At 59.3% G+C, this 115343-nt stretch carries 101 protein-coding genes and 1 pseudogene (2 of these 102 only partly in view); 53 read left to right on the forward strand and 49 right to left on the reverse strand.

What is annotated here, in order from left to right; translation table 11 throughout:
* From KZJ38_RS25070 to KZJ38_RS25085, 4 genes are all read right to left on the reverse strand, one after another.
* On the reverse strand, positions 1-275 hold the 5' portion of the coding sequence (locus KZJ38_RS25070; RefSeq protein WP_219802445.1) for a hypothetical protein. Its footprint begins 139 nt before the window's first position; 275 of the gene's 414 nt are visible here — the first part of the coding sequence; its start codon is at positions 273-275; its stop codon lies off the left edge, out of view.
* 173 nt (positions 276-448) lie between these two features.
* Complete coding sequence (locus tag KZJ38_RS25075) at positions 449-1009, reverse strand: NMCC_0638 family (lipo)protein (protein WP_219802447.1); 561 nt, start codon at positions 1007-1009, stop codon at positions 449-451.
* Between the two features lie 196 nt (positions 1010-1205).
* Positions 1206-1724: an NUDIX hydrolase gene (locus tag KZJ38_RS25080; RefSeq protein WP_219802449.1), complete on the reverse strand. Its 519-nt coding sequence runs from the start codon at positions 1722-1724 to the stop codon at positions 1206-1208.
* A gap of 296 nt (positions 1725-2020) precedes the next feature.
* Complete coding sequence (locus KZJ38_RS25085; protein ID WP_219802451.1) at positions 2021-2452, reverse strand: hypothetical protein; 432 nt, start codon at positions 2450-2452, stop codon at positions 2021-2023.
* Between the two features lie 397 nt (positions 2453-2849).
* On the opposite strand from KZJ38_RS25085, the gene KZJ38_RS25090 reads away from it, so the two are divergent.
* Positions 2850-3482, forward strand: a complete 633-nt coding sequence (locus tag KZJ38_RS25090; protein WP_219802453.1) for a LysE family translocator — start codon at positions 2850-2852, stop codon at positions 3480-3482.
* A gap of 37 nt (positions 3483-3519) precedes the next feature.
* Here the strand turns inward: KZJ38_RS25090 and KZJ38_RS25095 are convergent, their stop codons facing one another.
* A complete protein-coding gene (locus KZJ38_RS25095; protein WP_219802454.1) occupies positions 3520-4491 on the reverse strand; it encodes a LysR family transcriptional regulator in 972 nt (323 codons plus the stop codon).
* Positions 4492-4603: 112 nt separating this feature from the next.
* Between KZJ38_RS25095 and KZJ38_RS25100 the strand changes: the two genes are divergently transcribed.
* The 3 genes from KZJ38_RS25100 to KZJ38_RS25110 all read left to right on the forward strand — a co-directional run bounded on the left by KZJ38_RS25100 (position 4604) and on the right by KZJ38_RS25110 (position 9028).
* Entirely contained in the window at positions 4604-5779 is a 1176-nt protein-coding gene (locus tag KZJ38_RS25100) for an alkene reductase (RefSeq protein ID WP_219802456.1), read from the forward strand.
* Positions 5780-5896: 117 nt separating this feature from the next.
* Positions 5897-7279 carry an FAD-binding oxidoreductase gene (locus tag KZJ38_RS25105; protein WP_219803611.1) on the forward strand — a complete coding sequence of 461 codons (1383 nt, stop codon included), beginning with the start codon at positions 5897-5899 and terminating at the stop codon, positions 7277-7279.
* A 528-nt stretch (positions 7280-7807) separates the two neighbouring features.
* Positions 7808-9028, forward strand: a complete 1221-nt coding sequence (locus KZJ38_RS25110; protein WP_246642151.1) for a TIGR03118 family protein — start codon at positions 7808-7810, stop codon at positions 9026-9028.
* A 165-nt stretch (positions 9029-9193) separates the two neighbouring features.
* Here KZJ38_RS25110 and KZJ38_RS25115 read toward each other — a convergent pair whose 3' ends face one another.
* On the reverse strand, positions 9194-10177 hold the full coding sequence (locus KZJ38_RS25115) for a MerR family transcriptional regulator (RefSeq protein ID WP_219802459.1): 984 nt from the start codon (positions 10175-10177) through the stop codon (positions 9194-9196).
* Positions 10178-10524: 347 nt separating this feature from the next.
* On the opposite strand from KZJ38_RS25115, the gene KZJ38_RS25120 reads away from it, so the two are divergent.
* Both KZJ38_RS25120 and KZJ38_RS25125 read left to right on the forward strand, forming a co-directional pair.
* On the forward strand, positions 10525-11184 hold the full coding sequence (locus tag KZJ38_RS25120) for a DUF4397 domain-containing protein (protein ID WP_219802460.1): 660 nt from the start codon (positions 10525-10527) through the stop codon (positions 11182-11184).
* A gap of 344 nt (positions 11185-11528) precedes the next feature.
* Positions 11529-11936 carry a helix-turn-helix domain-containing protein gene (locus tag KZJ38_RS25125; RefSeq protein WP_343223877.1) on the forward strand — a complete coding sequence of 136 codons (408 nt, stop codon included), beginning with the start codon at positions 11529-11531 and terminating at the stop codon, positions 11934-11936.
* Positions 11937-11961: 25 nt separating this feature from the next.
* Here KZJ38_RS25125 and KZJ38_RS25130 read toward each other — a convergent pair whose 3' ends face one another.
* The 3 genes from KZJ38_RS25130 to KZJ38_RS25140 all read right to left on the reverse strand — a co-directional run bounded on the left by KZJ38_RS25130 (position 11962) and on the right by KZJ38_RS25140 (position 15203).
* A complete protein-coding gene (locus tag KZJ38_RS25130) occupies positions 11962-13935 on the reverse strand; it encodes a PhoX family protein (RefSeq protein ID WP_219802463.1) in 1974 nt (657 codons plus the stop codon).
* 254 nt (positions 13936-14189) lie between these two features.
* Positions 14190-14648: a helix-turn-helix transcriptional regulator gene (locus KZJ38_RS25135; protein WP_219802464.1), complete on the reverse strand. Its 459-nt coding sequence runs from the start codon at positions 14646-14648 to the stop codon at positions 14190-14192.
* A gap of 201 nt (positions 14649-14849) precedes the next feature.
* Complete coding sequence (locus tag KZJ38_RS25140; protein ID WP_219802466.1) at positions 14850-15203, reverse strand: hypothetical protein; 354 nt, start codon at positions 15201-15203, stop codon at positions 14850-14852.
* A gap of 323 nt (positions 15204-15526) precedes the next feature.
* Here KZJ38_RS25140 and KZJ38_RS25145 point away from each other — a divergent pair, with 323 nt between their 5' ends.
* Positions 15527-16471 carry a helix-turn-helix domain-containing protein gene (locus KZJ38_RS25145; protein WP_219802467.1) on the forward strand — a complete coding sequence of 315 codons (945 nt, stop codon included), beginning with the start codon at positions 15527-15529 and terminating at the stop codon, positions 16469-16471.
* 237 nt (positions 16472-16708) lie between these two features.
* On the forward strand, positions 16709-17257 hold the full coding sequence (locus KZJ38_RS25150; RefSeq protein ID WP_219802469.1) for a VOC family protein: 549 nt from the start codon (positions 16709-16711) through the stop codon (positions 17255-17257).
* Between the two features lie 78 nt (positions 17258-17335).
* Here KZJ38_RS25150 and KZJ38_RS25155 read toward each other — a convergent pair whose 3' ends face one another.
* The 3 genes from KZJ38_RS25155 to KZJ38_RS25165 all read right to left on the reverse strand — a co-directional run bounded on the left by KZJ38_RS25155 (position 17336) and on the right by KZJ38_RS25165 (position 19200).
* Complete coding sequence (locus KZJ38_RS25155; protein ID WP_219802471.1) at positions 17336-17977, reverse strand: TetR/AcrR family transcriptional regulator; 642 nt, start codon at positions 17975-17977, stop codon at positions 17336-17338.
* A 34-nt stretch (positions 17978-18011) separates the two neighbouring features.
* Positions 18012-18419: a VOC family protein gene (locus tag KZJ38_RS25160; protein WP_219802472.1), complete on the reverse strand. Its 408-nt coding sequence runs from the start codon at positions 18417-18419 to the stop codon at positions 18012-18014.
* A 322-nt stretch (positions 18420-18741) separates the two neighbouring features.
* Positions 18742-19200, reverse strand: coding sequence for an Lrp/AsnC family transcriptional regulator (locus KZJ38_RS25165; protein ID WP_219803612.1), 459 nt, complete (start codon positions 19198-19200; stop codon positions 18742-18744).
* A gap of 139 nt (positions 19201-19339) precedes the next feature.
* Here KZJ38_RS25165 and KZJ38_RS25170 point away from each other — a divergent pair, with 139 nt between their 5' ends.
* Positions 19340-21037 carry a thiamine pyrophosphate-binding protein gene (locus KZJ38_RS25170; RefSeq protein WP_219802474.1) on the forward strand — a complete coding sequence of 566 codons (1698 nt, stop codon included), beginning with the start codon at positions 19340-19342 and terminating at the stop codon, positions 21035-21037.
* A 476-nt stretch (positions 21038-21513) separates the two neighbouring features.
* Entirely contained in the window at positions 21514-22704 is a 1191-nt protein-coding gene (locus KZJ38_RS25175) for an acyl-CoA dehydrogenase family protein (protein WP_219802475.1), read from the forward strand.
* A gap of 158 nt (positions 22705-22862) precedes the next feature.
* Here the strand turns inward: KZJ38_RS25175 and KZJ38_RS25180 are convergent, their stop codons facing one another.
* Positions 22863-23723, reverse strand: coding sequence for a hypothetical protein (locus tag KZJ38_RS25180; protein WP_219802477.1), 861 nt, complete (start codon positions 23721-23723; stop codon positions 22863-22865).
* Between the two features lie 1160 nt (positions 23724-24883).
* On the opposite strand from KZJ38_RS25180, the gene KZJ38_RS25185 reads away from it, so the two are divergent.
* A complete protein-coding gene (locus KZJ38_RS25185) occupies positions 24884-25867 on the forward strand; it encodes a LirA/MavJ family T4SS effector (protein ID WP_219802478.1) in 984 nt (327 codons plus the stop codon).
* A gap of 84 nt (positions 25868-25951) precedes the next feature.
* Here KZJ38_RS25185 and KZJ38_RS25190 read toward each other — a convergent pair whose 3' ends face one another.
* Positions 25952-27043 carry a hypothetical protein gene (locus KZJ38_RS25190; RefSeq protein ID WP_219802479.1) on the reverse strand — a complete coding sequence of 364 codons (1092 nt, stop codon included), beginning with the start codon at positions 27041-27043 and terminating at the stop codon, positions 25952-25954.
* Positions 27044-27358: 315 nt separating this feature from the next.
* On the opposite strand from KZJ38_RS25190, the gene KZJ38_RS25195 reads away from it, so the two are divergent.
* Positions 27359-27700, forward strand: coding sequence for a BON domain-containing protein (locus tag KZJ38_RS25195; RefSeq protein ID WP_219802481.1), 342 nt, complete (start codon positions 27359-27361; stop codon positions 27698-27700).
* A 55-nt stretch (positions 27701-27755) separates the two neighbouring features.
* Positions 27756-28325: a YdeI/OmpD-associated family protein gene (locus KZJ38_RS25200; RefSeq protein ID WP_219802483.1), complete on the forward strand. Its 570-nt coding sequence runs from the start codon at positions 27756-27758 to the stop codon at positions 28323-28325.
* A 27-nt stretch (positions 28326-28352) separates the two neighbouring features.
* On the opposite strand, the gene KZJ38_RS25205 is transcribed toward KZJ38_RS25200, so the two are convergent.
* A complete protein-coding gene (locus KZJ38_RS25205) occupies positions 28353-29891 on the reverse strand; it encodes a class I tRNA ligase family protein (protein WP_219802484.1) in 1539 nt (512 codons plus the stop codon).
* Between the two features lie 268 nt (positions 29892-30159).
* On the opposite strand from KZJ38_RS25205, the gene KZJ38_RS25210 reads away from it, so the two are divergent.
* Complete coding sequence (locus KZJ38_RS25210) at positions 30160-31116, forward strand: LysR family transcriptional regulator (protein ID WP_219802485.1); 957 nt, start codon at positions 30160-30162, stop codon at positions 31114-31116.
* 102 nt (positions 31117-31218) lie between these two features.
* Entirely contained in the window at positions 31219-31974 is a 756-nt protein-coding gene (locus KZJ38_RS25215) for an SDR family oxidoreductase (RefSeq protein ID WP_219802486.1), read from the forward strand.
* A 129-nt stretch (positions 31975-32103) separates the two neighbouring features.
* On the opposite strand, the gene KZJ38_RS25220 is transcribed toward KZJ38_RS25215, so the two are convergent.
* A complete protein-coding gene (locus KZJ38_RS25220; protein ID WP_219802487.1) occupies positions 32104-33300 on the reverse strand; it encodes a linear amide C-N hydrolase in 1197 nt (398 codons plus the stop codon).
* Positions 33301-33580: 280 nt separating this feature from the next.
* Between KZJ38_RS25220 and KZJ38_RS25225 the strand changes: the two genes are divergently transcribed.
* Entirely contained in the window at positions 33581-33955 is a 375-nt protein-coding gene (locus tag KZJ38_RS25225) for a hypothetical protein (protein WP_246641993.1), read from the forward strand.
* Positions 33956-34003: 48 nt separating this feature from the next.
* On the opposite strand, the gene KZJ38_RS25230 is transcribed toward KZJ38_RS25225, so the two are convergent.
* From KZJ38_RS25230 to KZJ38_RS25245, 4 genes are all read right to left on the reverse strand, one after another.
* Positions 34004-34807, reverse strand: a complete 804-nt coding sequence (locus tag KZJ38_RS25230; protein ID WP_219802488.1) for a lipid II flippase Amj family protein — start codon at positions 34805-34807, stop codon at positions 34004-34006.
* 20 nt (positions 34808-34827) lie between these two features.
* Positions 34828-35835: a hypothetical protein gene (locus tag KZJ38_RS25235; RefSeq protein WP_219802489.1), complete on the reverse strand. Its 1008-nt coding sequence runs from the start codon at positions 35833-35835 to the stop codon at positions 34828-34830.
* A 72-nt stretch (positions 35836-35907) separates the two neighbouring features.
* Positions 35908-36540, reverse strand: a complete 633-nt coding sequence (locus KZJ38_RS25240; RefSeq protein WP_219802490.1) for a hypothetical protein — start codon at positions 36538-36540, stop codon at positions 35908-35910.
* Positions 36541-37182: 642 nt separating this feature from the next.
* Positions 37183-37884 carry an alpha/beta fold hydrolase gene (locus tag KZJ38_RS25245; RefSeq protein WP_219802491.1) on the reverse strand — a complete coding sequence of 234 codons (702 nt, stop codon included), beginning with the start codon at positions 37882-37884 and terminating at the stop codon, positions 37183-37185.
* A gap of 148 nt (positions 37885-38032) precedes the next feature.
* Here KZJ38_RS25245 and KZJ38_RS25250 point away from each other — a divergent pair, with 148 nt between their 5' ends.
* Positions 38033-38950, forward strand: a complete 918-nt coding sequence (locus KZJ38_RS25250; protein WP_219802493.1) for a LysR family transcriptional regulator — start codon at positions 38033-38035, stop codon at positions 38948-38950.
* An 80-nt stretch (positions 38951-39030) separates the two neighbouring features.
* Here the strand turns inward: KZJ38_RS25250 and KZJ38_RS25255 are convergent, their stop codons facing one another.
* Positions 39031-39315 (reverse strand): hypothetical protein, encoded by a 285-nt coding sequence (locus KZJ38_RS25255; RefSeq protein WP_219802495.1) that lies wholly within the window; start codon positions 39313-39315, stop codon positions 39031-39033.
* 183 nt (positions 39316-39498) lie between these two features.
* The gene (locus KZJ38_RS25260; RefSeq protein WP_219802496.1) at positions 39499-40200 is read right to left on the reverse strand and encodes a FadR/GntR family transcriptional regulator; all 702 of its coding nucleotides are present in this window, start codon (positions 40198-40200) and stop codon (positions 39499-39501) included.
* Between the two features lie 238 nt (positions 40201-40438).
* On the opposite strand from KZJ38_RS25260, the gene KZJ38_RS25265 reads away from it, so the two are divergent.
* The 9 genes from KZJ38_RS25265 to KZJ38_RS25305 all read left to right on the forward strand — a co-directional run bounded on the left by KZJ38_RS25265 (position 40439) and on the right by KZJ38_RS25305 (position 51217).
* Complete coding sequence (locus KZJ38_RS25265; protein ID WP_219802498.1) at positions 40439-41992, forward strand: sugar ABC transporter ATP-binding protein; 1554 nt, start codon at positions 40439-40441, stop codon at positions 41990-41992.
* On the forward strand, positions 41985-43016 hold the full coding sequence (locus tag KZJ38_RS25270; RefSeq protein ID WP_219802499.1) for an ABC transporter permease: 1032 nt from the start codon (positions 41985-41987) through the stop codon (positions 43014-43016). Before KZJ38_RS25265 ends, KZJ38_RS25270 begins: the two co-directional genes overlap by 8 nt.
* Before the next feature lie 57 nt (positions 43017-43073).
* A complete protein-coding gene (locus KZJ38_RS25275) occupies positions 43074-44021 on the forward strand; it encodes an ABC transporter substrate-binding protein (protein WP_219802501.1) in 948 nt (315 codons plus the stop codon).
* Between the two features lie 118 nt (positions 44022-44139).
* Positions 44140-45156, forward strand: coding sequence for an aldo/keto reductase (locus KZJ38_RS25280; protein ID WP_219802502.1), 1017 nt, complete (start codon positions 44140-44142; stop codon positions 45154-45156).
* A 69-nt stretch (positions 45157-45225) separates the two neighbouring features.
* Complete coding sequence (locus KZJ38_RS25285; RefSeq protein WP_219802504.1) at positions 45226-46236, forward strand: zinc-binding alcohol dehydrogenase family protein; 1011 nt, start codon at positions 45226-45228, stop codon at positions 46234-46236.
* 31 nt (positions 46237-46267) lie between these two features.
* Positions 46268-47428, forward strand: coding sequence for a mannitol dehydrogenase family protein (locus KZJ38_RS25290; protein ID WP_219802505.1), 1161 nt, complete (start codon positions 46268-46270; stop codon positions 47426-47428).
* Positions 47425-48963, forward strand: a complete 1539-nt coding sequence (locus tag KZJ38_RS25295) for a UxaA family hydrolase (RefSeq protein ID WP_219802507.1) — start codon at positions 47425-47427, stop codon at positions 48961-48963. Before KZJ38_RS25290 ends, KZJ38_RS25295 begins: the two co-directional genes overlap by 4 nt.
* A gap of 28 nt (positions 48964-48991) precedes the next feature.
* A complete protein-coding gene (locus KZJ38_RS25300; RefSeq protein WP_219802508.1) occupies positions 48992-49945 on the forward strand; it encodes a sugar kinase in 954 nt (317 codons plus the stop codon).
* Between the two features lie 90 nt (positions 49946-50035).
* On the forward strand, positions 50036-51217 hold the full coding sequence (locus KZJ38_RS25305) for an SGNH/GDSL hydrolase family protein (protein WP_219802510.1): 1182 nt from the start codon (positions 50036-50038) through the stop codon (positions 51215-51217).
* Between the two features lie 151 nt (positions 51218-51368).
* On the opposite strand, the gene KZJ38_RS25310 is transcribed toward KZJ38_RS25305, so the two are convergent.
* Positions 51369-53672 (reverse strand): NADP-dependent malic enzyme, encoded by a 2304-nt coding sequence (locus KZJ38_RS25310; protein ID WP_219802511.1) that lies wholly within the window; start codon positions 53670-53672, stop codon positions 51369-51371.
* A 134-nt stretch (positions 53673-53806) separates the two neighbouring features.
* On the opposite strand from KZJ38_RS25310, the gene KZJ38_RS25315 reads away from it, so the two are divergent.
* The 4 genes from KZJ38_RS25315 (at position 53807) to KZJ38_RS25330 (ending at position 58377) form a co-directional block, all read left to right on the forward strand.
* A complete protein-coding gene (locus tag KZJ38_RS25315) occupies positions 53807-54778 on the forward strand; it encodes a LysR family transcriptional regulator (RefSeq protein ID WP_219802513.1) in 972 nt (323 codons plus the stop codon).
* Between the two features lie 320 nt (positions 54779-55098).
* Complete coding sequence (locus KZJ38_RS25320; RefSeq protein ID WP_219802515.1) at positions 55099-56754, forward strand: patatin-like phospholipase family protein; 1656 nt, start codon at positions 55099-55101, stop codon at positions 56752-56754.
* A 203-nt stretch (positions 56755-56957) separates the two neighbouring features.
* On the forward strand, positions 56958-57398 hold the full coding sequence (locus KZJ38_RS25325; RefSeq protein ID WP_219802516.1) for a hypothetical protein: 441 nt from the start codon (positions 56958-56960) through the stop codon (positions 57396-57398).
* A 142-nt stretch (positions 57399-57540) separates the two neighbouring features.
* Complete coding sequence (locus tag KZJ38_RS25330; protein WP_219802518.1) at positions 57541-58377, forward strand: ferritin-like domain-containing protein; 837 nt, start codon at positions 57541-57543, stop codon at positions 58375-58377.
* Between the two features lie 262 nt (positions 58378-58639).
* Here KZJ38_RS25330 and KZJ38_RS25335 read toward each other — a convergent pair whose 3' ends face one another.
* Together KZJ38_RS25335 and KZJ38_RS25340 are read right to left on the reverse strand one after the other, a co-directional pair.
* Positions 58640-59032 (reverse strand): TlpA family protein disulfide reductase, encoded by a 393-nt coding sequence (locus KZJ38_RS25335; protein WP_219802519.1) that lies wholly within the window; start codon positions 59030-59032, stop codon positions 58640-58642.
* Positions 59033-59169: 137 nt separating this feature from the next.
* Positions 59170-60384: an SAM-dependent methyltransferase gene (locus KZJ38_RS25340; protein WP_219802521.1), complete on the reverse strand. Its 1215-nt coding sequence runs from the start codon at positions 60382-60384 to the stop codon at positions 59170-59172.
* 329 nt (positions 60385-60713) lie between these two features.
* On the opposite strand from KZJ38_RS25340, the gene KZJ38_RS25345 reads away from it, so the two are divergent.
* The gene (locus KZJ38_RS25345; RefSeq protein ID WP_246641994.1) at positions 60714-61268 is read left to right on the forward strand and encodes a cupin domain-containing protein; all 555 of its coding nucleotides are present in this window, start codon (positions 60714-60716) and stop codon (positions 61266-61268) included.
* Positions 61269-61320: 52 nt separating this feature from the next.
* On the opposite strand, the gene KZJ38_RS25350 is transcribed toward KZJ38_RS25345, so the two are convergent.
* From KZJ38_RS25350 to KZJ38_RS25370, 6 genes and pseudogenes are all read right to left on the reverse strand, one after another.
* Positions 61321-62736 (reverse strand): GDSL-type esterase/lipase family protein, encoded by a 1416-nt coding sequence (locus KZJ38_RS25350; protein ID WP_219802523.1) that lies wholly within the window; start codon positions 62734-62736, stop codon positions 61321-61323.
* A gap of 177 nt (positions 62737-62913) precedes the next feature.
* Positions 62914-63888: a helix-turn-helix domain-containing protein gene (locus KZJ38_RS25355; RefSeq protein WP_281425864.1), complete on the reverse strand. Its 975-nt coding sequence runs from the start codon at positions 63886-63888 to the stop codon at positions 62914-62916.
* 110 nt (positions 63889-63998) lie between these two features.
* The gene (locus KZJ38_RS25360) at positions 63999-65402 is read right to left on the reverse strand and encodes an FAD-binding oxidoreductase (protein ID WP_219802526.1); all 1404 of its coding nucleotides are present in this window, start codon (positions 65400-65402) and stop codon (positions 63999-64001) included.
* Positions 65403-65776: 374 nt separating this feature from the next.
* Complete coding sequence (locus KZJ38_RS25365; RefSeq protein ID WP_246641995.1) at positions 65777-66634, reverse strand: lactonase family protein; 858 nt, start codon at positions 66632-66634, stop codon at positions 65777-65779.
* Positions 66635-66718: 84 nt separating this feature from the next.
* Positions 66719-67021, reverse strand: a pseudogene (locus KZJ38_RS37215) (hypothetical protein); the annotation flags it as partial.
* 181 nt (positions 67022-67202) lie between these two features.
* A complete protein-coding gene (locus KZJ38_RS25370; RefSeq protein ID WP_219802529.1) occupies positions 67203-67958 on the reverse strand; it encodes a hypothetical protein in 756 nt (251 codons plus the stop codon).
* A gap of 332 nt (positions 67959-68290) precedes the next feature.
* On the opposite strand from KZJ38_RS25370, the gene asnB reads away from it, so the two are divergent.
* Positions 68291-70141 carry an asparagine synthase (glutamine-hydrolyzing) gene (gene asnB, locus KZJ38_RS25375; protein ID WP_219802530.1) on the forward strand — a complete coding sequence of 617 codons (1851 nt, stop codon included), beginning with the start codon at positions 68291-68293 and terminating at the stop codon, positions 70139-70141.
* A gap of 17 nt (positions 70142-70158) precedes the next feature.
* Here asnB and KZJ38_RS36945 read toward each other — a convergent pair whose 3' ends face one another.
* On the reverse strand, positions 70159-71715 hold the full coding sequence (locus tag KZJ38_RS36945; protein WP_219802532.1) for a methyl-accepting chemotaxis protein: 1557 nt from the start codon (positions 71713-71715) through the stop codon (positions 70159-70161).
* 311 nt (positions 71716-72026) lie between these two features.
* Here KZJ38_RS36945 and KZJ38_RS25385 point away from each other — a divergent pair, with 311 nt between their 5' ends.
* The gene (locus KZJ38_RS25385) at positions 72027-72608 is read left to right on the forward strand and encodes a hypothetical protein (protein WP_246641997.1); all 582 of its coding nucleotides are present in this window, start codon (positions 72027-72029) and stop codon (positions 72606-72608) included.
* A gap of 115 nt (positions 72609-72723) precedes the next feature.
* Here KZJ38_RS25385 and KZJ38_RS25390 read toward each other — a convergent pair whose 3' ends face one another.
* Both KZJ38_RS25390 and KZJ38_RS25395 read right to left on the reverse strand, forming a co-directional pair.
* On the reverse strand, positions 72724-73620 hold the full coding sequence (locus KZJ38_RS25390; RefSeq protein WP_246641998.1) for a PhzF family phenazine biosynthesis protein: 897 nt from the start codon (positions 73618-73620) through the stop codon (positions 72724-72726).
* Positions 73589-76591 carry an autotransporter family protein gene (locus tag KZJ38_RS25395; RefSeq protein ID WP_219802533.1) on the reverse strand — a complete coding sequence of 1001 codons (3003 nt, stop codon included), beginning with the start codon at positions 76589-76591 and terminating at the stop codon, positions 73589-73591. The genes KZJ38_RS25390 and KZJ38_RS25395 overlap by 32 nt, the downstream gene beginning before the upstream one ends.
* A 464-nt stretch (positions 76592-77055) precedes the next feature.
* On the opposite strand from KZJ38_RS25395, the gene KZJ38_RS25400 reads away from it, so the two are divergent.
* A complete protein-coding gene (locus tag KZJ38_RS25400) occupies positions 77056-77238 on the forward strand; it encodes a hypothetical protein (protein WP_219802535.1) in 183 nt (60 codons plus the stop codon).
* Between the two features lie 59 nt (positions 77239-77297).
* On the opposite strand, the gene KZJ38_RS25405 is transcribed toward KZJ38_RS25400, so the two are convergent.
* Positions 77298-78227, reverse strand: a complete 930-nt coding sequence (locus KZJ38_RS25405) for an AraC family transcriptional regulator (RefSeq protein ID WP_219802536.1) — start codon at positions 78225-78227, stop codon at positions 77298-77300.
* A 100-nt stretch (positions 78228-78327) separates the two neighbouring features.
* Between KZJ38_RS25405 and KZJ38_RS25410 the strand changes: the two genes are divergently transcribed.
* Complete coding sequence (locus tag KZJ38_RS25410) at positions 78328-79071, forward strand: SDR family oxidoreductase (RefSeq protein ID WP_219802538.1); 744 nt, start codon at positions 78328-78330, stop codon at positions 79069-79071.
* A gap of 33 nt (positions 79072-79104) precedes the next feature.
* Here KZJ38_RS25410 and KZJ38_RS25415 read toward each other — a convergent pair whose 3' ends face one another.
* Positions 79105-79494 carry a MerR family transcriptional regulator gene (locus KZJ38_RS25415; protein ID WP_219802539.1) on the reverse strand — a complete coding sequence of 130 codons (390 nt, stop codon included), beginning with the start codon at positions 79492-79494 and terminating at the stop codon, positions 79105-79107.
* 88 nt (positions 79495-79582) lie between these two features.
* Here KZJ38_RS25415 and KZJ38_RS25420 point away from each other — a divergent pair, with 88 nt between their 5' ends.
* Positions 79583-80491, forward strand: coding sequence for an alpha/beta fold hydrolase (locus KZJ38_RS25420; RefSeq protein ID WP_219802541.1), 909 nt, complete (start codon positions 79583-79585; stop codon positions 80489-80491).
* A 521-nt stretch (positions 80492-81012) separates the two neighbouring features.
* A complete protein-coding gene (locus tag KZJ38_RS25425; protein ID WP_219802543.1) occupies positions 81013-84057 on the forward strand; it encodes an amino acid adenylation domain-containing protein in 3045 nt (1014 codons plus the stop codon).
* Between the two features lie 203 nt (positions 84058-84260).
* Here KZJ38_RS25425 and KZJ38_RS25430 read toward each other — a convergent pair whose 3' ends face one another.
* A complete protein-coding gene (locus tag KZJ38_RS25430; protein ID WP_219802544.1) occupies positions 84261-84920 on the reverse strand; it encodes a pyridoxamine 5'-phosphate oxidase family protein in 660 nt (219 codons plus the stop codon).
* A 95-nt stretch (positions 84921-85015) separates the two neighbouring features.
* Here KZJ38_RS25430 and pdxR point away from each other — a divergent pair, with 95 nt between their 5' ends.
* The 3 genes from pdxR (at position 85016) to KZJ38_RS25445 (ending at position 90698) form a co-directional block, all read left to right on the forward strand.
* A complete protein-coding gene (gene pdxR / locus KZJ38_RS25435) occupies positions 85016-86500 on the forward strand; it encodes a MocR-like pyridoxine biosynthesis transcription factor PdxR (RefSeq protein ID WP_219802546.1) in 1485 nt (494 codons plus the stop codon).
* 174 nt (positions 86501-86674) lie between these two features.
* Positions 86675-88345 (forward strand): thiamine pyrophosphate-binding protein, encoded by a 1671-nt coding sequence (locus KZJ38_RS25440; protein ID WP_219802548.1) that lies wholly within the window; start codon positions 86675-86677, stop codon positions 88343-88345.
* 460 nt (positions 88346-88805) lie between these two features.
* Positions 88806-90698 carry a right-handed parallel beta-helix repeat-containing protein gene (locus KZJ38_RS25445; RefSeq protein WP_219802549.1) on the forward strand — a complete coding sequence of 631 codons (1893 nt, stop codon included), beginning with the start codon at positions 88806-88808 and terminating at the stop codon, positions 90696-90698.
* A 108-nt stretch (positions 90699-90806) separates the two neighbouring features.
* Here KZJ38_RS25445 and KZJ38_RS25450 read toward each other — a convergent pair whose 3' ends face one another.
* The 4 genes from KZJ38_RS25450 to KZJ38_RS25465 all read right to left on the reverse strand — a co-directional run bounded on the left by KZJ38_RS25450 (position 90807) and on the right by KZJ38_RS25465 (position 94876).
* A complete protein-coding gene (locus tag KZJ38_RS25450; protein WP_219802551.1) occupies positions 90807-91016 on the reverse strand; it encodes a hypothetical protein in 210 nt (69 codons plus the stop codon).
* A 54-nt stretch (positions 91017-91070) separates the two neighbouring features.
* Entirely contained in the window at positions 91071-91583 is a 513-nt protein-coding gene (locus KZJ38_RS25455; RefSeq protein ID WP_246641999.1) for a MarR family winged helix-turn-helix transcriptional regulator, read from the reverse strand.
* 156 nt (positions 91584-91739) lie between these two features.
* Complete coding sequence (locus tag KZJ38_RS25460) at positions 91740-93272, reverse strand: hybrid sensor histidine kinase/response regulator (protein WP_246642000.1); 1533 nt, start codon at positions 93270-93272, stop codon at positions 91740-91742.
* A gap of 89 nt (positions 93273-93361) precedes the next feature.
* Entirely contained in the window at positions 93362-94876 is a 1515-nt protein-coding gene (locus KZJ38_RS25465; RefSeq protein ID WP_219802554.1) for an ATPase domain-containing protein, read from the reverse strand.
* A 332-nt stretch (positions 94877-95208) separates the two neighbouring features.
* On the opposite strand from KZJ38_RS25465, the gene KZJ38_RS25470 reads away from it, so the two are divergent.
* From KZJ38_RS25470 to KZJ38_RS25500, 7 genes are all read left to right on the forward strand, one after another.
* The gene (locus KZJ38_RS25470; protein WP_219802556.1) at positions 95209-96231 is read left to right on the forward strand and encodes a CobW family GTP-binding protein; all 1023 of its coding nucleotides are present in this window, start codon (positions 95209-95211) and stop codon (positions 96229-96231) included.
* Positions 96228-96971, forward strand: a complete 744-nt coding sequence (gene nthB / locus KZJ38_RS25475) for a nitrile hydratase subunit beta (protein WP_219802558.1) — start codon at positions 96228-96230, stop codon at positions 96969-96971. The genes KZJ38_RS25470 and nthB overlap by 4 nt, the downstream gene beginning before the upstream one ends.
* Before the next feature lie 15 nt (positions 96972-96986).
* On the forward strand, positions 96987-97610 hold the full coding sequence (gene nthA / locus KZJ38_RS25480; protein WP_219802559.1) for a nitrile hydratase subunit alpha: 624 nt from the start codon (positions 96987-96989) through the stop codon (positions 97608-97610).
* 9 nt (positions 97611-97619) lie between these two features.
* On the forward strand, positions 97620-97973 hold the full coding sequence (locus KZJ38_RS25485) for a nitrile hydratase accessory protein (RefSeq protein WP_219802561.1): 354 nt from the start codon (positions 97620-97622) through the stop codon (positions 97971-97973).
* Positions 97974-98020: 47 nt separating this feature from the next.
* Positions 98021-99070: a HoxN/HupN/NixA family nickel/cobalt transporter gene (locus KZJ38_RS25490; RefSeq protein WP_219802563.1), complete on the forward strand. Its 1050-nt coding sequence runs from the start codon at positions 98021-98023 to the stop codon at positions 99068-99070.
* Between the two features lie 109 nt (positions 99071-99179).
* Positions 99180-100238 (forward strand): GlxA family transcriptional regulator, encoded by a 1059-nt coding sequence (locus KZJ38_RS25495; protein ID WP_219802564.1) that lies wholly within the window; start codon positions 99180-99182, stop codon positions 100236-100238.
* A gap of 134 nt (positions 100239-100372) precedes the next feature.
* Positions 100373-100840: an allene oxide cyclase barrel-like domain-containing protein gene (locus KZJ38_RS25500; RefSeq protein WP_219802566.1), complete on the forward strand. Its 468-nt coding sequence runs from the start codon at positions 100373-100375 to the stop codon at positions 100838-100840.
* 66 nt (positions 100841-100906) lie between these two features.
* On the opposite strand, the gene KZJ38_RS25505 is transcribed toward KZJ38_RS25500, so the two are convergent.
* A complete protein-coding gene (locus KZJ38_RS25505; RefSeq protein ID WP_219802568.1) occupies positions 100907-101167 on the reverse strand; it encodes a hypothetical protein in 261 nt (86 codons plus the stop codon).
* Positions 101168-101702: 535 nt separating this feature from the next.
* On the opposite strand from KZJ38_RS25505, the gene KZJ38_RS25510 reads away from it, so the two are divergent.
* The 4 genes from KZJ38_RS25510 to KZJ38_RS25525 all read left to right on the forward strand — a co-directional run bounded on the left by KZJ38_RS25510 (position 101703) and on the right by KZJ38_RS25525 (position 107973).
* Complete coding sequence (locus tag KZJ38_RS25510) at positions 101703-103841, forward strand: type I secretion system permease/ATPase (protein WP_219802570.1); 2139 nt, start codon at positions 101703-101705, stop codon at positions 103839-103841.
* Between the two features lie 16 nt (positions 103842-103857).
* A complete protein-coding gene (locus KZJ38_RS25515) occupies positions 103858-105279 on the forward strand; it encodes an HlyD family type I secretion periplasmic adaptor subunit (protein WP_219802571.1) in 1422 nt (473 codons plus the stop codon).
* On the forward strand, positions 105269-106732 hold the full coding sequence (locus KZJ38_RS25520; protein WP_246642001.1) for a TolC family protein: 1464 nt from the start codon (positions 105269-105271) through the stop codon (positions 106730-106732). The genes KZJ38_RS25515 and KZJ38_RS25520 overlap by 11 nt, the downstream gene beginning before the upstream one ends.
* Positions 106733-107031: 299 nt before the next feature.
* Complete coding sequence (locus KZJ38_RS25525; RefSeq protein WP_219802573.1) at positions 107032-107973, forward strand: hypothetical protein; 942 nt, start codon at positions 107032-107034, stop codon at positions 107971-107973.
* Positions 107974-108177: 204 nt separating this feature from the next.
* Here the strand turns inward: KZJ38_RS25525 and KZJ38_RS25530 are convergent, their stop codons facing one another.
* The 6 genes from KZJ38_RS25530 to KZJ38_RS25555 all read right to left on the reverse strand — a co-directional run bounded on the left by KZJ38_RS25530 (position 108178) and on the right by KZJ38_RS25555 (position 112774).
* Complete coding sequence (locus tag KZJ38_RS25530; protein WP_219802575.1) at positions 108178-109260, reverse strand: alkene reductase; 1083 nt, start codon at positions 109258-109260, stop codon at positions 108178-108180.
* 478 nt (positions 109261-109738) lie between these two features.
* The gene (locus tag KZJ38_RS25535; RefSeq protein ID WP_246642002.1) at positions 109739-110023 is read right to left on the reverse strand and encodes a helix-turn-helix domain-containing protein; all 285 of its coding nucleotides are present in this window, start codon (positions 110021-110023) and stop codon (positions 109739-109741) included.
* Positions 110024-110189: 166 nt separating this feature from the next.
* The gene (locus tag KZJ38_RS25540; protein ID WP_219802579.1) at positions 110190-110600 is read right to left on the reverse strand and encodes a cupin domain-containing protein; all 411 of its coding nucleotides are present in this window, start codon (positions 110598-110600) and stop codon (positions 110190-110192) included.
* A 462-nt stretch (positions 110601-111062) separates the two neighbouring features.
* Positions 111063-111650: a flavoprotein gene (locus tag KZJ38_RS25545; RefSeq protein ID WP_219802580.1), complete on the reverse strand. Its 588-nt coding sequence runs from the start codon at positions 111648-111650 to the stop codon at positions 111063-111065.
* A gap of 408 nt (positions 111651-112058) precedes the next feature.
* On the reverse strand, positions 112059-112343 hold the full coding sequence (locus tag KZJ38_RS25550) for a hypothetical protein (protein WP_246642003.1): 285 nt from the start codon (positions 112341-112343) through the stop codon (positions 112059-112061).
* A 47-nt stretch (positions 112344-112390) separates the two neighbouring features.
* Entirely contained in the window at positions 112391-112774 is a 384-nt protein-coding gene (locus KZJ38_RS25555) for a VOC family protein (RefSeq protein ID WP_219802582.1), read from the reverse strand.
* Positions 112775-113040: 266 nt separating this feature from the next.
* Between KZJ38_RS25555 and KZJ38_RS25560 the strand changes: the two genes are divergently transcribed.
* Entirely contained in the window at positions 113041-113997 is a 957-nt protein-coding gene (locus KZJ38_RS25560) for a putative 2-dehydropantoate 2-reductase (RefSeq protein WP_219802584.1), read from the forward strand.
* A gap of 103 nt (positions 113998-114100) precedes the next feature.
* Here KZJ38_RS25560 and KZJ38_RS25565 read toward each other — a convergent pair whose 3' ends face one another.
* Positions 114101-114931 (reverse strand): oxidoreductase, encoded by an 831-nt coding sequence (locus KZJ38_RS25565; protein WP_219802585.1) that lies wholly within the window; start codon positions 114929-114931, stop codon positions 114101-114103.
* Positions 114932-115024: 93 nt separating this feature from the next.
* Between KZJ38_RS25565 and KZJ38_RS25570 the strand changes: the two genes are divergently transcribed.
* Positions 115025-115343, forward strand: partial view of an AraC family transcriptional regulator gene (locus KZJ38_RS25570; protein WP_246642004.1) — the 5' portion only. Its footprint extends 653 nt past the window's final position; 319 of the gene's 972 nt are visible here — the first part of the coding sequence; its start codon is at positions 115025-115027; its stop codon lies off the right edge, out of view.

Raw genomic sequence — 115343 nt, forward strand, 5'->3', positions numbered from 1 at the left:
GAGAGCGCCACCATGTATCTAACCCAATTGTTCGAGCAAGTGCCGGGTTTCGCTCGCGGATTTATCCCAGCGCACGCTCCTTCAATCGTGTAGATCACCACTACGATGCCATTTTGAGCTATCACCGTCCGTGCGTCACGGTATTCGGTGGCTTGCAGCTTGATGACGTGTTGGCGAATAGCTTTCTCGATTTCCGCAGGCGCGGCGGTCCGAGTTCCAGCAATCGCATCAAGCGGAATCATAAGCAGCACAACAATAGCGACAAGAAGTCTCATTGCCAGACCTGAACAGCTATTAGGTGAATTCTGACTCCGCACGTTGCGGCGGCAGGGATTATACGGTTGCACAGTGCGACCAGATGCAGTCGCTCTCGACTGCCGGAAGCGGTCATCCCCATTCGCCGCTAACCATGCTTGATGGAATGGTTGAAAACAGCCGCGCGGCGAATTTACGGCGCAACAACCGACACACTCGTCATTGCCTGCAACATAGCGGTCGGCGAAGACGCAGTGGTTTGCATAAGCAAAATCTTCTCTCCGCCGCCCTTGGGCGTCCAGATGAACGAAACGGTATGCGTTTTGCCATTCGGTCCAGTTTCTTGATCCACATCCGGCTGCCTTTCAGCCACCGTCCCAACAGGTGGGTTGCCGGCCATTTGGGCGAACAACGTTTGGGTCGTTTGGACATCTAGGCGCCTTGCGAAAACAAGGCAGATATTCTTTCCGGTGGGCAACGATAAAACAAAGTTTCCCATCTGTCCGTTGTGCGGGATCGGATAAGCGTGTCCTTCGAATCCATCTAGAAAGAGAGCAGCCTGGCTCGTGGGAAACTCTGGGAGCTTTTTCTCGATAAGCTTGCTGTGGAGTGCTTCGGTGTTGTGGACGCTTTTTTCACATAACGATGTGTAAAGGCTCGTGAAAAATTCTGCGTCGTCCGCCTGCGCAAAGGCAAGCGAAGCTCGCACGAAAACGACGCAGCAGATGGCAACTTTCAACGCGATTCGATTCACGAAGAACCTCAATAGTTAGTCGCAGTCACATAGCTTCTGCTCATATAGACGAAACGAAACGCCCGATGCCGCACACTTCGACAGTCGGGCAACATGGGGCCGCAGTCCACAGCTCCGCTAGTCGCCAAATCTCGTTGCTAACGATACCCGTACACGTCACAAACCAACCTTGTGCACACAGCACAAATACGTCGCCTCAATAGTTATCATCAGGGGCCTCATAAGGCTCATTGAACCATAAATGTAAAGGATCAAAAAACCAGTCGGTATTCTGCGCTGCAGTCATCTGGGTACTGTGGTTCGCATTAAAATTGGCGGCGCTTATCCAGATTACGTCGTTGAACGGCTCATCGAGCGGGTTGGCAGGGCGCTTGATGGACCTCATAAGGCGTGCTCGCTGACCGTAATTTGCGTCGATCGCCGTATGATGCTGAGCGAGGGTCAATACTAAAAAAGACCGGTTGTGGTTGGCGTTATGCTGATCATAGTAAGACGCATGCTCCACAGGCCCATTGCCGAAGGCTTTGGGGAGGATTTTGATTGGATATCCGGTTTCTTCCGCACATTCGCGTAAGGCTGCTTCAGTCTTACTCTCGCCTATGTTGATTGTCCCCCCCGGGAGATGCCAACCTTGACGCTGTAACCCAGCGCACGCGCCTCCCCGTCCGATCATTACGTTTTGGCTGCTGTCCAGAACAATCAGATAAGCTTTCATGCGAGGTCCATTTTTAGAATATTTCCAGGCTAACCCTACCTCTTCAAATTCGAAGCTAGCGAATGAACACGATAGGGAACAGAAATTTAAGAACTGAATCGGCCTCCAGTTTAGTAGATGATTTGAGCGTCTGCTTTTGGGCCGGTGACTGCCTCATGCGAAATCCATGCTCTGCCCGGAAGCGCGCAATGTGGAGATCGGCAGCGGCACGACCCAAAGCGGACTTTGGGCAATACCCGAAATCAGATGGCTAGAGGCCGGTCTCACATGCGGCATACGAACGTCTCGTCGATGTCTTAGGCCGGCAACTTCATGCTTGCCTCAATGAGCGCGAGCGTGACGGCTCGCAAATCAGGCACAAGGAATCTGCCTGGTGGAGTCCTATCTACTGTTCCGATGGCCTGTTTGCCATCGGGGGCGGTAAAAGTCACGGCGTGGATCACCGCGTTCCGAAGACGGCTGGCAGGCCGTCCAAAGTCGCGAACCCAATCTGCTTGGTCTGCACGATCATTATTTTTCGCGAGTTTTTCGAGGTCAGCAATGGCTTGCCCGAGAGTCAGTTCAAAGGGAGCCATTGAGGTTGAGCCATTGTGCTTGTTGATGGAGTCGCGAACGCCTGCATGCAGACGTGCTGCGGCCCACGCTACTCGTCCAAGGTCCACGAGTAGATCAGGATCAGAGGGCATCGAGTCGGCATAGCTGTCAGGTATTGAGGTCATATAGCGCATGGAACAGGATTCGCCGTCAGCCGTCGCCGACAGCGTTCATCTCAAGTCTTTCTTACATCCACGCCTTCTCTGTTGGCCGGCTAGTGGGATTTCGTGTGGGTACCAAAAAAGTTCGCAGCCACGCATCTATGAATGTCCGCTTCTTGCCGATTTCAGCGCTACTCGCGCGAGCCGCGGTCATATAGCCTCTGCGTATACAGACGGACCGAAGCATCCAATGCCGCAAGGTTTCGTAAATCCAGCCAACCTAGACGATCCGCGGGTACGTATGCTGACTGGATGCGACTCGCTGTTTGATGACGTCCGGCTTCACCGGAATCACTCGTTCAAAATTGACCAGATAAAGCGCACTCATTAAACTGAGATCCCTTTTGTGCCACACAAAAGGGGACCTCACATGGTTAGCCTTGCCACCCTCGGACTCTTCTCCGCAGCTTGTCTTGCGCTAACGATGACGCCCGGTCCGGACATGCTGCTCATAGCGTCACGGAGCATGACTCAGGGACGCTCTGCCGGCTTTGCATCGCTAGCCGGAATACTAGTGGGAACCTACTGTCATGCAATCGCGGCGGCATTTGGCCTGTCCCGATTGTTTCTCGCTGTTCCCATCGCCTACGATGTAGTGCGGTTTGCTGGCGCTACCTATCTGCTTTACCTGGCGTGGAAGACCTTTCGTACGGCCTCGCCTCCAACGACAACAGCGCCGGGCGAAACTCGTCTTGCTACTCAAAAGATCTTCAGACAGGGCCTGCTAACCAATCTGCTCAATCCAAAAATGGCGCTATTCGTCCTTGCGCTTTTTCCGCAGTTTGTACGCCCTCAAGATGGCGCCGTTGCCCTTCAGATCCTGACCCTCGCGACCGTGCTCAACTTTATCGGCTTGATTGTGAATGGGATCGTCATTCTTCTGGCCGGCCGACTTGGCGCGCGGTGGTCGAGTCAGCGCCGCCGGTCGCGAATTCCTCGATATCTGCTTGGATCGGTGTTCGCGGGATTGGCATGTCGGCTTGCCGTCGAGAGCCGAAAATGAAGTTGTTGAGGAGCGCAGATGGCTCGGCAAGCATCAACTAGTCGTAGCAGCAGGCATCGGTTGAAACCTCCACGCGCGAGCCGCTCGCTGACAACGCATCCCTCACCACCTCCACGGTAAGGCGGCGCAGCCATACCGCGCGGCTATCGGCCTGGTCAACACGCCGATAAAGCATGGTCACCGCGTCGGCCGGCAGCTCGAACGGCGGTTCCGAGATCGTCAGATCGTGCTGCTGCGCCATGCAGCGGGCCATGTATTCCGGGATGGTCGCGATCGCCGGGATCGCCTGCAACGTCATCGGCAGAGCGGAGAAATGCGGCACCGTCGCTACCACCTCGCGACGATGGCCGAGGCGCGCAAGCGCTGCGTCGACATGGGTTGCACTGGTACCCGCAATCGAGACGTTCACGTGCGGCGCGCCGATGAAATTCTTAAGGCTAAGCCGCGCGGGGCACTTCAGATGACGCCCATCATAAATGCAGAGCGATGTCTGTTCGAACAGCGGTGCACGCACATGCCACGATGACGGCTCGTCATGCACAGAGATGCTGAAATCGTAAGCACCTTCGTCAAGCAAGCGAGCGACATTCCGCCCGTCGAAGGCCACGCTGATCAGCTTTGCTTGCGGCGCCTCCTGACGCAGCCGCGCCAGCAACGGCCCGAAAAATGACGATTCAAGATTGTCGCATGTGGCGATGCGCAACTCGCCCTGCCAGCGCGCCGGATCGAAGGCGTCCGCCGGCCGAAGGGCACGCTCGATGCCGGCAAGAGCGTCCTCGATCGCAGGCGCGATAGACAGCGCCCGGGGCGTGGGTTGCAAAGTGCGACCGACGCGCACGAACAATTCGTCGCCCAGCGTCTCGCGGAGCCGCCGAAGTGCAGCGGAAAGACCCGGCTGCCCCAGAAACAGCCGCTCCGCCGCTCGGGTCACGTTGCGCTCCTGCATCAGCACGGAGAAAGCCAGCAGCAGATTGAGATCGACCTTTCGCAGTACCGCATCATTCATCATCAGCAGTAATACCTCATATGGTTACGATCGATTTGAAATATGGTTTGAGCATACCTAGCATCTCGTCCTGTAGCAACCAACCTCCCTAGAGACGGCAAAAAGGACGATCCCGATGACTTCTTTATTCGACCCCTACTATTTGGGTGGCCTTCACCTCAAGAACCGTGTCGTCATGCCACCGATGACCCGCACGCGCACAACCGAGGGGGAACTGCCGACTGATGGCGACCTCCCCAATGCGTTGATGGCCAAGTATTACGGCCAGCGGGCAAGCGCCGGTCTTATCATCACCGAGCCTGGCGACATCGACCAGTCCAGCCACGGCTACGCGCGCACACCGGGCCATCACTCGAAAGCCCAAATGCAGGGCTGGCGCCTCGTGACCGATGAGGTTCACCGTCATGGCGGCACGATTTTCATGCAACTCTGGCATGTTGGGAGGCTCGCCCATTCCTCGATCCTGCCAAATGGCCAGACCCCGGTCGGGGCGACCACGGAACGGGCAGAGACTTCGCAGGTGTTCGCCCACGGTCCGGACGGAAAGCTGCAGTTCATGACCCCCGACACGCCGAGGGCGCTCAGCACGGACGAGGTGGCGGCCATGGCCGGCACTTTCGCCAAAGCTGCTGCCAACGCACGAGCTGCTGGTGCAGACGGTGTCGAAATCCATGGAGCCAACGGCTATATTTTCGAGCAGTTCATGAACTCCGCGCTTAACACACGCACCGACCGCTACGGCGGCGACGTGGAAGGCCGTACGCGTTTCCTGATGGAAGTCGTCGATGCGGTCGTGGCGGAGCTCGGGCCGGGTCGCGTGGGTGTTCGCCTGTCTCCGTTCGGCAGTTACGGCGACATCCCGAAGGATCCACTTGTTGAAGAGACGTTCCTCTATGTCGTCGAGCAACTGGGGCGCCGCGGCGTGGCCTATGTCCATCTGGTCTACGAACTGCTGCCCACAGGAAACATGGAGACCGGGGAGTTCAACCCGCCGGAATATCTCGACCACGCTCTGCTAGCCAAGGCCCGGGCGGTATTCCCTGGCGCCTTCATCTGGTGCGGCGGCTTTACGAACCTGGCGCGCGCTCAAGCCGCGCTCGACTCTGGGCTCGTGGACCTGATCGCGTTCGGCAGGACATATATCGCCAACCCAGACCTCGTTGAGCGCCTCCGTCATGGCTGGCCATTGGCGGAACCGGATCGGTCAGGCTTCTATACGCGCAATGGCGAGGTTGGATACACCGACTACCCCTCCTATTCGGACGAGACTTCCGCAAACAGCGCGGCCTGACCGAATAATGGGTTGACGCACGTCCCTACCTGGTCAGCCCTTTAAACAAATTTAAGGCATGCGAATTGATATGAAATCTTCGATTGCGTTTAATTGTGATGGGCGGAAAGGGATTGCATGACAACTATCAAGAAGCGCGATGGCTCGAGTGTCTCCACGGACAATCTAAACCGATTTATTCAGAGCTTCTATGGACGAATTCTTTTTCCTCACACCTCTGCGTATCGCGCAGCACGGGTTGTCTGGAATAAAAGAGTTTCAAAGTCACCTGGCCTGATTGTGCAATGCCTTTCGACTCACGACATCGCCCAGGCAGTGGTGTTTGCACGTGAGAACGACGTTGTCCTGGCCGTGAAGGGCGGCGGACACAATGTGGCCGGACATGCGTTGTGCGACGGCGGACTCGTAATCGACCTGTCGTTGATGAAGCAAGTCGCGGCCCACGACAATACCCCCACAGTGACTGTTCAGGGCGGCGCGTTGCTTGAAGATCTTGATCGCGTAACACATCGCCTTAGACTTGCCGTGCCGACGGGCGTGGTGCCGAAGATTGGCGTTGCGGGTCTTACGCTGGGTGGCGGATACGGTTGGCTCTCGCGCAAGTATGGTCTTACGTGCGACAACCTTCTGTCGTGCGAGGTTGTGACGGCCGAAGGAACAACGTTGACTGTGCATCAGACCGAGCACGCGGATCTGTTTTGGGCATTGCGAGGCGGCGCGGGAAACTTCGGGATCGTGTCGTCGCTGACGTTCCGCGCTCATCCCGTTTCGAAAGTGTACGGCGGCATTATCGCGTATCCGCGCAGCGAGAGCAGGAAGGTGCTGCGCGCGTACCGCGACTTCATGTTTCTCGCGCCCGACGAACTGACCGTTTACGCTGCCCTCATGACGACGCGAGACGGCAAGCCCGCGGTCGCCCTGATGATGTGCTACTGCGGCCCAGAGTGCGACGCCGAGCGCGTGATAAAGCCTATGCGCGAATTCGGTACGCCTCTCTTTTCAGACGTGCGGTCGTTGCCGTTTCCAGACATGCAGAGGCTTACCAATACAACCAGTCCTGACGGGGCTAGCAATTACTTGAATTCGACGTTCGTCAGCGATTTGAGTGACGAAGTGATCGACCTCGTCATCGAACAAAGCAATGCAGTTGCGTCGCCGCTAAGCATGGTGCAGCTGCAGATAGTCGATGGCGCGGTGCGCAATATTGCTGTTGCAGATACGGCATATTCGCAGCGCGATGCGGGCTTCAACATCGCGGTCGAAGCCAAATGGATCGAGCAAGAAGATAGTGAGCGCCATATCGGTTGGGTCCGCAACTTCGCCGCCGCATTGCAGCCGTATTCCGCGCGCACCTCACTTGTGAACTTCCTCGGGGACGCTAGCCCCGCCGAGGTTCGCGCGGCGTTCGGCAACAACTACGAACGTCTCGCGCAGATAAAAGCCAAATACGATCCGACAAATTTATTCAGGCTCAATCCGAACATTGAACCGCGGCCATGAGGTGACAGCTCGACAAGATCACGCAGACGAGTTTGTAGCGCGGGTATCAGCGGACACCCAGAATGATGGTCTCGCGATCGTAACGATCTCGACGCGCGCCATCGGTCTCTTGAAATCGTCAGCAAGGTTCGCGACAGCATCAATGCACACAGCAAACTCCTGACGCTATTCACAAGACGGCCGGGTTTGCCTTTCAAAAAAGCGCTAAGCGCCCCTGCGATTTCTGAACGTAAGCGGTGCGGTGTCCGGCGACTATCGTGCTTTGCGAAGGGATCTTCGTAAACCGCGATTGGCTCTTCGGATGTGCCCGTTTTTTTTCGTTTTTTTCTTGCTCCAATAGTCGCATGGGTCTTCGCTCTCTCGTGCATGCGTTGTACGAGTGCGCCTTCGAGAAGGCTATCGGTTACTCAATTATAAATATTCTTTCGCCATCCTTACTTGTCATTTTGCATACGGGAGCTTGCAAACGCCGCCTGTCTGCAGAATGGACTGATGTCCCCTCGGTGTTCCAATCGTATCGGAGTGAAAATGAAAACGAAGTTAAAGCTCGTGAGTGCAGCGTCACTATTTGTGTCGTTGGGTTTGAGTATCGGAACCGCTTCGGCCCAAAGCTATACCGTAACCAGCCTGGTTTCGAATCCGGCAGGCGCCGCTCACTTCGCCGATGCACAACTGAGCGGGCCTATCGGTCTCGCACGTGCATCCGGTGACGAATGGTGGGTGTCGGATTCAATGTCGGGCGTCAGTACGCTCTACATCGGCGACGGCACGAAGCAGTCGCTGGTCGTCACCGTTCCGCCGGCCAATGCGGCACCGGGGAGTACGGCAATGGGAACCCCATCGGGGGTGATTTCGAACGAAAGCCCGGCCGACTTCCAGGTCGGCGGCACGCAGTCCCATTTCGTGTTCAGCACACTCGATGGTGCAATTGCCGCCTGGAGCCCCACCGTTGGTGTTGCATCCGGTGCGACACCGCCATCGACGCACGCTGAAATCGTCGCAACCGGTGCACCCGGATCGGTCTATACCGCGATCGCCACTGCGTTTGTCCAGGGAAAGCACTACCTATATGCAGCGAATTTTGGTCTTCAGCGTATCGACGTCTACGACTCCGCATTTCGGCCGGTCAGGTTTCCGCGCGCCGATGCGGGACCGTATCGTTTCAACAGCGACCGCGTATTCACAGACAATGAACCGTTCGTCGATGACCGTTTGCCCGCAGGCTTTTCGCCCTACAGCGTCCAGGCCATAGGCAACGACATCGTCGTCGCCTATGCCTTTCATCCCGACCGCAGAAGCACGACTCCGGTATCGGGACAGGGCCTTGGCTTTGTCGATGTATTTTCTGCGGAAGGTGTACTGATCGAGCGGCTCGAGCATGGCGATTTCATGAATGCGCCATACGGCATCGCGTTGGCGCCGCTCGACTTCGGGGGAGCCAGTCACGAGCTGCTCGTCGCGCAGACCGGTAACGATAACAGCGGATCCAGTGGAATGATCGCGGCGTTCGATATTGCGAGCGGGAAATTCCACGGCTTTCTGAAAGATACGACGGGCAAGCCGCTCGTGATCCCTGGTCTGCACGGCATCGCTCCAGGCAATTCGTCGCCTGAAAACTATGACGCGGCAGGCGCCCCGGCTGCGGAACTCTACTTCACGTCGTTTACCGGACAAGGAGCACAGTCCAGTTCGCTGTTCGGTTTCCTGACACCCGTCGCGGCCGACCTGACCAAGGGGAATGACCAGTAACCGGTGTAACGCCGCTATTGCGATATGCCTTCTTTGCGATAGCGGCGTTTTGGGTCGCAATCTGCTTTAATTGTCGGTCGCCTTATTGCATCACAGCAGCAATCTGCGGTGCGTTTTTTCTATTGCAGTCAGTCCTTCGCTTAGACAAACGTACCTTGGACGCGATTATTCCCTGTCCGCAATCCATCGCTCTTCCCGCTCGAGGCGACCCAGCGCAACTTCGAACATCTCTCGGGCCCGACCAGACACGTTGGCGAGATAGCTATGCAAGTAGGCGTCGGCGGGTGTGCGCGCCATGCATTCATTGCTATAGCGCTCGAATGCAGAGAGCTGCATGATGATGTCGGCCAGATGCCGGGGACATTCGCAGGCAATCGTCGTCGATGCGTTCGCCATGCCTGTCAGGACGTCGTCCCCATAACGTCGCGGCGCCGGTGGACTGTAATTCAGTGCATCGACCGACGGATCATCAATTCGCTTGCCTAATAGCTCCAGAATTGTGCGCGACGTGTCGGACCCACTAAGCGGTTCTCGCAGCGTGTGCACCCCAACCTGTTTGAGATGTTCGACAGTGTGCTCGGCGGCAAATGCGTAAATGACCGCGACCCTCGCGGCATGACAGGAAGCGCTCAAAGTCAGCACACGGCCAATGTCGTCAGGATGAAGCGACGGCAGATGCAACAGGAGCAGATCGGCGCGGCGCACAGGAGGATTGGCGAACGCCTGTGTCATGTTGTCGAACACCGTTGGGACGATCAGGGGAGCGTGCGGTGACGTTGAAAGACTCTTCTGAATCCTTTTTGCCATTGTCGTGCCGACGAACACAATCTGGACGTCGGCGCACGCTTCCGGTGTAGGCAAGGCAGCGACCCGGTCAATGTGCATGAACGCAAGTCGCTCGAGTTGCTGCGCATCGAGCTTCGCGATCGATCCGATTGCATGACCTCGATCGACGAGGTTTTTCAGAAGTGCGACACGATGAATATCCGCTTCGCTGTAAAACCGATGCCCCGATGCGGACCTTGCTGGCGACACCACCCCATAGCGGCGTTCCCACACGCGCAATGTGCCGACGGGCAAATTGGCTAGTTGCGCAACCGCCCCGATGCGGTAGCGCGGCACAGGCTCGGATACGCGAGACGTTTCCATTTGCGTTGCTGACAAGATGGGATTCCCGAATCCGAAGTGTAGGCAATGCTGTATCAGAAACGAAGCATCTGTTTGCGTCAGCTGATTCAGATTGAGCGCACGTCACATTTTTCTGAGGAATCCACCCGGGTCGAGTGGCCGCGCCCGCTGTCGGCGGCGCGGACCAACGTAGATTTTCACCGTTGCAGGTCCCTACGGTTGTCTCGCTTTTGACGCAGATTCGCTCTTTCCGTTCGGCCCTGTGAACTCTAGGCTAATCAAAAAAGTTGCCATGCCGAATCATTGTCGTTGAAGCCCTGCCGTGCCCGGCGGGACTAAGACCGTTTGCGACACACAGGGAGGCTGCGATGCGACGCGTTCTGAGTTTGCTTGGTATGGTTCTACTGAGTGTCCTTATCACCGCATGTGGCGGCGGCGACGATTCTCCACCGGCGCGCCTGCGCGTCCTGCACGCCTCTCCCGATGCGCCCAACGTGGACGTGTATGTCGATGGCACCAAGGTTCTGAACGACGTTCCCTACCCGACCGTCTCTTCATACCTGAACGTCGCTGCCGGCGCGCGCGAGATCAAGGTGAACGCTGCGGGTACTTCGACAACGGTTATCGACGTGAAGCCCAATCTGTCCAGTGGAGCGGCATACACCGCGATCGCGGCGAACTTCGTCGCCAATATTCAGGCGTTGCTAGCCACGGACGAAACGTCCGCCGCGCCCGCGGGACAGGCCAGGGTTCGCGTGATCCACGCAGCGCCTGACGCTGGACCTGTCGATATAGTGGTGAATGGCCAGGTCGTGCTGTCCAATGTGCCCTTCGGAACAATCAGCAGTTATCTGACGCTACCAGCCGGCACCTACAATGTTCAAGTGAATGCCGCGGGCACATCGACCACGGCGATCCAGGCAAGCCTCACAGTATCGAGCGGCACGAATTACTCTGCCGTTGCGATCGGGTCCGTGAAGACTTCGCCGACTAATCCTTTGACTATAAAAGTACTGACGGATGGTTAAATTCGATTTGGCGTCGGGTCTGTAAAAGTATTTACGCGATGTCTCGGGGAATATTCCGGAGAGTAGTGCCATGAAACCTCGAATGCTGAAGACCTTATTGCCGTGCATTGCTTCACTCTCGCTTTGCGCGCCGTGCGCGACGTTTGCGCAGGGCGGAAATGGAAACGGCGGAAGCGGTGGTGGCGGCGCTCATGGCGCCGCAACGTCAGGGATGACTTATCACAGTGAGCCCGTGTCTAGCCCGTGGGGCGCCGCGAGGTGGAGCGGACAAATGGAAGGGTACAGGGATGCATCCAAAGGCAGCGCATACAGTTCGTCCCCTGATGACAGTACGAAGCCGCCGGATGCGAAGTAATAACCTGGTCGACCGCGCATTCAAATGTGAATGCCACCCGCCAGACGGTCCGTCCCATCGTGTGTTGCAAGCCATCCAGTCCCTGCGGCAACGCTATGCCGACCCGGTTCACATCGACGAGCTTGCGTCGGTCGCGCAGCTTAGCCGTTCCGCGTTTCACCGCCAGTTCAAGGCATTGACTTCGCTGACGCCGGTTCAGTATCAGAAGCAGCTTCGTCTTCTTGAAGCCCGGCGGTTGATGTTGTCTCAGTCGCTAGGGGCCGAAGCGGCCGCATTTGCGGTCGGCTATGAGAGCGCGTCGCAATTCAGCCGCGAATATGCGCGCATGTTTGGTGCTCCGCCCAAGCGTGATACAAGCATCGCCAACAAAAAAAGGCCACGCGCAAGCGTGGCCTAAGACTTCCTGCTACACCACCACCCTATTAAAGCTTCACCGCGGTCGCCTCCGCCGTCAAATAACCGACCGACGCGGCATACCCATCCTTAAAGTTCGCGCGCACAAGCGGATCGAGCGTCGCCTGCACTTTGCTGTGAATCCCACCCCAGTCGCCGGCGTGCTGAAAATTGCTCATGATGTAGGTCCAGCCGTTGATCTCGTCGACGGCATGCAGTCCCGTCGATTCTGCACCGGCGGGTGTCGACAGCACACGTGACAGCACTTTTGTGTCGACGTTGTACGCCCACAGGAAGTTGTTCACGTGCTGACTGCTGTCCTCGCCGATGAACAGCGTGCGCAACTTTTCCGAGAACTTCAGATTGTCCGGGCTCGCAATCTTGTCGGCGTTCGCCGTGTTGCCAAGCGCATCTGCCGTCGCGAGGTCCTCGCCGACCAGTGCCGCCGGTGCGCTCATGTCGACCGGCACCCATTCGCTATCGATCGCCGAGCCGTCGGTTGCCTGCTGGCCGCCGCGCAAGTTCAGCGCATAGACGGCGCCCGCGCTGATCGCTTTGTCGAGCGCAATGTCGGTGGAATGGACATTGCCGCGTACCATCGACGTCACGATTTGCGACATCGCCGAATACAGCACCTTGTCCTGTGCATTGACGGTCGTTCCTTCGAGCTTCGTGAAGCACATGCTGGCGCCGGCGAGGGCGGCGTAGCGGTGTGTCTCGAGGAAGGTCGCGGCCTTCTCCATACCCGGCTTGATTTGCACCCAGTTGAACGAGTTGTTGAAGTGGATTTTCTGGTAGTTCGGGTACTGCGTCGTATCCGTATTGCTGACCGGAATCACGTCCATGATGTCGGCCGCCTTCAGCTGGTCTGCGAGCGCTTCAATCTCGGCGCTCGTCGCATGGCCGAGTTTGATCCACGACAGTGTCGCCGAGCCCGCGCCCGCCGATGACGTCTGATTCCACTTCGCAACGTACAGCGTACCGGCCGACAGATCCTTCGCGGTGTCCGCGATGAACATGAACAGGCCGCCGTTGGTTGCATCGTCACCCATCAGCACGGTGCGCTGGTCCGGCATCACCTGGATCAACTCGTGCGAGATGCGGCCGAGGCAGTAGTGCTTTTTGACGCTGCCCGTGCCGTCCGGATGCACGGTGATCTCCGGCAAATGCCCGTAGTGATACGGGTTTGCCTTCGATGGGTCGCCGTACAGATTCTGGCTGTATGCACGCAACTGCGCATCGGTGGCCGCTTTGGTCGCGTCCGGCTCGTATTCCTCGCTCGACAGATGCGTGTTCCACGGTGACAGGCTCGCGCCGCAGGTGATCCAGAGGCCGTGCGCCGGCGAGGTGTCGACGTTGGCATAGCTAACGAGCGACAGCTTGCCGGTGGCCGGATCCTGATCGAGTGTGAGCACCGCGATCGGCGACGGCAGCTGGCCGTACATATCCGCACCGCTCAGATCCATATCCGCGTATTCGAACTGCACGACCGCGAACACCGCTTTGCCCTTGACGCCGCGCACGGTCGGATTGTCGAGCTTGAGCAGCGATGTGCCATCGGGACAATTCGAGAAGAACTGACGTTCGCTGCCGGGCTTCGAGCCATCGATGATCGGCTGGTTGTTGATGTCGTAGTAGCCGCCCGCGACGATCGTGCCGCCGAGCGTATTCGCGACCGCGTCGCCGGTCGTGAAAAACGATTGATAGGCGAGCTTGTAGTTGATGCTGCTGCCGTCGGCATAACGCGCCGTCAGCGTCGAGCCGACGGTCGTCTGCGCCATCGCGGCGGGATTGTCCAGCGTCGGCGCCGGCATGCCGTTAAACGAGGCCGATGTGAAAGCGGCCTGCGTGACCGGTGCGGCCGCGGTTGCTGCCGGCGTATCGTCGCCTCCGCACGCGGCCAGCATTGACGAGGCGGCGAGCGCGCCGCCGAGCGGCAACATGGGCGCGCCGGCGATCAGTTTGAGTGCCTTTCGGCGCGACGAGTCGAAGTGCTGGTCCATATTCTGTTGGGGTCCCGGTTGAAGTAGTAGCGAGTACGCCGAAAGGACCGCACCAGTCCATAGCCGCGCTCGGGTAGGAAACGCGAGCAATGCTATGAAATGAATATGAAACTATCTTGACAGCTGTAAGTAATGTTTTGCCGGGTAGGGAGGAATCGTGCTCCTGTACGTCCCAAGAGCCCGGAGACGCGCACGCGTTCGTGTCGTGGCTCCGCGCGGACGTCGTTGTGCGTTGATGCGGCCGGCATATTACGTCATACGCTAGCCGCATCCCGAGGGGAGACGCCAAAGTGCTGCTTGAACGTACGGCTAAAATGCGAGGGCGATTCAAAACCGCATAGGTATGCCACTTCCTGTATTTGCAGCCGGTACCGACCGGATTGCTTCAGGAAGCCATGTGCCTTGGCAAGGCGTTTCTGGAGAACGTAACGCGTAACGGTCGTTCCTTCCATTCGAAACAGTTTGGCCAGGTAATTTGCCGAAATGTGAAGCTCAGTCGCAATCTGGTCGGTGCTCAAACCGGAATCGCCCAGACGTCTCGCAATCGTGGTTTTCGCGCGAAGAAGAATCAGGTCGGAGCGCCTGGACGCGGCAGAACCGGTCGTGTTTTGTAGCAACACTTCCATCATGTCCAGCATCTGCTCACCGAGCTTCTCCCGAAATTGCGGGCTCGGCGGCTCTCTGTTCAAATCAGCACGCGCAAGAGCGACCACTACAGATCACGCTCGCAGAGCTAGCATGCTTGTGAGAATGTAAGCGTTTGCGAAGGCTACTTACGTGAGGGAGGACCTGCATGGCTGTGGAAAGGCTGGTCCTGGCCATGCTTGAGGACATTCGGACGATTCGTCATGAAGTTCGGTAGGAAGGGTATGGTTGTAGAGTCACTCACCGGCCTAAGCTACCGCCACAAGTCCTTATTTCAGTCCCGACTTGCGATCAGGATGACATCGGCAAGGGGCGTCTCGACGCGACAGCATGCTCTCGTGAGTGCCGTCCAGTTCGACAAGCCTGTAAGGTCTGAGTCTTTCTGAAAGCTGCGGATGCGATGGCAGGCTCTGCGGCATCGCAGTGTCCTGGCGGTTGTTGATGTAGGACTTTCCGGCGGCAAGCGTTGCGATTGGCGCCGACAACACAATCGGTTGAGAAAGTGTTCCAGGCGATTGCGGATTGACCGTGGCATGGAGTCTTTCGGCTTCGGCGAAATGGACGTTGCCAACACGTCGGGCAATGAACCGTGTGCCCTTGCGAACACAATCGATCAGCCACATCTTTGAAGTGCGTTTCGTCTTGCCACGCGCCGTGAACGAGTACGAATGTTTTAGCCATTTTTACCTCGAATATCGTTACTTCGCTTATTCGGAGCGACGTAACGGTGTTGATAAGGAATCCAAGACGTTCTTGCTGACTATCCTGGTCGCGGCGGACGCATGAATCTATCGCGCTATGCGGCGCTGCAGATTGAACGCAAGCGTCTTGGTTCTTGCATAAATTCCGCAGCCACGGTCATGCGAATGGCGGTGCTGCGTAGCCGGCACGAACGTAGAACCTAACGTTAGAATGCGGCACGGCGGTCACGAAGAGTAGAGAAGGAATGAGCGAGCCCAGCAGCGTTGTCATCGCACAGCCGTCCTCTTATAGCGAGGAAGAAATCCGTGAGGCAGTACGTGCGGATGTCGTAAGCATGAATTTGCACTCACGTACGGATGCACCGCTTTCTCTGGCCATGAAGCACCGATTTGCCGCAGGCGTAAGGGCGCTGTCGGTGCGTGGCGCACAGCCGCTCGTTGGAGTCCGGGATCGTCAGCGGCTGGCTGGCGATGCGGATGAATTTGTCGGTGTGCTTTTTCAGCGCGAAGGCCGGACCGTGTACGAACGTGAAGGAAAGCTCACCGTCATGTGTGCCGGCGACATTGCCTTGTGGCACAGCCAGCGTAAGGCAAAGTTCACGATGCCGGAGCCTTATCGAAAACTCTGTGTGATGGTGCCGATCGACAAGTTTCAAGAGTTCTTGCCGAATGCGGCTGCATACGATGGCTTGCGCATTGCGGCGAACTCGGTCGCCGGTGCGATGCTTGGAAACTGGCTCTCGGCCTTCGCAGATCGGGTCGTCGACGAAGAATGCGAATCGCTTGCGAGCAGCATCGACTCGACGCTGGCAGTTCTTGCCGCAACGGTAACGTCGCATGCAAGAGAGCTTGATATCCCCACAGAAGATCGCCAGTTGCTTGGCATCATGCGATATATGGAAAGCCGGCTTGCCGATTCCACCGTGACTGGGGCTACGGTCGCGCAGCATTTTGGAATTTCACTGCGTCATCTGGAGAGGATTTTTGCAAGACAGCACGCCACTGTCGCCGGATGGCGTAGGCGACGCCGCCTGGAGCAGTGTCGGGCCGAACTTTCCAATCCTTCGTGTCGAAAAACGATTACCGAAATCGCGATGGATTGGGGGTTCAGTGATGCGGCTCACTTTAGCCGTTTGTTCAAAGCGACATACGGCATGTCGCCTCGCGATTTTTGTCGGTCCATTCGCTAGCGACGCGGCGCGGAATACGGGAGTCCTGGCACTTGGCGCGATGAAGTGAATCAGGTAAGCATGTGTGCCGCAATAATATTTTTATCGGAATAGAGCCCTCCCGTTGGCCGTTCTGAAGACTGTGCGAAGCATGCGGTTCGAAGGTGCTTGCCGCTTAAAGCGGGGATGGCTTTAGCTCGTGTCTCCAAAGTCAAGGCTACCTCAACTTGAATGTGATTCTAAAGAGAGTCGGAGCTCATGAACTCAGTGTTGTCCAAGTTACCGATGCGCCTGCACCACAATGCCTTCACGACAGCAGATCATGAAAAGAATCGGCAATTCTATGAAGACATACTAGGTTTTCCGCTTATTGCAATGTATATCGAGCAAACCACGTTTGACGGAGAAGCCGTTGAAGTGGGACATGCGCTATACGGACTCGGGGACGGCAGCGCGCTTGCTTTTTTTCAAATCCATGGCGCTGTCCCTGACGAAAGTTGGATGGCGACGCCGCAGCCGATCTACGTGCACATCGCATTACTAGTCGATGAGGCCACCCAGGCGGAGCTTGCGGATAGACTGAAGCTTGCCGGTAAGGACTGTGTCGTCCGTGATCACGGATACTGTCACTCCCTTTATGTACGCGATCCGAACGGTCTATTGCTGGAGTTTACGGTTGATCACCCGGACGCCGCTACGATGACTGAAGAAATGACCCAATCTGCACATGCGGATATGCAACGCTGGGTTCAGGGAAATCGCGCGCCGAATAATCGTTGGCGCCCACAACCAACAGCCGCGCGATGACCATAGCTGAAGTCCGGAAACTCTCAGTTGACGGTGCATATGGGAAGCTGGACATCTCAACGTCCCGTCGGATGGGGGTTACGTCCTGGCGAGATAACCGAAGACCGCCGCGCGCAGGCGTTCTTCGAGACTTTGCAAGTCGGTTTCACCGCGCTCGCCTGCGGAATCGACCATCCCGCGAATAATGGCGATGACGTCTGCCGCGGCGACATCGAGACGTTCATGTTTCGGTGCAGCCCGTCGCAGCACTTCGTGAAACAAGCCCTCAAGCTCGTCTTTCTCTACTTCGCCGCGTAACGTCGGCCGCGCTTCCTCAAGATCGAGCAGACGCGCAAGCATCGGACGCTGCAATTGCCGACGCACCGCGGCGGCAAGCAAATATTCCAGCGCTGCCCTGCCACTGCGCCTCGTCAGCGCGATAGCTGCGTCGTCATAGAACCGCTTGTTCTCGCGATTGATGAGCGCGACTGTTAGCGCGTCCTTGCCCGGAAAATACTGATACAGCGATCCGATGCTCACGCCCGCACGACGTGCGACGGCGTTCGTGTTGAAGCCCGCAAAACCTTCCTTTTCGAGAATTTGCGCCGCTGCTTCGATGATCGATGCAACGGTTTCCTCGGCGCGCCCCTGAAGCGGCACTCTGCGCGGGCGAGTGGGCTTGTGCTTCGGATGGCCTCTCAAGCTTGCCTCGCCGAGGATTCGCTGGTCATCGGCGCCCATCCACGATCCAGCCAGTTGAACGGACGAATGGCACTTAGTCCTCGAACGTCGTGCGATATTCGGGCGCTGCATCGGCGCGCGTGTTCAGCTCGAACATCACGCCACCGGGTGCGCGGCAGAAGAAGCGTGAGCCGCGTCCGTTGTTGAAAATGCCTGTTTCCATGTCGACACCTTCCGCGACGAATTGCTCATAAAGGGCGTTGAGGTCTTCCGGCGTCGGCAATTCGAAGCCTGCGTGAAACGCGCGCGGATAGGCGGGCACATGATCGGTCACGCAGTCGATCACCACATCGAAGCCGGGTCGCTTCAGAATGGCCGAGCCTTCCCATGTGCTGGACACCGTGAACCCGAGATGGCGTTCAAAGAATTCGACGGTCGCTGGAACGTCGGCGGAAGGAAAGCTCAGGTGGTTGAGCCTCATACTTTTGATTGCTTCAGTCATCGACAATATCTCCGTCATGTCGGCCGAAGAGGGATGCACGGCCGGATGACGGAAATATATAAGCAAAAGCTCACATCCCAAACTCGCATTAGCGAAGTGCGAGACCAGCCGCGCAGCGTGGGCCTTAGCGCCTTGCCAGGTTGTGCTCCAAACCATACCTGCTCACATTCACGTCCTCCTGCGATTGCCGAAAAGTATAGGCGGCCTACTGATCACAGGATTGCCGGCGATTCCCACTGAGATGCCGAATGACGCTTCATGGCCGAAGCCCACCGACAAACGCAGCTAAACGACCCACCCCAGTCGTTTATCTTCCCACGTCTTAGATCGGCAATTCCGTCGATTGCTTGACCTTCTGCAACGGTATATCGGTTTTCACCGTCTGCACACCAATAGCACGGACGAGATGTGTGCTCTGGAATTTCCGGTAGGCGTCGATGTCTTCGGCAACGACACGGAGCAACGCGTCGCATTCGCCGGCCATGATGTAACACTCAAGGACCTGCGGCAGTTGTCGCACCGCCTCTGCAAAACGCTCCACCGTTTCCGCATCTTGCGATACCAGCGATATGCGCGCGAACACCGTCAGCCCCAGACCAATTGCGCCGGCGTTGACCAATGCCACGTAGCCTTCAATAACCCGCGATTCCTCCATGCGCCGTACCCGTCTCAGACAGGGCGAGGGCGATAGGCCGACTGTCTCGGCGAGTTGAAGGTTCTGTAGCTTGCCATCGCGCTGGAGCGCGCGAAGGATACGAATATCAAGCGTGTCGAGTTTGATAGGCATGGGATTGCGCGAAAAAGGCTAAATGAGATATCCAGCGCTCAATGTAATAGGAGCTGAAGCAATTACGCAATCGCGTGCGCACCGGGTGGGGCTAGACTTTTTCTTCATCTGAACCCCTCCAACGGCTGCCCACATGACGTCGATTTCGACCCTTAACCCACTGAGCGCAATTGAACGGCGCGGCGCGGATCTTTTTGTGGAGGTCCTGCAGAACGAAGGCGTGCGGCATATCTTCGGCAATCCGGGGACAACCGAGCTGCCGTTGCTTGACGCACTGGCCGACAGCGCCGGCATCGACTATGTTCTCGGCCTGCACGAGGCCTCCGTCGTTGCGATGGCGGACGGTTATGCGCAGGCCTCCGGCCGGCCGGGATTTGTCAATCTCCACACGGCTGGCGGCCTCGGCAACGCGATGGGCGCGATCCTCAACGCGAAGATGGCGAACACGCCACTCGTCGTCACCGCCGGACAGCAGGACACACGACACGGTGTGACCGATCCGCTGCTCCACGGCGATCTCGTCGGCATCGCGCGCCCGAACGTGAAGTGGGCGGAGGAGATTCACCATCCCGAGCATATCCCGATGCTGTTGCGCCGCGCCCTGCAGGACTGCCGCACGGGTCCGGCCGGCCCGGTGTTCCTGTCGTTACCGATCGACACGATGGAGCGTCGCACGACCATGGATGTCGGCGAGGCGTCCCGAATCGAACGCGCCTCGGTGGCTAGCGCGCTTGACCAACTGGCTGCCGAGCTTGCGCAGGTGACGCCCGGCCGCCTTGCGCTCGTGGTTGGTGAAGAGGTCTTCTCGGCGGATGCCAGCGGCGAGGCCGTGACACTCGCCGAGGTGCTCGGCGCGCCGGTCTTCGGCGCATCCTGGCCAGGCCGCATTCCCTTCCCGACCGCCCATCCGCAGTGGCGAGGAAGCTTGCCGCCGAAGGCCTCCGACATGCGAGAGAGGCTCGCTCCTTTCGATGCGGTTCTGCTGCTCGGTGGCCATTCGCTGATCAGCTACCCCTATTCCGAAGGACCCGCCGTCCCGGCGCATTGCCGGCTTTTCCAACTCACGGGCGACGGCCATCAGCTTGGCCGGGTCCATGGAACGGCGCTAGGTCTCGTCGGCGATCTACGACTGTCGCTCAGCGCGCTACTGCCGATGTTCGAGCGGAAACTTCTGCCGCAGACAACAGAGGCGATCGCGAGGCTGCGCGAGGCAGCGGCCCGCGAGCGCGATGCACGCCGGGCTGAGGTAGTAGATCGCTCGGCCCGCGAGTTCGACGCGCAGACAACGACCCCCTTCGTCGCGGCATTCGAGGCGATCCGGGCAATCGGACCGGACCTTCCAATCGTCGACGAAGCTCCTGTGTCGATCGCGCATGTCCGTGCCTGTCTCGATTCGGCCTCGGCCCGACAATACGTTTTCACCCGCAGCGCGATTCTCGGCTGGGGCATGCCGGCGGCAGTGGGCACGTCGCTGGGGCTGGATCGCAGCCCCGTGGTCTGCCTGGTTGGCGACGGCTCATCGATGTACTCGCCGCAGGCACTCTGGACGGCGGCGCACGAACGCGTGCCCGTTACTTTCATCGTTTTCAACAATCGCGAATACAACATCCTGAAGAACAACGTCCGCGCTCGGACGCAGTACCGCGGCACCGGAACGAACAGGTTTATCGGCATGGACCTTACCGACCCCGCGATCGATTTTGTGAGACTCGCTGCGTCGCTCGGTGTGCGGGCGCGGCGTATCGAGCGGGCCGGCGACATCGCCGCCGCGGTGGAGGATGGCATCCGTTCGGGGCTGCCAAACCTCATTGAAGTGCCGATATCGCGTTGATCCCGGCGTGCGCCAAGCGCTGTCCTTAAAGAGACAGACGCATCACCGAAACCGTGTATTGCCTTGATCGTGCATGGAATGGCTCTTCGTGCACGACCTCGAAGCCAAAGCTCGAATAGAAACCCTGCGCGCGTTCATTGAGATCCTGCACCTGCTGAATCCCTCTCGACGATGTTAATCAATCGGCTTTCACGGATCGGTGTGAAGGCGCCACGTGGACGCGGGGCAACCGCAGATTCGAACGGCGTATCTCGAGTTGTAGAAGTCCGCGCAACGCTTCAGATTGGTTCCGCTGAGGACCAGCTTCGCAGGTGATCAGCATTCACGGTATCGGTCGATTGACCGATACCGTGACGCGCTATTCCGGCATGAAATGCAGAAGCCTTAAGGAAGGCATCCTCATTCGAAGTCGGCACTAGCTCGTTGCCGGCCGACCCCCGTTAGAAAAGTCCTTTACTCGATGAAGAGAGGATAACGTGCCCTCAACTGATACCCCTGCTGCCATTTCCGCCCGGACCTCCGGGCCGGTCGCTGCTGCCCAGGATCTCGCACAGCTAATCAAAGACCAGCGGGAAGCCCTTGGCAAGGGACCCGATCTCCCCGCCGCGCTCGCCGACGCCTTGGTGCAAGCAGGCCTCACCCAGCTCTGGCTGCCGCGCGCCCTTGGAGGTGCGGAGACCGATCCCCTCGAATTTGTTCGCGTAATCGAAACTCTGGCCAAACTGGATGGATCAGTAGCCTGGTCGGCCCTGATCTCGTCGGCCGCTTCCAGATTCGCCGGGCTAACAGCAGTTGAGCCAATGCGCCGCCTGTTGCCGTCCGGCAAGATGCACGCCTTTAGCGGCAGCGGAAATCCCACCGGTACTATCACTCGCGATGAAGAGGGTTGGCGCATCGACGGTCGTTGGACTTGGGCCAGCTTTAGCCGGCATAGCACCGTCACCGCGTTAGTATGTGTCGAACAGGAGAACGGTTCCCCGCGCCTCGCTGCCAACGGCGGACCCGTGATGCGCGCCGCGTTGCTTCCATCGGCCATGGTGCAGGTCATGGGTAACTGGAATAGCGGCGGGCTACGGTCGAGCGGCAGCCATGACATCACCTGTACCGGGGTACGAGTACCCGACGATTACACCACTACAATGGACATGCCTTCCCGGCAGCAGGGACCGCTGTATAGCCTGCCGATGTCCTCTGCGTTCGCCATTGCGATTATCGGTCTTCCGCTTGGCATTGCAGCCGCCGCTATCGACGCGCTGATTGCTTTGGCTCGAACAAAGACCGCGTTCTTCAGCACTGCACCGCTTTATGAGCAGGAGCATGTGCAGCTCGAAGTTGCCTGGGCGAAAACGCGTCTCCTCGCGGCACGCGCCTTCGCCTTCGAAGCCGTCGGCGCACTTTGGGCTTCGGCCTCCTCAGGACAGACTCCGTCGGTGGAACAGCAGGCGCTGCTGCGCATGGCATGCTGCAACGCTGGCGATGTCGGTAAGCAGGTTGTGAGCAGAATGTACGCGGCGGCAGGCAGCAGCGCTGTACTCGAAGAAGCGCCCTTCGCCGCGCAGCTTCGCGATATTCACGCAGCGTGTCAGCACATCAACTTCGCCGAGCGCATGATGGTGCCGCCAGGGCGCATCCTGCTAGGCCTTGCGCCCGGGACAGCTGTGCTTTGATGTCATCGCGCTTGAGGAAGGGGCGCCAGGACGGTACTCGAGAAGAGCCAGGTGCAGAAGGCGCCGACGTGGCGACATGCCCGACGGCGCGTTGCAACATGGCGAAATCCTTCACGTAAATCGCCCCGAACATTTCGACGGTTCGCGGAGTTAGATGGCTACTTCGGCTCCACTCGCTCCCAAGTAGTGGATTCGCGAATCTCGTTTGCATATCGGCGGTAAAGCCACGCGGAAGACGATACATTGACCAGAATCAATACTGTCATACCGACCGCGGGGACGATTCCGAAGAACCAGGTGGTCGAATTTCCGCCGATTTCCCGAAGCACAGGAGGCGCGAGTCTGTAACAGACAATCAGCACCACTGAGAGCGGTAGCGCCACAACGAAGTGAGTGCCCCAGATACTCCAGAAGTGACCACGGGTATCGCGCCACGCTGCCCTCCAGCGCGCACTGCCACCGATCGCTACGTGACAAAGCAGCAGGCACAGCCGTGCACTAATGTAGATAAGAACGGCTGCTGCGAACAAGGCGGTGACGACAATGAGGAGCAACGAGGAAGCGTGATCGAGTCGGTGACCCAGGCCACGAGCGACCATATACAGGCTAACTGCAGCGGCCAGCGCAACTGCACCAACCGACAGACCAATCACAAGGCATACTCGCCAATAGCGCCAGAATCCGCGATCGAAAAATCGACTCGCCTTTGCTTGGGAAGGACCGAGAAGTACATATCGTGAAGCCTGCACGGGCAGCCCGACCCATGTCGCACCCTGAACCAGCGAGCACATTAATCGTATTGTGACGTGCCCCATGGTTGACGCGCCTGCAGCCTCATCAAGCTGCATCTGAATTCGAATGCAGCATGACAGACCGTATACGATCAGGAGAACGAGTAGGTCAGGTCTGTTGAGAATAGAATGCCACGCATCTCTCCAGGCACCCTTGAAGCATTCTTTCAGCGTGAAATGTTGCATAAGCTCGGCGAAAAACCTTCCCTCTGAAATCCTGATCGGCACGTCAGCGCTACTGACCCGTGGTTGGTCGGCTGGGAGATATGCACTGTTATTCGTTATCTTGGCAATGGAACAATCAAAACCACCGCTTTATCGCTGACGACCCCGCACTCGCTGACATATGTCATAAACAGGTCGCATCACAATGCTATTCGTCGTCGCAGACTGTCCGCGGAAATCCGAACTCCTCCAGTTTCTGTTGGACGTAGCCATCGGCATAGTCTTCGATAATTTCAAGAGTGACCAATCCATGAGTGTTAGATATCCCCATCATGATGTGGCTATCATCGACGTCATAGTAGACAGGCGGGGAGCCCTTGACGGAATGAACCTGGCGAGGTGAAGAGAAATGCGGCTGTACGCATCCAGCCGAGCCGCAATTGCACCGCCCAACGATCGACAGTGCATCAAGTTGCGTCAATAACTCGGGTTCGTGCTTGACAAGATGTGCTGCCACTTCGTCGTATACCCGCGGGAGTGCCTTTTTCAGGAGCGGCGCCATGTTCGTTGACCCGGTTGCTAAATGTTCTTCGTCACTTGCGCCGATGGTACCAATTCGCTTGCTGATCCGCTCGGATATGCTTGCTGGATGTGGTTCGCTCGCTAATGACGGCTTGTCTTGCGCTAATGATGACGCCCGGTCCGGACATGCTGCTCATAGCGTCAAGGACGCGTGACTATGCCTCGCCCACAAAGTGACGGATAGTCCCGGCTTCGATGACTAACTGATGACAAAGTATCTTTGCCTTGCTGCCTGACGTGCTTCGATGACGATTTCGCCGGCGTGCGGCACGCAACGGGGTATCGTCCTGCCATCGAAATCGCATTCCCGCCTTCTATTCACGTCAACAGGCTCGTCGATGGCGTACACTCGACCTTGTTATCTTCGGCGTCTCCCGTGCGTGCGGCGCAGCCCACGATGCCGCATAGGGAACTCCGCCGCGCTCTGGACGCGGGTGCCGTCGACGATTCTACGAAGCAAAAGTATCCGAAGAATTCAATAGAGCGCAATTCGGCTGACATGGCGGGTAAGCGAAGCTGTGTCCAGAACCGACCATATGCATGCATGAATCGGCCACGAAGGGATGAAGCATCTGTTCAGGAGCGATGGATCCCGAAGGGCATGTTCCTAACCGAGTTGATCACGAAAAAGGATATCGGGGATGACAACGCTCGAAAAACTGATGACTGAAATGCGGTTTGTCTTGACCGAAAAGAAGCCAAATGAAGATCGAAAGCGCGCCCCGCAAACGGAGATTGATCGGGAAAGCGAAATGAAGGATTACGCTTGCATTTACGATTTCCTCGAAAACAAACAGAAATTTGAGCCCGCCTTATCCCGGCTTTCCGCATTGATGTGGAGTCACTACCGGATGATGACTTTGCAAGACAGCCAGGCCCCCCTCGGAAAGTCAATCCCTACGGGAAATCTGTTCACGCGAGCGCTAGGCCTCGTGGCTCATCAACATGGTTTCACTTTCCAGCAAGGCCTCGCGGCGGAAACCGACTTCAACACCGTGCCCATCAGCGTTAAGCTGACCAAATCGGATCCCTACATTGGCTACTTGATCAGGCACAAGCTTTTCTGGAAGGACGTGATTGCGACTGATCACGGAGAGCATAGCCATAGCCTGCAATGGCTCGTGCTCGCCAGAGAACTGAGTGGCAGGACAACCTCTGTCATCTCGGATCTCTATGCACGTACCGTTGACTACTATGCCTTCAAGGATGAAGTGCTGGGCGTCAATCTATGGCAGTTTCTAGTCGATTGCTTCCCGCTCGATGGCGGCGGTACGCGCGACGCTGCCGGCTCACTGCTGACTGACAGCTACCGGGCGCCGAACAACGTCACCCGCCATCTGATCGGGTATGCCAATAATTTGAAGCCCTTGAAAGGCCATTTTATATCGGATTATTTTTGCCGCCGATACAAAAAGCGGGGATGGGTAGAGCTCAAAGGGTCGTCCGTCAACTTCAAGGCTTTCGAACAAAGCGAAGGAAACGCGGACTGGGTGCGAGGCACGACGAAGTTCAACGAGGCGCGCCTGAAGAGAACGGGACTGGCGCATGACAACGCGTTTTCAAGCCGCGTCGGCCACGAGGTTGTCTATCACCAGGCTCCGGGAAAGCTGTACATGAGCGACTAGTAGAAGATTCCGTAAGCAAGAGGTGCCGACACGGCCACATGCCCTCGTCTCTCGGCCGCTTCCAGATCTGGCAGAAGGACCGGCTCATGCGGTCCTTGGCGTAACAACTTGAGAGCTAGGCGAGAACAAACCTTTGTCCATATATACAATGCCATTCCACGAATGGTGGACTTCGGTAGGAACGCCAGTCCTGATGATGGCAATAGAGGCGTTGGACACCTGGACCTTCAGATGCCCGTTTTTGCCGCCCAAATGGATGTCGAGAAATGAGCCCGCGCGAATCAGGATCCGATCATGTATTGAGCCGATCGCGCTCTCAAAGAATGCCCCCACGTCTTCCTTTGCGACGAAACTGTTCGACCTCATTACTCCGTAGTCGTAGCTCTCGTACTCGATACCCAAACGGCTCGACAAGAGGTCCTGTATCTCCCGTGCGCTGCTGATTGTAGCGACGGCTTGGCATAACTTTTCGAACGTTGCGGATTGAGTAAGTTCGCGATCGACGGGAGCAAAGACGTAGCCCAACGCCTCCTTCAGCTTGTTCACAGCGCCGGGAGGGTCCTTCACAATCATTCGCCGATATCCAAAAGCCGCCAGCGCGATCAACTCGCGTCCTAGAACCCGCGCCCGGTTCGCCTCGCTGTCCCAGAGCACGTCGTCGCGTAATCGCAAATTCGTGCCGGGAATATGAAGGTAGAAAGTCGCAAGGTTATGTACGCCACCTAGTACCCAAGCGTCGTTGAGAAACGGCCACCAGTTGGCTTCGGCGAGAACCGCCCCTTCAGTCGTACTGGCATGGGTTGGGTTTGCTACCTTCACGCTATTGACGCTGAACTCTTTGGTCTGCGCTTGGACCGCGTTCTCGTATGGAACCTCTGCCGATATGCCGAAATTGGAGAGGATTGGTGTTCTCTGCCTAATCGTTTCGGGGCCGAGCACGAGCGAATTGAGGGCGCTTCTATTTGCCTTTAAGTAAAATTGATAGCCGTATTCGCAATTCAGTTCAAACTCCTTGTTGCGCAGGTCTTGCTCGTATCTGGAGTTCCATCGATCAAGCTTGTAATGCCACTTATAGATTTCCTTGAGTTTGCTCTCGTAGTTGCCGGGTTTGGTTTTAACAAGCTCGCTCCACGCCAACGTAACTGCTTTACCGAATTGGACCTGATCCCACAGCATGCTACCTCCCGACGCAAATTGAAGATGAGATTCGCCATAGCTTAATTCAGTCAACAGCTGTTTAGAAATCCGCGCTCTGTTTGGTTCAGCCCACATGTGCGCGGCTGAGCCGGTTGCCTGCGCGCAAGGCCGGACAAAATTTGCTCGATGCATAACCAGGGGCCCCGCGTCGATCAAACCCCAACTGGTCGCGTTGTCCCGGTCGCAAGTCCACCCACCCTGGCCTATCATGGTGGACTCAAGGAGAGCACACATGTCTACCTGCGAAGCCAACCCAAATGAAGGCCGTTCACGAATCAGGATGTCATAGTCTATATGCGCGCGCTACAAATCAAAACCCGATTGGTGATCGTTGTGGCATTCGCGCTCCCTGCGTTCGTGTTCATCAACGGCTGCAATTCGACAGCGACGCAGGCCGTGACCGCCCCGGGGAAGACGTCTACGGACGATGCTGCACTCGCCGCCAGGGTGAAGCAGGCGCTCGTCGCCGACCCGGAGCTGAGATCGTTGCCGATGAGCGTTGCAACGTATCGAGGCGTCGTGCAGTTGTCGGGATACGTGGATTCAGAGGCACAGATTCAGAAAGCACTTGCCGTGACGCGCGGCGTGGCGGGGGTGCAATCCGTGAGCAACGATCTGCAACTCGGGCCGCACTAATGCGCGTGCGCCGGAAAAAAGCCTCGCTGCCCGAATACAACCCTTCGGATCCTCCATGACCGAGCCTCGTCTGACATTCCTCGACCAGAACGAATGGGAAAACTGGCTAACGCAAAACGCTGATACCTCGACCGGAATATGGCTGCGCCTTGCCAAAAAACGCGCCGGGCTGCCAACCTTGACCTACGAACAGGCGTTGGAAAGCGCCCTCTGTCATGGCTGGATCGATGGTCAAAAACAGACTGAAAGTGAAGAATACTGGTTGCAACGCTTCACTCGACGCTCCGCAAAAAGTATCTGGTCCCGGCTCAACAAAGACCGGGCCGAAGCGCTAATCGCTGCAGGCAGAATGCTTCCTTCGGGCATGCGAGAGATCGAGAAAGCCAAAGAGGATGGCCGCTGGGAGGCTGCCTATACGTCGGCCAGCAATTCGGTCGTGCCGGACGACCTGCAGGCCGCACTGGACGCCAATCCCAAGGCGAGCGCGTTCTTCGCGACGCTGAACGGCCGAAACCGCTACGCCATCCTGTTTCGGCTACAGAATGCCAAAAAGCCCGCAACACGGATGCGCAAGATCGAGGAGTTCATCGGCATGCTGAATCGCGGTGAAACCATTCATCCCTAAACCTGGAAGTTCGCGTCATACGGTGATTCACGTTTCCGCGGCATCTATGCCCATCCGCTTAGGAAACAGAATTCCCTCCTTGATTCTGCTCCCCGGTTTCACGCCATCGCCCCAAGCCAAGTTCCAACACGGTTCAGCAGAAGCACCGAGTAAAGACCGCAGCTCAAACATCTTGCCGGGCATCACCGGAGCAAGCAGGTTAGAAACACTGTATATCGCTTCCAACAGCGTATAGAGCACCGTATCCAGCCGGTCGGACGCACCGCTGTCTTTCGCCAGCACCCATGGCGCACTGCTCGCAATATAGCCGTTCAGCTCTGTCGCGAACTCCATCACCCGCTCTGCAGCACGGCCCAATTTCATCTCTTCGACCAGCGCGAGAACGGTACTTGGCAACTCGCTTGCCCGCGCAATAAGCGCATCTTCCGAAGCCTCGGTGGCCTTCGGCGCAGGCACAGATCCACCGCGATATCTCATCACCATGGCAAGCGTACGGGCCACGAGGTTCCCCAGGTTATCGGCGAGGTCGCGGTTTAGCCGCTGTTCAATCACAGCATTACTGATTATTCCGTCAAAGCCGAAGCTGACCTCGCGGATCAGCGTGTAGCGCAGTGTATCGACGCCGTACGTGTCCGCCGCCTCAAGCGGATCGACACCGTTGCCAAGCGACTTGCTCATCTTGCGACCATCGGAACCGAGCAGATGCCCGGAAACGTGCAGGCGTCGATACGGCGCGATTCCCAGCGCATGCGTCATGCTTAGCCAGAACAGCGTATGGGTGCGCAGGATATCTTTGCCGATCACGTGTCGCACTGATGGCCAGTAATCAGCGAAGGCGGGTTGTTCGGGATAGCCGAGAGGCGAAACGTAGCTAAGCAGCGCATCGAACCAGACGTAGGTCACATGTCCGGCATCCCATGGAATCGGGATGCCCCAGTCGAGCCGATCCACGGGACGCGAGATACTCAGATCGCCTATTGGCTCTTCCAGAAGCTTCAAAATCTCGTTGCGGTATTGCGTCGGCTGGATCAGATCCGGGGTGTCCAGCAACAGTTGGCGCATCCACTCGCGGTGCGCTTCCATGCGGAAGAAATAGTTGGGTTCGCGTCGCAATACAGGCGGTTCCTTGTCCTCAGGAAGCTTGCCGTCCACCAGTTCCTTGTCCGTGACAAAGCGCTCCTGACCAACCGAGTAAAGGCCTTCATAGTCGGCCAGATAGATCTCGCCTGCTTTGAACAGTCGCGTCAGACAATCGGAGACCACGTTGGCGTGTGCAGGAGCAGTGGTACGAATGAACAGGTCCGGTTCTACCGCCAGGCGCCGCCACGCCTCTTCAAACGTCCGTGCGTGGCGCTCTGCGAACCCGTGAGGCGCTTCGTTGGCTTGCATCGCAGCCTTGGCTATTTTCTCGCCATGCTCGTCCGCACCGGTGAGCAGCAACACCTTATGTCCGGCCGCGCGCAGGTAGCGGGCCATGATGTCGGCGTGGACACTCGCGTAGGCGTGGCCTAGATGGGGCCGGTCGTTCACGTAGTAAATCGGCGTGGTGATGTAACGGTGAGACATGTGCCGCTCCAAAAAAGAAAAGGGACGCCCGCGGCGTCCCTTTTTTAGAAGCAAAAAGCCCTCAGCGCCCGGGGGAATATCCTTCCTGGGGCATACGCATCGAATGCACGAGAGCTTGACGAGCTTGGATTTTCATTGCGTTGAACTTCACGATGATTCAGAGCGGATTTGTCCGCGACGGCTTTATCCTGCCAGCTAACTTTGCGCCTGTCCAGCGTCAAAGCGATACGCTTGTTAAGCTGAGGGCTCAGACCATCCGAGAGCTGCCGTGGACGAACTTCGAGCGATTTCCACCTTTATCCGCGCTGCCGAACTGGGCAGCTTCAACCGGGCCGCGCAAGCGCAGGGCAGCACACCGCAGGCAGTCAGCAAGGCAATTCGTCAGCTTGAAGAGCATCTCGGCGTGCGGCTCTTTCACCGCACGACGCGCAAGAGCGCATTGACCGAGGACGGAGCGCGGCTGCTGGAATCTGTGCGCGACAGCATGGAGGGCGTGCGCGCCGCGATGAACCGCGTGCGCAGTGCGGCTTACGAGGACGAAGGGCCTATTCGCATCAGTGCAGCCGGTGCGGTGGGCCGCAAAGTATTGATGCCGGTCATCGCCGAATTCAGCGCGCTCTATCCGGCGGTCAGCTTCGACCTGCTGCTTGAAGAGCGCCTGACCGACGCTGTCTCCGAGCGCATCGATGTCGGATTCAAGGCAGGCAACGCCCCCGTCTCGCAGGTCGTGTCACGCCGGTTGTTTCCCATTCAGCTCGTCGTGTGCGCGTCTCCCGACTATCTCTCGAGATGCGATGCGCCTGTGCGCATCGACGATCTCGCGAAGCATCGTTGCGTGGGCTATCGCCAACCCGGCACTGGGCAACCCATGCCATGGGAGTTCCAGGTGGGCGGCGAGACCGTGTTCAAAACGATGTCGCCAGTCGTTTGCTGCAGCGACCCGGAGGCGGAGATGCATGCAGTGCTGACGGGCATGGGTATCGGGCAAATCGATAGCGTCAACGCGTCGGCGCCGTTACGTGCTGGACGACTGGTACCGCTGCTCGTCGGCTCGACGAGCGAACGCATGGGCCTCTACATGTTCTACGCGCAACGAACCAACATGCCGCGCCGCGTGCGCCGTTTCATCGACTTCGCGATGGATCGGTTAGGTGTCACGGGCGAGTTCAACGTGCCGGTGGCCGCGTTAAGAAAAATGGCGAAGCGAAATGGCAGTCGACGCTGATTGGTAACCGACGGTTGTCAATCAAACATCCGGCAACGCTCTACTCGACGACGCTAGCCGTCGACAGAATGGCTTCACTTTCACCACAACTGGGGCCTGAAAATGAACACCATTTCTGTCGTGACCGGCGCGAGCCGCGGCCTTGGCCGAAACACCGCGCTGAACATTGCGCGCAAAGGCGGCGACGTCGTGCTGACTTACCTCGGCAACCAGAACGCCGCTAGCGAAGTCGTTGCCGAGATCGAGGCGCTCGGCCGCAAGGCGATTGCGTTGCAACTCGACACCGGCCGTGTATCCACCTTCCCGGATTTCGCTGACCGTTTGCGGGAGGCATTGCGTGCGAACTGGCGGCGATCCGCATTTGATCACCTCGTGAACAACGCGGGACACGGCGATTTCGCGGCGATCGCGGAGACGACGGAAGTCCAGTTCGACAAGCTCGTCGATGTCCATTTCAAGGGCGTCTTCTTTTTGACGCAGGCGTTGCTGCCGCTTATCGAAGATGGTGGACGGATCGTGAATCTGTCTTCCGGACTCACTCGCATGTCTACACCGGGGTGGTCGGCCTATGCCGCGGCCAAGGGGGCAGTCGAAGTTCTGACGGTGTATATGGCAAAGGAACTGGGGAGCCGCAAGATTGCCGTCAACGTCGTTGCACCGGGCGCCATCGAAACCGACTTCTTCGGCGGGGCCGTGCGCGATACGCCCGAGTTCAATCAGTTCTTCGCGGAAATGACGGCGATGGGGCGCGTTGGCGTGGCGGACGACATCGGCCCAATGATCGCCACTCTGCTCGGTGCGGACAATCGTTGGATCACGGCGCAGAGAATCGAAGTTTCGGGCGGGCAAGGTATCTGACCGTTTGCGTCTTTGGTAGCTTGTCCTTGCATTACTTGCGTGTGGCCGGCTCGGTCACCGGCGGCCAGCAACGCGCTGGCCGCTGCAACCTGACTTCGCACCTAAAGCGCGACGAACCATCAAGCTAACCTAAGCGTTCTTAAAGGACTCGCTTGCATCCTGAAACCAGTCGTTCCTCGCTGGCGGAATGACGGATATCGACCGGAAGTGCGGCATTTGCACGTCATCATCGAACGACAGTGCTCGCAATTCGATTCGTTGCAAAAGATTATTAAAGGCACTCGTGTAGTAATAGGTGTTGTTCGTGTGGTCCCGCACGACGGTCCAATAGCTCCAGTCACCAACCTGTGGCGTCTGACCAGACGATCCCTCATTCTTTGCATCCTGCTTCGATTCGCTAAGCAAGGAACCGTACGGCGTAGCCATCACGAGTTGCGCTGTCTGCAACGCGACGTTCACGACAGTCTGCACCGGTGACGAATACGGCTTGTCGCCGAACACAGGTGAGCCCGATCGCTGCGGCGCCGGCAGCCATCCATCGCCATTCCTCGCGAGCTGACTGAAGGTGTGCTGCATGAACGCGGCGCGCACGAACCGCGAGGGTGACGAAGGATCACCAGGCAGACCAACGAGACCCATGCATGTCGGTGGGTAGGTCTGGGTCCGGCTCGTTTCCGCGCCGATAGCCGTGAAGTTCCCGTAATAGGTGATATTGGTGCGCTGCCAGTCGTAGCTGGGTGCATTCGTCAACACGCCAGCCGCGGTTGTACCTAACCCGCCTCGATGCTGCAGCTCGTACTCTTCACCGTACACGTTCATCACGCCGTTCATGCATTCGACGACCACGGCCGCTCCCGTGCTGTCGGCCGCGATGAAATGCAGCGGTATGTACAGCTTTTCGCCAGACGCGGGACCGTACACGCCGACTTCGCCCGAACGGAGCGTCCTTTCCAGATCCTTAACCCGTTTGAAGTTGCCGAGCACCCACGCGACAAACTCGCCGAAAAAGACGTTCTCACCGTTGCCCGGCGCCGGATATCCGGCACCCGGCATCCATAGCGCTGCGCATGACAGGCCTTCTTCATTGAGACCGTCGCAGAAGATCGGAAACAGATCGAACTCCGGGCGCGGTGGCGCGATGCCGACAAAGCCATAGGCATTCACCCACTTGGCGGCATTTTTCACGGCGTGCGGGACCAACGGAAATGCTCGTCCCTTCGGGACTTTATAAAGCGTGAATCCTGAAAAGCCGGGCAGTTCCATCACACGGGCGCTGACATGAAACTGCGTGTCCTGGCCGGGGTTGATGGGAGCGTGGAAAAGCATATGTGTGCACACTGGGGTTTCTCCTTTCGAGTACGACGGCTTGGGAAAGACGTAACCGCATGAGAAAGCATCCATCGTGAATAAAACGTATGCCGTTTGTCGTCGCGTTTGGCGCGCGACTCGGCTTTGCCGCTATCGTTTTTACCGAATTTGGGTAGAATTTCTTTCGAGATTAATTGATATTACAATTAATACTTTATATCGATATATTTCAAGCTATTTTTATAGACACATGTGACGCGTCGTCGGCTCGGCGTGCGGCGCCGCCGCCGCAGCGAAGGTGGCTTACACAGGGGAAACAAATATCCGTGGTAACCCGCTTTTTTCTTGTCAGCACGTGTCCGCAAGCAATAATGACCATCACGAGCACGCTCAACCGGGGAATTCAATGCGTCGCGAGTACGATTACCGAGGGTTTTTGGTTGAAGTTATGCTGGAAACGGAATACCGGTTACCAACAGCACAGCGAAGTGCGTCGACATCAGGCTTCCTGGCAGTGGTGCGGGTATTGACTAAAGCGGCGGTGCCGCTGCTCACGCCGCTTAGACTCGGCGATACCGACGGAGCGGCCTTTGCAACGGAAGGCGACGCTTTGATGGGGGGATATGCCGCGGGGCAGCGGCTGGTCGATGATCTGCTTAGCAAACCGGTATGAATGACGGCGAGCAACGGCACAAACTGGCCGACCTTTGCGGATGCGTGTTCAGATAAGCTCAGCGACGCGAACAATAATCAAAGCCGCCGGAACAAGCATCGCTTGCGCGCACAGTGTGCCGAACACACGTGCACCAGCAAGCGTCGTAATAGCGCGCCGGAAATTATTCTCCGAAAGCCGGCCATCGACTACGTCGTCCGTCATCATTGAAACTTGTGGATCGATGACAACGGCCAGCACCACTGTCGCAAAGCCATTGATAACCGATGACAGATTCGCGCACGTCACACGCAAATCCGGCTTCAGGTATCCGGCATAAAGCGACGCGAACACACCGACCGTCCAGATTGCCATTGCGACGACGTTCAGTCCTATGACTTGCCACGAAACGCCTGCGCCAGTTGCCAGCTGAGTGACGTTATGCCGGGACGGGAGCCGCGCTCCGAGCCGGATGTAGCTGATACCCCCGCGACTGAAGACATGAAGCAGCAGACGGGAGACTGATCGATTTGCCTGGAAGTGGTCGACTGCGCGGCTGAAGTAACGTTGGAACGTAGGAATGAGAAACGCGCCGGCAATGCTCGCCACGGTGGCAGATAGCAGGAAAAGCCGAAAGTCGCCGAGCAAACCATGCGCCGTGTGATGGGCGATATCCAGCTCAACCCGCTTCGCGATGAATGGTCCCTGGAAGGAATTGGCTGTGCGGGAAACCAGCGCAACAATACCGAACAGGGAGAACGAAACGGCGATACGCCTCGTGCGAACACCCGCGATTCGTACGGCATACGCAAGCGTTGCGATCAAATGGATCACGAAGGTCAGCCCGCATATGATCAAAAGCTGAAGGTCCATGTTTCGACGCTAGCCTCGTACTAGATTCTGTCCGTCCAGCCCGACAACTCGATTCGCGCGACGAGGCCGTTTTTCCCATTGGCCGCAACAAAACAGAACTTGTGCTTAGGATTGTCCGACATGAACGCGCCGCTGTCCGTTATCCGTCGCCCTATGTAGGAGTTGAGGAACGGCTTCGCAGTTGGCATTCTCTCCTTCTTGTCAGGATGCGCCGCCGTGAGGCCTTCGTCGTAGCCAGCGACCAGCACCTTTTGAGGGGTATTCTTTTGGCGCACGTATTTATGAAGAAAGCGGACGATCGTGTTGAAATTCCGCCCATCATATATGTCATTAATTTGCGTTAAATCCTTTGGCCTGAACTCGATCCTCGTTTTAAGTGCATCAATTGTGTCCCAATACTGCTTCGGGACTTGAAGGATCTTTGGTCCTTGCGGCCGAGCATCATTTAATGCCTTGAGGACGCTTACCGTATTATCTTTTTTATATTTTGCTATTTCTTGCTTCGATGGATTGATCACATGACGGCTCCAATCCCCGAGTTCTTCGTCTTTTGTACTGGACGCTCCTGCCGCCTTGCAGACATTAAACGAGATCTTTGAGAAGATCGGCTCCAGGTTATCGGCCATCAAAATCGCCAATCTTTCTGGCGTGAAGCTGCCAAATTTGTCCGCCGGGTGTTTGTGCGCGACGACGATGGCGCCGAAACGAAGCGTAGCCTCAGTTTCGTCGATGGAACTCGACTCGGCCGCGTTCGCCTCGCCTGAGGACGACGAGGCGGTAGATGCAGGCTTCTTTTTAAGGTCTTTCTCGACCCTGGATTTCCAGTTCAGGGGCTCGCCTTGGGGAACCTCAAAACCTCCTGCGGGGGTGTACCCAAGGCGAAGGCGAAATGTTTCGTCATTGCGCAGGTCATACCACCACACGCGAGTGTTATCTCGCATCACATACTTGTAGAAGAACGCCTGCGCGCTCTGCTCGACCATGGTGTCTTCTACGATCGAAATAATATAAATCTCATCAACTCGCACGTGACCCCTCCGTGTGAATAAAGGCACTGCCCGGGAATTTACACTGTACGTCGAACACGACGTCTGGTCGGTTCAAAGGTCTTGTTCGTCCCTATTCAAGTGCTCGGTGAAGCTCTGCAGCATTTTTATCATCTCGCCCTGTCCGATATCTTCGCAGCTTTTGACGAACGACTTCACGATGCTCTGCTCGCGGATCAGGTTGAAATGATTCGCCATGTGGACGAGGCCTCCCAATGTATTCGCGTAATTGGTGTAGGCGAGCGCCTTCACGATCGAGACACATGGCCCAGGAAAACGCGACTGCAGTGCAGTGCGCACGAGTGTCCCCAAACTCTGCATTGCCACGTATTTCAACAGCACGGCCGATGCCATGCCGCCCATCTGCACGGCCACTCCTGACTTGATCTCGGAATCCATGCGGGTGATCGCGACCGGGCCCACCAGTGGAATGCGGGACAGGTAATAGCCGACACCAGAATGCGTGAGCGCAGACTTACCGCCCACCGCATAGCCCACGCCGGCATTGAACATGTTCATAAAGCCCGGAAACGTCTTTTTGTTCAATTCCAGTAAATACTGGATTGTCACGATATTTGGGGAAACAAAGCCCTGTTTAAATGAAGCCCAGTAATCTGGAGTGAACCAGAAATACCGTTTCGCGTTCGAGTGAATCTGGGGAATCGACCAGCCTTTCTTTTCGCACACGACGCTCTCTCCTTTAGCGGTAAGTCGAGTGATGCTGAACCGTGCGGGCCCCGGGCATCTCTTTTACGACAAAGCCTGTCACGACAACACAAATTTTCCGCGAGTCCAATAGATATTCACGACGGCGGTCGCCGATGGCAATGCGCCATGAATAAGCATGGCGGTCCGAGCGCGCATTTATTCGGCGGCCGCGACGGTGCTCTGTCACAACCAATTGAGCCGCATCTCACCATTCCTATATGGCCGGAGCGTGTCGATCTCGGCGTCCAGGCGGTGGGGGAGATGACGCTTACCTCGAGAGCCGACGCTTGTGCTTGAGTCCCATGCGCCTGTTTGCATGGGACTCGCGGCTACTCAATTGGCAAGTCGCTTCTTTGAGGCTGATGCCTGACGCCTCTGGGACATGGGAAGCCTTGTCAAGCTACCCGAAAGAATGCTCAGAAACTCTGAGCTGACGCCCGAACGTCCAGATGCGAGTTCGGCGATCGACAACTCATGGCCGAGGACCGGCTCACGCGATTGGCAGTCGCCGAAAGCGATCCACCCGAAAGCCCTCACACAGCTTGCCCTCCAGCGGACGCAGGTCCATCGACATGGAAGATCCCGGCGACCTCCATTGCACTCAGTTCAGCCCGGCCACCATCACCTGTTCTGAACAGCGGCCACCGCCTTGCGAATCACATCGATAACAACATTCGGCTGAGACAGCATCGGCACATGGCTGCTTACCACCTCGGTGACCGTCGCGCCCATGCGCTTCGAGACCCACCGTTGCAGGTCGGGATGCACAGTGTGGTCTTGCGTCGCCAGAACATACCAACTCGGTTTCGACCGCCACGCGATGTCATTCGCGCCGAGTTTCTGTTGGTGGAACAGATCAAAGACAGGAGCGTAATGCGTAGCCCAGACGAGCTTCTGTTCTGCCGGAGGGAGGTCTCCTGCAAAGAACTCCGTGCCGTTCGGAAGCATCCAGGCTCGCCCGTCTGCCACTTCAACGCGCGAGAAGATATCGGATGGATACTTGTCGAGCTGGTTCTGCACGGTTTCGCCGGCATCCGGGGCGACTGCTGCGATATAGACCAGCCCCCGCACGCGGTCATCGACCCCCGCGGCCGTAATGGTGGCGCCGCCGTACGAATGACCGACGAGAATAACCGGGCTACCGACGCGGTTCAGCGTACGCTTCACCGTCGCGACATCTTCTTCGAATGAGTCAAGGCCGTATTGAACCGCGATGACCTCATGCCCTTCCGCCTGCATGGCAGGAATGACTTTGCTGAAGCATGAGCCATCGGCCCAAATGCCATGGCAGAACACGATGGCAGGCTTGGAAGCTATCGACATTTGTCTTCTCCTTCTTCGAATTGTCCGGTTTGTGGGGGACTTCCGCCCGTGCATCGACGGTAGCCTCTGCGAAGATAGGTGTCCTTTTCGTCGATGACAAATACTTTGTATGATCCGACCTATACCTTGAAGGCATACCGGAGATCGGATGGAACTTCGACATTTGCGCTATTTCATTGCCGTCGCGGAGGAGGGCAGCCTGTTAACAGCCGCTCAGCGGCGACTGAGCACATCGCAGCCGTCGTTAAGCCGGCAGATTCGCGATCTGGAATCGGAAGTCGGTGTGAAGTTGCTGGAGCGCCAGGCGCGCGGCGTGGAGCTCACCGCGGCTGGAAAGATTTTCCTTGATCACGCACGCCTCGCGCTCTCGCAAGTTGAAGCGGCGATTGACGGCGCGCGGCGGGCGGAACAGCCGGAGAGACCCGTCCTGGCCATGGGTTTCCTCGCCGGGCAGGAAGTCGTGTGGTTACCCCATGCGCTACACATCCTTCGGGAGGAGGCGCCGGAGGCGGAGATCACGCTGTTCAGCCAGTCCTCGCCGGACCTTGCTCTCGGGCTGATGCGAGGGAAGCTGGACGTTGCGTTTCTTCGTCCGGAGAGACAGACCGTTGGCCTGTCCTTCAAATTCCTGGCGAAGGAGCCTCTGATCGCCGTGCTGCCGGCTGACCATCGACTGACGTCGCGCAAAAAGATTCGGCCGCAAGATCTTGCCCGCGAAACTTACGTCAGTTCGTCGAGGACGTCGCCGGTATTGGAATCCGTGATTCAGGATTACGCAGCGAAGGTAGGGATCACGCTCAAGACGGAGTACGAAGGCGAGAACCTGCCGTCGGCGATGTCGCTCGTCACGTCCACGGGTGGCATTACGCTAATCCCGCTATATGCGCAAAATATGCTGACACCGAATGTTGTTGCCCGTGCGCTCGACGGTGTGCCGCCGACAATTGATCTCGCCTTGGGATACAACAACGAGAACACCAATCCATTGCTCATTCGGCTTCTATCTCGCGCCGACGAGCTGGTCGCAAATGTTCAGGACCAGAGCATCATCCGATATGCCATCTAGCAATTGAACGTGCGCTTAAAGCAAAAGCGCGCAGAGTGATCTGCGCGCTTCGATGTTATTGCGACTACAACGGCGGTGATTTACGAACCGAAGTAAATCGGCTTCATGCCGTCATTGGCATCGGGACGAATTGAACCCTGGATTTTGTGGTCGATGCGCGAGACAGCGTTGCGGAACGCATGCAGGTGAGGATGGCTTCCCGACGCCGACGTACCATCTGCCACGCCGCCGACATCGCTGCCAGCACTGTTCTGTTGCACGACCGTAGCGTTGATCGGTGCTGCAGCGTCGTTCGATTGAGCAAAAGACGACACAGCAGGAATAGCGAGAGCGGCAGCAACAACGAGCGATTGAACGAGTTTCATGATCCGTACCTCCTTGGCTTGATTGTCCGCAAACACCCGTTTGCGTTTCAGTGCTTGTAGTCTAGGCGGGAGGCGGCCTTTGATTAAGCCTCTGCAGAACAATTGAAAGTTGTCGGAATAGGTACAAACCCTAGTCCATCCCAGGCGGCAACGCAGGCAGGCGGATCAACGGCGAGCGCCGTCTCAGTCGGTATCCCGCTTGAGCGCGCCGCTGATCCAGCGTTCTTCCGAAGCCATGAGATGAGCGCGCATCGCGGTCTGCGCAGCGATCGGGTCGCCCGCCTGCAGGGCCCGCAAGATGTCCTGATGTTCCCGGACCGCGTCTGTCCATGTCTCCGCGCTCTCCGTGTGACCACGCATCGCTGCCGCAATCGGATCGTGGCGGCTGTCGAACAGTTCGCCCACAAAGCGCGCAAGCACCGAATTGCCGGCCGCTTCCGCGATCAGCATATGGAACTGCCGGTCGGCATCCACCGGCGTCTTGCCGGCCGCGGCGAGCCTATGCATCCGATCCACGGTCCGCCTCAACCGGTCGATCATGGCGGCCGTCATATGCGCAGCAGCCAGCGCCGCGACGCTGCCCTCAATGGCGGCGCGTGCCTGCATCAGTTCCGATGGACTGTCGCCCAGCGCGGCAACTGAGTTTTCATCGTCCGCGCCGGTGTCGCGCACATAGACACCCGAACCCATCCGGATTTCGACGCGCCCGCCAATCTCGAGCGCAATCAGCGCTTCGCGCAATGAAGGACGCGAGACGCCGAGTCTTAGCGCGAGTTCGCGCTCGGGGGGCAAACGATCGCCAACGGGAAACTCACCCCCGCGAATCAGCGTAAGAATCTCCGCAGCCACGGATTGGTAAAGCCGCTTGGGCTCTTGTGATTTCATAAACGGCCAGCATCCGAATACACAGAAGACGCTCGAACAGCGTCGTGGCGAAGTCTAGCAGCGGCCTATGCGGGCCCGCAAATGACCCCCTTTGCGCCAGTTTGCGCCAGACTGTCAGCACTGGTAAGGTCAATTCGTAAATTTCCAATTGGATTGACCAAACGAGGATATTGCGGTTTAATGCGTCACAACTGGACTGACCAGCGCCACGCCAGGTCGGCCGTCCATAGGAGACACGATGAGCACGCCTCGCAGCCTGCGGGACTTCGCCGGCAAGTCGAACAGCCAATCTTGGGATGGAGAGATCCTGCGGCTGGAGGGCATTCGCAAGCAGTTTCCCGGCGTCATCGCGCTTGACGGCATCAACCTCGATCTGCATTGCGGTGAAGTGCATGCCATCTGCGGCGAAAACGGAGCGGGCAAATCGACGCTGATGAAAATCATCAGCGGCCAGTATCGTCCCGACGAAGGCACCATCCATTACCGGGGCGAACCGGTCAATTTCCGGTCGACCTCCGAGGCGCAGGCAGCGGGCATTGCGATCATTCACCAGGAACTGAACCTCGTTCCCGATCTTTCCATCGCAGAGAACCTTTACCTCGCGCGTGAACCCAAGCGCGGCCCCTTCGTCGACAGGCGCAAGCTCAACGCAGACGCCAAGGCATGTCTTGCCCGCATCGGGCTCACCATCACGCCGACGACAAAAGTGGGCGCGCTGTCCATCGCGCAGCAGCAGATGGTGGAAATCGCAAAGGCACTGTCGCTTGACGCGCAAGTGCTGATCATGGACGAGCCGACCTCGTCGCTGACGGAATCGGAAACCGTCCACCTCTTTCGCATCATCAAGGAACTGCGCGCCGAGGGCGTAGCGATCCTCTATATCTCGCATCGCCTCGACGAGATGGCGGAGATCGTCGACCGCGTGACGGTGTTGCGCGATGGCCGCTATATCTCGACGGACAAGTTCGCCGCGCTGACCGTGAACGACGTCGTCGCGCGCATGGTTGGCCGCTCGCTCGACGATGCCTATCCGCAGCGGCAGTCGGTACCGACCGACGAAGTGCTGCTGAGCGTCAACGACCTGCAGCGCGAAGCCGTGTTCGGACCGCTTTCGTTCGAGCTGCGCAAAGGCGAGATTCTCGGCTTCGCCGGCCTGATGGGTGCCGGCCGCACCGAGGTCGCACGCGCGATTTTCGGCGCCGATCCGCTCGACGGCGGAACGGTTTCGCTGCGCGGCAAGCCGGTCACGATACGTTCGCCGCGCGAGGCGATTCGCCACGGCATTGCTTATCTATCGGAAGACCGCAAGAAAGAAGGCCTCGCCCTCAGCATGCCGGTTGCCGCGAATGTGACGCTCGCCAATGTTCGCGGCATCTCGTCGCGAGCGGGCTTCCTGCGGTTCAACGAGGAAGCGCGCGTGGCGGGCCGCTATGTGCAGGAACTCGCGATTCGCACGCCCTCGGTCAATCAGATCGCACGCAACCTGTCCGGCGGTAACCAGCAAAAGGTCGTCATCGGCAAATGGCTGTATCGCGGATCGAAAATTCTGTTCTTCGACGAGCCCACACGCGGTATCGACGTCGGCGCGAAGTTCGCCATTTATGGCCTGATGGACCGGCTCGCCGCCGATGGCGTCGGGGTCGTGCTGATCAGTTCGGAACTGCCCGAGTTGCTCGGCATGACAGATCGGATTGCCGTGTTTCACGAAGGCCGCATCGCGGCGGTTCTTGAAACCAAACACACCAGTCAGGAGGAGATCATGCACTACGCTTCGGGGCGCACCCATGCTTGAAATGACATCGGATCGCACGCAGGCCGCCAATCGGTCTGCACAACAGCGGCGACGCGAACTCATTCAGAAATTCGCGGCATTGGGCAGCCTTGTCCTGCTCGTGATCGCGTTTTCGATTACGAGCACCGCGTTTTTCTCGGTCGATAATCTGATGACGGTAGGCCTGCAGGTGACGTCGATCGCCTATCTGGGCGTGGCCGCCACCTGCGTCATCATCACCGGCGGCATCGATCTATCGGTCGGCTCGGTACTGGCGCTTGCCGGTGTTTGTGCGGCGCTGCTCGCCAAAACCGGCGTGCCCGTCCCGGTCGCCATGCTGGGCGGCATTCTGGTCGGTGCGTTGTGTGGCTTGATCAACGGCATCTGCGTCACGCGGATGGGCTTGCCGCCGTTTATCGCGACGCTCGGCATGATGCTCGTCGCTCGCGGTATGGCGCTGCAGATCACTGGCGCGCGGCCTGTGTCCGACCTCGGCGAGGCATTCGGTGAGCTCGGCAATGGCGCGTTGTTCCGCATCTCGCACATCGGCGCGGACGGTTTTCCAGAGACGACCTTCCCGGGCATTCCCTATCCGGTCGTCATCATGGTCTTGCTGTTCGTCGTCGTCTCCGTTCTGCTTTCGCGGACCTCACTGGGCCGTCACATCTACGCGGTCGGTTCGAACGCGGAAGCGGCGCGGCTTTCCGGCGTCAACGTACAGGGCGTCAAGCTCTTTACGTATGTGCTTTCCGGCGCGCTCGCCGGCGTAACCGGATGCGTGCTGATGTCCCGGCTCGTCACCGGGCAGCCGAACGAAGGCGTGATGTACGAGCTCGACGCGATCGCGAGTTCGGTGATCGGCGGAACATCGTTGATGGGCGGCGTCGGCACGATTTCGGGCACCGCCATCGGCGCATTCGTGATCGGCGTGCTGCGCAACGGGCTGAACATGAATGGCGTGTCGAGCTTTATCCAGCAGATCATCATCGGTGTGGTCATTCTCGGCACCGTCTGGATCGATCAGCTGCGCAACCGCAAGCGGTAAGCACAAGCGTTCAAACGCAGTCACAAGAAGTCCAACCACCAAAGACAGGAGCGAGACATGAAGAAATTCCCGATGCTGGCACTTTCCGCACTGCTATGCGCAGCGTTCAGTACAGGCGCCTACGCGGCAGGCGGTGAGATCGCCGTGATCGTCAAGACGGTCAATTCGAACTATTGGCAGAACGTGCAGAAAGGCGCAAACGCGGCGCTCGCCGACGAGAAGGGCTACACGATGACGTTCCAGGGGCCGGCTGCCGAATCGGATATTACCGACGAGGTGAATATGGTCGTGAACGCGGTCAACCGGCATGTCGCGGGCATCGTCCTCGCGCCGTCCGATCCGGACGCACTGGTTCCCGCGATCAAGCAGGCGTGGAATGCGCATATTCCGGTCGTGCTGATCGATTCGGCCATTTCGCCTGCGGGCAAACAGTACTACCAGTCGTTCCTGTCGACCGATAACGAGAAGGCGGGCGAGTTGTGCGCGCAGGCCCTGATCGATCGCGTCGGACAGACCGGCAAGATCGCGATCATGTCGTACGTGCCCGGCGCCGGCTCCGAAGTGAGCCGCGTCGGCGGCTTCCGCAAGTACATCGCCAGCCACTCGAAACTGCAGATCGTCGGACCGTACTACTCGCAGTCGCAAATGGCGATGGCTTTGAACCAGACGACCGACGTGCTGTCGGCCAATCCCGACCTCAAGGGCATCTTCGGCGCAAACGAGCCGACGGCGGTCGGCGTGGGCCGTGCGCTCAAGCAGACGGGCAAGGCCGGTAAGCTCGTCGCGATCGGTTTTGACGGCAACGAGGATTTGCAAGGGTTCGTGCGGGACGGCACGGTGCAGTCGATCGCTGTCCAGGGTTCGTGGCAGATGGGACACAAGGGCATCGAGACGGTCATCGGCGTGATCGAGCACAAGCAGGTGCCGAAGCAGATCGATACCGGCGTCGTGATGGTCGACAAGCAGAACCTCGATTCGCAGCAGGCAAAGAACGTCCTCTACTGACAGAACCGCAACGAATCGTGACAGAGTCCCGCCGCCGCGTCGCAGGCGCGCCGCGCGGGACTCATAGACGGTTCAGTCGACGGCTCGATACAACTCACTTAGGGTTCCATACTCTTTCATGAAGGCAAGCGCAAAACGCAACCTGCCGCGCAGCGGCCTGTCGATGACCGCGCTCGGCCTCGGCTGTTCTCAATTCGGCGGCCTCTACCGGCCGATGGCGGCCGCCGAAGCCGCCGCGCTTGCCGATGCCGCGTGGTCTGAAGGACTGCGTTACTTCGACACGGCGCCATACTATGGCTACACGCTTTCCGAGCGGCGCGTCGGTCAAGCGCTCGGCGCTCGCGAGCGCAGCGCCTACACGCTAAGCACAAAGGTGGGCCGGCTGATGCGTCCCGACGCGAGCGTCAAACCCGGCGACGACAACTGGGCCGAACCGCTGCCGTTTCGCCCGGTGTACAACTACAGCTACGACGGCATCATGCGCTCGTACGAGGACAGCCGGCAGCGTCTCGGGCTCGCACAAATCGACGTGCTTTACGTACACGACATCGGTCGTATGACGCACGGTGCGCAGCATGAGCACTACTGGACCCAACTGACCGACGGCGGCGGTTTTCGTGCGCTGCTTTCGCTGCGCTCGAGTGGCGAGATCGGCGGAATTGGCCTTGGGGTCAACGAGTGGGAAGTCGCCGCCGATGCGTTGAATGAAGTCGAGCTCGATGCGATCATGCTTGCGGGCCGTTACACCTTGCTGGAACAGACCTCGCTGGAGCCGTTGCTCGATGTCTGCTCGCGCGTGAAGACCGCGATCGTCGTCGCCGGCGTATTCAACTCGGGCGTGCTGGCCGGCAACGGCAAGTTCAACTACGCGGATGCCCCTGCCGAGGTCGTCGAAAAGGTGAGGCAGCTGTCGGCCTTGTGTGAGCGCTTCGAAGTGCCATTGCCCGCGGCCGCGCTGCAGTTCCCCTTTGCGCATCCCGCGGTCGTGTCGTGTGTCGTCGGTGCACGCAATGCATCGCAGCTTGAGCAAAACATCGCGTGGCTCGAGCAGACGATACCGGCGGATTTCTGGGCCGCTTTGCGTGCCGCACACCTGGTTGACGCACAGGTGCCGCTACCGGAAGGGCGGGCATGACCCGTCTGTCTGTCTTTTGCGTTGGCGCCGCGAACGCCACGGCTGTTTCCCGCTCATGAGGATACCAATATGCTTAGCGTAATTTGCGAATCTCCCGGCGTGCTTCGCGCGCACCAATCCGACGTGCCCGAGCGCAAGACTGGGGAAGTCTTGTTGCGCGTGAGCCGGGTCGGCATCTGCGGCACCGATCTGCACATTTTTACCGGCAATCAGCCGTACCTCCAGTATCCGCGCGTGATGGGCCATGAGCTCTCCGGGGTCGTCGTCGAGGCAGACAGCGATGCGGGGCTGGCCGCCGGCGACGGTGTGTACGTCATGCCGTATCTTTCGTGCGGAACCTGCGTCGCATGCCGCCAGGGCAAGACCAACTGCTGCGTGAACATCAAGGTGCTCGGCGTTCACCGCGACGGCGCGATGACGGAGTATCTGAGCGTGCCTGTGCAGTTCGTCCACAAGGCGGAAGGTGTCTCCCTCGACCAGGCGGCAATGCTCGAATTCCTTGCCATCGGCGCGCACGCGGTACGCCGCGCGAACGTGCAGGCTGGACAACGGGTGCTCGTCGTGGGCGCCGGTCCGATTGGCATGGCGGCCATGATCTTTGCGAAGCTGCGTGGCGGTGACGTCGTGTGTCTCGATACGCGCGCCGACCGGCTCGAATTCTGCAGTTCGCAACTCAACGTGAGCGCAGCGGTACCGGTCGGGCCCGATGACACAGCGCAACTCTCGTCGCTGACGAACGGAGAATTCTTCGACGTCGTTTTCGACGCAACCGGCAATATCGACGCGATGAATCGCGGCTTCGGTTTTGTCGCCCATGGCGGCACCTACACGCTTATTTCGATCGTGCCCGGCCAGGTCACCTTTTCGGATCCGGAGTTCCACAAGCGGGAGACGACCCTGCTTGCGAGCCGCAACGCAACGGCTGCCGATTTCGAAACGGTACTCGAAGCGATGCGCGCAGGCCGGATTCGGGACCAGGCGCTCAACACGCACCGCATGCGCCTTGCCGACGTGCCGGACGCTTTTCCGCGCCTGCTGGAGCCGGGTCAGACGGTCGTGAAAGCACTGATCGAATGCTGAGGAAAGCCGCCGGGCAATCAGGATTGCACTTATGAGTACACCGATACTTCAGTTCGGCACCAGCCGCTTTCTGCTTGCGCATGTCGCACTCTTTGTTTCCGAGGCGCTCGAACGCGGCGAAGCGATTGGCGGCATCAGCGTCGTGCAGACGACGGCGAACGAGTCGAGCCGCGCGCGGATTGCGGCGCTTCGCCACGCCGATCACTACCCCGTGCACATACGGGGTCGCGAAAACGGCGGGGTGGTCGACCAGGTGGTGGAATGCCGCGTGGTACGCAATGCGTGGGCAACCGATACCGATTGGGCCGCGATCCGTCGCGCAGTGATCGAGGAGGTGCGTGTCATCGTATCGAACACCGGCGATGCCGGTTATCAACTCGATGAACATGACTCGGCCGACCTGCTTGCGAACGACGCGCTCGTGCCGCGCAGTTATCCCGCGAAACTGCTGGTGTTGCTGCATGCCCGCTGGCGTGAGCGCCCGCAGCATGGCGTATCGGTCTTTCCATGCGAACTCATCGAGAGAAACGGCGATACCTTGCGCGATATCGTGCTCGGTATGGCGCGGCAATGGTCGCTGCCGGAGCCTTTTATCGGCTATTTGCAGGCGCAATGCGTCTGGGTGAACTCGCTCGTCGACCGCATTGTCTCCGCCCCGATTCATCCGGTCGGCGCGGTCGCGGAGCCGTATGCGCTGTGGGCGATCGAGCGGCGTGAAGGCATGGAGCTTCCGTGTACGCACGAGCAGATCGTCCTCACCGATGAGTTGCGCCGTTATGCGCAGCTCAAGCTGTTTTTCCTGAATCTCGGTCATACGTGGCTGGCCGATCAGTGGCTCAGCGAGCGCCGCTCGCCGGAAGAAACAGTGCTGCAGGCGATGAGCGACGCGCGCGTGCGCGGAGAACTCGAGTCCGTGTGGCACGACGAAGTGCTGCCTGTGTTCGGCGCGATGGGTCTGCAAAGCGAGGCCGAGGCTTATATCGACAGCGTTCGCGAGCGATTCCTGAACCCGTTTCTTGCTCATCGCATTTTCGACATTGCCGCCAATCATCGCGAGAAGATCAGGCGCCGGATACAACCGCTCGTTGAATTGGCTGATTCGCTGTCGTTGCCGGCAGCGCAACCGAAGTTGCGCCAATTGCTGGCGGCGAACGATTTGCCTTTGGCCGGCAAAGGAATAGCCAAGTCATGAACGATCAAGACCTTATCGTTCTTCACGACGACGACAACGTTGCTGTCGCATTGCGGGCGCTCGAAGCCGACGCGCTCGTGGAGGTGAACGGACAGCGCCTAAAGCTTTTGTCGCCGATACCCGCCGGACACAAGCTGGCCGTACGCCATATCGCGCACGGGGCTCCGGTCACGAAGTACCGGCAGACCATCGGCATTGCGTTGAGCGACATTCTCGCGGGCGCGCATGTTCATGTGGAAAACGTCGGCATGCCGTCGCAACACGACGGCGAAGCGCAGGCGTATGCGACCGGTGTCCGTGCTGCGCCGGCCGATCGCGCGGATACGTTTCTCGGCTACATGCGGGAGGACGGCCAGGCGGGAACGCGCAACTATATCGGCGTGATCGCCAGTGTGAACTGTTCGGCCACCGTATGCCACGCGATCGCCGATACATTCCGCGGCGATGCGCTCGCGTCATTCGAAAATGTCGACGGCGTGGTCGCGATCACGCATCAGAGCGGATGCGGAATGTCTTCGTCCGGCGACGGGATGGCTTTATTGCGCCGTACGCTCACCGGTTATGCGCGCAATCCGAACTTCTCGAGCGTGCTGTTCGTTGGACTCGGCTGTGAAGTGAACCAGATCGAAGGGCTGGTAGATCTGCTCGAACCGTCGTCGTCGATGTCGTCATCGCGGCCGGTCCGCACGCTCGTCATCCAGGATGAGGGCGGGGTGCGCGAAGCGGTTGCTCGCGGGGTCGCCATCGTTCGCGAGGAACTGCACGCGGCGAATCGCGCCACGCGCACGGCCGTGCCGGCATCGCATCTGAAGCTTGGGCTTCAGTGTGGCGGCTCCGATGGATATTCCGGCATCACGGCGAATCCGGCGCTTGGCGTGGCCGTCGATCTGCTCGTGCGCAGCGGCGGCACCGCAATCCTGTCCGAAACACCCGAGGTTTACGGCGCGGAACATCTGTTGACCGCGCGGGCTGTGTCGGGAGAGGTCGCGCAGCGCCTGATGGACAGACTGCAGTGGTGGGAAGGCTATACGGAGCAGAACGGCGGCGAGATGAATAACAATCCGTCTCCGGGAAACAAGGCCGGCGGCATCACGACCATTCTCGAGAAGTCGCTCGGCGCCGTCTCGAAAGCAGGAAGTTCGGCGCTCAAGGCAGTCTACGATTACGCGGAGCCGGTTCGTGAAGACGGTCTCGTGTTTATGGACACGCCCGGATACGACCCGGTCTCGGCGACCGGTCAGATCGCGGGCGGGGCCAACCTCGTCTGTTTCACGACCGGACGCGGTTCGGTCTTCGGTTCGAAGCCGGTTCCCACGATCAAGATCGCGACGACGACCGCGCTTTTCGAGCGGATGCGGTCCGATATGGATTTCAACACGGGGGCGATTGTCGAGGGCTCGCTGACGGTCGAGGAAGCCGGCGCGCGTCTATACGATCTGATACTCGAAGTCGCGTCGGGACGCACTACCTGCAGCGAAGAGAACGGCGTCGGAGATCGCGAGTTCGTGCCGTGGTTACGCGGCGCGGTCATGTGACGGAAACGTTCGCGTACGGGGTCGACAGATGGTGAAGGCAAGCGATAGACAACAGCCAGAGATCGTTGCGTTTGGCGAAGCAATGGTCGAATTCAGTCAGTGTTCGGCGGGCAGTCAGGACTATCTTCAAGGGTTCGGCGGCGACACATCGAATTTCTGTATCGCGGCGGCGCGCCAGGGCGCGAAGACCGGCTTTATCTCAGCGGTAGGCGGTGACCGGTTCGGGCGCCTTCTTCTCGAGCTCTGGCAGCAGGAAAATGTCGATACGTCTGCTGTGCGTATCGATGAATCGGCGCACACCGGCGTGTATTTCGTGTCACACGGACCGGGCGGACATCAGTTCGAGTATCTGCGGGCACGATCCGCCGCGAGCCGCTATGCCGCACACGATCTTCCGCTCGATACGCTTGCCGGGGCTTCGGTGTTGCATCTGTCCGGCGTGAGTCTCGCAATCGGAACGACGGCCTGCGATGCGGCATTCGCCGCGATCGCGCATGCGCGCGAGCACGGCGTGCAGCTGTCGTTCGATACGAACCTCCGGCTCAAGCTCTGGCCGCTTGCGCGCGCACGCGCGACGATGCTCGAGGTCATCCGCCAGACCGACATCTGTCTGCCGAGCTGGGACGATGTCACCGCGCTGACGGGGCTCGACACGCGCGATGCAATCGTCGATTTCCTGCTTGAGCGTGGGCCGCGCATCGTCGCGCTGAAGCTCGGAAGCGAAGGGGCTTATGTCGCAACGCCAGACCATCGGCAACTGGTGCCCGCCTATCCGGTGAGCGCAATCGACGCAACCGGCGCGGGCGACTGCTTTGGCGGAACGTTTGTCGCGCGGCTTTGCGCTGGGGACGACCCGTTTTCCGCCGCCCGTTATGCAAATGTTGCGGCTGCCCTGTCCACGCTCGGCTTTGGGGCGGTCGCGCCGATTCCCACACGGTCAGTCGTTGAGCGGGTCCTTGGCGGAACGCAAGTGGTTGCGTAAGCTCAGCGCGCGAAAACGCGGCCATTGGCTACGTCCTGCTAGCCACGCACGGTTTGCTAAGATCGCGGCTCTCTACTTGCGATCGATCCTATGACGAACGGCCAGCATGCATGGCTCACCACGCCGATTTCGCTCGAACTGTTGCGTGGCGCCCTCGAATTGGAACAAACCGGCCGTGGTCTCATGCCGCACCGCTTGCCGGCTCGGGCGCGCGCTCAATGCACGGATCCTCAGTTGGCCATGGCTGAGTCGCAGCCGTCGGGCGTGCGACTGGTGTTCCGCACCGAGGCCACAGCCATTGAAATCGATGTGCTTCCGACCCGGTACGTCTATGTCGGTGTTCCGCCCCGGCCGGCCGGCGTGTATGACCTGCTTATCGATGGCCAACTGGTCCGCCAGGGCAGCGCGGCCGGCGGCGACATCACCACGATCGACATGGCCGCCGGTACGGTTTCGAAAGAGTCGGGTCCAGTCGGCACCATCCATTTCAGCGATCTGCCGGGCTACGACAAGAAAGTCGAGATATGGCTGCCGCACAACGAAATCACTGAGCTCGTCGCGTTGCGTAGCAACGCCCGCATCAATCCTGATGCCGGTGACGGTCGAAAGGTGTGGCTGCACCACGGCAGCTCGATCAGCCAAGGGTCCAATGGCGACAGCCCCACAGCGATCTGGCCAGCGCTCGCTGCTTCGCACGGCAACGTGGAACTCATCAATCTCGGCTTTGGCGGTAGCGCTTTGCTGGATCCGTTCACTGCTCGCGCGATGCGAGACACGCCGGTCCACCTGATCAGTCTGAAAATCGGCATCAACCTGGTCAACACGGATCTGATGCGTCTGCGTGCCTTTACGCCAGCGGTTCATGGCTTTCTCGACACCATCCGCGACGGCCACCCGACCACACCGCTGCTCGTCGTTTCGCCGCTCTATTGCCCGATTCACGAAGACACGCCAGGCCCCGGCGCATTCGATCAAAGTGCGCTCGCGGCAGGAAAGGTGTCGTTTCGTGCGACAGGCGACCCTGCCGGGCGCGCGGCTGGGAAACTGACGCTGACCGTCATCCGGGAGGAATTGCGGCGTATCGTCGAACAGCGTGCGGCGAATGATCCGCACCTGCACTATCTCGACGGACTTGCACTGTACGGCCAACAGGATTTTGCCGATTTGCCGCTTCCCGACCAGCTCCACCCGGATGGCCGCGCTCATCGCCGCATCGGCGAACGGTTCGCCGGGCTCGTGTTCGGCCGCGGCGGCCCCTTCTTCGTCGAGTGACTGGAGCGGTGGAACTCGGGAGGGTTTTCACGAGCGGACACTCGAGCGGAACGCGTGAATGTCATTGGAAGGCCGGCAAGCGATTGCTTGCCGGCCGGCGCCATCAGACTTCAGTTTGCTCTGCAACGTCCAGGTCAAGCCTTACCAGGCCTTAGCCCAGCGATGAATTGCGATTGGCTTCGATCACCGTCAACGCTGCCATATTGATGATGCGTCGCACCGTCGAGCTTGACGTCAGGATGTTCACCGGTGCGTTGACCCCCAGCAGGAACGGTCCCACTGCGACGTTACTGCCCGCTCCGGTCTTGAGCAGGTTGTAGGCAATGTTGCCCGAGTCCACGTTCGGGCAGACCAGCAGGTTGGCGTCGCCTTTGAGCGGCGAAGTCGGCAGCACGCGAGCACGGAGCGATTCATCGAGCGCGCAGTCGCCATGCATTTCACCGTCGACTTCGAGCTCCGGCGCCTGCTCCCTGACGAGCTTCAGTGCCTGGCGCATCTTCGCTCCCGAAGCCGCGCTACCTGAGCCGAAGTTCGAGCGCGAAAGCAGGGCGGCCTTAGGCGTCAGGTTCAGCCATTTCATCTGTTTAGCCGCGCTAACCGTGAATTCGGCGATTTGCTCGGCGCTCGGATCATCGTTGATGTGCGTATCGACCAGCGCCACGGTGCGCTCGTCGAGCAGCAGAATATTCATGGCCGCGTAGGTGTTCGCTCCACGCTTCTTGCCGATAACCTGATCGACGAATCGCAGGTGATCGTGATACGCGCCCACTGTGCCGCAAATCATGCCGTCGGCGTCGCCAAGCCGCACCATCATCGCGCCGATCAATGTCAGGCGGCGGCGCATCTCGACACGCGCCATCTCTTTCGAAATGCCGTCGCGGCACATCAATTCCCAATACGTCGTCCAGTACTGCGGGAAGCGTTCGTCATATTCCGGGTTGGTCACTTCCACGTCCTGCCCGAGCTTGAGCCGCAAACCGAATCGCTCGATGCGTGCCAGCAGCACTTCCGGGCGTCCGACCAGAATCGGTCGCGCCAGCTTTTCGTCGACGAGCACTTGCACAGCGCGCAGCACGCGCTCTTCCTCGCCTTCGGTGAAGACGATGCGTGCCTTGCCGCCGTCGCGCACCAGTTGCTTCGCGGTCGAAAACAGCGGCTTCATAAAGGCGCCGGAGTGATACACGAACTGTTGCAACTGCTCGACATAAGCGGCCAGGTCCGGCAGCGGACGCGTCGCTACGCCGCCTTCCATGGCTGCTTTCGCCACCGCCGGCGCAATCCGGGTGATCAGGCGCGGGTCGAACGGCTTGGGTATCAGGTATTGCGCGCCGAATTTCACGTCATAGACGCCATACGCGGCCGCGACGACTTCGTTTTGTTCCTCTTCCGCGAGACCGGCGATCGCGTGCACCGCGGCAATTTCCATTTCACGCGTGATCGTCGTCGCGCCGACATCCAATGCGCCGCGGAAGATGTACGGGAAGCACAGCACGTTGTTGACCTGATTCGGATAGTCCGAGCGACCTGTGGCGATGACGACATCGTCGCGCGTGGCATGCGCGAGTTCCGGAAAGATCTCCGGTGTCGGATTGGCCAGCGCGAGAATCAGCGGACGCGGGCCCATCGTCTTCAGCATGTCGGCGCTGAGAATGCCGCCGACCGACAGCCCAAGGAACACATCCGCGCCTTCAATCACTTCGGCCAGCGTGCGTGCATCGGTTTCCTGCGCAAAGCGCGCCTTGTCCGGGTCCATCAGCGTGGTTCGGCCGCGGTAAACCACGCCTTCGATATCGGTGGCCCAGATGTTCTGCACCGGCAGGCCCAGATCGACCAGCAAGTCGAGACAGGCCAATGCCGCCGCGCCCGCGCCCGAGGTCACCACCTTGACCTCGGTGATGGCTTTGCCCACCACTTTCAGGCCATTGATAAAGGCCGCCGATACGGTGATCGCCGTGCCATGCTGATCGTCATGGAAGACAGGAATCTTCATTCGCTCGCGTAGCTTACGCTCGACGATAAAGCATTCCGGCGCTTTGATATCTTCGAGATTGATGCCGCCGAACGTCGGTTCGAGACCGGCGATGATTTCAACGAGCTTGTCCGGGTCGGTTTCGTTGATCTCGATGTCGAATACGTCGATGCCGGCGAACTTCTTGAACAGCACGGCTTTGCCTTCCATCACCGGCTTCGAGGCCAGCGGGCCAATATTCCCGAGGCCAAGCACGGAGGTGCCGTTGGTGATGACGCCGACGAGGTTGCCGCGCCCGGTGAACCGATGCGCCTTGATCGGGTCCGCAGCGATCGCTTCGCAGACGCTGGCCACGCCCGGTGTGTAAGCGAGCGACAGATCGCGCTGGGTGACGAGGGGCTTGCTGGCGACCACGGAGAGCTTCCCTGGCGTGGGAAACTCGTGATAGTCGAATGCGGCTTGCTGGTCGGTATCTGTCTGCCTCATGTTCTCTGCCTCGTGTGAAACGCGCTGGGCCGTCCCGGCGCGATTTGTTGAGACGATTCTAGAGAACCGCCATAAGCGGACTATTTTGTTTTAGTATCACCCCATCACTTTTTGGTAATGGTCGCTGAACGTCAATGACGCTCGAGTCGAACGACATGGTCAGGCGGCTGAGCGCGCGTCTGAAAATGCGGCACCTGGTGCTGTTGCTGCAGATCGAGCAGCACGGCTCGCTTACGCGCGTCGCGCAACATATGGCTAGCAGTCAACCGGCCGTAACGAATGCGTTGGCGGAACTGGAGAGCATGTTCGGCATGCCGCTCTTCGAACGCTCGTCGCGTGGCATGTTGCCCACTGCGCTCGGTTCGGTTGTGCTCGAGCGAGCGCGGGCGATGATCCACGATCTCGACCATCTTGCTCGGGACATGACGGCGGTTGCCGTCGGGCACGCGGCGCACCTGCACATCGGCGTGATTCCGTTTATCTCCGGTCAACTGCTGGCGGCTGCGTTGAATCGGGTGCATGCCAGCATGGAGCGGCGGGTGACGGTGACCATCCACGAAGGCACCAGCGATCAACTGTTGCCGCAATTGCGCGACCATGTCGTCGATGTTGTGATCGCACGGGCGTCGTCGTCGGTAGACCTGAGCAGGACCCGCTTCGAAGTGCTATTCCGGCAGCGTCCGCGGCTGATCGCAAACCGGCGCCTCGCGGCAAAACTGGCGCGCACGAAGCTGGACTGGCGCAAACTGCTGACGCTGGACTGGATTCTCGGCGCACCTCACACGCCGATGAGAGAACAAGTGGCCGATCTGTTTCTGGCGGCGGGAACAGCACCGCCGGTGCCGGTGGTGGAGAGTTATTCGTCCAAGCTCATTGGCGAAATGATTGCCTCTAGCGAAGAGGCCGTATCGATCGTTCCATCGGATATCGCTGAAGAACTGGTTCGAATCGCGGGCGTCGCAATCGTGCCTTACTCGTTTGAATGGACGCTTCCGCCCATTGCGCTATTCACTCGCTCGGAAGGTTCGCACTCCGCGGCACAGAAGCTGTTTGTCGAATCGTTACGCCAGATTTGCGCGGACACGTACGCTAAAACACGGGATTAAGGGCCGACCTTAATTCCGCCGTTTCTCCCTCTATGCATTGAATCGATTCCATTCCAGGAAAGTCCGTCGCATCCGATTTCTCCGATTCCGGCCAAGGAAGACTCACATCGCAAGCGTTCAAGCTGCGCCGCGCGATGAAGCCGGACGGGCAGTCAATTCGTTATCCACACTGTTCTGACCAAATATCCAGCATTCGCCGGGAATCATATTCCGGAGGAATAAGCACGGCTTACGCGTGTTCTCGACAAGTGACCGGAGCCCGTTGGCAAGCTATCTGAGCTTTGCGTGGCGTCCGATTGGTTGAAAAAAGAACTCGCGCTATGTCAGAACAGGGATCAGATTGCACACCACTTTCGAACGCACTTCTCACACTTGCACAGCGCTTGCGTCGCGGCGCGCTTCGGCATGCAAGCCACTGCGCGTCGACGCTGTCAGGCATCGCTGCGGCCACGCTGCTTGCCGCTTGCAGCAGTTACACATTTCCGTCGGGAACGCCCAGCACGTATAGCAGTAATGCGGTCCAGGCGAGCCAGTCCGCGTCGCGGCCGCTCGTCGGCATGGCGATTTCAGGCGGCGGCAACCGTTCAGCTTTGTTTGCGGCCTATGTACTCGAGCTGTTCGGCAGTCTGCCTGTGGTCGCACCGCTTGGCACTGCTACACCGGGTCGGCCCATCAGTTTCCTCGATTCGGTCGGCTATCTGTCGAGCGTATCGAGCGGCAGCTTTGCCGCGTCTTACTTCAGCATGCACGGCATCGGCGACTATAGCGAGATGCTAACCGGTAAAACTGTCCCTGTACGGTATGAGCAGTTTTTCACGGAATTCAAGCAGCGGATGAACTTCAACTGGAAGCTCGCGCTATTTGAGAACAAGCTCTTTACATTCAGCTCAAACGCGCATGGCTGGACAGAAGCGATCGACAAGCAGTTGGTGCAGGGCGCCACCTTTGCCGACCTCGACAAACGGGAGGCTTCCGGTGCAAGCCCGTATCTGATTCTGAACGCCACGCACTACGATACCGGCCGCCGCTTTGTGATGACGACGATTCCGAATCGTGCGTTCTGCCTGAATACGGAGCAACTGGCGCTCAATGTGATCTATACGCCCGCAGAACAGGAGCAACGTATCGACAACACCCAGACAGCGAAGCTGGACCAGTGCGACCATCACGATGCGCTGACGCCGGAAGGTTTCGACAACTTCTGGAACCCCGAAGAGCAGTCCATACAGAGCGCCCAGGTGCCGCTTTCGCACGCGGTCGCGGCGTCGGGGGCATTTCCGTTGATCATTGGTCCGATCGCCTACAGGCTGACCGGTAACCATGAACTGTTGCATCTGGTCGATGGCGGCGTGACCGACAACAGCGGTGTCGAATCGATCCAGCAACTGTTCCTGCGCGATTTGCTGAAGAACCATGCGCATCGCGACCTGATTGTCTCGCTTGACGCCTCGTTGCCGTTCAACGCATACGGCACCACGATCGCTGACGACAGGTGGCCGCTTTCCATGTTTGCCGATGACCCGACGCGCCTGTCCGATATTCAGGAGGAGCGTGCCTCGACGTACCGCCGCGACTTGTGGAATGTCACCACGTACGCGGCGCGGACGTTAAAGCGTGCAGACGGTGCGGTTACGCGGCTTAACGTCGTCAATCTGAAGCCGGATGATCTGAACGTGAGCTCGCTGCAAATCGATACGCCCGATTGCCATATCCATTACGACAGCGCGCAAGCCGTCTATACCGCGGCGCGCGATATCCCGACCGCCTATCACCTCGCGGGTTGCGATCTGCAACTCGTGCGGATTGCCGCCTGCTGGAGCGTGCATCAACACGCGCGGCAAATTCAGCAATTCTTCGATCCGGCGCTTGCGGATCGCCGCCGCGGAGGTGACAGCGCAGTCGCCGATGCAAGCGGTGTGCTTGCTTCGCGCATCCAGGATATGTGCCCGGAACTCGTCGCCGCTCACGCGTTCTGAAGACGTGCGAGCGAGTGTTTTTATCGCTTCGTGAAACGGGGGAGAAAGCCCGCGCAAATTTCAGCTGAAATTATTGGGAATGTTTTTTCGGTTGAAAGGGCATTTCAACGGTTACAGTGGGTCGCGCAAATTCAATATGGAATAGATCCACGGGTTCCGCTGTTGTACCCCTTGGACCTGGCTCATTCTTCGGCGGCATACTTGTGACCCAATGGCATAGCATTCTTTTCCCCGCCCTGGTGCTGGCAACGTGGACCTGTATCTGGCTATGGGGCATTGGCCTTGCTGAGTTCCTGTTTGCGCTCGTTATCGGCATTCCGATGAAGAGAACCGCTTGCTGGACGCGAACCCGGGTGATGGTGTACGGCGCGCACAAGGATGGGACATGGATGAATTCCGACCGTTCGGGGTTGCTGCACGCGCCGATCATTTTCTATGTTTTTTCATTGGCGCTCACCATCACGCACTACGGAAATGGATTCGATTACGCGATATCCTGGTGCTACACGTTGTTACGTATCGCGTGCAGCTTGAGCGAGGTCCTTTCGAACGGGCTTACGAAAAAGCAGGTTTTATTCTTTTCATCGAATGCGGCCTTAATCATTCTGTCAGCGCATGTTATTTTCGAAATGTCGATTGACTAGACCGTAATGGTCATTTGAGACGATCGATGATAACTTTTGCAATGATCCTGTTTTGAGCGAGCCGGACGCAGTACGACGCGACGGCGTTGCTCACGCCTTGGGCTTGCATGGGCGAGCCGATATTTCTCAGGTAGCTTCGCACATGCAAAGAAAGACCGGCCATGCTTTACCGTGGCGTATCGAAGATATCGACCTTACCCGTATCGACCGCGAACGCACCGCCGCCAACGAAGATCTGTTGCTGCTGCTATGCGGGTCTTCGTTTATGGAGAGCGGCACGCATCTGTATGCAAGCGACCTGAGCGCCTACTTCGATGGCGATCCGGAAGTGGTCGCGTGGCTCACCGACGAATGGAAGGCTGAGGAATTGCAGCATGGCCGGGCGCTGAAAATGTATATCGCGCACGTTTGGCCCGATTTCGACTGGGACACGGCATTCAAAAATTTCTTCGACGAGTATTCGACCTTATGCAACACAGAAGCGTTTGAGAAAACGCGTGCGCTCGAGATGGTCGCGCGTTGTGTGATCGAGACGGGCACGGCGTCGCTGTATCGTGCGATCGGTAGATACTCGAACGAACCCGTGTTAAAGCAGATCACCGACAACATCAGTGCGGACGAAGTGCGGCATTACAAGCACTTTCTGGCGTATTTCAAGAAGTACAACACGATCGAACGCAACGGACGGTTTGCCGTGCTTATCGCGCTGGTGCGCCGCCTCATCGAGATGAAGAGCGAAGACTCGGATGTCGCGTTGCGCCATGCGTTTGCGATGCGGTATCCGGAGCGGGACAGCGACTCGGCACAGAACAGGAAGATTGCTGGGCGCATTAACGGGCACGTGCGCCGGAACCTGTCAGCCGAGATGTGCGCGAAGATGCTGCTGAAGCCGCTGGACCTGCCGGCCAAGGTCCAGCCGGGCGTGCAGTATCCCGTCGAGAAGCTCTTGAAGCATGTCATTTTCCGGGAGTATGGCTGAACCGGGTTCCGCTTTTCCGCGGCGGTACGTCGAGGCGCCGTTTATTGCAGCGCCGCCCGATCATCTCGCTTTGGACGTTTTTCTATGACCGGGTCGTGGACCCGTTCATCGCGCCCGAGCCGCCGCGACAAGCGTTGCCGTCGACAGGATTTGCGGTAGCAACGTTCCGTCCTGATGAGGGCGATACCACAGATAAAACGGCACGCCGGACCGTCCTTGCGAGGCCAGAAACCGCGTAATCGCAGGATCGCCATTCGTCCCGTCAAGCAAAGATCTTCCTCAGTCCCGGCATTTGAACCCGGCAAGGGATGCAGTAGGTCGCCCAAAGCTTCAGGTAGACCGGTCGCTTGCCATAGAGGTCGGCAAGGTTGATCGAGCTGCCGTCGATGGATTTCAGTGTAAGCACCGGAGCGGGCCGGCCGACGAGCTTCGCTAACGCCGGATCTTCCTCGATGTAACCCGGGTCATCGGGTGGCAGCGTCTCGCTCGTCTGTTTCGCGTCGGTGGCAGATGCAGCCTGCGATTGCACACTGCACACCGTGCAGAACATCGCCAGCATTAAAACTAAAAATCGACCTGTACGCATGAAGCTGCATTCTCCTGAGATACCGTTTGACGGCTGAGCGTCCCAGCTTGTCATGCGCGAGGTGACCATTCATCACAGCCGGTCCACGAGCGCGGATCTCCGGAAGCAGATCAATGTGCTGCGTGCCTTATTGATTTTAAGATACCGTGGACAGTTATCCACGGCGTCGGAAGTACACATTTTCTATACGTCGGTATCGGCGAACGCTACTCCGCATACATATGTTTGCGCGACATCCAGGGAATAGTCTTGGCGTTCTTGCCGGCCTTATGCGCAACGATCTGATAGATCGACACCTCATCGATATCGAACGCATGCGCAAAGCCTGCAAGGTAAAGTCGCCAAACGCGAAACCGTTCCCCGTCGATATATTTGCGGACTTCCTCGGTTTTCTCCTCGAAATTCTGCGACCACAAGTTCAAGGTGCGCACATAGTGACGCCGCAAACTCTCGATATCGAGCGCCTCAAGTCCTCCTTCACGCATTGCCTTTAACGCAAGGCTCAAGTGCGGAAGCTCGCCGCCTGGAAATACATAGCGATCGATAAAGTTTCGTCCGCCGACAGCACTCGGCGCGTTATCCGGATCGGTGGTCGTGATACCGTGATTCATCACAATGCCATCATCGGCAAGCAGTTGATGGATCTTCTGGAAATACTTCGGCAAATTTTCACGGCCGACGTGCTCGAACATCCCGACGCTCGTCACGCGGTCGAACTGTCCCTGGACGTCCCGATAGTCCTGCAGGCGAATCTCAATCTTGCCTTCGAGTCCGGCCGCTTTGACACGCTCTGTAGCAAGATCGAACTGATTTTGTGAAAGCGTCACCCCGACGCAATGCGCCCCGTACATTTGCGCGGCTCGAATGACGAGTGCTCCCCAGCCACAACCGATATCAAGCAGGCGCATGCCCGGTGAGAGCCGGATTTTCCTTAAGATGTGGTCAATCTTTTTTAACTGCGCGGTGCCGAGATCTTCGTCACCGTTCTCGAAGTATCCGCACGAATAAACCATGTTCTCATCGAGCCACAGCTTGTAAAAGTCATTCGACACGTCGTAATGAAACTGAATCGCTGCTTGATCCGCATCCCTTGTATGCGTGAAGTAGCGGCGTAGACGTGTAAAGGCGGCCGATACGCCCGACGTTTGCTGCGCGCCGTCAGAGAGCCGATAACCGACGTCGATAATGTCCGACAGCTTGCCTTCAACGTCCAGGCCTCCCTTCACGTAACCTTCCCCGAGGCTATCGAGACTTGGCTCCAGCAAGTATTGCAGTGCGGACACACTATTAACCCGAACGGTAACAAGCGGGTTTTGCGTGCCCAGCTCCAACTGCGTGCCATTCCATAACACCAACCGGACAGGAACGTCGGATCCGGTTCGAACGTCTTCCGCCCACTTTGCAATCTTCCTTTCAATCATTCTTGTCTACCAGTCACCAAAGAGAAGGGGTATGCACATAGCCAACATCACATCCGAAAGAGAACAACCGGATGCGAATGTAAATTCCATATAGATGGTTAATGTGAATAGACCTGTAAGGCGATGGCAAGCTGACTTTGTCGGTCAACGCACGGGCGCGCGCCGATGAAGGGTGTCAATCGAATCGTCCGCTGTCCGCTGCCCTTTGCTTTGCGCATCGCAGAGCGGATACCTCTTCGCGAATCCCAGGCATGGTTCGATATACGAATGGAACGTTGACCGTCGTTCCAAGGTTGAATTTAATTGGGAGTCAGACAGAGGGGCGTGAGATGAAATCTGGAGACAACTTTGGCTTCAACGTGCGAGGGCCGGCTTTCAGGCATCCTCGCAGGAACGCAGTGTTCGTCGGTGCAGGCTTGGCGGGCGCGCTGGCTCTCCTGTCGATCTATGCCGTTGACGTTCCGACAAGCGTGGGAGTACAGAACGATAAGCCTGTACAACCGATGCACATGCACATGAACATGGCCGGAGAGGGCGCGGATCAGGGGGCGAGGCCACGCACCACTGTGACGACGCTGACTTGTCAGAAGCTTCCGAATGTACCGGGCAAATCTATTACGGTGGCGCGTGTCGATTTTCCGCCGAACGGGTACACGCCGGCTCATACCCATCCGGGTTCTGTGACGGCGTTTGTGCTGAAGGGGACGGTCCGCTCGCAACTCGAAGGGTCACCCACCGAGTCCTTCGTGGTGGGGCAGACCTGGTTCGAGCCGCCCGGGACCGTTCACCTGTTTGCTGAGAACGCGAGTGCGACGGAGCCGGCTTCGATTCTCGCGACGTTCGTCGCCGATGATGACTGCGGTCCTCTGACCGTACTGAAATGACTTGATCGACCGGGTGATCCGCGTCTATCAGAGGACCTCGGCGAGCCCGATTTTACGATGCCGTTGCCGGCGGAAACGGCAGCGAATTGCAGGGCGCTACCGGCTTCGCGGTCTTGGCGAACAGAACATCGTAGGCGAGCGTTCCCATTGCCGTGTACCCCTGGCTATTCATATGGATCGGGCTTTCGGGATCGTAACAGGCGGTCGCGATACCTAATGGCGTGACAGACGGATTGCCGACTACCGTCGAGAAGTCGATCACGCCATCGTAGTGACCGGGCGCCTGAATCCATGCGTTCAGCTGCTGTCGCTCGGTTTCGTTGGCCGGCGTATAAAAGCCCGTGGCAACCGGCTGGCCGTTAAGGCCGACGATATCGCCGATCGGCGTGTTGGTTCCGCCATACACCTTGATGTGCTGCGCGTGCGCTGCTTCGATCAGGATCTGATAACGCGCAATGATGTCTTCTGCCGAGTGACCGCCGAGGTCATTGTCGCCGGCGAGAATCACGATGTCGGTGGGGTTACGTGACAGGACGTCCCGCTGAAACCGGTCGAGCAGATCCACCCCGCAGCACCCCGGGCCACCGATCGTCGTATTGAACAGCGAATTGCCGCCGATACCGGCATTGCCGACCGCGACCGTGTTGTTGCCCGCATTCGCGAGACCCGCCATCGCCGCCGGCCACGTGTGCTCGATATCACCGGCGCCGCGGCCGTCCGTAATCGACTCGCTCATCGCAATGACGACGCGTGTTTGCGCAGGCACCTGCACTTCGACTTCGCTCAGACTGAAAACGCCGTTGAACGTCTCGAACGAAAGATTCGAAAACGATGGGTTCGTCGCGACATTCTGGCCTCTGACGACATACAGCCCGGGCAGCGGCGTCACGCTATCGGAATGGCCGTCGGCATACTGCGTCAATCCGTTGAAGTGCATCGTCACCGTCAGGTCGGAAAGCTTCGGCACATTCATCGCGACCGGGTCGCTGAGCAATTCTTCCCCTGGCGGAACTTCAGCAAAGGTCTCTCCGTTATTGAACGTCACCTGATGAAGGGTTGCGGTGTTGATCGCCGTGGGATCGCTCGCGTTGCTCGTATCGGGCAGCGCGACGTTCGCCGAATCGACGATCATCGTTTGTGTACCGAACACATTCGAGAGCCGGATGCGCACGCCGGAGCCGCCCGCGCTGGTGTGGATGCGCGTTCGCGTCGTGTCGGAATCGAAATTCTGCAGGCCGTTCTGCAGCATGGCGGCTTCCCATGTGGTTGCCCAGCGGGTGGTGGCGGCTGCCGAGTTGGCCTGAGGTGACGGTCCGGCCAGCACACTGGTCGCACCCGACTGCGGATCGGAGTCTCCCCCGCATGCACTGAGCAAGCCGCTGATCAACAGGGCCGATATCAACCAGCTTTTACCTTGAAGCAGTGAAGATTTGCGTCCATGTCCATACGTCGCGATCGGTTGTCGCATGATGCCTCCGGGGATGAGTGTTGCCGTGGTGTTTTCGTTTCCCTCGTTGCGTGCGCTTTATCGTTTTATGTTCCGTTTTGCGAAGCGAAGGTCGCAAAACGGCAACGATTGTAGTGAGCAACGCCCGGCATTTCGGAGCGCAATGCGAACAGATGTACAGGATTTCGGTGGCGCGGCCTATGACCCTTCGTGCGCGTCGCCGCGCGCGGCCTTGTGGTTTGCCGCATACTCCCGCGGCGTCATCGCGTAGCGTTCCTTGAACGCGCGGCTGAAGTGCGCCGCGTTCGCAAAGCCGCACTGAAACGCGACTTCGCCAATCGGGCTGCGCGGCGCGTCGGCAAGCAGCCGTGCCGCATGCTCGAGGCGTAGGGACCACACATAGCGCATCGGCGATACCCCTTGGGCGCGCAGCATGCGCGTCAGGCTGCTGGCCGACATGTTCAGCTGTGCGGCGATGCGAGCGACGCTCAGGCTCGGGTCGCCGATGTGGCGTGCGATCAGCTGTTTTGCGCGCAGCGCCGTAACCGCACTCGCGCTGTCCGAGGCAGGATCATGGTGTCCGTTGATCAACACGTCCATCAGATCGAGGCATTGATCGCCTAGCCGCGCAAGCAGCGCGTCGCTGGCCTTGCCAGCGTGAGAGGCGACGTGGAGCACGAACTCGCGCATCACACCGACGTCCGGCGACGCCGGGCCCCGTATGCAGGCGCTCGGAACGTGCATGCGCAGTCCACGCTCGCGCAGTGCGGACTTCGGCATATTGAGTACCACCACGCGAGTCGATTCGCGAAACGACTCCTTGAATCCCGCCCGCGGGTCGATCACCAGCATGTCGCCGGGCCGGACCGTCATCGTCTCGCCGTTCTGTTCCATCGACATCATGCCGCTGGTCACGATCTGCACGTACAGACGTTCGTCGATGCAGACGCTCGCATGCCTGGGCGTGGAAATCGACTGCCACGCGGCATTGATGTCCACTACGGTGGTTTGGCCCGCGGATACTTTGTTTAGCGAGGACACGCCGAATCGGGACGATTCGAAGCGGCATTCCAGACCACAATTCGTCTTCACCGCTTCGATCCAGGCGTCACGGCTTACCGGCACGCCGTTCCAGGTGTTTTCATCAAACCGGGCATTCACGTTTCGATACATAGTTCCTGCTAAGGAAGACAATCCTATTCTTTAGTTCGTGCCCGGCATATGTCATTTAAACCGTGAAATCGGGACGAAATCACGCTTGCGCCGTCGTGCGCACCGCGCACTCAGGCGGCCGGAATCACGTTGTGGTTGAGCCGGAACATATTGGTCGGGTCGTAGCGCTTCTTGATGGACGCAAGGCGCGCGTAGCGCTCCGCGCCGTAAATCGACGCGGCGTCGGCAGCCTCATCCGGCGCGAGATTGTTCACGTAGCGCCGGTCGGCTTGCCAGGGCTTCATGCCGTCGAGCATGGCGGCGACCGAACTCTTGAGTTGCTGCTCCATCGGCAGCGGGCCGGCCGCGACGCCCAGCAGGCTGTACGGCAAGCCTCTGGTCGCGACTGCGTTGGGCACGGCTGGTTCGCGGTCCCAAGCTCCACCCAAGGCACGCAGCTCGGCGATCACCAGCGCGGTGTCGACGTTCGGACCGACGAGTTCGATCAGCTTGTCCTGCGCCTCGGCGGGGAATTCCCGCAGCATGATGCCGCGCTCGTAGTAGGGCACCGGGTCGGTCGGCTCGTTGTGGATCGACGCGACCTCGGTGTACGGCATGTCCCGCACGGTATCGAGGACGGCCGGCGCGATCGCACGCAGCGGCGCGACCATCCGCTCGCCATCCGCGGTCGTGCCGTTGTAGGCGATCCGCACCGCCACCAGAAATTTTCCGCGTAGAGCCTCGTCGACTTCGGGTATCGGCGGCATCCGCATCACGGCGATCGACGTGGCCATGGTCTCCGGGGTGCCCGGGTGCCAGTCGGCCCACGCTCGCAGCACGTCGGCCGTTCGTTCACCGGCGAAATAGATGGCACCGCCGTAGAGCCGCGGCACCGGAAACAGGTCGAACTCCAACGCGGTGACCACGCCGAAGTTGCCCTTGCCGCCGCGCATCGCCCAGAACAGATCGGGTTCCGATTCCGCGTCGACATGCCGCCGTTCGCCGTCCGCGGTCACGACATCGAGCGAGCGCACATGGTCGGCGGCATAGCCGTGGGCACGGCCGAGCGTCGGGCTGAGCCCCCCGCCCAGGGTGTAACCGGACACTCCCACGGTCAGATTCGACCCGTTCAGCGGAGCGAGCCCTGCCTTGGCGGCTTTCTCGACGACCTCGGACAAGATCGCGCCAGCGCCGACGCGGGCCGTGCGGCGGGCCGCATCGATCGCGACATCATTCATGCGTCGGGTCGCGATCACGACGGCGCCGTGCGCGTGGCCAACTATCTGGTGGCCGGTGGTCTTCACCATCACCGGCCGCTGCTGCCTCGCCGCGAAAACAATCGCGGCCTGGATATCGGCCACGCTCTGCGGCACTACGATCATGGCGGGCACCAGTTCGTGATTCAGGTTCCAGACCGCGCGCTCTTCATCGTATCCGGCGGCGCCCGGCAGTAGAACCGAACCTGCGACCGCGGTGGCGAGGGAAGCGGCATCCTCCGGCGATACCGGCGGCAGTGACGAATCGTTAAAGGCCATACATACACATCCTGTAGTGAGTGGACGGCGAATCCATGAGATGGATTGCGCTTGAAGCGAATCAGGTTCGCTGGGCGAGTCCGCAACAGGTGTGGACGTTGACGCAGCGGTGTTCAAATCGCTTGATCGCAGACATCGAACGTTCTGCGAATCAGTTCGACAAGTCCTAGAACACCGGCATAGCGGGGATATTCCGCGTTTCAACGCGAATAGAAAGGGGCGTCGCCCGATGAAGCAACGCAGATGGCATTCCTAATTCATGTGGGCGTTTCGTGACGATATGGCGTGATTTGAAACTCTTTACGCAAACAGTCGTCGTTAGCGATAGCTGGAAACCGGTGCTGGGCGACCCTCGACACTCAACGCCCATCCGGCTAGAAGCCTGCGAGTCCCTGCGGGCTGTTGTACGGAATCGTCATTTTCGTATGCTCCGTTAGCGAGCCGTCGTCATGCACGGCATAACCGACGAGCACGGAGGCGTTCCCGTATATCTGATAGAGATGCTTACCATCGGGGGATAGCCAGTTATCGCTCGGGCCGCTGCTCACCAGGCCGTTGACCGCCCGGAAAGTGCCGTCGCCGGGCACGGACTCACATGCCGGATCCTGTGCGATGGCCAGCTTGCCGTCGTCGATCCGATAGCTGCTGATATTGCCGTAGCCGAAATTCGTTGCGAACACGAACCGGTTATCGGGTGAGATCGCGAGCCAGCAAAGCTCGGACGGCTTGCCGGCGCCGGTGGCGATCGGCACGAGTTCGTCGACGCTAACCTGGCCTGCGCTGTCGATGCGGCTCATGACGAGCCCGTCGCCGACCGCTGTGCCATTCAGAAACGTTTCGCTGCTTCCGTTAAGGAATGCAATGTAAAACGGGCCTGCTCCGCCGGCGTCCTGAAATAGCGGTTTGCCAAGCCCGCCGGATGCCTCGACCGGGAAGACCACGAGTCCGTCGGGGTCGGGCGCGTTTGAAACCACGAGTGTCGTCACCCCGTCCGGAGAGGTTGCCGGCCGCGCATCGAACAGAATGTCGATCAGCAGGAATTTGCCGTCCGGCGACAGTACGGCTTGAGTCGGAATTCTGTCGGTTCTGGTTCCTACGTTGACCGAATATCGCTCGGCTCGCAGAGACAGCGCGCCGTCTTCGCTGACCGAAAACACGCGTACGTGATCGGGACCGAATGCGTGCAACGCATAGAGTGTCTGATGCGATCGCGAGTAGGCCAGTGATTTCACCGTGCCGCTTTGTCCGGTTACTTCGTTTCCGGTGTGTTCAACGCCGATCAGTCGAAGATTGCCGTCGGCCTCTATCGCGAAGCTGGAAACGCTATTGTCGCCGCCATTGGTGGTGAAGAGGTGTCGGCCGTCGGACGACAGAATGACGCTGCCGGCGCCTTCGAACGCGTTGGGCGCACTCGACTGACCGCTGACTGGCTTGAAGACGCCGGATCCTTTACCACCCGTCGCTATGCGCCCGGCTTCTTCCAGACTGCCGTCATGCATCCGTCTGTAATGAACGATCGCGTTCGCTTGTTCATTGGTTTGCATATAGAGGTGCCCGACGCATGTGCGGGCATTCTGATGCGGGGACGGATGCGTATTTAACTTCTCTTTGTCGGACATGGCGGGTTTCCCGAGAGCGAATCAGAGTTCGATGAGCAATCGATGATAGAAACCGCAGTACGGCAAAACAAGCGTGCATTGATATCGGCTTTGATACTGAGGGATGCAAATATACGCGGGTATGTCATGAGGCAACTTTGTAACTAGCGGGCTCGAGTCCGCGACCCGGCCCGCGCCGTCTTTATTGCCATACCTGGTAAATCATCGGCCCCGCGCGGTACGGCCGGGGATATGACCCGGCCCAGTACCCGGCCTGGTAAACCGGGTAAGGACTCGTGACGGCGACAACCGGCTGCACCACCGTCGGCACCGGATACGGCTGATACTCCTCCTGCGCATACACGGGAACGTACGGCACCGTACGCACTGGCGGCGCATAGGGGTGTTGCACATAAACCGGCTGTGGCCGATACGGCGAAGGCGCCTCTTCATAAGCTGGCGCTTGCGCATAAACAGGCTGCGGCGCGTAACGCGGCGGGGGTGGCGGCGCGTACCTCGGTTGCTGCTGCGCCGCGTTCTGGTAGCGCGGCTGAGCCGCCATTGCGCGCTGGGCCGTCTGCGGCGGCTGCGGAACCGGAGTCACCGTGGCCTCGTCGTCGTCATCGTCGCCGGGCAAGCCAGGCGGAAGCGGCGGCACATCTTTAGCCTTAACGGGCTTCGCCGTTTGCTTCAACTGATCCCGCAACGAAGCATACGTCTCGGCGTCCTCCTTCGCCCGAGCGGCGTAGCCATTGTGATAGGCATCGCTCAGGTCTTTCTGACGCGCCTTGTTTTCCTCGTCGGCTGTTATACGTTCTTCGCCGGGATCGAGTGATACATCGCTCCCGCCGTTGTCGTATGCCGATTTCGGGCCGTCGGCAAATGCTGGAATGGATTGAAGCGATGGCGCTAACACCACCGAAGCAACCGCAATCCCTAACAACGATTTAGTTCTCATCGTTTCACCTCGCAGCTAGAGAGACAAATGGAAATGCGTAAGTGACCTCCCTGGTGGTCCCCGTGCCGATATGCAGCCTCGAGCGCACGCCGCTCAAGCCCGGTCGGCAATCGGATGGTGTTCGATCAGAAATGGAAACTCCGTGCGGGAATACTCACATCCCGTCAGCACGGATGCGCGGGGAAACCCCTACCGGCAATCGTTGAGGAATTTTCTTTTTGTTGATGTGTTGTCCGAGCAGGGCACTTAGGGTTTTTGCCTCGGATTTTTTTATGCAATTTCGATGACGACCTATGCATTGCGCGTGATGTAACTTGCCGTGGAGATACCAAGTGTGCGGAATTATTGGCTGGGTGAATTACGAACGTAATCTGGACGAGCAACAGCCGATCGTCGAGGCGATGACACGGACAATGGCGCTGCGCGGACCTGATGCGCAGGGTATCTGGATTGACCGGCATGCCGCGCTGGGGCACCGCAGGCTTTCCATCATCGACCTCGAAGGCGGAGCGCAACCCATGCAGGTCGCGGAAGAGGGGAAAACGCTTGCATGCCTGACCTACAGCGGTGAGGTCTATAACTTTGTCGAGTTGCGCGACGAGTTGATCAAGCGTGGCCACCGCTTTGCCACGCGCAGCGATACCGAAGTCGTGCTGCGCAGTTACCTCGAGTGGGGCGAGTCGTTTGTTGATCGCCTGGTGGGGATGTATGCGTTCGCGATCTGGGATACGCGCAAGGAGGAATTGCTGCTGGTGCGCGACCGCGCGGGTGTGAAGCCGCTGTATTACCAACCCTTCGGCCGCGGTGTGCTGTTCGGCTCCGAGCCGAAAGCCATTCTTGCGCATCCGGAAGTGCGCCCACGCGTGGGGCTCGACGGACTGCGGCACGTCATGTGCTCGTTTCGCATGCCCGGCGGTGCCGCCTACGAAGGCATGCATCAGGTTAAACCCGGACACGTGCTGCGCGTGTCGCGCAGCGGCATTACGGACCGATGCTACTGGAAGATCGAGGGGCAGGAGCACACCGATTCGCTGGATGTCACGATCGAAACGATTCGTGGACACTTCGACCGGATCATGCGTGAGCAGACTGTCGCCGACGTGCCGCTTTGCAGCCTGCTTTCGGGCGGCCTCGATTCATCGTTCGTCACTGCGATGGCGGACCGGATCGTGCGGGAACGAAGCGGCAGCGCAGTGCATTCCTATTCGGTCGATTTCGCGGACCATGGTCATGCTTTCACCAAGGATCCTTACCGCGATACCGCGGATGCACCGTTTGTGCGCGAGTTCGTCGCGCAGGTGAAGACGCAGCACACCGAGATCGTATTGAACGATCGCGATCTCGCGAATATGCAGGTGCGGCGTGCGGTCGTCGATGCGCTCGACACCGCATGGTTTTCCGGAAGCGACAATTTCCCTTCGCTCTATCTGCTCTTCAAGGCAGTGCGCGAGAATTCGACGGTGGCGTTATCCGGCGAAGCAGCCGACGAAGTGTTTGGCGGCTATCGATGGTTCCACACTCCCGAAACGGTCGGCGCCGATACGTTCCCGTGGATGCAGTTTTCGCCGTTGACGTTCGATGCATTGTTGTCGCCGGACCTGTCAAAGGAACTCCGTCTTAAGGAGTACGAGGCCGACTGTTACAGCGAGGCACTCCGTGGGGTACCGCATATAGGGCAGACCGGTGTCGAGAAGCGCATGCGCGAAATCTGCCACCTTCATCTCGTTTACTGGTTACCGAGGTTGCTAGACCGGAAGGACAGGATGAGCATGGCGGCAGGCCTCGAAGTTCGCGTGCCTTTCTGCGACCACGAACTGATGCAATACGTTTTCAACACGCCATGGAGCATGAAGTCGTTCGATGGACGCGAGAAGAGTCTGCTGCGTGCGGTAGCCGGCGACCTGGTACCCGAAACTATCCTTAAACGCGTGAAGAGTCCCTATCCGGCCACGCAAGACGCCGCGTATGAAAAGGCGTTGCGGGACCGCATGGACAAACTGATCTCGAAGCCGTCACCGCGTACGACACAGACGCTCAACGTCACGGCATTGCGAGAGCAGATCGATAAACCGTTGAACGAAGTCAGCAATGCCTGGCAGCGAGCGAGCATCGATCACTTGCTGGCGATGTCCGACTGGCTGGAAAGGTACGACGTCGAGCTGGTGCGAGGCGTCGCCAACTGAACGAACGCTCAGGTGCCCTAAGCCGACTCCAGCTTGAACACCGCCACCGCCTTGCGCAGTACGACAGCCTGTTCCTCGAGCGAACGCGCCGCGGCGGTTGCCTGTTCGACGAGCGCCGCGTTCTGCTGCGTCGTCGAGTCCATCTGTATCACGGCACGGTTGATGTCCTCGATGCCGGCGCTTTGCTCTTGCGCGGCGGCGAAGATCTCGGTCATGTAGTCGCTGACCATCTTCACGGACGACACGATCTCGGTCATCGTGTGGCCCGCCTGGTCGGCCAGCGACGAACCTTCCGCAATCTTGTCAACCGTGTCGACGATCAGCTGTTTGATTTCCTTTGCCGCGCTGGCGCTGCGCTGAGCGAGACTGCGGACTTCGCTTGCCACGACGGCAAAGCCGCGCCCCAGTTCGCCCGCTCGCGCGGCTTCGACCGCGGCGTTCAAGGCGAGGATATTGGTCTGGAATGCGATGCTGTCGATCAGGCCGACGATTTCCGCGATCTTCGACGAATGCGCCGAAATGCCCTGCATGGTCCTCACGACGTCGCTCACAACTTGCCCGCCGAGGGCGGCTGTCTCGGATGCGTGCGACGCCTGCCGGTTCGCCTGATCGGCATTGTCCGCATTGCGTTTTACGGTCGACGTCAACTGCTCCATGCTCGCGGCGGTACGCTCGAGCGAAGCTGCCTGCTGTTCGGTGCGGCTCGATAGATCGGCGCTGCCTGTTGCGATTTCCTGTGCGCCGCCGTTGATCGATTCGGTGCTGGCGCGCACGCTTCGCACGGTGTCGGCGAGCGCATCCTGCATCTTCTTCAGATCGGCAAGCAGCGCGCCCATCTCGTTGCGGCGCTCGATCACAACGTCGGCGCGAAGATCGCCCGAAGCGATGCGCTGCAGATGCGTCATCAATTGCGCGACGGGGCGGGCGACGACGCCGACGAGCATCGCACGCGCGAGCAAACCAATGACAAGCGCGAGCGCGGACACGCCAGCGAGCGCTGCCACCATGAACCGGAAGCGCGCCTGCGCGTCGTCATAACGCGATTTCTGCCTGTCGATGACGGCGTTTGCGCGCGCGGTCATTGCAGCCTGATAGGCGTTGGCCAGGGCCTGTGTCTTTTTCCCCTGCAGATCCTTGAAGCCGCTGAAATTCATGTCGTTTAACGCATCGAGCGACGGGAGCACCGCGTCTTTAATGAAACTCATGCGTTTCTGCTTCAGCTCCGTCGCCGCCGTCAGAGACTCGGAATTCTGCGATTGCAGCGCGAGATAGTTGCCGAAAGTGCGGTCGGACTCCGCGAGGTCGCTACGTGCCGCGGCGAGCAGTTCCGGCTCAGGATCGCCGACGCCGTATAAGGCCATGTAACTGTCGAGAGATACGCGTGCATGCTGGAGCAACTCGTCGCTCGACTTCAAGCTGATCAGGGCGCTTGTGTCGTTCTCGTACATCTCGCGCAGTGCATCGTTGCTTTGCTTCAGTGCGCCGACGCCGGCCGCGCTCGCCACTGCCAGCATCGCGAAGAACACGGCGATCACGAGCGTAATGCTCGTTCGAATGCTGATATTCCGTAACATGCAGATCTCCCCGTTCGATTTATTGTTCGACGATGCGGCGTCGCGAGTCGCTTGACTCGTCGCGCTTTCCTGGTCGTTTGTGCCATCGATGGACGGAAGGGCGCTGCGGCGGGCGTGGTTTGCACTGCCTCGGTGCGGCGGGCTGGCGCAACTGGCTTGACAGCTGGCCGTGCGTACTTCTCCATCGTGGACGCGCGATCATAGCCCGAGGTTTTGGCGAACTCCAGATTCGCGCGCATTGCCCAATATTCGGAAAACCGGAAGCGAGCCGCTAAAGATTCTTGGCTTGCGGTCGATAAATCGAATTCACCGTGAACATTCGCGTCTCGCGGCGAACCTCGAACACTCCGATCGCAATGAAACTTTCCGCTTTCCCACGCCTCGTTTTCCTTGCAAGCATAGGTATCCTCTCCGGTTGCGCGGCTTCAGGCAGCCGGACCGCGGCATCCTATCATCCTGAAACTGAGGCCCGGGTGCGTGTCTACTGGGGATCGACTGCCGAGTTTTTCTTTAATACGAGCTGTGTGCCGAAGCATGATCCAAACCGGCTTACGGTATCGCGTCTGGGCTTTTCGAGTTTCGTCAACAAGACCGTGGGAATGCCCGTGCCATCCGATGCCATCGCTTACTTTAACGAATACATCGTTCCGGCCGACCAGCCGCTGACCGTTCGCGCGGTAATGGTGGCCCAAGTCATGATTGGCACGAAGATATACGCGGAGAAATTCCCCAGGGAAGCTAGTACCTTCGTACCTCAGCATGGGCACGACTATGAAATTATCGTGCAACCTGTTAATGACGACACTCAAATTTCCGCTCGCGAACTAGTGGAAACCGACTCCATCGTGTCGACCAAGCCGTTCGACATCACCCGAACTCATGTTTGCCAGTAGGCGGCCATGGGTACATCATGCAAGCGGCATGAATTCCCGCCAATCGCGAACAGCAAGATGCCGTGAGGCCTGACGTTCGAATGTCAGCGTAAGACCCTAGCCGGCGTCTGCAAGTTTAGACTGCGCTCCTGACTGCGCGTCCTCCGATCTGCACGGCGCCATCCGTGTATCGGGCGAGAACTGTGCATGGCTGGCCGAGTGCGTCGCCTTGCAAGAGCGTGATGCTCCGCTCGAGCGAAGCGGCCAACGCGCCTGCCGCGACGCCCGTTGCGGCATCTTCGAAGCGCGGCTCCAGGTGATTGAAATTACGACCCGCGTAAACACCATCTTGAACGCGGCAGTACACGTACATGCCGGAAACGCCCTGTTTGCGGCTCCAGCTCGTGATGCCTTCGAGATCGGGGTGTAACGCGTTCAGCACCGATTGATTTGCCACTTCGACCAGCAGCTTTGCGCTGCCCACGGAGGCGAGGCGCGGTGTGCCTATCAAGTCGGCCTGCCCGGTGCGCAGCAGCCGGGCCGTTTCCGCGAGGTCAGCGGGCAGTGTCGAGCAAGGCTGCGGCTTCACGCCAATGAAAATGCTTTCGTCAGCGCGCTCGATCTCGAGCACCTGCCGATGCATGCTTGTGACGAACTGAACTCGTCCAGTACCCGGATGCTGCTCGAAGAAAACCGCGCTCGCCGCGAGCGTTGCATGCAGGCAAAGCGGGCTGCGGGTGTGTGGATAGTAATAGTCGAGCTGCATGTCGCCAGCGGCATTTGCTTCCACGAACACCGTGGCGTTTGCGTCCTGACGACGAGCGAACGCTAGCCGTTCGTGCTCAGCCAGCGCGGATTCCTCGACGACGATCGCAGCGTTGCCGCTCGTGTTATTGCGGCCAAAGCAAAGCATGCGATGGGTTTTCATAGTCGGTCGAGACGAATCAGATGAGCTCAGGGTAGAGCAGAATACACCTCGCCATCGACACAGGCGATTCGCTTTACCAGCTATACCGGTAACCGACCTGCGCAAACACGGTACGACGATATTCGCCGCTGAAGTTGTGCGCGTATTTCACGTTCGCATAGCCTTCCGAACTTTTCCCGAAGCTGCCCGTCATGCCGACGCCGAGGTCGTACCAGGTCTTGCCCAGTTCGTTGTCGAACGACGTGCCGCCGACCGTTGTTTGTCCTGGCGAGAAAAAGTCGTGCAATACGTCAGCGGTGAAATAAGGCGTGAGAGTTGAGGTCTTCGAATCGTTGCTCAGGTTTGCCTTGAAGATGCGGAAGCCGATGCGGCCGCGCAAACCGTTCGTCGTGTTCGAGCTGATGTCCGAGATGCCGTCGTCGAAGTGGTTCAGATGCAGGTATTGATAGAGCAGTTGCGCTTGCGGTTCGATCGCCACGCCCGTCGAGCCAAGCGCCAACGGCTTGCCCACTTCTCCAGAAACACCTGCGCCGAAACCGTTCTGGCTGCCGCTGTCACCGAAGATGTCGCCGTAGCGGTTCTGGTAATGCGTCAGTTGCCCGACGCCGTCGAAATAGCTGCCATCCGGCAGGTACTTCGTCCAGTAGCCGCCAATCGATTGCGCCTGCGTTTCGACGCTGCCTGTGCCATCGGGTAATCCCGCAAAACTTCGCACGCTGTCGGCGAACGTCGCGGACGTCGACCCGAAGCTCACGGTTGCGCCCGCATGCGTGCTGCCGCCGTTGGCGTTGCGCGATAGCGTCCAGTCCTTGCCGAACTCCGCGAAGAACGTGCGCTCGTCGGCTGAGAAGCGGTTGCCGGTATCGGCATCGACGTTCTGTCCGCCGATGCGCCCCCACACGCCGTTGCTGTGCGCGGGCTGAGCGGCGTCGAGGCTGGCAACGTCGCCGACACGCTCATGCAGGCGGCCGAGCATCGCATAGCCGTAGTCCGCGTTGAGCAGCGGCGTGACCGTATAGCCCGCCACAGCCGGGCGGTAGGCAATCGGGCCCGTGGCTGCGGCTGAGGTGGCCGGCGGCGCCGTCGTCGAGCCCGGGGCGCCGGAATCGGCGGCTGTCTGCTGTGCGAATTGCGAGCGCAGGTACCAGTCGTTTGCGTCCGTCGCACCACCCTGGAACAGCAGGTATTGCAACGCGCCGGTCTGAATCGGTGCGGCCAGATGGAAACTGTTGGCGGCCGATGTGCCACCAACCTGCACAAGCTGGATACCATCGCCGACGGTTGCTGCGCCCGAACCCGACTGATTGACCTTGATCGCCGTCGTGCCACTAACGTTACCGCCCACAACGAGCCTGTCGGTCTGCGATGCGGCGCCGCCCTGGTTTAGCAGGGTGTTCAGCACAACCTGGCCGTTCGTACCCGTGTAGTTACCAGCCACATTGAGCACATTGCCGGCCTTGCCCGTCGACGACGCAAGATTAACGATGCCCGCATTACTCAGATCGCCGCCGATGTTTAACGTGCCCGCGTTGCTCGCGGCAAACGCAGCCAGCGCGTTCCCTACCGCAATCGTGCCGCCGTTGTTCACCGCGCCCGACACGGTGCCGTAGCCGCCAAGCGTCGCACCGGCCGCGACAGTTGTGAGGCCGGAGCCAATGCTTGCGTTAGTGTGCGCCGCATCGCCGACGGCGAGCGTGCCCGCCAGCACATTCGTGCCGCCCGAGTACGCGTTTGCGGCGGTGATAATCGTCGTGCCCGTGCCAACCTGGTTCACCGAACCTGTTCCGGTAACGAGATTGTCGAAGCTGAACGCATCGCTGCGATCGAACGCAAGCGTGCCGTTATCGGTCACGTCGCCGATGATGCTGCCGCTCGTGCCGCCGTTACCGATCTGCAGCGTGCCTCGCTGGATCGTCCATGGCGTAGCGGTCGTGCCGGTACCGGTCAAAGCCCAGGTACTCGCGCCCGTCTTCGTGAAGGTATTGAAGTTCTGATACTGCGCAGCGGCGCCGATCGAAGAAATATCGAAGACATCGTTTGCGTTGCCGCCCAGAATCAACGCATTGCTGGTCGACGCGGCATTGGCAACAACGTTGCCAACGATTACCGATCCCGCGTCCAGCTCGAGCGTAAGTGCACCCGTTCCACTAGTGAACTGGATCGCATTGGCGTGGCCGGCGCCGGCCTGAATGGTGCCGCTATTCGTCAAACTGAAGGCGCCCGAACTGACGATGGCAGCGGCATCATTTCCACCGATGAGCGTCCCCGAGTTGGAGATGACGTTGGAGCCATTTATGCTCGCCCGAATCTGGAGCGCCGATCCGCCTGCGAGCGTACCCAGCAAATCGGAGCCGCCGCGAATCGTGCCATCGTTGGTTAGTACCACACCGCCGATCGTGCCTAGGGAAACGCCGGACGCACCACCGCGCCCATTGCCGTTTCCACCCTGGATCGTCCCGTGGTTGGTCAGATTCACAAATCCGTTTATCGCCATTGCCATACCGAGGCCGACTCCGGCATTGCCGGTGGCGCTGAGGGCCTCTCCTCCGGTGATTGTCCCGTTGTTCACGAACACGCCTCCGGACAGCGACACGGCGCTACCTCCGTTGCCGGATACGCTGGAACCCCCGGTAATCGAGCCGTCGTTGGTGATCGTTTGGTGTATTACCGACAACGCATTACTGCCGCTTGTGCTGCCTGTGCCGTTGGTTCCCTGGTATGTGCCCAGAAGCGTCACAAGTGCGGTGTTCAGTGTTGAGCCTCCCCAACTGAACAGTCCCACAATCGGGAACGCGCGGGCATCGATGGTCATGCCTTGAACCGGCCCGGGAAAAAACGTGATGTTGGAGCCGGAGTTGACGAGGTTGATCTGTGCTGTCAGCACGACCGTCGATCCCGCGGGATCCTGAATGAATGCCTGTTGAAGCGTGGCAGCGCTGTCTGCCGTCGGAACAGGAACGGTCTGGGCCAGCGTGGTCTGCGGGAAAGCGGCGGCAAGCGCCAGCGTAAAAGCAGAAAGTGCAAATTGCGTTTTGTGAAATTGCGAAGCTTGAAACCGGTGCGCGCGCTTTTTCATTCTCGTTCTCTGACGTGGACGGTACCGCGCGGACGGTAACAAGAATGGCTTGCAGCGATTGTGAACTATTGTGAATTCCCGGCGTGCGCCAAGCGTGAGCCCGAACAAAAGTGCTGGAGAGGCCGTACCGATGTCCCGTGTGGTCAGTGCGCTCGCGACCACGACTCGACCCAAATGAGCCGTTCGAGCATGAAATTGAAGAGGACGAACTTCATCCTCCAGTTGCAGCTGATTAAAGTTTATTCATGCCGTCGCCGACGGCATCCGCAACAAGGATTCACCATGTCACGCCTCTCCCTCCATCCTCCCCGACACCCGCACTGACGAACCGCTGAAGTCTGCGTCGACCATTCCCACCTTCCCCGGCCTCCGGCTATGCGGGGATGTCGTCCTTTTGCCCAGCCATTCATCGATATCTCTACGGCCCATCGGCCGCACGATAAATACAATTGAAGGAGACAGTCATGTCTTATTTCACAGTGTGTGATTGCATCATCATTTTCCCGATGGCACTCGCCGGCGCGCTTTTGTTCAATGCAATACCGTGCAACTCGGCACTCAAGTTCAATTCGCTACGCGTGCTAGGCGCATTGCTTGGCGTCGCATTTACGGTCGTGCTGGTCCAGGGTCTGCCTACGATCGCTTAGTGGCGCGCAAGGTCCTCAGGAATCCGTAGATCGCATGCCGCGTGATGATCCGGTTCGGCTCACACGACATCCATTGCGGCATTCGCAGATCGCATCTGCTCTTGCGCATAGCGCGTAGGCGACATGCCAACATGGCGGGTGAATGCGACGCTAAAGGTGCTTCCTGAGCTATAGCCGACGCGTTGCGCCACCTCGGCAACACTGCACTCGTTACGCCGCAGCAATTGCCTCGCCATTGCCATGCGCCACGCGAGCAGGTATTCAATCGGCGCGACGCCCACCGCGCGGCTGAATCGCTCGAAGAATGCCGAGCGCGACAGTGCCGCTTCTTTTGCCAGCTGCGCAACGGTCCACGGCTGTGTCGGACTTTCGTGCATTCGTCGTATGGCGAGCGCGAGGCGTTCGTCGGCGAGTCCGCGCAAAAGCCCGGGGGGCGCCGCTGCGCCCGCAGTAGAGCGCAGCGCCTCGATCATCATAATCTCCAGCAGTCGCGCCAGCACGACATCTCGCGCGGGACGTTGCGCGCGCGATTCGTCGATCACTAACTGCACGAGCGTGGCCAGCCGCTTCTGCGCGCGAATGTACACAAGTTGCGGAAGAAGCGACACGAGCAAGGCCGCGTCGGGCGAGCCGAAGGCAAAGTGGCCCACCAGCAGTCGAACGTCAGGCGGCCCGCTTTGAATGCCGACTCTGAATTCGCCGGCGGACAGCTGAACGGGCGCGGTATCGAAGTCCTTCGATGTCACCCGCTTAAGGCTCGACATCGTGAAGTCATACGCCGCGGGAATCAGCACAAAGTCGCCTTCCTCGAGGGCGATTGGCTTCTGTCCGACGACTGCAAGACGGCAGGAACCTTCGAGGATCACACAGTAAAAGGGCTGTCCGATTTCCGAGCGGCGGACACCCCACGACCCCGCACCGTTGACGACCTTTGAGAACCGCGCGCCGGGTTGGAGCAGCGTAACCACTTCCGCCAAGGGATCGCTCATGATTGGACTCTCGCAAACAAAACATGGACGTTCGATTGTAGCAAGTCCGGCTGTGGCGGCTTATCGTTTCGGTTCCGCAATCAACCCGCAGGGTCTCCTAATGAAAACCGTCCTGATTACCGGATGCTCATCCGGCTTTGGCCTCGAAACCGCCCGGTATTTTCTCGATCGCGACTGGCAGGTCGTCGCCACCATGCGCACGCCGCGCGACGATGTGATGCGGCGTTCCGAGCGTCTGCGTGTGCTCGCTCTCGACGTCACCAACCCGGACAGCATCCGCCAGGCGGTGCAGGCCGCAGGGCCGATCGACGCTTTGGTCAACAACGCGGGGATTGGCATGCTGGGTGCGCTGGAAGGCACCTCGATGCAAGTCGCTCGCGAGGTCTTCGAGACGAACACGTTTGGGACAATCGCGATGACGCAGGCGGTGCTGCCTCAGTTCCGGGAACGCAAGGCAGGGGTCATCGTGAACGTCACGTCGAGTGTGACGTTGAAGTCGCTTCCTTTGTTGTCTGTGTATACGGCAAGCAAGGCAGCAATAAACGCATTCACCGAGTCTCTGGCGCTGGAGTTGCAACCGTTCAATGTGCGCGTGAGCCTGGTGCTGCCCGGCCGGGCGCCGGAAACGTCGTTTGGCGCAAACGCGCGATCCCGGATGCAGGGCAATTCCCCGGAGGCGTACGCCGCGTTCGCACAAAGTGTCTTCGCGGGAATGGGGCAGCCGTCGTTAATCACGCGGGCGCTGGATGTGGCGGAAGCAGTGTGGCGTGCGGTGAACGACGCATCGTGTCCAGTCCGCGTTGCCGCTGGCGCGGACGCCGTGGCGTTGGCCGAGTCGTGCTGAAAAACCTGAGCGCCCTTCGACCGTCGATCCGTTTCAGTCCTCGACCGGCGGAAATGCGCCTTCCGACAACGTCTTGATCAGCCTCAAGCGACGCCGTTCCAGGTCCGCGATCTGACGATCGATGGCTTCGAGGCGTTGCCGCTGGACATCGCTGATCTGATCGCATGAGCGTGCGCCTTCGATCAGCAGCATGCAGTCCGGAAATCCGCGAATATCGTCGATGGTGAAACCGGTCGCGATCATGCGCTGAATCTGCTTGACCTGAGTGACTGCCTTGTCGGGGAACATGCGGTAGCCATTGCTCGCACGCGCCGAGGCGAGCAGACCGTGTTCGTCGTAGTGCCGGATCGATCGCACGCTGGCGCCAGTGCGCTGCGCGAGTTCTCCGATCGTCAGCAATTCCTGTGAGGGCATCCCGTTCATGAAAAGTACATTAGCACAAATCGCTTGACCCTCACATCAGCGTGAGGGTTGAGACTGCGTGGACTGTCCACTTTTTGAGGAAGGCTCCATGCAGGCCCGAATGCTTTTACATTGGCTGTTTGCCGCGGTCTCGGCGGTCACACTGTTCACGTCCGTCCCCGATGCGGTCGCTGCTTCTACGACCTATACGGTTACATCGACGGATGGGGTAAAGCTGGCGGTTCAGGAGAGCGGTAACCCCAACGGCCCTGCGATCATTTTCGTCCACGGTTTGCTCGGCAGTCGTTTGAACTGGGAAGCGCAAGTGCAGAGCCCCGAATTGCGCCAATACCGGCTCATTACGTACGATCTGCGCGGACACGGTCTGTCGGACAAGCCATCAGGCGCTGCGCCGTATCATGATGGACGCCGCTGGGGCGACGACCTCGCGGCTGTGATCAAGGGCTCGCACGCGCAGAGACCGGTGGTGGTGGGCTGGTCGCTTGGCGGAGTGGTGATCTCCAACTACCTCGCCACGTATGGCGACCGCAACATCGCTGGCGCCGTGTACGTCGATGGTGTGGTTGAACTGACGGCTGATCAGATCGTCAACCATGCGCAGGTCTACGGGGACATGAATTCTCCAAAGCTGAAGACGCATCTGGACGGGGAGCGCACCTTCGTCGGACTGTGCTTTAACCGTCAGCCGGATGCCGACACGTTCGACCGCCTGCTTGCCAATGCCGCGATGGCATCGTGGGACATGCAAAAAGAGATTCCGACGATGACGGTGTTCGCCGCTGAGGGGCTCGGAAAAGCGCGTGTGCCGCTGCTGTTTATCTATGGCGGCCGGGACGCACTGGTCGATACACATGCGACGCTTGCCCGTGCGACGGCGCTGAATCCACACATCGTGAGTGAGGTGTACGCCGAGTCGGGTCATGCGCCTTTTATTGAGGAACCCGATCGTTTCAATCGCGATCTGGCCAGATTTGTGAAGTCGGCGTCCGGGCGATAGACCGATCACCGGTTTGATACCGAGTTTCACACCAGCGGCCCTGGGGCGACCCGGGGCCGTTTCATTAGCTTCGCAATCTATGCAGACATCGGTGCGGTTCGCGCACTGCCAGGCGACATAAAACCTATTAGAAGAAGCCGAAAGTTCGATTCATCGTTTTGCAATGATTAATGGCTAATCGGTCGAGCCACCGTCGCATAGCCGCTACCAATACAGACGTATCGAACAATCCTTAGCCGCAAGGTTCTTGAGTTCTCATTAAACGAAATAAACGCGACAGGGAAATGCATGGTGACTGACGTCACAATTGTTCACTTTGCCAACGCTCGATTTCAGCTACGTTTTGCAACGACGCGTGGTTCCAAAGATTGAAGTTTGACTGAAAGAGCGACTGCTACGCCCGCTCGTTTTGCAGTCGATCGTGCGCAGTTCCAGCTAAGCACGCTATGCATAGCCCCGTGCGTCAAAGACGTTCGCCTCTCCCGGCCTAAGCCATGTCTTTCAAATGAGAACGCTCAAACATGATCACCCAAACTGTTTTGGACTTGTTCGATATTCGGGTTAGCTCGTCACCAGATGCAATCGCTTTAGCAAGTGGACAGACGATCCTGACGTACGGCGAGCTCGCGGCGCGGAGCGATGCAGTTGCTCACTTTCTGCTTGAACAAGGCGTAAGTAGCGGAGCGCTGGTTCCCATTGAAGCGACGCGCTCAATCGACTATATCGTGGCCATCATCGGTGTCCTGAAGGCGAATGCGGTATACGTTCCAATTGACTACAAACACCCCAGTGAGAGGAAGAAGCTCATTCTCGAGCAAAGCGGATCGTCTATCCTTCTGAGCACTTCCGGTGAGCACGACGACTGCGCGAGTGAAAGCTTCGACAAGTGGATCCGCGTGCACATCGCTTCGCTATCGGCGAAGGCACCGGCGAACAAGACTTCGTTGCCGGCGCGCCCGTCCCCCGCAGAGCCTATCTACGTCATTTTCACATCGGGCACGACCGGTGTGCCCAAAGGTGTCGTTGTCGAGCACCACGCGGTGGCCCGTCTCATTCAATGGCATAACGACAAGTTCGAGGTCACGTCGAATAGCCGTCATACGTTGATGGCTGGGCTTGGTTTCGATGTCTGCCAGTGGGAAATCTGGTCGCCGCTCTGCGCGGGCGCGACCTTGCATGTGCTGGACGATGAGAAACGGTTGGATATCGGTTTGCTGACGGATTTCTATCGCGAGAACGGTATTACGCACGCGTTCGTGCCGACCGTGATGGTCCCCAACGTGGTCAACGCCACCCGCAATCGCGCCAGCTCGCTAAGGTACCTGTTCACGGCGGGTGAGAAGCTGAAGCCAGTCGATACCGAAGGCGTCTCCTATTCGCTAATCGACTATTACGGGCCGACGGAGGCCACGATCTTCGCGACCGTTCATCACGTACCCGGTTCGGCGTCAGGAAAGCCGGACTCGATTGGCCGCCCGGTGACGGATACAGAAATACTGATTCTCGACGAGCAGTTCAAGGAACGGCCGCGCGGGGAAGCCGGCGAACTGTTCATCGCCGGCTCATGTCTTGCGCGCGGTTACCTGAATAACGACGGATTGACGCGCGAGAGATTTGTTCCGCACCCCAGCCGGTCCGGAGCACGCATGTATCGCACGGGCGACCTCGCACGGTGGCTGCCGGACGGAACCGTTCAATACCTCGGCCGCGGCGACGAGCAGGTGAAGATTCGCGGAAACCGTGTCGAACTCGGCGAGATCGAGTCGTTTCTTGCGACTCAGCAAGGTGTCGACAAGGTGGCCGTTATCGTGACAGGCGGGGACGCCGATCTCACGAGAGAGGTGATCGCTTATCTCGTCACTAACGCGGCCACAAGCGCGGCGAACAACGGGACGAAGGGCGAAGCGCCTGGCGCGTTTGCGCAGGTTGTCGAATCGATCAGGGCAAACGTGCGGGCGCATCTGCCGGATTACATGAGACCGGCGCGCTACATCGAACTGCTCGCCATGCCGCTTACCGTGAACGGCAAGACCGACAAAGCCGCATTGCGCGCGCAGTACACCTCAAGCGTGGTAGCGCCGGTCGACGGATACGCAGACGCGAATTCCATGGAGCGGCTGGTGTTCGACGTCTTTCGCACGGTGCTGGAACACGGCGACTTTGGCCGCCGCGACAGCTTCTTCGACATAGGCGGACATTCCCTGCTGGTTGCCGAAGTGGTCATCACGCTCGAGGAACGGCTCAACACCAAAGTCTATATTCGCGACGTGTACCAGCATCAGACGGTGACCGCGCTTGCCGCGCATCTGCGGTCGAGGATGCAAATGCAAACGGAACTGCCCAAGATCGACGGCGAGCCCATTCACGAGTTACGCAACGATATCGAGCTGCCGCCTGCAATCGTGCTGAACAAACCGTTCGACATCGAACGGTTGAAGCAGCCGCGTCATATCCTCCTGACCGGTACGACCGGCTTTGTCGGCGCTCATTTGCTTGCCGATCTGCTTGCGACGACCGAGGCGATCATCCATTGCCCGGTGCGCGCTGCCAACGATGCCGAAGCAAGATCGAGAATCGACGACAAGCTTTCGACTTACCGAATCCAGATCGAGGACCGTAGCCGGGTCATCGCGCACGCTGCCGATCTTTCGCTCGCCGGCTTCGGCATGGCGCATGGCGACTACCTCAAGCTGTCCAGCGAAGTCGACGTGATCTATCACTCCGCCAGCGCCGTCAACTTCATTCAGCCTTATTCATACATGAAGAAGGACAACGTAGACGGTCTTAAGCAGATCATCTCGTTTGCCGCCAACGACAAGCTGAAGGCGCTGGTTCTTCTGTCGACGATATCCGTCTACAGTTGGGGCCATCTGCACACCGGCAAGACCGTCATGACGGAAGAGGACGATATCGATCAGAACTTCCCCGCGGTCCTGACGGATATTGGCTATGTGCGCAGCAAGTGGGTAATGGAGAAAATTGCCGACCTCGCCGCCGCGCACGGGCTGCCGCTCATGACATTCCGGTTGGGCTACGCGACGTTTAACAGCCGCACGGGACTGAGTGCGAGCTATCAATGGTGGGGACGTCTCGTCGAAACGTGTATCAAGTTCGGCGCGATACCCGACCTGCACGATCTGCGCGAAGGTCTGACGACCGTCGACTATATGACGCGCGCAATTGCCCATATTTCAAGGAACCCGGCGGCTCTGACGAAGAAATTCAACCTGATTCATTCCGACAAAAACAATCTCACGTTGAAGCAATTCTTTGCGTTGCTCGAGCCTCATGTCGGCGTGAAGTTCGACGTCATTCCGTTCGCGCAATGGCTGAGCAACTGGAAGGACAACCGCGACGCCCCGCTTTATCCGTTGCTGAGTCTGTTCCGGGACAACATGTACGACGGGCGCTCCACGGTAGAGCTGTACCAGGATACCTATCGTTGGGATTGCAAGAACGTGACGAACTTCCTCAAGGGAAGTGGCATTGAAGAGCCGCGATTTAACGAAGAAGAACTGACCCGGTACCTTGAGAACTCGATCGGCTTCGTGGCGGCAACGTCCTAGGCTAGCGAGAAGTCAGCTTGTGAGGCTGAGCCCGGTAGTCGGGATCAGCCTCAAAAACTGCCAGTCGTCTTCGGGGAAATACATTCAACACATTGGCCGGTGCATCCAATGCGACGCATACACACTGCCTGGAATAAGCCAAACCGATCAAGCGTCTTTACGTAGATCAGCACACTCCACGGAAGTCACATGAATCTGGCCGTCTACGCACATGCGGTCTCATGCCACTGCTGCACATAGCCGGGCGTACCGGTCGGTGCGGCATCGGCTATCGGCGTCAGCGGTTGCAACGCCAAAGGCAAGACGCCGGCCCACACCTCGCGAGTCATATCGGCCTCGTCATCCTTCGGTCCGCCCGTGCGTACCTTCGCCGCCGCTTCGTCGATCGCGACACGCAGCACGGTGGTCGCGGCAAGCTCGTTTGCGTCTCCGGGCCGCACTTCACGCGAACGTCCCGGCGCGATCTTCTCGACGAACGTATCGAGGGCCGAGGCCTTCGCCGCGCCTTCCACGATTTCGCACACGCCGTAGATGACGGCGGACCGGTAATTCATCGAATGATGGAACGCCGAGCGCGCGAGCACCAACCCGTCGAGGTGGGTGATCGTGATACATAGCTGGGCGCCGCGCGCCGCCAGCTTCAGCATCCGGCTGCCATTGGAGCCGTGTATGTAGAGATGATCGCCTTCGCGCCAGCATGCGGTGGGAATGCAATGCACGCCGTTTTCGTCGGCAAACGCGACGTGACACACATACGCTGCGTCGACGATCGCGTACAGCGTCTCGCGGTCGTAGCAGCCGCGTTGCGCGACACGGCGCACCCGCGTACGTTCGGACGGCGGGGTGGCGTCGATTGTGCTCATCTTCCGGTTCTCCAATCATCAATCGGGATGGTCAACAGTAATGAAACCGTGGCACCATGTGTAGACCCACCGTCAAGCGTATTTCTGGAGCCACGATGGACTACGCGGTCATGTTGTCGAATTTCGAGCGCGAAGCGGGACGGGACGCATCCGCGCGCATTCCGCAGCAGCAGCGCCTCTATCATTGCCTGCGCGCCGCGATTCTGAAGGGGGACATCGGTGAAGGCACACGCCTGCTGCCGACGCGCGAACTCGCTGCAGACCTGGGCGTTGCGCGAAACTCGGTGCTTTACGCATACGAACGTCTCGCCGAAGAAGGCTTCGTCCATGCGAAGCGACAAGGCACAGTAGTCGCGAGGGTCGGCCTGCAGCAGTCGCCTGCTGTCATGGCCGGCGAGACGCCGGTGCTCTCGAAACGCGTCGCCGACATCGTGCGCCCCGGTGCAGGCATGGACGATCCGCTTCCGTTTCTGCCCGGTACACCGGCGCTCGACGAATTCCCGCTTGCGCAATGGCGGCGCTGCGTCGAGCGTGCGTGGCGCGCTGCGGGCGCAGCGCAACTCGGCTACATGCGACGCGATGACAATTTGACGTTGCGCCAGGCCATCGCAGAGTATTTGCGCGTGTCGCGCGGTGTACGGTGTGACGCGGATCAGGTGCTTGTGACGGACGGCACGCAAAGTGCGCTTGATCTGTGCGCTCGCGCGCTGGCAGAGGCGAACGACATCGCGTGGATGGAAAACCCCGGCTATGGCGGCGCGCGCAACGCATTTCTCGCTGCCGACCTGCGCCTCGTTCCGATTCCGGTCGATGCCGACGGCTTGGCGCCGGATCCACAACACTGGCGCGATACACCGCCGAAACTCATCTACATCACGCCATCGCATCAGTATCCGCTTGGCGCCGTGATGAGCCTCGAACGCAGGCTTGCGTTGATCGCCGAGGCACGCGCGGCCGGCGCGTTGATCATCGAGGACGACTACGACAGCGAATTTCGCCACCATGGCGCGCCGCTCGCCGCCGTACAAGGGCTTGCCGACGACGCGCCGGTGATTTACCTCGGCACCTTCAGCAAGGTGATGTTTCCGGCGCTGCGCATCGGCTTTATGGTTTTGCCACGCGCGCTTGCGCCGGCCTTTCGCAGCACGGCGGGAGCCTTGATGTTGCGTGGACGCATAGTCGAACAGCTGGCGTTGGCCGACTTCATCGAAGCCGGCCATTTCACGCGGCACTTGCGGCGTATGCGGCGGCTGTATGCGGAGCGACGCATGGCATTGGAAGATGCATTGCAGCGGCACGTGAATGGTCTGCTGACGGTGTCGGGTGGCGCCGGCGGCATGCATCTGTCGGCAAGACTCGATGTGCCCGTGGCGGACACCGAAGTTAGCAGTGTAGGGCGCACGCATGGCCTCGTATTGCGCGCGCTGTCGCGGTTCTGTTTGCCTGGGACGCAGACCGGATACAACGGACTGGTGTTCGGGTACGGCAGTGTTCCCGCAAGCCGCATGGACCCGTTGGCGCAGCAGGTCCGCACGGTGATTCAGTTGGCGTTGGCGAATCGCGCCAGGCGCCGGGAGTAATCTCTGTCTTTATGTCAGGCAGTCAAGCAAAGGAGACGTTATGAGTTTTCGCTGATTCACGGAGCTGTGATAGCGGATAGGTATCAATAACGGCGTAATCGATATTGGACATACATTCCGTCAAGACCAATCATTCGATACCGATGCAGGACGCATCTAACGGGAATGATTGCTATGTCTACCAAACTGATCAACGGCCGGACGGCCTTTCTGAAACTCCTTGAGGATGAAGGCGTCACTCATATCTTCGGGAACCCGGGAACGACCGAACTGGCACTCATGGAAGCCATGCCGGACGCGCCGTCGATCGAGTACGTTCTCGGGTTGCAAGAATCGGTTGTGGTATCGATGGCTGACGGCTTCGCGCGCGCCTCGGGGAAATTGACGGCATGTAACCTGCACTGCACACCCGGTCTTGGACATGCGATGGGCGCGCTGTATAACGCGCGATTCTCGGGTTCCCCGATTATCGTGACGGCAGGGCAATATGAATTGGGCTACGGATTGCTCGAGCCCATGCTATACGAACCGTTGGTGCCGATCGCCCAGCCGCTCGTCAAGTGGGCGTATGAGATCCAACGTGTAGAAGATCTTCCGCGCGTGGTTCGACGGGCCGCAAAGGTTGCGTTGACCCCGCCATTCGGACCTGTGTTTCTCAGTCTTTCTGGAAGCGTTCTGGATGAGGAACGCGACCTCGACCTTGGACACAGCACCCGCGTTCGAGCTCATGGAACGCCCGCGGACCACGATCTCGACGATGTCGTTCGGAGCATTGTCCAAAGCCGTTCGCCGGTAATCATTGCTGGCCGTGAGTTGGCTGAGCAGGACGCATTCGAAGAGGCCCAAGCGTTCGCGGAAATGCTAGGAGCGCCCGTATATCACGAGCCCATTCCGTACAACACGCGATACCCGGTTCGCCATCGGGCATTCATGGGCGACCTCACCAGGAATCAGAAAAAGGTTCGTGAGATCCTCGGCCAGCACGATGTGTTGATTGCGCTCGGCTGCGATCTCCTGCGCATGTCCGCTTACAGCGAAACCGACCCGATGCCCGAACATCTCCGCGTGGTTCACATTAGTGAACGCGAGTGGGAGCTTGGCAAGAACTATTCGACCGAGTTCGCGATCCGCGGAGGCGTCAAAGCGGTTCTTAACGCGATATTGCCCCGAGTGGACGCGGGATTGACCATCGAGCAGCGTGCCGACGCACAGCAGCGCCTCGAATTGATGTCGAAGCGCAACTGGTCTGCCCGTAAAGCACAGGCCTTGAGCTCGTCTTCGCTGTCGACGAACGTGCCGATCGCCCCTAGCTTTCTCGCACAAGCGATAGCGGAATCCGTGCCGAAGCATGCCATCGTGGTGGAGGAGGCGCCGACGCTCGCGCCCTTGCTCAGTTCCGTGCTGGAAGTCAACGAGCCTCGCAGTTTCTTTGGCCTGGCTAGCGGTGGCCTCGGTTTCGGTATGGGCGGTGCAGTGGGTGTGGCTCTCGCTCGACCCGGTTCGCCGATCGTCGCGGTGATCGGCGACGGCAGTGCGATGTACGCGATCCAGGCGCTCTGGACAGCAGCCCATCTTGATCTGCCGATCACCTATGTCATCGCAAACAACCGGTCGTATCGGATCATCAAGGAGCGGCTTGTCGCGATGCGAGGGACGGATCGTTTTCTCGGAATGGATTTCACGAAACCGCCACTCGACTTTGTCTCGATGGCCAACGGGATGGGCGTGACGGCGAGAAAGGTCGACGATCCTTCCATCCTGTTTGAGGCCTTGAAACAGGCTATTGCGTCGGGTCGCCCGTGCCTGCTCGACGTTGTAATCGACTCCGGTGTGCAGAAGGCTTAAGCGAATTACTTTCGACAATTTAACCGTCACAGCAATGACATTTTTGATGCGTTATATGCTAATGGTAGTTGTGATAAACCTATCCAGGTATTGAGTACCAAAATCGCGCAGCCTCGGGTAGGGTTTGAAGGTTCTCTAACCCGCAGGAACCGTCATGTCGTTCATTCCCCCCCTTCGCTGTGGACTGATCCGGAATCACGCACGTGTAAGTAAAGTCGTCGCGAGCTCATTGCCGAGCTTATTGAATTACGAAGATTTTCCTTTTTACGAAGTATTGCGTGCGTCATTATTTTCGATTTTTTTCTCACTTCTCACGCTTATTCTGTTTAATACGCCGTGCATGGCAATGGACGTAAATTTGACAGCCGCGGCGACCAATGCACGCGAAAGCGGCCAGGTGTCTGCACCAAGTTCGGTCACGTTGACCTCGCCAAACTTAAGCCTGCGCGATGCGCTTTCCTTGCTAAACAAGAACAAGGCGCTCGTGGGAAGCGGCATCGATAGTTTGAATTTCATCCTTGCGGCGGGCACCTATCGCCTCACGGCGCCGCTTGTGCTGTCTCCCGACCCGACGTGGAGCAGCACACCGATCACGATTACGGGCGCGACCAGCGGTGGCCGGGCCACCATTACGGGCAGCAAGCTCATAACCGGTTTCACGCCCGTCACCGATGCCGCGTCGCTCGCGCGGCTGCCGTCTGCGTCACGAGGCAGCGTAGTCGTGGCGAGTCTCAAGAGTAACGGCATCACGGATCTCGGCGTAAGGCAGCGACATGGCTATAACATCCCGATCACCCCCGCTCCGCTCGAAGTCTTCTTCCGTGATGCGCCGATGACCCTGGCGCGCTGGCCCAACACAGGCTTCGCCAAGATTCAGTCGTTGCCGAACGGGCCAACGGGCATCACGTTCACCGTCGCGGGCGGTAACACCAGCGCGTGGCAGCGTGAACCGGATCTCGAGGCCATGGGTTACTGGGCACGAGACTGGGCTGACACGACGATTCCGATCACGTCGGTGAGTGCCTCGGGCGCACTCACGCTGCAGGCGCCCGCGCCTGAGTTCGGGTTGCTCGCGGGTCAACGGGTGGTGATCCAGAATGCGCTCTCGGAACTCGATCAGCCGGGTGAGTACTACGTAGACCGGGCCACGGCGCGCGTGTTTCTCTGGCCGCCCTTTCCGATGGCCAGCGGCGATGTGCAGGTGTCGGTCGTCGATACGCTGCTCACGGTCAACAACGCGGTAAATCTTACGATCAGCAACCTTGCCTTCGATATCGCACGCGGTGACGGTATCGATCTGAACGGCGGCGGCCACATCGTGGTGCAGAACGTTATCCTGACCAATATGGGAGATCGCGGCGCGTTTTCTAACGCGGGCAGCAGCGGCTTCGACTCGATCAAGCTCGCGCACACCGGCGAGGGCGGCATCGTGATGGTCAATGGCAATCGCACGACACTCGCGCCGGGCAACATGTTCCTGACCAACAGCGACCTGCATGACTTCGCGCGGCGCACGCATGCGTATCGTCCGGCGGTCAATCTGGCTGGCGTAGGCAATCGCGTGAGCGGCAATACGATCTACTCGGGTCCGCACGCGGCCATCATCTTCACCGGCAACAATAACGTGATTTCGGATAACGAGATCTACAACGTCGTTACCGAAACCGCCGATGCGGGAGCGATATACACGGGCCGCGACTGGACCACACGCGGGAACGTGATTCAAGACAACTTTATTCATGACATCGGCACAACGACTCAGCCACAAGCGACAGCCGGCGTTTATCTCGATGACGAGGCAAGCGGCACCACGATACGCCGCAACGTGTTCTCGCGCGTGAATCAGGCCGTGTTTATCGGCGGCGGTCGCGACAACATCGTGCAAGACAATCTCTTTGCGAATCTCTCGCCGGCGCTGCTTGTCGATTCGCGCGGGCTGTCATGGCAGAACCCCGACGTCGTCAATCCGAGCGGGATATTCCAGACCGAGTTGCGCGCAGTGCCCTACAACCAGCCGCCGTATTCGACGCAATATCCGACGCTGCCCAATATTCTTCAGGACCACCTCGGCGCTCCGGTTGGGAACGTGTTCAGCCGTAACATCGTGATCAACGGAACCGTAGCCTCGATCGACCCCGGCGCGCAACCGTTCGTCATTCCCGGACAAGTCTTCGACGCAAGCAGTGTCGTGTTTGTGAATTCGATTGCCGACGCCGACCGTAAGACCTTCGACGACTTCAAGCTTTCCCCGTCGTCGCCTGCAATCGCAGCGGGTTTCATGCCTTCATTGTTCGGTACGCCGGCAGCGATGCAGGCTCCGCCTGTCGTCGCGAGCCCGGCGGCCCACCCATAGGCGATCGCGAATTCGCCGCCGCGCAGCGGTTGCAAGCCCTGCGCGGCGGTTCGGTAGTGCGTAAGGCGTTCTAAAGGGCGTTGTCGAGGCTATTCAGCCTGTTTCGTGCTACCAGAGCATCATGTCTTCGCGTTCCGCTTCCGACCGGCCGCGCATCCATGCTTTATGTTGACGCGTGCCTCTTGCGTAGGGACATGCCGCCTTCGTCTTGTAAGCGGCCCGTCCTTCGTCCATCCATGCCGCGACATCGATTCCCGTATCGCCGGAATCTTTGCCGAAAGTCCATTTCATGAACAGATGAACGAGCTTCTTCCACATATGTAGACATCCTACCAATCACATTGGCCCGTACAGAATGGCGGCCGACGGCTTTCAGAAATCAATGCTGTGGACTTCGTTGAGCACAGCACGCAGCGCCGCTGCTTTTCGCTTGCCGAACGCGCTCTCGAAGCGGTCTTGCGCGATCTGCCAGTACGCGATCGAATCCTGCAGCTTTTTTAAACCTTTTGATGTCAGCCGCACGATTCTCGTCCGCCGGTTGTTCGGATCGGGTTGCACCGAAACCATTCCATCCCTTTCCAGCGGACGAAGGTTGTGCGTGAGCGCGCTTCTGCACAGCACCAGCTCATCGGCAAGTTCCCCCATGGTGGGCGAGCTTGCACGCTCGATTGCGACAAGAATCGACACCTGAGTTACTTTAAGACCGGACGGCGCGAGGTACGCGTCGTAGTGCAAAGAGATTTTGCGCATGGCTTTGCGCAGCGCCGTTGCGTTGCACCGTCCTTTTTGTGACGTCCTTTCGTTGATCAGAGCGTAATCGATGGCTGTCATTTTTCTTGCGATCGGGGGAATAGTTGAATATTCACGTTCCCACGCATCGTACATGGATGCGTATGCATCCGATCGATATTGAATACTCAAATATTATTTAGCGAGCAAGGCTTGCCCAGCAGACGCCAGCGTCTTGACTGATCGGGCAGAGCGCAATGAATGACGATAACGATGAGGATGCCGTGAAAGCTGCAGTCGGTGGCGTGGAAGCTATCGGACCGTCAACCCGCCCTTGGCGTCGGCGTCCTGACGCTTTGCTTCCGTGCGAGGCCGCAAGCCGTCGAACAACGCCATCAGATTTTCAGGCTCGATCGGCTTGACGAGGTGATGATCGAAGCCCGCGTCCTTCGACCGCATGACATCGTCTGCCTGGCCATAGCCGGTGACGGCGATCAGAACTGCCTGCGACATGACCGGCATGCCCTTTAACCGCCGCGCGACTTCGTAGCCGTCCATGCCGGGTAAGCCGATATCCAGCAATACGATGTCGGGCTGCGCGATGCTGCATTCTTTCAGGGCGCGAGGACCGTCGGCCGCCGTGCGCACGTGGTGTCCGCTGATCTCAAGCAGGATCGACAGCGAACTCGCCGCATCGACGTTGTCGTCAACCACCAGAATGTGCAAGCGCTGCCGTTGAGCCTGCCCGATTTTCGCCGGCGGACGATCGATGTCCCGCGACGACGCGGGCACCATCGGTAGTACAACCGAGATGCGCGCGCCGCGCCCGAGGCCGTCGCTGTACGCTGCGACGGTGCCGCCATGCATATCGATCAGCGATCGGACCACGGAAAGGCCGATTCCCAAGCCGCCCTGGGCGCGATCGAGTGCGCGCGTGGATTGCGAAAACAGTTCGAATACCTGCACGAGTTCTTCGGGGGAGATGCCCGTGCCGTTATCTTCGACCGAGATGACAACCTTGCCTTCGCCGGTTTTGACGCGGATGGCGATGCGGCCGCCATCAGGCGTGTACTTCGCCGCGTTGTCCAGAAGATTGCCGAAGACCTGTGCCATGCGCGTCGGGTCTGCATCCAGATAGACGGGGCTATCAGGCAGGTCGACGACCAGTTCGTGGTGGCGCGAATCGATCGACAGTTTCGCCACGTCGATCGCGGCAGTGAGTACCGACCCGAGTTCGATCGTCCCGCGTTTCAGCGTGATCTTGCCGGTGGTAATACGCGACACGTCGAGCAGATCCTCGAGAAGATTCGCCAGTTGGCGGCTCTGACGTTCGATGATTTCGCGGGCCCACAGCACGCGAGCCGGCAGTGTCTCGTTCGATAGCCGGATGGTTTCCACTGCGTTACGGATCGGCGCGAGCGGATTACGCAACTCGTGCGCAAGCATGGCGAGAAACTCGTCTTTTTGCCGGGCCGCGCTAAGGAGCTGGGCATTGGCGGCGGCTCGTTCCGCGATCATGGCGCGTGTCTGATACTGCCGCCGTCTCGCCCGAAGTGCGCTGCGCGCCGCGCTGACCAGGGCTTCACCGCTCACGGGCCGTTCGATCAGCATGACGTTGCCCAGCACCTCGAGCCGGCGTCCTTCCATGGTCAGCACACCTTTTTTCCCATTCCCCACCAGCAGGACGAACGGAAAATCGGACCACGGCGGCTGCGCGTTCAGCCAGGCGTCCAGCGAGGTCAGGGCGCGCGCGTCCAGTGCTTCATCGGCGATCAGCGCGCATGCCGCACCTTCGTCCATCATGGCGACCAGCTGCCCCACGTCCGGACAGATGGTGCATTCCATTCCCTGACGGGACAGCGCGCGCTGGACCACTTCGGCATCTCTTCCACGGGGTGCGACGATCAGAATCCGCTCTTCCAAAATGCGCCTCCCTAGCCGTCGGTCCGTTCGCCAAGCAAGGCCTGGCCGCCGCGATACGACGGCAATCCGGCCAGCACGCCTTCGAAGTCCTTCAACGGAGGGCCGACACGCAAGCCGCCGGGGCCGACGCGAAACTCGCGGATTGTGCGCTCATGCTCGCTCGTGCGGCTCTTGAGCACGGAGAGCGCCGAGAGCACCTCGCCGGCGCTTTCAAAGAACCTGAATACGAGCATCGCATCGCTCAGATAGCTGAGGTCGATATCCGATGCCACGTTGCCGATCAGTCCATGCTGTCCGAGCACCATCAGCGTCGTAACGCCTTGCTGATTCAGGTAACTCAATAGCTCGTGCATCTGCAAAAGAAGGTAGCGATGTCCGGGCATCGCCTGCATATAGGCGTTCAGGCTGTCGATCACGACCATCGATGCGTCGGCCTGTTCGATGGCCTCGCGCACGAGCGTGGTGAACTGCCCTGGCGACATTTCCGCGGGGTCGATCTGCTGAAGCAACAGGCGCCCGCTTTCGATGTGGGCGTCCAGCGCCATGTCCAATTGTCTCGACCTCGACAGCAGCGTGCCCATTGTCTCGTCGAACAGCATGTACTTGACGGTTTCGCCGCGCTCCAGGGCACTGAGCGCGCATCGCACGGCGGTAGTCGTCTTGCCGGCGCCGGAAGGCCCGACGAGCAGCGTGCTGGTTCCGGGAATCAGGCCTCCGCCGAGCAGCGCATCGAGTTCGGTTACGCCCGTCGATTGTGCCGTGGCGCCGAAGTGCCGGCGATGGTCGGCGGCAACGAGGCGCGGATACACCGTGATGCCGCCCGTATCGAGCTTGAAGTCATGGTTCCCGCCGGCGAACTTGGTGCCGCGCATCTTGACGACGCGCAGACGTCGCTGCTCCGTGCCGTATTCCTGCACGCGCTGGTCGAGTTCGATGACGCCGTGCGTGATGCTGTGCAGTTGCAGATCGCCGAGCTGGGAGGTCTTGTCGTCAAGCAACCAGACGGTGCATCCCTGCGTCGAGAAAAACTGCTTCAACGCCAGAACCTGCCGCCGGTACTTCAACGCATCCTGCGCGAGCAGGCGCAGCTCGGACAAGCTGTCGAACACGACGCGGCGCGGGTTGATATCAAGCACCTTACGCCGGACTTCGTCAACGGTTTCCCCCAGCTCCACTTCGGACGGATGCAGGATCGACTGTCCGGCGTCGGCTGACAGCCCGTCTTCGCTGACGAGCTCGTGAATGGACAAGCCCTCAAGCGACCAGTGATGGGATTCCGCCACCGTGCGTAGCTCCGCTGCCGTTTCAGACAACGTGATGTACAGGCCGGGCTCGCCGCGCCGCATGCCTTCGAGTAGAAAATGCAGGCCGAGCGTAGTTTTTCCCGCTCCGGGTACACCTTCGATCAGATAGACCCGGTTAGGAATCAGGCCACCGTTAAGGACATCGTCGAGTCCGGCCACGCCGGTCGATATCCGGGTTCGCGGTGCCACGCTATCGGGATCGGTGACATCGGTCGTTCGCATGATTGAACTCACGTTAATAAATGCAAATTCCCACTCTGCAATGATTGTGCCAAGCGGTTGAGTGTGATCCGGACCGTTGGTTCCGGCCAAATTGCTGTAAGGGCGTAGACAGCATCGCAACGACGGCCGCGGAAATCGTTGCCGCGCATCGCGGCACGCACATGGGCGGGGATGCAAATCTGTCCGTTTCGGTCGGTTCGGAAATTTTTCGCCGTATGCGCATGTGCCCGCCGACAACGTCCGTGCATGAAGGGACAGCGGCGGTTTTGCGCCGCAAAAGCCTTTATCTTCCTGATATATCAGCGCTGCCCCGCGATAAACGGAGTGACGAAATGCGTATCAGGAAAATCCCTACAACGGTCATCACCGGCTTTCTGGGCTCGGGTAAGACAACCCTTGTCAACCATATCCTCGACGCGACGCGGCCCATGCCGATCGGCATCGTGGTGAACGAATTCGGCGAAGTCGGCATCGACGGCCAATTGATCGTCGCCGACGAGAAAGCGGTGATCGAAATCAATAACGGGTGTGTCTGCTGCACCGTCCGCAGCGACCTCGTCGAAAGTGTGCAGGAACTGCTCGCGCGCTATGGCGACGGTCTCGATCGGCTGATCGTGGAGACCTCGGGTCTCGCCGACCCCGCGCCGGTGCTGCAGACGTTCCTTGCCGATCCGGATGTGCGCGAGCGCGTCGAACTGGAATCGGTCATTGCAGTAGTCGACGCCCGGCATGCGCGAGACCAGTTGGGCGACGACATTGCCCGCGAGCAGATCGTGTTCGCGGACCGCGTGGTGATCAACAAGACCGATCTCGTCGCGCCGCCCAGCCTCACCGAACTCGAGTCGATCATTCGCGTGCTGAACCCGACCGCGGCACTCGACTTCGTGATGCGCTCCGCCGTTGACATCGACACGCTGCTCGGCCGGCGAAGTTTTTCGATCGACAACCTGCTCGCCGTCGAACCGGGCCTGCTTACCGAAGGCGAGCACGATCACGAGCACGACACGAGCATCGAATCGTGCGCGCTTCACATTCCTGGCGAGCTCGATGGCATCCGCTTCAATCGCTGGGCGAATCAGCTCGTTCAGGAGCACGGGGCGTCGCTGCTGCGAATGAAAGGCGTGTTGAACGTGAGCGGCGAATCGCGGCGCCTCCATTTCCACAGCGTGCACATGCTGATGGAAACGAGTTTCGGCAAACGCTGGACAGCCGGCGAGGCGCGCGAGAGCCGTTTCGTCGCAATCGGTCGCGCGCTCGATGCGGACGCGCTTCGCGCGGGTCTGCTCGAGTGTGTCGCGCGTCCCGCCGCGCTCGAACCGGCAGGCATTCCGTTACCCCTTGGGAGCACACCGTGAAGCTACAGCACCATATTGGAGGCATCGAAAACCTTGGACCGGTCAGTCTCGATACGCGAGTCTTCGCCGAGCCATGGGAGAAGCGCATCTTCGGCATTCACACGACGATGATGGCCGAGAGCGCGCATCTGGCCGACGCATTGCATGCGTATCCGATCAGAGAATTGCCTACCGGCTTCAAAAGCAACTGGACGTGGGCATCGCTGCGCACCGGCGCGGAAGGCATGCAGCCATTCGACTACTTCAAGTATCGCTATTACGAGAAGTGGCTTGGCGGGATCGCGCAGTTCTTCGTCGACGCGGGTTATATCAGCGCCGCGGAGCTCGATGAAAAAAGCGCGTTCTATCGCGCGAATCCGGACGCTGCGTTGCCGGATCGTCCGAATGCGGCGCTTGTCGCGCAGATCGACGCGTATCTGCAAAAGGGCGATTCCGGCTATCACGAGCCTGAGCGAGCCCCGCGCTTCGCAACAGGCGACACGGTTCGCGTCGCCGATCCGGAGCCCGTCGATCACACGCGCCTTCCGGGCTATTTGCGTAACCGGACCGGCAAGGTCGAGGCCGTCTATCCGGGCCGCTTCTCGTATTTCGTGTCGACGGGCGTCGACGGCGTCGGCCAGCCGATGCCCGTCTATCGCGTCGCATTCGATGCCGCCGAAATCTGGGGCCCGGGCAAGAGCGAACCCAACACGACCCTCTACGCGGACCTTTTTGAAGCTTACGTGCAAGCCGCTATTTGAACGGAGATCGACAACATGAGCGAAATCTTTGGCTTTCCGGAAGACCGCGAAGCAACCAGCGCGGCGAAGGTGCGCGCACTCGAGGCGCTACTGATCGAGAAAGGCCTGATCGGCAGCGATTCGGTCGATACCGTGCTGCGTCATTTCGAAACCGTCGCCGGTCCGTTCAACGGCGCGAAGATCGTGGCCCGTGCATGGGTCGATCCGGCGTACAGGAAGCGGCTCGTCGCGGACACGCCCGCGGCGATCGCGGAACTGGATCTGCCGGTCGGCATGACGGGCGCCGAAGGCGAGCACATGGCCGCCGTCGCCAATGACGAGAACGTGCACAACCTGATCATCTGTACGCTTTGCTCGTGCTATCCATGGCCGGTGCTGGGCTTGCCGCCCTACTGGTACAAAGACCCGGTGTTCCGTGCGCGCGGCGTGCGCGAACCGCGTGCGGTGCTGCGCGAGTTCGGTGTGACCGTGCCGGATACCAAGGAAGTGAAGGTGTGGGACAGCAGCGCGCAGATCCGCTGGTTCGTGATCCCCGAGCGTCCGGCCAACACCGACGGCATGAGCGAGGAAGCGCTCGCCGCGCTGGTGACGCCCGAATCGATGATGGGCGTGGCGCTGGTCGCGGCGCCGCAGCCTTAGGAGCGTGCGATGTTCATGCGATTCGAGGAGTACGCCACGGCATCGATGCTCGGCGAGCCGGACTCGCCGCCACGCCTCGACGGAAAACTGTTCTTTACCAATCGCTGGGAACGGGATGTGTTCGGGCTGGCCCTGTCGCTTGCGAAGGCCGGCTGCTTCGAGTGGGAAGACTTCAGGCAATGCCTGATCGCGTCGATCGCCCGATGGGAAACGATGGAGTGCGCGAATCAGCCGCGCTGGGACTACTACGAGCGGTTTCTCGAAGCCCTCGTGAGCGTGATCGAGTCGAGTGGTGTACTTTCACGGGCTGAACTCGAGCGTGTGCTGACCGCCCGCAAAACCGCGTCCGCCATCGCTTCGTGATTTCACGATGTCACACCGCACATTGCACACCGTATAGGACACCCTTTATGTCTGTCATAACCGGAAGCTCGCGCCTGGCCCCATCGACTCGAGGCAAGGTCGTTGCGATGTATATCGCGCTCGGACTGATCAACGTGTTCGCGTGGGGGTGGGCGTATGCCGTCCTGCGCACCTCGCCGGCGCTGATCGGCGCGGCGTTTCTCGCGTACAGCTTTGGCTTGCGCCATGCGATGGATGCGGACCACATTGCCGCCATCGATAATGTCACGCGCAAACTGATGAACGACGGCAAGCGCCCGGTTTCAGTCGGTTTCTTCTTTGCGCTGGGGCATTCGCTGACGGTGGTGGTCGGCGCGGTCATCGTCGCGTTGGCCACGAAAGCGTTGGCGCATCACTTCGACGCATTCAGACAAACGGGCGCGATGATCGGCAGCGTCGTGTCCGCGTCGTTTCTGCTCGCAATCGGCGCGGTCAACCTCGTATTGCTGGCCGATCTCGCGCGTACCTTCCGGCGCATGAGAAGCGGACGGACACAGCCGATCGACGACCCGCGGCTGCTGCAATTCGACGGCAATCTGCTTGCGCGCGTGTTCAAGCCGCTGTTCCGCCTCGTTCGCTCGAGCTGGCTCATGCTTCCGCTTGGCATGCTGTTCGGCATCGGCTTCGAAACCGCCACGGAAGTCGCGTTGCTCGGCACCTCGGCATCGCAGGCATCGGCGGGTTTGCCGATATGGACAATCCTGGTTTTCCCGTGCCTCTTCGCAGCAGGCATGCTGACCATCGACACGACCGACGGCATTCTGATGCTCGGCGCTTATGGCTGGGCGTTCGTTAAGCCGCTGCGCAAGCTGTACTACAACCTGACGATCACGTTGATCTCAACCGTCGTCGCCCTGCTGATCGGCGGCATCGAGGCGCTTGGCATCGCGGGACAGGTGCTTAGTCTGTCGGGGCCTTTCTGGCAGTTCGTCGATACGCTCAACGACAATTTCGGCGCGCTTGGATATGCGATCGTCGGAATATTTATTGTCGGTTGGATCGTCTCCGCGTTGCTCTATAAAATCAAAGGCTACGACAGGGACGTCGCCGCCGTCTGAGCGGTCTGTCGCGCGTCATGGCGCACCGCTAAGCAGGCGATGCAATGCCGGCGCCACGAGACAGCCCACGCTGACGTTCCGCCGCCGCATGGTTCCGTGGGTGACTTCGATGAAACGCATCAAAATCGGCTTAGTGGTGTTTCCCGGCTTTCAGCTGCTCGATATCGCCGGGCCGCGCGACGCGTTCGGCGAAGTCACGGTACTGAGCCGCGGCGAATGCGAGTACGAAATGCTCACGGTCGGCACGACGCGTGGCACCGTGCAATCGTCGAGCGGTCTGACGGTGACGCCCGATCGCACGATCTTCGACGTATGCCCCGAGTTCGATACGATTATCGTGCCGGGCGGTCTCGGTATCTTCGATACGTACGACGACCCGGCGCTAAGCGAATGGCTACGCCAGCAGTACCGGCGCGTGCGGCGGCTTTGCGCGATCTGCAACGGCCTGTTTGCGCTCGGGCCCGCCGGGCTTCTGGACAACCGCGTCGTGACGACGCACTGGATGGACGTGCCGAGGCTGTCGGCCACCTTCCCGAAGGCGCGTATCGAGCCCGATCACATCTATGTGAACGACGGCAGCATCTACACCACAGCCGGCGTCACGGCCGGCATCGACCTGGCGCTTGCGCTGATCGAGGAAGATTTCGGCAAGGCGATGGCGCTTGATGTTGCGAAATACCTGATCGTGTATCTGCGGCGCGCCGGCGGTCAGTCACAGTTCAGCCCGCTGCTCGAGTCGCAGGCGGCGCCCGGATCGCAAACGCAAGCGCTGCAACACTACATTCTCGACAACCTGCAAGCCGAGCACACGGTTGCATCGCTTGCGCAACGCGTCCATATGAGCGCACGCAATCTTGCGCGGACCTTCATCAAGGAATGTGGCGTGACGCCGATCACGTTCCTCAGCAACGCGCGTATCGACGCCGCGCGACGCTATCTGGAATCGACCGATCTGTCGTTGCGCGAGATCGCCAGGCAGTGCGGGTTCGATGGCACCGATGCATTGCGTCGCGTATTCGCACGCCGTTTGCAGATTAACCCGACTGAATATCGCGAGCGTTTTCGAACCCGAAACGCCGCGCCTGCGGGGCGTACGCCGCGCGATGATGAGGCGAAGAAGCCTGCGTCGAAGAAAACGCAAACGGCTGAGCGAGGCGTGTCGGCGTAAGGCCGGCAACTATCTTCACGCAAAGAGCCGCCGCATTCGGATAGGATCGCATCGCTTCGCGCGTCACGCGTACCGATCAGTAACACGGGGTGTAGCCTTTGGCGCGACCTCATTTCTCACAAAGAACACCAACCATGCAAGTGAATAGACTCGCAAGAGCAGGTGCGCACTTTCTTGTTTGGTCAGCGTTGGCAATTTCGCTGCCTGCTTTCGCAGCGGATCGTGTGATTGTGCTAAAAACGATCGCCGATGCAAACGCGGGAACGAAGACACCCGTCGATCTGGGCGAACACGGGCCATCGCAAGGCGATATTTTTGTTTTCGATCAGCCGTTACTGAATGAGCAGCACAAAGCGATCGGCAACAATGCCGGATTCTGCATCACGGTGCGGCCGGGTGCTTTCTCGCAATGCCAATGGACCTTGCAGCTGGGCGACGGAACGATCACGGTGGGTGGGCAGGAGGCCGCGTCGGGACCATCGACGCTTCCCGTAATAGGCACCACAGGCGCCTATCAGCAATACAACGGGGTGTTAGTCACCAAACCGCTGCCGGACGGCACGTTCAGCCAGGTTATTACGCTGCGCCGCATCGCCCGATAATTCTTGCGAGGCGGCGCTTTGATGACCAACGATTCGGTGACCACGATGCGGTAACCAACGATTCGCTTAAAACGAAGGGCGCACAACCGATAGCGAATAGCGACCCAAGTTCATTTCCGCCATCTGATGCGGCAGCAGCCCAGTCCGTTTAGCGTCGTTGATCGAAGCTTGCGTCTGATCGACTCGATTTGAGTATCGATAGGTCATCTGATCCTGGGTGATACTCGCCCTCACGTCGTCATTGATCGAGGGCGGCGTCGACTGTGCGAACGCGAAGGCGGACGGAATGGCGATCAGGCCTGCTACGACGAACTGGGCGATTTTCATGTCTTTCTCTCCAGGGAACGTGTCGCGCACCTCAAGTGCGCATCCGATGACTTAGTGTAGACCTGCACGTGCCGGAAAATCAGTCTCAATAGCGAGATTCATTGTTGCAGGTCGCCGTACGCGATCAGATCGACACCACGCCCTGTCGACAAGCCGATTGCAGAATGGCACGTTGTTTAAGAGGACCAACCGTCAATCGCCATCACCTGTTCCGCAGCAAACATAAAGTTCGCTGTGGTGGACAGATATGCGCGGCCCAACGCAATCGCGCGTTCACGAATTCATTGCGTACCACGCAGGTTACGGCGTTCGTGCGAACTCGCGTGACCCTACGCGTATCCGTCTCTTCCCATTCAATACCTTTTGCCGAACACGAGGCGAGCAAACTCGTCATGCGGTGAATTTTCATCTGCGGAATAGCGGCGCGGCGACAGGTGTTTTTGTCGCTGATTGCCAGTAAGCCGGTCTAGCACTGAGGAGGAAGACGTCATTCTTGCGGCGGACCGATCCCGCGTGCCCACGGAGTTCAAAGCTTATGGATCAAACAGAGCAACTGCACGTTTCTCCGAATCCGAAGATCGACCCCGGGCTCGCGGCGCTAGTCGTGATTGCCGGCTTTCATGGGCTCGCGGCGGAAGCGGAACAGCTTCGACACGCGGCGGGCGGGAAGTCGGCGCAGTTCGACGACCGCGACCTCGTGCTATCGGCGCGTTCGCTTGGACTCAAGACACGCAAAGTTCGCGTAACCGCGGACCGGTTCGCAAAGACGCCGCTCCCCGCGCTCGCACTTGATAAGGACGGCCGGCATTTCATCCTTGCGGGCTGCGATGGCGAAAAGGCGCTGATACTTGAAGCCGGCGCGAACGCCGTGACCATGAGCATGCCCGCCGCGGTCTTTGCGCGCTGCGATGGCGAACTGCTGGTCTTCGCGTCGCGCGCGTCGCTCGCGGGCGAGATGGCGCGCTTCGATTTCTCGTGGTTCATTCCCGCGGTCGTCAAGTATCGGCGTCTATTGCTTGAAGTGCTGATCGTTTCGGCCGTGCTGCAACTGTTCGGGCTGGTCTGGCCGCTGATGTTCCAGGTGGTGATGGACAAGGTGCTCACGAACCGCGCCTTCAACACGTTGAACATCGTGTGCATCGCCTTGCTTGTCAGCTCGGTGTTCGAGGTGCTGCTGACCGCGCTGCGCAACTATGTGTTCTCTCATACGGCCAATCGCATCGACGTCGAACTCGGTGCGAGGCTGTTCCGGCATCTGCTTGCGTTGCCGCTTGCGTATTTCGCCGTGCGGCGTGTCGGCGATACGGTCGCCCGCGTGCGCGAACTCGAAAACATTCGCAACTTTCTCACGGGACAGGCGCTCACCGCGGTCATCGACCTGTTCTTTTCGGTCATGTTTCTCGGCGTCATGTTTGTCTATAGCGTGCCGCTTACGCTGATCGTTGTCTTGTCGCTGCCTGTCTACGCGGTCATCTCGATGACGTTCAACCCGCTGCTGCGGGCACGTCTTGACGAGAAATTCGCGCGCGGCGCGGATAGCCAGGCGTTTCTCGTAGAGACCGTATCGGGTGCCGAAACCGTCAAGGCGATGGCCGTGGAGCCGCAATTCACACGCCGTTGGGATAATCAGCTCGCGGCCTATGTGGCGGCCGGATTTCGCGTCAGCACACTCGGCAATATCGGACAGCAGTTGATCCAGTTCATCGGCAAGCTCGTGAATCTGCTGTTGCTGTTTTTCGGCGCCCGGCTCGTCATAGAAGGCAAGCTGTCGGTCGGCGAACTCGTTGCGTTCAATATGATGTCGGAGCGCGTTGTCGCGCCCGTGTTGCGGCTCGCCCAGCTTTGGCAGGACTTTCAGCAGATCGGCATTTCGATGGCGCGCCTCGGCGACGTGCTCAACACGCGCACCGAGCTCCCGCAAAGCCGTCAGGCCTTGCCGGCAATCAAAGGGCACATCAGCTTTCAAGACGTGCGATTCCGCTATCGGCCCGACGGCACGCCGGTGCTCCACGATATCTCGCTCGAGATTCGCGCGGGCGAGGTGGTCGGTATCGTAGGCCGCTCGGGCTCGGGCAAGAGCACGCTGACCAAGCTGCTGCAGCGCCTGTATTTGCCCGAGGCGGGTCAGGTGCGCATTGACGGCATCGACCTCGCGCTTGTCGATCCTGCCTGGCTGCGCCGCCAGATCGGCGTCGTGCTGCAGGAGAATCTGCTCTTCAATCGCTCGATTCGCGAGAACATCGCCGTGACCGATCCCGGCGCATCGCTCGATCGCGTCATGGTTGCGGCCCGGCTCGCGGGTGCGCACGGGTTTATCTCCGAGATGCCTGAGGGCTATGACACGGTGGTCGGCGAGCACGGTGCGAACCTGTCGGGCGGGCAGCGCCAGCGCATCGCGATTGCGCGCGCGCTGATGACCGACCCGCGCATCCTGATCTTCGACGAAGCCACCAGCGCGCTCGACTTCGAGACCGAGCACATCATCCAGCAGAACATGCGCGCGATCTGCGAGGGCCGCACCGTGATCATCATCGCGCACCGTCTTTCGTCGGTCAGGCGTGCCGATCATATCGTCGCGATGGATCGCGGCCGCATCGTCGAGCGCGGCGGGCATGACGAATTGCTCGCGCGGGGCGGCTATTACGCCCATCTGGTTGCGCTGCAAAACGCGTGAGGCGGCGGATCCGATCATGAACCTCATCCGATTGCAGGCGTTTGGCGACTTGTTGCGAAGCTATGGCGCGGTGTTTCGCGCCGCGTGGTCGATGCGCGCACAGCTCGATGGCGAGTCGAGGCTTTCGCACGAGCGGGAGTTTCTGCCCGCCAATCTCGAACTCGTTGAAACACCTGTGCATCCGGCGCCGCGCTGGACGATGCGCATTCTGGTCGCGCTCGCGGCGCTGGCGCTGCTGCTCGCCGTGTTCGGCCGGCTCGATATCGTCGCGGTGGCCGAAGGCAAGCTGATTCCGGACGAGCGCGTAAAGATCATTCAGCCTGCGATCACAGGTGTCGTGCGCCGCATCCTCGTCGAAGACGGGCAACGCGTGGAGGCCGGGCAACTGCTGATGCAGCTCGATGCGACCCAGGCTGCCGCTGATTCCGATAATGCACGGACTGCGCGCATCGACGCGGCGCTTGCCGCCGCGCGTTCGCGCGCGTTGCTCGATGCGCAAAGCAGCGGGCATGCGCCGGTTGTGGCGGGCGTCGATGGCGCTTCGCCCGCGCAGCAGGCGGAGACGCAACATTTCGCCGAGGGTTTGTACCGCGAATATGAGGACAAGCTCAACGCATCGCAGGCCGAGCTACGCAAACGCGAAGCCGAGCTCGAGACCACGCGTGTCGAAATCGGCAAGCTCGCCGCAACCGCGCCGCTCGCGCGCCAGCAAGCCGACGAATATCGCGCGCTCGCCACGGATAAATACGTCGCGCAAGCCGACTATCTGACAAAGGAGCAGGCCGCGCTCGGCCAGGAACACGATCTCGCGGCGCGCGCGAGCAGCTCGCATGAGTTGATGGCCGCCGTGGAAGAGCAGCGCGCCGATATCGCCGCGACGATGTCCGCATTTCGCAGCAAGCAGCTCGATGCGCTCGACAAGGCGACGCAGCAGTACCGGCAAAGCCGCAACGACGAAACCAAAGCGGACACGCGCCAGCAGCTCCTAAGCCTGACCGCGCCTGTCGCCGGCACGGTGCAGCAACTCACGGTCCACACGTTGGGCGGTGTCGCGACCGCGGCCCAGGCGGTCATGGAAATCGTGCCGGACAACACACTCGAAGTCGAGGCCAACATCGAGAACAAGGACATTGGATTCGTACGGCCCGGACAAACCGCGCTGGTGAAGGTCAAGGCGTTCCCGTATACGACGTTCGGCTATCTGAAAGGGACGGTCGTGGCGGTTTCGAACGATGCGGTTCAGGACAGGAAGCACGGCCTCATGTTCGTGACGCGCGTGCGTTTGCCGACCAACCGGATTCGCGCGAACGGCGCCTGGGTTCATCTGACGCCCGGTATGGAAGTGACCGCCGAGATTCAAACCGGCAAGCGGAGTGTCGCGCGGTATTTCCTCGACCCCATCGTCCAGTCGGGCGAGGAGAGCTTGCGTGAACGTTAGAACCGTGTCGCGCAGGTCGGGGCGACGTTGGGGTGTGGTCGCGTTATGCCTATGGTGCGGATCGCCCGCCGCATGGGCCTTCGATCCGCTCCTGACCGGCTCGGCGGTGCCTGCGACAGCCGCCGCGAACATGCTCGGCGACGGGTCCGCAAGCGTCTGCGTGTTCGGCGCGCTGCCGAGTCCGTTGCCCTTGCAGGATGCCGTCGAGCGCGCGTTGTGCAGTAATCCGAGAACGCGCGAGGCGTGGGCGCAAGTCAAAGTCGAGGCCGCGCGTGTCGGGCAGGGCCGCGCCGCTTATTTGCCGAACATCAGCGCGAGCTGGCAGGGCGTGCGCGACGATCAGAAGACCGATATCGACAACCTGCCGCAATTCAACTCGAATTTCCGCAATTTTCTGCGGACCGAAAGCGTGTCGCTGAGCTGGGTGCTCTATGACTTCGGCGGGCGCGAGGCGGCGCTGAAGAGCGCGACGGAGCTGCTCGCAGCCGCGCAGGCAAACCAGCAGGCGGTGCTCGATGCGGCCTTTGCGAAAGTTGCGAAAGACTACTACGCGGCGCAGGCCGCGCAAGGCGCGCTCGCCGCCGCGCAGCAGATCGAGCAGACTGCGAACGACAGCGTGCAGGCTGCGACGGCGCGCACGAACCGCGGTGTTGCGCCGATTACCGATCAGCTGCAGGCGCAGACCCAGTATGCGCAGGCAGTCGTCAGTCTGACGAAGGCGGAGGGTGACCGGCAGGACGCGCTCGGTGTGCTGGCGAACGATATGAACCTCGATCCGAACGCGCCGATCACCCTGCCGGAGGTTGGAGAGGGCGTCAAACCCGATCAGGCGTTCAGCGGATCGATTGCCGATCTGATCGACGAAGCGAAGCGCACGCATCCAAACGTGCGCGCCGCCGAGGCGCGCGTCGAAGCCGCTCTCGCCAAGATCAGACAGACACGTGCCGAAGGTCTGCCGAGTGTGAGCCTCGTCGCGAAGTACAGCCGGAACAATGAGCCGACCACCTTCGAAATCGGACAGCCGCAACTGCCGACGACGGGCAGCGAATGGTACGTGGGCTTTCAGGTGACGATCCCGATCTTTACGGGCTTCCTGAAGACGTATCAGATGCGTGAACAACAGGCGAAAGCGGAACTCGAGAGCGACACGCTCGACGAAACGCGGCAGCAGGTCGGCCTCGATGTCTGGACCAGTTACGAGGCGCTACAGACGGCGACACACAACCTCGATAACAGCGCGATGCTGCTCGATATCTCGAACCGCTCGTACGCAGCGGCCGAGCATCGCTACACGGTGGGCGTGGGCAGCATCCTCGAACTGCTCAATGCGCAGTCCGCGCTTGCGGGTGCGAAACGGCAGCGCATCGAGGCGCTGACCGACTGGCGTTCCGCGCGGCTGCAACTGGCCGCCAAGCTCGGCGAAATCGGCATGTGGAGTTTGCCGGGCGAATGAGCCGCGATATGCGAATACACATTTCGCTTACGATGCGTTTTTTCGTATTCAAGGAAATGCGAATATAGCTTCGCATTTCCTTGAATAATAATTGCATGTCGAATTAAATGTTGCGGACAAGAAAGCTGGTAATAAATGAATTGATCCGGATAACACTTTTCCCTGGCATTGTTTTTAATTGGTGCGCGGGAATATCGGTCTGAGCACGGGTGTTTGAGTATCGATCGCGCTTAAGGGGTGGCGGCCGCCCGCATCGGACGAAACGACCTGATTGCGTGATTATTTCCGGGATATTTCCTGTGCCGATTATCGAACACAGTTGCGAATATTCTCGATGTGTCATTCCTTTCATTCTGGAGCGCAAGATGAACGAACCGACAACAAACGTACTTCAAAGCCTCGCTACGGCTTCGACAAAGCCCGAACAGATTATCAACAACGCTGACGGCACCTCGACCGTGCTGCTTCCGCAAGGCACGGCAGCCGAGTCGGACCCGGTCATTCGGGAATTTTCGGGTTCCAACGGTACGGGAACGTTGCTCGAGCAGGTCGTCAACTTCAAGGGCGGCGGCTCCAATGTATACATCGCTGATCCGACGCTCCTCGCGCAGATTGGCCAGATCGGCACACTGTTCGGCGTCGGCCCGGTCGGAGACGATATTGCGTCGATCGACCTCAAGACCACTGGTGCGAACGGACAAGGTACCTTGACGTCGGGCACCGCCACGACGAAAGACGGCGACACTTACCAGTTTGAAACGACTGGCCTGCCGGCAGGCGAAGTTTTATCGGTGAAGGACTTTACCGGGCCGGGCGTGTCGGGCCGGGTCGAGGAGACGATTAACGTGTTCGGCGATGGCCGCATCCAGTTCAATATGATCAACGGGAGCGGCTCTCCGGACGGCGTCATCGCGACTCAGGAAAATTTCAATGAGCTGGGCCAATTGGGGAGTGTGCGAACCCAGTTAGCGAACGGCAACGTATTGGTCGACACGCTCAACTACGACGCGAGCGGCAAGGAGATCTCCCAGACCGTTAGGACGTTCAATGCGCAAAACCAGGTCGTATCGACCGTGACCTCGGCGCCGAGCGGTCCGACGCCGCCGATGATTGGTGGGCAGGCGGTGGTCCAGTCGATCGTTATGGCGCTGTCGTCGCTCAATATACCGGTGCCCGGCAGCGCCGTCGCCGCGGCCCCTATTCCGCCGCAAAAGGTGACGCTCGCCGCGAGCGCACATTGACCATCGACATGGCGGAAGTCTGATCGCTTTCGATAGCAGGAGGCGGGGCGGTGTTCGCACTCGCACGGTATCGTGCGTCGGCGCGCATCGCACCGCCGCCCTGATGCGCCGCCTTGATGGACGGTCCGGGCGGTGCGCCGCGCGCCTTCACGCGAAGAAGAACGAAGAAACGATAGACACCAGGCAGTGAGCAGTGAAGGGCGCTCACTTGTCCGCGCTTTGCAACTGCGCGAGCGTCGGATAGTCGGTGTAGCCCTGCGCCGTGCCGCCATAGAAGGTCGTGTGATCGGCTTCGTTGAGCGGTTCATTGCGCTCGAACCTTGAAATGAAGTCAGGATTCGCCAGCGCCCATCTGCCGATCGCGATCATGTCCGCTAGTCCCGATTCGATATCCGCCGCAAGATTCCCGATGATCCGTTCGGCGCGCAACAGCATCAGCGGTTTCGACCAGGCCTCGCGGATTTCCTGAAGCAGCGCTTCGATCTTCGGCTCGGCAAACACATGCAGATACGCGAGCTTCATTGCGTTGAGTTCGCGCACGAAATAGCGATAGAGGTCGGCGTTCTCGTCGCCTTCAATCAGTCCGCCTACGTGCCTTAATGGAGAAAGGCGAATAGCGGTTCGGTCGGGACCAATCTCGTCAGCTACCGCCTCGGCAACTTCAATCGCGAAACGCGCGCGCCTTTTATATGAGCCGCCGTATTCGTCGTTGCGCTGGTTCGCATTCGCCGCAAAAAACTGATGCAGCAGGTAGCCGTGCCCGCCATGCAATTCGACGCCATCGGCACCGGCCTCGATCGCATAGGCGGCAGCGCGGCGAAAGTCCTTCACGGTGGTCCTGATGTCTTCGACACTCATGGCGCGCGGCGCCGGCATCGGCTGCATGCCGTTGACGGTGTACATCTTCTCGCCCGATGCGATCGCCGACGGTGCGAGTGCCTGCCGATGATGCGGCGTATTGTCCGGATGCGACATGCGGCCCGCGTGCATCAACTGAATGAACATCACCGCGCCGGCGCGATTCACCGCTGACGTGACCGCCCGCCAGCCTTTCGCCTGGGCCGTGTTGTGAATGCCCGGCGTGGTCAGATAGCCTTGACCGTCTTCGGACGGTTGCGTGCCTTCGGAAATGAGTAAGCCGAGCGACGCGCGCTGCGCGTAGTATTCGGCTGCAAGCGGACCGGGCGTGCCGTCCGCGTTAGCGCGGCTGCGCGTCATCGGGGCCATCGCAAAGCGATGCGGAAGCTGAAGTTTGCCGATCCTGATCGGATCCCATAGCGTAGTCATCGTGTCTCTTCCTTAGGTATCCGTGAGACCCATACCCGATACGCGTCGGCGTACGGGCACGTACTCAGTGGTGAAAGATCACCGTCGACGGCAGCAGTCGAAGGCTTGGGAAAAGCATATCGATTGAGCGTTCGATGACTAGACAGGGAAACGGGATGGATCGTCCTGATTTCCAAACCATCGGCAATTGGCATCCAGATAGTTGGACGCACCGTCCGGATGGTCTTGCGAGTTGGGGAAGATTTCGAGCTACCCGTTGACCATCTGGATCAGGACTTTGCCGAAGAGGCACGGCAGCAGGCATGGTGACCTGGGAGCGACGCGGAGCCTCCCCAAGTACCGGTAATCACTGTCCGGGCCGGACTGCAATCCAACAATAAACAGTTATGGGATGAACTATTGGGCCATGCTCAATAAAGAACCTGGACGACGCAGCCCGGTGGCATGAGTCAATCCGATCTCATGTTGATGAACGGACCTAGCGCTCCTGCTGGTTGCCGGTGCGCGACGTGTCAGAGCTTTCACCACTTTGGCGAAGGCTTTCTTTGCGCCACTGTGCGGGAGTCGTTCCGATATGCCGCTTGAAGATCCGTTGGAAAGCCGCCTCCGATCGATAGCCGACTGCTTCGCCAATGGCGCCGATGGATGCAGTCGAGTCCTTGAGTGCGTTGGCGGCCATCGTCATTCGGATTTCCAGCAAGAGGTCGCTAGCTGAACGGCCAAGCCTCACTTTGAAATGGCGGGCGATCGTCGCGGGAGACATTCCGCAAAGTCGTGCGAGGTCAGATACAGTCCAGGATCGCTGCGGTTCCCGAAACATCGCCGCTAACGCAGGGGCCAGAGTCGATGCGGCCGTGGAGCACCATCATGTCAGCAAGGCCATGGGTTTGACAGCCGGATCGGACCTCCTTCCATACTTCGTATTCGACCTACGTCGGCACCAGCTCAACCAATGGTTTATCCTTTTCGACGATAAACGTGGCAACGATCGTCGATTTTTCGGAACCATTGCGCACGCTATGCGGCGTCTTAGCCGGGATTTGATAGCCGTCACCCGCTTTGACGACGAGGTCAGGTTTGCCCTCTATGGACAAAGTAATGTTGCCTGAAGCCAAATAGCTCGATTCGAGGCCCGGATGCATATGTCGCGGGACGTGCTCTCCCGGAGCGAGGTCCAACTTAACAAGGATGCAAGCGTACTTGTCTCCGGGGTATTCGGTCTTCGCCAGGAACTTGAGCGCTTGCTCTGGTGACTTCTGCGCACGAGCGCGGCGCTGAGTTAAAGCTAAACCAACTGTCGCGCAAAGTGCGCCAGACACGAAACCACGTCTACTCAACATCGTTACACTCCTATGAAGTGGGTCGTAATCGGTCGTCGACCTCATGCCCCACCTGAGCCTTTTCAATTTCCTTGCAGGAGTCGAGTGTTAGCGCTCGATGCGCTGGTGCCCAGGTTGATTCAACATTTCTATTCGTTCCTCGATTTCGCAGAAGTAATTGCATCCGCGTTCAGCGCCGTTCCACTTCTGTTTTGGCACCAACGTATTGGAGCGCCTGAAAGTATCTGGCTTGTGTCGGAAGCGCATTCAAATGCAATTTTGTGTATCGGTTCGACCCCGCAGATACATTGACGAACAAAATGAGCCTCTATGCATTTGCCCTACCGCTTCGCCTGTACTGCCCCGACGCGTCGTGGCCGTAACCTATAATGTGATTTTTACAAAGTTACAAAACTACTGGGATACACGTCACCAGAAAAACACGTCACCAGAAGCCACATCGCGCTGCAGCGAAACCGTGCGCTAGAAATTCGACCGCACGGCGGCAAGCACTCGGTCGACTGGAGCAAGAACCTTGGTGACGTCGGACGGGGGCACGATCTGTACGCCCCAGCTGTGCAATGCACAAAGAGAGGTCTGCGCGCGCGGGTGGTCGAACAAGGGTTGATTCAACGACGGTGCGACAATCACAGGTGTTCGCCGTCCGATCGCTTCAGCTACGACCGACATCGCCAGGTTGTCGGCGATGCCTTGCGCTAGCTTATTTAGCGAATTGAATGTGCATGGTGCGACTAGCACAAGGCCTGACTTCGGTCGCGGACTAATCGATTCGTCGAAGTAAGATTCGACGAACTTCACTGTCGGAACCTCTGCGAGATTCAGTGGGCAGACTACGCGGGATGCGTTCGGCGTCGGTATAGCGATCACCCTCGCAAAGCCCATTGCAACCAGTCCGCGTAATAGATCGTGGCCATATGACGCACTTTTTGCGCCGGTGACGATCAGGTATGCAACAGATCCCTCTTGAGGACTGGCAGTTGTCGCGTTGGCTGGTATGACCGCTTCAGAAGTGACGCCTTCGTCCGTTTGCAAGGAATCGTTGCCCCACATTTTTTGTACCTGCAATTGGGTTGCGGACGACGCTGGCTTAGGTAACCTCGAGGTTCACAACCACTAGCAGGGAAGAATGCGTTTATCACCGGCCTGATAAACGCTATCGCCAGCGTAGCGAAATCCGTCAGCCGGCCGTCCATGCCAAGCCGGTGAAGCAAGCGCGATACTCACATGCTGAGGCGCGGGCTTTGCCGGCATGTGACCAAGGCACCCGTGGTGCCGATCCTTATGGACGAAACAGCCGTTGTATCGACAATATTCCACTAAATCAATAATTTCCCCAGCTTTTTACCATGCCAAATATCGGTATTAATGCATTTTAACGGTTACTATCTGGTTGATCGGCCTGGGACATTGCGGTGTTCTCACGTGACTCGTACGCCGTAGCCGCGACGCTCCGGCGGGCTAACGGTAGTTCACGAAGTTAATGATGTCGTTGAGGAACCACGGCAGAATCAATTGCGTATCGGGGTAGCTCGTGCCGACAGTGAGCCTCGGTGGCTTTGACACGGCGTTAGCAGGCATCGCTGCGTTGGGTGCGTGCAGCATGTAGGCGTTTGTGTTGATCGCACCCGGCGAGGTGGTCTGATGGGTCGCGGGCGGCGGCGGCCATGTCGAGGCGCAGCCGCTGATAAGCACGACGAATACCGCTGCCGCGCAGCCCGCAGGCACTAGAGTTGAAGGCTTCATGCCTGCCACGATTGTGTCGGCGCCGATCGTCGTTGTCCTTTAAACCACTAGGCTCCGATCTTATAAGGGCGGGTCATGATCTCGAGAAAATGACCATCGGGATCGTCGAAATAGAGGCCCCGGCCACCGTTGTGCTGATAGGTTTCGCCGACACGCTGTTTGCTGGGATCGGCCCAATACTGAAGCCCTCTATCGCGAATGCGCGCAAAGGCGCGGTCGAATTCGTCCTCGCTGACCAGAAACGCGTAATGCTGCATGGAAATCGCACCGTCGCGTTCGAAGAAATCTAGCGAGACGCCGTTGTCGAGTTGAACGACCAGCATGGGTCCGAACTCGAGGGGTTCCGGAAGCTCGAGGATGTCCATCAGGAATCTTGTCGACTTCCGCTTATCGCTGCACCAGACAATCGTGTGATTTAGCTGGACGCTCATGTTGTGACCCTCACTGAATGTGGCCTGAGACCTGTCTCTCCATCATTCAACATAGCCGACGCCTGAAGGCATTCAAGGTAAATCCGGCTTCCGTCCAGATTCCTGGATGAAGCGTTCAACGCGCGCGCGGAATCTACGGAGCCGCGCATCTGTTCTTGTCACGTGACTGTTCCGCAGTCCAGACCAGCGAATCGTGCTGCAGCGCGTGGTTGCGCTGCGGAAGCAGCGCTTGAATAGCTCATATGTTTTCACGGGAGAAACTCCTCATGACCCAGTCTTCCCCGCGCATTGGCATCATCGGCAGTGGCGCGATCGGCGGCTACTTCGGCTATCACCTCGCGCGCGCGGGCTTCGACGTCCATTTCCTGCTGCGTAGCGAGTACGAAGCCATCACGCGCGATGGGCTCGTGCTTCGCGGCAAACGATTCGCGGACGCCAAACCGATTTCCGTCAAGACTTACCGCAGCATCGACGATATGCCGCAATGCGACTGGCTTTTGCTCGGCGCCAAAGCGACGAGCAACGCCGAACTTGCGCCGATACTCGCTCGCGCCGCAGCGCCGGGCGCCAAGGTGATATGCCTGCAGAACGGACTCGGCGTAGAGGACACGCTGCGCACAATGCTGCCGCCGTCTTTGCACCTGATTGGCGGTCTGTGCTGGCTCGCTGTGTACCGCGAGGCCCCTGGCGTGGTCAGGCATATTGCGCTGAACGACTTGCATCTCGGCTATCACTCGGGTCCGCAGGACGATCGCGCCTCGCCGCAGCAGATGCTTGAAGAGGGCGTTGCGATGTTCAACGCAAGCGGAATCAAGGCCATTTCAATTGCGGATCTCACCGAGGCACGCTGGCGGAAACTGGTCTGGAACGTGCCTTTCAACGGCGTGGCAGCACTACTCGAGGCCGGTACGAGCTTGCTGACTGGCAATCCCGATAGCCGCAAGCTGGTCCTGACTCTAATGCACGAAGTGCTGCAAGGCGCACGGGCGTGTGGGTATCCGTTTCCCGAGGATATGCCGCAACAGTTGATCGACATGACAAGGTCCTTCGACGACTATCTGCCGAGCATGTACTTCGACCGTGTGCTGCATCGGCCAATGGAACTCGATGCAATGTACGGAGCGCCCATCGATACAGCGCGTGCGGCCGGGTGTTCGCTGCCGGCCATCGACATGATGCATCGGCTGCTGCGCGTGGTGGATGCATCGGCCGTCACTGTATGAGCGGACGACGGATTGCGCTTTCTTGCCAGCGTGGCGCGTCAGAACGTCGCCACGCTGGTCCGTAGAGCGGCGCGAAGACTCACTTCGATCACCGAGTTGTCCGTCAACCATCCGTCGAAACCGTCACGGTTTCCCATGCACGGATTTCATCTCCTAACGACGACAACTTGCCTCGCACCAGCCCTAGCGCATCGCTGCCCAGCAACAGATGGGCGGGCGGGCTGTCCGCATCGATCGCAGCGAGCATTGCGAGCGCTGCTTTCTGCGGGTCCCCGAGTTGCCTGCCGCTTTTTTCCTCGCGTGCTTTGCGGACGGGGTCGAAGATCGCGTCGTAATCGGCAATCGAGCGGGGCGTTCGCGTCATCGAGCGGCCGGCCCAGTCGGTGCGGAACGAACCCGGCGCTACTGCCGTCACCGCGATACCGAAAGGTCCAACCTCCTTGCCGAGCGTTTCGGAAATCCCGACCAGCGCGAATTTACTCCCGCAGTAATAAGCGATGCCAGGCATGGTGACATGACCGCCCATCGACGTCATATTCAGAATGTGCCCGCGACGGCGCTCGCGCATAAAAGGCAAGACGGCCTTCATCATCGCGACCGCGCCGAATACGTTCACATCGAACTGCCGGCGCATTTCCGACAAAGGCGATTCTTCCATCACGCCTTCGTGGCCGTAGCCTGCGTTGTTGACCAGCACGTCGATGGGCCCGACCGTTGCCTCGATTTCCGACACGACGCCCTCGATGGCCTCGAAGTCAGTCACGTCGAGAACACGCGCAAAAGCCGCTGCCGATAGCGACTCGAAATCGCGCCTTGCCTGCGCACTCCTTACCGTACCGACCACTGTGTGCCCGACCGCTAGCGCCTCTTTTGCGAGCGCGAGGCCAAAGCCGCTGCTGACGCCTGTGATAAGCAGAATTTTTCTGGATGCCACGGAAGTTCTCCCGAATGTTGTTTCGAGAGTGCATACTAGTCTGAGCATCGAACGTAAATAAGCCAGATTTCGCTAAATTTCTTGCATAAAACTATGAGCACCAAGCGCACGTATAACGAACCTTCCGCGCCGCCCTCGCGCATTCAGAAGCGCATGATTGCCCTGCTGCACGCGTTGGCTCCCGATGAAGGCTACAACCTGACGGCATTGCCGAGCGTGCGCATCCTGCGTTCGAACCGGCCGCTGTCGCGCACGCCGGTTCTATATGATCCCGGCATCGTGATCGTTTGCCAGGGACGCAAGCGCGGTTACTTCGGCGGCGAGCTGTATCTGTACGACGAACATCATTACCTCGCGGTGTCCGCGCCCGTGCCGTTCAGCATGGAAACCGACGCAACGGCGGAGCGCCCGC

It is taken from the genome of Paraburkholderia edwinii (assembly GCF_019428685.1).
Lineage (GTDB): Bacteria > Pseudomonadota > Gammaproteobacteria > Burkholderiales > Burkholderiaceae > Paraburkholderia > Paraburkholderia edwinii.

Coding starts and splice junctions, on each gene's coding strand:
- KZJ38_RS25080 (WP_219802449.1), bottom strand. CDS start 1,724: ATGAAAGCTTATCTGATTGTTCTGGACAGCAGCCAAAACGTAATGATC.
- KZJ38_RS25085 (WP_219802451.1), bottom strand. CDS start 2,452: ATGCGCTATATGACCTCAATACCTGACAGCTATGCCGACTCGATGCCC.
- KZJ38_RS25090 (WP_219802453.1), top strand. CDS start 2,850: ATGGTTAGCCTTGCCACCCTCGGACTCTTCTCCGCAGCTTGTCTTGCG.
- KZJ38_RS25095 (WP_219802454.1), bottom strand. CDS start 4,491: ATGATGAATGATGCGGTACTGCGAAAGGTCGATCTCAATCTGCTGCTG.
- KZJ38_RS25100 (WP_219802456.1), top strand. CDS start 4,604: ATGACTTCTTTATTCGACCCCTACTATTTGGGTGGCCTTCACCTCAAG.
- KZJ38_RS25105 (WP_219803611.1), top strand. CDS start 5,897: ATGACAACTATCAAGAAGCGCGATGGCTCGAGTGTCTCCACGGACAAT.
- KZJ38_RS25110 (WP_246642151.1), top strand. CDS start 7,808: ATGAAAACGAAGTTAAAGCTCGTGAGTGCAGCGTCACTATTTGTGTCG.
- KZJ38_RS25115 (WP_219802459.1), bottom strand. CDS start 10,177: ATGGAAACGTCTCGCGTATCCGAGCCTGTGCCGCGCTACCGCATCGGG.
- KZJ38_RS25120 (WP_219802460.1), top strand. CDS start 10,525: ATGCGACGCGTTCTGAGTTTGCTTGGTATGGTTCTACTGAGTGTCCTT.
- KZJ38_RS25125 (WP_343223877.1), top strand. CDS start 11,529: ATGCGAAGTAATAACCTGGTCGACCGCGCATTCAAATGTGAATGCCAC.
- KZJ38_RS25130 (WP_219802463.1), bottom strand. CDS start 13,935: ATGGACCAGCACTTCGACTCGTCGCGCCGAAAGGCACTCAAACTGATC.
- KZJ38_RS25140 (WP_219802466.1), bottom strand. CDS start 15,203: ATGTGGCTGATCGATTGTGTTCGCAAGGGCACACGGTTCATTGCCCGA.
- KZJ38_RS25145 (WP_219802467.1), top strand. CDS start 15,527: ATGAGCGAGCCCAGCAGCGTTGTCATCGCACAGCCGTCCTCTTATAGC.
- KZJ38_RS25150 (WP_219802469.1), top strand. CDS start 16,709: ATGAACTCAGTGTTGTCCAAGTTACCGATGCGCCTGCACCACAATGCC.
- KZJ38_RS25155 (WP_219802471.1), bottom strand. CDS start 17,977: ATGGGCGCCGATGACCAGCGAATCCTCGGCGAGGCAAGCTTGAGAGGC.
- KZJ38_RS25160 (WP_219802472.1), bottom strand. CDS start 18,419: ATGACTGAAGCAATCAAAAGTATGAGGCTCAACCACCTGAGCTTTCCT.
- KZJ38_RS25170 (WP_219802474.1), top strand. CDS start 19,340: ATGACGTCGATTTCGACCCTTAACCCACTGAGCGCAATTGAACGGCGC.
- KZJ38_RS25185 (WP_219802478.1), top strand. CDS start 24,884: ATGACAACGCTCGAAAAACTGATGACTGAAATGCGGTTTGTCTTGACC.
- KZJ38_RS25190 (WP_219802479.1), bottom strand. CDS start 27,043: ATGCTGTGGGATCAGGTCCAATTCGGTAAAGCAGTTACGTTGGCGTGG.
- KZJ38_RS25195 (WP_219802481.1), top strand. CDS start 27,359: ATGCGCGCGCTACAAATCAAAACCCGATTGGTGATCGTTGTGGCATTC.
- KZJ38_RS25200 (WP_219802483.1), top strand. CDS start 27,756: ATGACCGAGCCTCGTCTGACATTCCTCGACCAGAACGAATGGGAAAAC.
- KZJ38_RS25205 (WP_219802484.1), bottom strand. CDS start 29,891: ATGTCTCACCGTTACATCACCACGCCGATTTACTACGTGAACGACCGG.
- KZJ38_RS25215 (WP_219802486.1), top strand. CDS start 31,219: ATGAACACCATTTCTGTCGTGACCGGCGCGAGCCGCGGCCTTGGCCGA.
- KZJ38_RS25220 (WP_219802487.1), bottom strand. CDS start 33,300: ATGCTTTTCCACGCTCCCATCAACCCCGGCCAGGACACGCAGTTTCAT.
- KZJ38_RS25230 (WP_219802488.1), bottom strand. CDS start 34,807: ATGGACCTTCAGCTTTTGATCATATGCGGGCTGACCTTCGTGATCCAT.
- KZJ38_RS25245 (WP_219802491.1), bottom strand. CDS start 37,884: ATGTCGATAGCTTCCAAGCCTGCCATCGTGTTCTGCCATGGCATTTGG.
- KZJ38_RS25250 (WP_219802493.1), top strand. CDS start 38,033: ATGGAACTTCGACATTTGCGCTATTTCATTGCCGTCGCGGAGGAGGGC.
- KZJ38_RS25255 (WP_219802495.1), bottom strand. CDS start 39,315: ATGAAACTCGTTCAATCGCTCGTTGTTGCTGCCGCTCTCGCTATTCCT.
- KZJ38_RS25260 (WP_219802496.1), bottom strand. CDS start 40,200: ATGAAATCACAAGAGCCCAAGCGGCTTTACCAATCCGTGGCTGCGGAG.
- KZJ38_RS25265 (WP_219802498.1), top strand. CDS start 40,439: ATGAGCACGCCTCGCAGCCTGCGGGACTTCGCCGGCAAGTCGAACAGC.
- KZJ38_RS25270 (WP_219802499.1), top strand. CDS start 41,985: ATGCTTGAAATGACATCGGATCGCACGCAGGCCGCCAATCGGTCTGCA.
- KZJ38_RS25275 (WP_219802501.1), top strand. CDS start 43,074: ATGAAGAAATTCCCGATGCTGGCACTTTCCGCACTGCTATGCGCAGCG.
- KZJ38_RS25280 (WP_219802502.1), top strand. CDS start 44,140: ATGAAGGCAAGCGCAAAACGCAACCTGCCGCGCAGCGGCCTGTCGATG.
- KZJ38_RS25285 (WP_219802504.1), top strand. CDS start 45,226: ATGCTTAGCGTAATTTGCGAATCTCCCGGCGTGCTTCGCGCGCACCAA.
- KZJ38_RS25290 (WP_219802505.1), top strand. CDS start 46,268: ATGAGTACACCGATACTTCAGTTCGGCACCAGCCGCTTTCTGCTTGCG.
- KZJ38_RS25295 (WP_219802507.1), top strand. CDS start 47,425: ATGAACGATCAAGACCTTATCGTTCTTCACGACGACGACAACGTTGCT.
- KZJ38_RS25300 (WP_219802508.1), top strand. CDS start 48,992: ATGGTGAAGGCAAGCGATAGACAACAGCCAGAGATCGTTGCGTTTGGC.
- KZJ38_RS25305 (WP_219802510.1), top strand. CDS start 50,036: ATGACGAACGGCCAGCATGCATGGCTCACCACGCCGATTTCGCTCGAA.
- KZJ38_RS25310 (WP_219802511.1), bottom strand. CDS start 53,672: ATGAGGCAGACAGATACCGACCAGCAAGCCGCATTCGACTATCACGAG.
- KZJ38_RS25315 (WP_219802513.1), top strand. CDS start 53,807: ATGACGCTCGAGTCGAACGACATGGTCAGGCGGCTGAGCGCGCGTCTG.
- KZJ38_RS25320 (WP_219802515.1), top strand. CDS start 55,099: ATGTCAGAACAGGGATCAGATTGCACACCACTTTCGAACGCACTTCTC.
- KZJ38_RS25330 (WP_219802518.1), top strand. CDS start 57,541: ATGCAAAGAAAGACCGGCCATGCTTTACCGTGGCGTATCGAAGATATC.
- KZJ38_RS25335 (WP_219802519.1), bottom strand. CDS start 59,032: ATGGTCACCTCGCGCATGACAAGCTGGGACGCTCAGCCGTCAAACGGT.
- KZJ38_RS25340 (WP_219802521.1), bottom strand. CDS start 60,384: ATGATTGAAAGGAAGATTGCAAAGTGGGCGGAAGACGTTCGAACCGGA.
- KZJ38_RS25345 (WP_246641994.1), top strand. CDS start 60,714: ATGAAATCTGGAGACAACTTTGGCTTCAACGTGCGAGGGCCGGCTTTC.
- KZJ38_RS25350 (WP_219802523.1), bottom strand. CDS start 62,736: ATGCGACAACCGATCGCGACGTATGGACATGGACGCAAATCTTCACTG.
- KZJ38_RS25355 (WP_281425864.1), bottom strand. CDS start 63,888: ATGTATCGAAACGTGAATGCCCGGTTTGATGAAAACACCTGGAACGGC.
- KZJ38_RS25360 (WP_219802526.1), bottom strand. CDS start 65,402: ATGGCCTTTAACGATTCGTCACTGCCGCCGGTATCGCCGGAGGATGCC.
- KZJ38_RS25370 (WP_219802529.1), bottom strand. CDS start 67,958: ATGAGAACTAAATCGTTGTTAGGGATTGCGGTTGCTTCGGTGGTGTTA.
- KZJ38_RS36945 (WP_219802532.1), bottom strand. CDS start 71,715: ATGTTACGGAATATCAGCATTCGAACGAGCATTACGCTCGTGATCGCC.
- KZJ38_RS25395 (WP_219802533.1), bottom strand. CDS start 76,591: ATGAAAAAGCGCGCGCACCGGTTTCAAGCTTCGCAATTTCACAAAACG.
- KZJ38_RS25400 (WP_219802535.1), top strand. CDS start 77,056: ATGTCTTATTTCACAGTGTGTGATTGCATCATCATTTTCCCGATGGCA.
- KZJ38_RS25405 (WP_219802536.1), bottom strand. CDS start 78,227: ATGAGCGATCCCTTGGCGGAAGTGGTTACGCTGCTCCAACCCGGCGCG.
- KZJ38_RS25410 (WP_219802538.1), top strand. CDS start 78,328: ATGAAAACCGTCCTGATTACCGGATGCTCATCCGGCTTTGGCCTCGAA.
- KZJ38_RS25415 (WP_219802539.1), bottom strand. CDS start 79,494: ATGAACGGGATGCCCTCACAGGAATTGCTGACGATCGGAGAACTCGCG.
- KZJ38_RS25420 (WP_219802541.1), top strand. CDS start 79,583: ATGCAGGCCCGAATGCTTTTACATTGGCTGTTTGCCGCGGTCTCGGCG.
- KZJ38_RS25425 (WP_219802543.1), top strand. CDS start 81,013: ATGATCACCCAAACTGTTTTGGACTTGTTCGATATTCGGGTTAGCTCG.
- KZJ38_RS25430 (WP_219802544.1), bottom strand. CDS start 84,920: ATGAGCACAATCGACGCCACCCCGCCGTCCGAACGTACGCGGGTGCGC.
- pdxR (WP_219802546.1), top strand. CDS start 85,016: ATGGACTACGCGGTCATGTTGTCGAATTTCGAGCGCGAAGCGGGACGG.
- KZJ38_RS25440 (WP_219802548.1), top strand. CDS start 86,675: ATGTCTACCAAACTGATCAACGGCCGGACGGCCTTTCTGAAACTCCTT.
- KZJ38_RS25450 (WP_219802551.1), bottom strand. CDS start 91,016: ATGTGGAAGAAGCTCGTTCATCTGTTCATGAAATGGACTTTCGGCAAA.
- KZJ38_RS25455 (WP_246641999.1), bottom strand. CDS start 91,583: ATGTACGATGCGTGGGAACGTGAATATTCAACTATTCCCCCGATCGCA.
- KZJ38_RS25460 (WP_246642000.1), bottom strand. CDS start 93,272: ATGGAATGCACCATCTGTCCGGACGTGGGGCAGCTGGTCGCCATGATG.
- KZJ38_RS25465 (WP_219802554.1), bottom strand. CDS start 94,876: ATGCGAACGACCGATGTCACCGATCCCGATAGCGTGGCACCGCGAACC.
- KZJ38_RS25470 (WP_219802556.1), top strand. CDS start 95,209: ATGCGTATCAGGAAAATCCCTACAACGGTCATCACCGGCTTTCTGGGC.
- nthA (WP_219802559.1), top strand. CDS start 96,987: ATGAGCGAAATCTTTGGCTTTCCGGAAGACCGCGAAGCAACCAGCGCG.
- KZJ38_RS25485 (WP_219802561.1), top strand. CDS start 97,620: ATGTTCATGCGATTCGAGGAGTACGCCACGGCATCGATGCTCGGCGAG.
- KZJ38_RS25490 (WP_219802563.1), top strand. CDS start 98,021: ATGTCTGTCATAACCGGAAGCTCGCGCCTGGCCCCATCGACTCGAGGC.
- KZJ38_RS25495 (WP_219802564.1), top strand. CDS start 99,180: ATGAAACGCATCAAAATCGGCTTAGTGGTGTTTCCCGGCTTTCAGCTG.
- KZJ38_RS25500 (WP_219802566.1), top strand. CDS start 100,373: ATGCAAGTGAATAGACTCGCAAGAGCAGGTGCGCACTTTCTTGTTTGG.
- KZJ38_RS25505 (WP_219802568.1), bottom strand. CDS start 101,167: ATGAAAATCGCCCAGTTCGTCGTAGCAGGCCTGATCGCCATTCCGTCC.
- KZJ38_RS25510 (WP_219802570.1), top strand. CDS start 101,703: ATGGATCAAACAGAGCAACTGCACGTTTCTCCGAATCCGAAGATCGAC.
- KZJ38_RS25515 (WP_219802571.1), top strand. CDS start 103,858: ATGAACCTCATCCGATTGCAGGCGTTTGGCGACTTGTTGCGAAGCTAT.
- KZJ38_RS25530 (WP_219802575.1), bottom strand. CDS start 109,260: ATGACTACGCTATGGGATCCGATCAGGATCGGCAAACTTCAGCTTCCG.
- KZJ38_RS25535 (WP_246642002.1), bottom strand. CDS start 110,023: ATGTCTCCCGCGACGATCGCCCGCCATTTCAAAGTGAGGCTTGGCCGT.
- KZJ38_RS25540 (WP_219802579.1), bottom strand. CDS start 110,600: ATGTTGAGTAGACGTGGTTTCGTGTCTGGCGCACTTTGCGCGACAGTT.
- KZJ38_RS25545 (WP_219802580.1), bottom strand. CDS start 111,650: ATGTGGGGCAACGATTCCTTGCAAACGGACGAAGGCGTCACTTCTGAA.
- KZJ38_RS25550 (WP_246642003.1), bottom strand. CDS start 112,343: ATGAAGCCTTCAACTCTAGTGCCTGCGGGCTGCGCGGCAGCGGTATTC.
- KZJ38_RS25555 (WP_219802582.1), bottom strand. CDS start 112,774: ATGAGCGTCCAGCTAAATCACACGATTGTCTGGTGCAGCGATAAGCGG.
- KZJ38_RS25560 (WP_219802584.1), top strand. CDS start 113,041: ATGACCCAGTCTTCCCCGCGCATTGGCATCATCGGCAGTGGCGCGATC.